103 protein-coding genes and 3 tRNA genes (1 of these 106 cut by a window edge) are annotated in these 115,343 nt (G+C 69.0%); 58 read left to right on the forward strand and 48 right to left on the reverse strand.

The window, feature by feature from the left end:
• The 5 genes from DDV73_RS09610 to DDV73_RS09630 all read right to left on the reverse strand — a co-directional run.
• Positions 1–1,963, reverse strand: partial view of a CHAT domain-containing protein gene (locus tag DDV73_RS09610; RefSeq protein WP_109507007.1) — the 5' portion only. The gene continues 494 nt to the left of window position 1, outside the view; the window shows 1,963 of its 2,457 coding nt (coding positions 1–1,963); it begins with the start codon at positions 1,961–1,963; the stop codon falls past the left edge of the window.
• Positions 1,964–1,970: 7 nt separating this feature from the next.
• Positions 1,971–3,563 (reverse strand): S8 family peptidase, encoded by a 1,593-nt coding sequence (locus tag DDV73_RS09615; RefSeq protein ID WP_109507008.1) that lies wholly within the window; start codon positions 3,561–3,563, stop codon positions 1,971–1,973.
• A gap of 51 nt (positions 3,564–3,614) precedes the next feature.
• Entirely contained in the window at positions 3,615–4,124 is a 510-nt protein-coding gene (locus tag DDV73_RS09620; RefSeq protein ID WP_109507009.1) for a hypothetical protein, read from the reverse strand.
• Positions 4,121–4,675 (reverse strand): RNA polymerase sigma factor, encoded by a 555-nt coding sequence (locus DDV73_RS09625; RefSeq protein ID WP_240617201.1) that lies wholly within the window; start codon positions 4,673–4,675, stop codon positions 4,121–4,123. Before DDV73_RS09625 ends, DDV73_RS09620 begins: the two co-directional genes overlap by 4 nt.
• A gap of 257 nt (positions 4,676–4,932) precedes the next feature.
• Positions 4,933–6,054: an MFS transporter gene (locus DDV73_RS09630; RefSeq protein ID WP_206050787.1), complete on the reverse strand. Its 1,122-nt coding sequence runs from the start codon at positions 6,052–6,054 to the stop codon at positions 4,933–4,935.
• A gap of 231 nt (positions 6,055–6,285) precedes the next feature.
• On the opposite strand from DDV73_RS09630, the gene DDV73_RS09635 reads away from it, so the two are divergent.
• The gene (locus DDV73_RS09635) at positions 6,286–7,419 is read left to right on the forward strand and encodes a lipid II:glycine glycyltransferase FemX (RefSeq protein WP_240617202.1); all 1,134 of its coding nucleotides are present in this window, start codon (positions 6,286–6,288) and stop codon (positions 7,417–7,419) included.
• 3 nt (positions 7,420–7,422) lie between these two features.
• Positions 7,423–8,472: an alanine racemase gene (locus DDV73_RS09640; RefSeq protein WP_109507011.1), complete on the forward strand. Its 1,050-nt coding sequence runs from the start codon at positions 7,423–7,425 to the stop codon at positions 8,470–8,472.
• Here DDV73_RS09640 and DDV73_RS09645 read toward each other — a convergent pair.
• From DDV73_RS09645 to DDV73_RS09665, 5 genes are all read right to left on the reverse strand, one after another.
• On the reverse strand, positions 8,465–8,857 hold the full coding sequence (locus DDV73_RS09645) for a PIN domain-containing protein (RefSeq protein WP_109507012.1): 393 nt from the start codon (positions 8,855–8,857) through the stop codon (positions 8,465–8,467). The genes DDV73_RS09640 and DDV73_RS09645 overlap by 8 nt on opposite strands.
• Entirely contained in the window at positions 8,854–9,102 is a 249-nt protein-coding gene (locus tag DDV73_RS09650; protein ID WP_109507013.1) for an AbrB/MazE/SpoVT family DNA-binding domain-containing protein, read from the reverse strand. The genes DDV73_RS09645 and DDV73_RS09650 overlap by 4 nt, the downstream gene beginning before the upstream one ends.
• Positions 9,103–9,134: 32 nt before the next feature.
• On the reverse strand, positions 9,135–10,556 hold the full coding sequence (locus DDV73_RS09655) for a glycosyltransferase family 87 protein (protein ID WP_240617203.1): 1,422 nt from the start codon (positions 10,554–10,556) through the stop codon (positions 9,135–9,137).
• Positions 10,549–12,909: a transglycosylase domain-containing protein gene (locus DDV73_RS09660; protein WP_161962343.1), complete on the reverse strand. Its 2,361-nt coding sequence runs from the start codon at positions 12,907–12,909 to the stop codon at positions 10,549–10,551. The genes DDV73_RS09655 and DDV73_RS09660 overlap by 8 nt, the downstream gene beginning before the upstream one ends.
• 190 nt (positions 12,910–13,099) lie before the next feature.
• Complete coding sequence (locus DDV73_RS09665) at positions 13,100–13,660, reverse strand: DUF2690 domain-containing protein (protein WP_109507016.1); 561 nt, start codon at positions 13,658–13,660, stop codon at positions 13,100–13,102.
• Between the two features lie 390 nt (positions 13,661–14,050).
• Here DDV73_RS09665 and DDV73_RS09670 point away from each other — a divergent pair, with 390 nt between their 5' ends.
• The 5 genes from DDV73_RS09670 to DDV73_RS09690 all read left to right on the forward strand — a co-directional run bounded on the left by DDV73_RS09670 (position 14,051) and on the right by DDV73_RS09690 (position 18,667).
• Entirely contained in the window at positions 14,051–15,031 is a 981-nt protein-coding gene (locus DDV73_RS09670; RefSeq protein ID WP_240617204.1) for a sugar ABC transporter substrate-binding protein, read from the forward strand.
• A 13-nt stretch (positions 15,032–15,044) separates the two neighbouring features.
• Positions 15,045–16,034, forward strand: a complete 990-nt coding sequence (locus DDV73_RS09675) for an ABC transporter permease (RefSeq protein ID WP_109507018.1) — start codon at positions 15,045–15,047, stop codon at positions 16,032–16,034.
• Positions 16,031–16,822: an ATP-binding cassette domain-containing protein gene (locus DDV73_RS09680; RefSeq protein ID WP_109507019.1), complete on the forward strand. Its 792-nt coding sequence runs from the start codon at positions 16,031–16,033 to the stop codon at positions 16,820–16,822. Before DDV73_RS09675 ends, DDV73_RS09680 begins: the two co-directional genes overlap by 4 nt.
• 111 nt (positions 16,823–16,933) lie before the next feature.
• On the forward strand, positions 16,934–17,563 hold the full coding sequence (locus tag DDV73_RS09685; protein ID WP_109507020.1) for a PadR family transcriptional regulator: 630 nt from the start codon (positions 16,934–16,936) through the stop codon (positions 17,561–17,563).
• Positions 17,564–17,578: 15 nt separating this feature from the next.
• Positions 17,579–18,667, forward strand: a complete 1,089-nt coding sequence (locus tag DDV73_RS09690; RefSeq protein WP_109507021.1) for an inositol-3-phosphate synthase — start codon at positions 17,579–17,581, stop codon at positions 18,665–18,667.
• A gap of 140 nt (positions 18,668–18,807) precedes the next feature.
• On the opposite strand, the gene DDV73_RS09695 is transcribed toward DDV73_RS09690, so the two are convergent.
• Positions 18,808–19,419, reverse strand: coding sequence for an NADPH-dependent FMN reductase (locus tag DDV73_RS09695; RefSeq protein WP_109507022.1), 612 nt, complete (start codon positions 19,417–19,419; stop codon positions 18,808–18,810).
• 101 nt (positions 19,420–19,520) lie between these two features.
• Here DDV73_RS09695 and DDV73_RS09700 point away from each other — a divergent pair, with 101 nt between their 5' ends.
• Positions 19,521–20,354 (forward strand): helix-turn-helix domain-containing protein, encoded by an 834-nt coding sequence (locus DDV73_RS09700; protein WP_109507023.1) that lies wholly within the window; start codon positions 19,521–19,523, stop codon positions 20,352–20,354.
• Positions 20,355–20,356: 2 nt separating this feature from the next.
• On the opposite strand, the gene DDV73_RS09705 is transcribed toward DDV73_RS09700, so the two are convergent.
• From DDV73_RS09705 to DDV73_RS09715, 3 genes are all read right to left on the reverse strand, one after another.
• A complete protein-coding gene (locus tag DDV73_RS09705; RefSeq protein ID WP_109507024.1) occupies positions 20,357–22,261 on the reverse strand; it encodes a serine hydrolase in 1,905 nt (634 codons plus the stop codon).
• 84 nt (positions 22,262–22,345) lie between these two features.
• Positions 22,346–23,194 carry a hypothetical protein gene (locus DDV73_RS09710; protein ID WP_109507025.1) on the reverse strand — a complete coding sequence of 283 codons (849 nt, stop codon included), beginning with the start codon at positions 23,192–23,194 and terminating at the stop codon, positions 22,346–22,348.
• Between the two features lie 7 nt (positions 23,195–23,201).
• Positions 23,202–23,870: an AIM24 family protein gene (locus DDV73_RS09715; RefSeq protein WP_109507026.1), complete on the reverse strand. Its 669-nt coding sequence runs from the start codon at positions 23,868–23,870 to the stop codon at positions 23,202–23,204.
• 91 nt (positions 23,871–23,961) lie between these two features.
• Between DDV73_RS09715 and DDV73_RS09720 the strand changes: the two genes are divergently transcribed.
• Complete coding sequence (locus DDV73_RS09720; protein WP_109507027.1) at positions 23,962–24,426, forward strand: hypothetical protein; 465 nt, start codon at positions 23,962–23,964, stop codon at positions 24,424–24,426.
• On the opposite strand, the gene DDV73_RS09725 is transcribed toward DDV73_RS09720, so the two are convergent.
• Together DDV73_RS09725 and DDV73_RS09730 are read right to left on the reverse strand one after the other, a co-directional pair.
• The gene (locus tag DDV73_RS09725) at positions 24,410–25,138 is read right to left on the reverse strand and encodes a hypothetical protein (protein WP_154402687.1); all 729 of its coding nucleotides are present in this window, start codon (positions 25,136–25,138) and stop codon (positions 24,410–24,412) included. The genes DDV73_RS09720 and DDV73_RS09725 overlap by 17 nt on opposite strands.
• A 19-nt stretch (positions 25,139–25,157) precedes the next feature.
• Positions 25,158–25,664, reverse strand: coding sequence for a VOC family protein (locus DDV73_RS09730; RefSeq protein WP_109507029.1), 507 nt, complete (start codon positions 25,662–25,664; stop codon positions 25,158–25,160).
• Between the two features lie 94 nt (positions 25,665–25,758).
• Here DDV73_RS09730 and DDV73_RS09735 point away from each other — a divergent pair, with 94 nt between their 5' ends.
• Entirely contained in the window at positions 25,759–26,391 is a 633-nt protein-coding gene (locus DDV73_RS09735; RefSeq protein ID WP_109507030.1) for a TetR family transcriptional regulator, read from the forward strand.
• Here the strand turns inward: DDV73_RS09735 and DDV73_RS09740 are convergent.
• The 7 genes from DDV73_RS09740 to DDV73_RS09770 form a co-directional block, all read right to left on the reverse strand.
• A complete protein-coding gene (locus DDV73_RS09740) occupies positions 26,357–26,863 on the reverse strand; it encodes an SRPBCC family protein (protein WP_109507031.1) in 507 nt (168 codons plus the stop codon). The two genes, DDV73_RS09735 and DDV73_RS09740, sit on opposite strands and share 35 nt — an antisense overlap.
• Positions 26,860–27,336: an SRPBCC family protein gene (locus tag DDV73_RS09745; RefSeq protein ID WP_109507032.1), complete on the reverse strand. Its 477-nt coding sequence runs from the start codon at positions 27,334–27,336 to the stop codon at positions 26,860–26,862. The genes DDV73_RS09740 and DDV73_RS09745 overlap by 4 nt, the downstream gene beginning before the upstream one ends.
• Before the next feature lie 86 nt (positions 27,337–27,422).
• Positions 27,423–28,094: an HNH endonuclease family protein gene (locus tag DDV73_RS09750; RefSeq protein ID WP_109507033.1), complete on the reverse strand. Its 672-nt coding sequence runs from the start codon at positions 28,092–28,094 to the stop codon at positions 27,423–27,425.
• 169 nt (positions 28,095–28,263) lie between these two features.
• A complete protein-coding gene (locus tag DDV73_RS09755) occupies positions 28,264–29,265 on the reverse strand; it encodes a LacI family DNA-binding transcriptional regulator (RefSeq protein WP_240617205.1) in 1,002 nt (333 codons plus the stop codon).
• A gap of 5 nt (positions 29,266–29,270) precedes the next feature.
• On the reverse strand, positions 29,271–30,662 hold the full coding sequence (locus DDV73_RS09760) for a glycoside hydrolase family 16 protein (protein WP_240617206.1): 1,392 nt from the start codon (positions 30,660–30,662) through the stop codon (positions 29,271–29,273).
• Between the two features lie 182 nt (positions 30,663–30,844).
• Positions 30,845–32,686, reverse strand: a complete 1,842-nt coding sequence (locus DDV73_RS09765) for a hypothetical protein (RefSeq protein WP_109507036.1) — start codon at positions 32,684–32,686, stop codon at positions 30,845–30,847.
• Positions 32,687–32,845: 159 nt separating this feature from the next.
• Positions 32,846–34,378 carry a CCA tRNA nucleotidyltransferase gene (locus DDV73_RS09770; RefSeq protein WP_109507037.1) on the reverse strand — a complete coding sequence of 511 codons (1,533 nt, stop codon included), beginning with the start codon at positions 34,376–34,378 and terminating at the stop codon, positions 32,846–32,848.
• A gap of 154 nt (positions 34,379–34,532) precedes the next feature.
• Between DDV73_RS09770 and DDV73_RS09775 the strand changes: the two genes are divergently transcribed.
• From DDV73_RS09775 to trxA, 7 genes are all read left to right on the forward strand, one after another.
• The gene (locus tag DDV73_RS09775; protein ID WP_154402688.1) at positions 34,533–36,671 is read left to right on the forward strand and encodes a DUF6049 family protein; all 2,139 of its coding nucleotides are present in this window, start codon (positions 34,533–34,535) and stop codon (positions 36,669–36,671) included.
• Positions 36,668–38,365, forward strand: a complete 1,698-nt coding sequence (gene murJ, locus DDV73_RS09780; RefSeq protein WP_240617207.1) for a murein biosynthesis integral membrane protein MurJ — start codon at positions 36,668–36,670, stop codon at positions 38,363–38,365. Before DDV73_RS09775 ends, murJ begins: the two co-directional genes overlap by 4 nt.
• A gap of 70 nt (positions 38,366–38,435) precedes the next feature.
• Entirely contained in the window at positions 38,436–40,340 is a 1,905-nt protein-coding gene (locus tag DDV73_RS09785) for a protein kinase family protein (RefSeq protein ID WP_161962344.1), read from the forward strand.
• Complete coding sequence (gene sigM, locus DDV73_RS09790) at positions 40,337–41,005, forward strand: RNA polymerase sigma factor SigM (protein WP_109507041.1); 669 nt, start codon at positions 40,337–40,339, stop codon at positions 41,003–41,005. Before DDV73_RS09785 ends, sigM begins: the two co-directional genes overlap by 4 nt.
• 51 nt (positions 41,006–41,056) lie before the next feature.
• The gene (locus DDV73_RS09795; protein WP_109507042.1) at positions 41,057–41,815 is read left to right on the forward strand and encodes a hypothetical protein; all 759 of its coding nucleotides are present in this window, start codon (positions 41,057–41,059) and stop codon (positions 41,813–41,815) included.
• Between the two features lie 73 nt (positions 41,816–41,888).
• Complete coding sequence (gene trxB, locus DDV73_RS09800) at positions 41,889–42,899, forward strand: thioredoxin-disulfide reductase (RefSeq protein WP_109507043.1); 1,011 nt, start codon at positions 41,889–41,891, stop codon at positions 42,897–42,899.
• 201 nt (positions 42,900–43,100) lie between these two features.
• The gene (trxA, locus tag DDV73_RS09805) at positions 43,101–43,436 is read left to right on the forward strand and encodes a thioredoxin (RefSeq protein WP_206050788.1); all 336 of its coding nucleotides are present in this window, start codon (positions 43,101–43,103) and stop codon (positions 43,434–43,436) included.
• Here the strand turns inward: trxA and DDV73_RS09810 are convergent.
• Positions 43,426–44,082: a GNAT family N-acetyltransferase gene (locus DDV73_RS09810; protein WP_109507045.1), complete on the reverse strand. Its 657-nt coding sequence runs from the start codon at positions 44,080–44,082 to the stop codon at positions 43,426–43,428. The two genes, trxA and DDV73_RS09810, sit on opposite strands and share 11 nt — an antisense overlap.
• A gap of 98 nt (positions 44,083–44,180) precedes the next feature.
• Between DDV73_RS09810 and DDV73_RS09815 the strand changes: the two genes are divergently transcribed.
• The 5 genes from DDV73_RS09815 (at position 44,181) to DDV73_RS28405 (ending at position 48,376) form a co-directional block, all read left to right on the forward strand.
• Entirely contained in the window at positions 44,181–45,506 is a 1,326-nt protein-coding gene (locus DDV73_RS09815) for an aminotransferase-like domain-containing protein (protein WP_109507046.1), read from the forward strand.
• An 8-nt stretch (positions 45,507–45,514) separates the two neighbouring features.
• Positions 45,515–46,492, forward strand: coding sequence for a D-alanine--D-alanine ligase family protein (locus DDV73_RS09820; protein WP_276310109.1), 978 nt, complete (start codon positions 45,515–45,517; stop codon positions 46,490–46,492).
• A gap of 24 nt (positions 46,493–46,516) precedes the next feature.
• A complete protein-coding gene (locus tag DDV73_RS09825; RefSeq protein WP_109507048.1) occupies positions 46,517–47,287 on the forward strand; it encodes a lysophospholipid acyltransferase family protein in 771 nt (256 codons plus the stop codon).
• 79 nt (positions 47,288–47,366) lie between these two features.
• Positions 47,367–48,218, forward strand: a complete 852-nt coding sequence (locus DDV73_RS09830) for an SPFH domain-containing protein (protein WP_109507049.1) — start codon at positions 47,367–47,369, stop codon at positions 48,216–48,218.
• Between the two features lie 2 nt (positions 48,219–48,220).
• Complete coding sequence (locus DDV73_RS28405) at positions 48,221–48,376, forward strand: type II toxin-antitoxin system antitoxin (RefSeq protein WP_170126015.1); 156 nt, start codon at positions 48,221–48,223, stop codon at positions 48,374–48,376.
• 10 nt (positions 48,377–48,386) lie between these two features.
• On the opposite strand, the gene DDV73_RS09835 is transcribed toward DDV73_RS28405, so the two are convergent.
• The 8 genes from DDV73_RS09835 to rpmH form a co-directional block, all read right to left on the reverse strand.
• The gene (locus tag DDV73_RS09835) at positions 48,387–49,376 is read right to left on the reverse strand and encodes a ParB/RepB/Spo0J family partition protein (RefSeq protein WP_109507050.1); all 990 of its coding nucleotides are present in this window, start codon (positions 49,374–49,376) and stop codon (positions 48,387–48,389) included.
• A complete protein-coding gene (locus tag DDV73_RS09840; protein ID WP_338066384.1) occupies positions 49,373–50,284 on the reverse strand; it encodes a ParA family protein in 912 nt (303 codons plus the stop codon). The genes DDV73_RS09835 and DDV73_RS09840 overlap by 4 nt, the downstream gene beginning before the upstream one ends.
• Positions 50,285–50,556: 272 nt before the next feature.
• Complete coding sequence (rsmG, locus tag DDV73_RS09845) at positions 50,557–51,243, reverse strand: 16S rRNA (guanine(527)-N(7))-methyltransferase RsmG (protein ID WP_109507052.1); 687 nt, start codon at positions 51,241–51,243, stop codon at positions 50,557–50,559.
• 54 nt (positions 51,244–51,297) lie between these two features.
• Positions 51,298–51,921 (reverse strand): Jag family protein, encoded by a 624-nt coding sequence (locus tag DDV73_RS09850; RefSeq protein WP_206050789.1) that lies wholly within the window; start codon positions 51,919–51,921, stop codon positions 51,298–51,300.
• Positions 51,922–51,977: 56 nt separating this feature from the next.
• On the reverse strand, positions 51,978–53,096 hold the full coding sequence (gene yidC / locus DDV73_RS09855; RefSeq protein ID WP_109507053.1) for a membrane protein insertase YidC: 1,119 nt from the start codon (positions 53,094–53,096) through the stop codon (positions 51,978–51,980).
• Entirely contained in the window at positions 53,097–53,369 is a 273-nt protein-coding gene (yidD, locus tag DDV73_RS09860; RefSeq protein ID WP_170126016.1) for a membrane protein insertion efficiency factor YidD, read from the reverse strand.
• 11 nt (positions 53,370–53,380) lie between these two features.
• Positions 53,381–53,731, reverse strand: a complete 351-nt coding sequence (rnpA, locus tag DDV73_RS09865) for a ribonuclease P protein component (protein ID WP_109507055.1) — start codon at positions 53,729–53,731, stop codon at positions 53,381–53,383.
• 59 nt (positions 53,732–53,790) lie between these two features.
• A complete protein-coding gene (rpmH, locus tag DDV73_RS09870; RefSeq protein WP_109507056.1) occupies positions 53,791–53,928 on the reverse strand; it encodes a 50S ribosomal protein L34 in 138 nt (45 codons plus the stop codon).
• 513 nt (positions 53,929–54,441) lie between these two features.
• Between rpmH and dnaA the strand changes: the two genes are divergently transcribed.
• From dnaA to DDV73_RS09920, 11 genes are all read left to right on the forward strand, one after another.
• Entirely contained in the window at positions 54,442–55,884 is a 1,443-nt protein-coding gene (gene dnaA, locus DDV73_RS09875; protein WP_109507057.1) for a chromosomal replication initiator protein DnaA, read from the forward strand.
• Positions 55,885–56,266: 382 nt separating this feature from the next.
• Complete coding sequence (gene dnaN, locus DDV73_RS09880) at positions 56,267–57,403, forward strand: DNA polymerase III subunit beta (protein WP_109507058.1); 1,137 nt, start codon at positions 56,267–56,269, stop codon at positions 57,401–57,403.
• Between the two features lie 29 nt (positions 57,404–57,432).
• Positions 57,433–58,335, forward strand: coding sequence for a phosphogluconate dehydrogenase (NAD(+)-dependent, decarboxylating) (gene gnd / locus DDV73_RS09885; protein WP_109507059.1), 903 nt, complete (start codon positions 57,433–57,435; stop codon positions 58,333–58,335).
• Positions 58,336–58,341: 6 nt separating this feature from the next.
• Complete coding sequence (recF, locus tag DDV73_RS09890) at positions 58,342–59,502, forward strand: DNA replication/repair protein RecF (RefSeq protein ID WP_109507060.1); 1,161 nt, start codon at positions 58,342–58,344, stop codon at positions 59,500–59,502.
• Positions 59,492–60,028 (forward strand): DciA family protein, encoded by a 537-nt coding sequence (locus DDV73_RS09895; RefSeq protein ID WP_109507061.1) that lies wholly within the window; start codon positions 59,492–59,494, stop codon positions 60,026–60,028. Before recF ends, DDV73_RS09895 begins: the two co-directional genes overlap by 11 nt.
• Positions 60,029–60,332: 304 nt before the next feature.
• Positions 60,333–62,426, forward strand: coding sequence for a DNA topoisomerase (ATP-hydrolyzing) subunit B (gene gyrB / locus DDV73_RS09900; protein WP_109507062.1), 2,094 nt, complete (start codon positions 60,333–60,335; stop codon positions 62,424–62,426).
• A gap of 112 nt (positions 62,427–62,538) precedes the next feature.
• Entirely contained in the window at positions 62,539–65,238 is a 2,700-nt protein-coding gene (gyrA, locus tag DDV73_RS09905; RefSeq protein WP_109507063.1) for a DNA gyrase subunit A, read from the forward strand.
• A 302-nt stretch (positions 65,239–65,540) separates the two neighbouring features.
• The gene (locus DDV73_RS09910; protein WP_109507064.1) at positions 65,541–66,173 is read left to right on the forward strand and encodes a DUF3566 domain-containing protein; all 633 of its coding nucleotides are present in this window, start codon (positions 65,541–65,543) and stop codon (positions 66,171–66,173) included.
• Between the two features lie 79 nt (positions 66,174–66,252).
• Positions 66,253–66,329 (forward strand) — tRNA-Ile (locus DDV73_RS09915).
• A gap of 44 nt (positions 66,330–66,373) precedes the next feature.
• The gene (locus DDV73_RS29125; RefSeq protein ID WP_240617208.1) at positions 66,374–66,499 is read left to right on the forward strand and encodes a DLW-39 family protein; all 126 of its coding nucleotides are present in this window, start codon (positions 66,374–66,376) and stop codon (positions 66,497–66,499) included.
• Positions 66,500–66,547: 48 nt separating this feature from the next.
• Positions 66,548–66,620, forward strand: a tRNA-Ala gene (locus DDV73_RS09920).
• A gap of 63 nt (positions 66,621–66,683) precedes the next feature.
• Here DDV73_RS09920 and DDV73_RS09925 read toward each other — a convergent pair.
• On the reverse strand, positions 66,684–67,010 hold the full coding sequence (locus tag DDV73_RS09925; RefSeq protein WP_109507065.1) for a nuclear transport factor 2 family protein: 327 nt from the start codon (positions 67,008–67,010) through the stop codon (positions 66,684–66,686).
• 17 nt (positions 67,011–67,027) lie between these two features.
• On the opposite strand from DDV73_RS09925, the gene DDV73_RS09930 reads away from it, so the two are divergent.
• The 6 genes from DDV73_RS09930 to DDV73_RS09955 are packed head-to-tail and all read left to right on the forward strand — an operon-like array spanning position 67,028 to position 71,650.
• Positions 67,028–68,038, forward strand: a complete 1,011-nt coding sequence (locus tag DDV73_RS09930; protein ID WP_109507066.1) for a hypothetical protein — start codon at positions 67,028–67,030, stop codon at positions 68,036–68,038.
• A gap of 16 nt (positions 68,039–68,054) precedes the next feature.
• Positions 68,055–68,714, forward strand: a complete 660-nt coding sequence (locus DDV73_RS09935; protein ID WP_109507067.1) for a DUF6766 family protein — start codon at positions 68,055–68,057, stop codon at positions 68,712–68,714.
• Between the two features lie 32 nt (positions 68,715–68,746).
• Positions 68,747–69,481 carry an SURF1 family protein gene (locus tag DDV73_RS09940; protein ID WP_161962345.1) on the forward strand — a complete coding sequence of 245 codons (735 nt, stop codon included), beginning with the start codon at positions 68,747–68,749 and terminating at the stop codon, positions 69,479–69,481.
• 9 nt (positions 69,482–69,490) lie between these two features.
• Positions 69,491–69,823, forward strand: coding sequence for a DUF3817 domain-containing protein (locus DDV73_RS09945; RefSeq protein WP_109507069.1), 333 nt, complete (start codon positions 69,491–69,493; stop codon positions 69,821–69,823).
• A gap of 7 nt (positions 69,824–69,830) precedes the next feature.
• Positions 69,831–70,655 (forward strand): patatin-like phospholipase family protein, encoded by an 825-nt coding sequence (locus DDV73_RS09950; RefSeq protein WP_109507070.1) that lies wholly within the window; start codon positions 69,831–69,833, stop codon positions 70,653–70,655.
• The gene (locus DDV73_RS09955) at positions 70,652–71,650 is read left to right on the forward strand and encodes a 1-acyl-sn-glycerol-3-phosphate acyltransferase (protein ID WP_206050790.1); all 999 of its coding nucleotides are present in this window, start codon (positions 70,652–70,654) and stop codon (positions 71,648–71,650) included. The genes DDV73_RS09950 and DDV73_RS09955 overlap by 4 nt, the downstream gene beginning before the upstream one ends.
• Positions 71,651–71,751: 101 nt before the next feature.
• Here DDV73_RS09955 and DDV73_RS29690 read toward each other — a convergent pair whose 3' ends face one another.
• Positions 71,752–72,699 (reverse strand): sunset domain-containing protein, encoded by a 948-nt coding sequence (locus DDV73_RS29690; protein ID WP_420818469.1) that lies wholly within the window; start codon positions 72,697–72,699, stop codon positions 71,752–71,754.
• Between the two features lie 146 nt (positions 72,700–72,845).
• Between DDV73_RS29690 and DDV73_RS09965 the strand changes: the two genes are divergently transcribed.
• Positions 72,846–73,385, forward strand: coding sequence for a peptidylprolyl isomerase (locus DDV73_RS09965; RefSeq protein WP_109507071.1), 540 nt, complete (start codon positions 72,846–72,848; stop codon positions 73,383–73,385).
• A 10-nt stretch (positions 73,386–73,395) separates the two neighbouring features.
• The gene (locus tag DDV73_RS09970) at positions 73,396–74,334 is read left to right on the forward strand and encodes a rhomboid family intramembrane serine protease (RefSeq protein WP_109507072.1); all 939 of its coding nucleotides are present in this window, start codon (positions 73,396–73,398) and stop codon (positions 74,332–74,334) included.
• Positions 74,335–74,429: 95 nt separating this feature from the next.
• Here the strand turns inward: DDV73_RS09970 and DDV73_RS09975 are convergent, their stop codons facing one another.
• Positions 74,430–75,281, reverse strand: a complete 852-nt coding sequence (locus DDV73_RS09975) for a cell division protein CrgA (RefSeq protein ID WP_109507073.1) — start codon at positions 75,279–75,281, stop codon at positions 74,430–74,432.
• Between the two features lie 75 nt (positions 75,282–75,356).
• Here DDV73_RS09975 and DDV73_RS09980 point away from each other — a divergent pair, with 75 nt between their 5' ends.
• Positions 75,357–76,184 (forward strand): DUF881 domain-containing protein, encoded by an 828-nt coding sequence (locus DDV73_RS09980; protein ID WP_240617209.1) that lies wholly within the window; start codon positions 75,357–75,359, stop codon positions 76,182–76,184.
• 18 nt (positions 76,185–76,202) lie between these two features.
• On the opposite strand, the gene pknB is transcribed toward DDV73_RS09980, so the two are convergent.
• The 6 genes from pknB to DDV73_RS10010 form a co-directional block, all read right to left on the reverse strand.
• Complete coding sequence (gene pknB, locus DDV73_RS09985) at positions 76,203–78,017, reverse strand: Stk1 family PASTA domain-containing Ser/Thr kinase (RefSeq protein WP_109507075.1); 1,815 nt, start codon at positions 78,015–78,017, stop codon at positions 76,203–76,205.
• A 217-nt stretch (positions 78,018–78,234) separates the two neighbouring features.
• Complete coding sequence (locus tag DDV73_RS09990; protein ID WP_109507173.1) at positions 78,235–79,695, reverse strand: peptidoglycan D,D-transpeptidase FtsI family protein; 1,461 nt, start codon at positions 79,693–79,695, stop codon at positions 78,235–78,237.
• Between the two features lie 157 nt (positions 79,696–79,852).
• A complete protein-coding gene (locus DDV73_RS09995) occupies positions 79,853–81,256 on the reverse strand; it encodes an FtsW/RodA/SpoVE family cell cycle protein (RefSeq protein ID WP_109507076.1) in 1,404 nt (467 codons plus the stop codon).
• Entirely contained in the window at positions 81,253–82,779 is a 1,527-nt protein-coding gene (locus DDV73_RS10000; protein WP_109507077.1) for a PP2C family protein-serine/threonine phosphatase, read from the reverse strand. Before DDV73_RS10000 ends, DDV73_RS09995 begins: the two co-directional genes overlap by 4 nt.
• Before the next feature lie 13 nt (positions 82,780–82,792).
• Positions 82,793–83,266 carry an FHA domain-containing protein FhaB/FipA gene (locus DDV73_RS10005; protein WP_109507078.1) on the reverse strand — a complete coding sequence of 158 codons (474 nt, stop codon included), beginning with the start codon at positions 83,264–83,266 and terminating at the stop codon, positions 82,793–82,795.
• Positions 83,259–83,990: an FhaA domain-containing protein gene (locus tag DDV73_RS10010; protein ID WP_170126017.1), complete on the reverse strand. Its 732-nt coding sequence runs from the start codon at positions 83,988–83,990 to the stop codon at positions 83,259–83,261. The genes DDV73_RS10005 and DDV73_RS10010 overlap by 8 nt, the downstream gene beginning before the upstream one ends.
• A 180-nt stretch (positions 83,991–84,170) precedes the next feature.
• Between DDV73_RS10010 and DDV73_RS10015 the strand changes: the two genes are divergently transcribed.
• The 4 genes from DDV73_RS10015 (at position 84,171) to DDV73_RS10030 (ending at position 86,871) form a co-directional block, all read left to right on the forward strand.
• Positions 84,171–84,257 (forward strand) — tRNA-Leu (locus tag DDV73_RS10015).
• A 446-nt stretch (positions 84,258–84,703) separates the two neighbouring features.
• Entirely contained in the window at positions 84,704–85,708 is a 1,005-nt protein-coding gene (locus DDV73_RS10020) for a hypothetical protein (RefSeq protein ID WP_154402689.1), read from the forward strand.
• Entirely contained in the window at positions 85,698–86,279 is a 582-nt protein-coding gene (locus DDV73_RS10025) for a hypothetical protein (protein WP_154402690.1), read from the forward strand. Before DDV73_RS10020 ends, DDV73_RS10025 begins: the two co-directional genes overlap by 11 nt.
• A gap of 181 nt (positions 86,280–86,460) precedes the next feature.
• Positions 86,461–86,871, forward strand: a complete 411-nt coding sequence (locus DDV73_RS10030; RefSeq protein ID WP_109507082.1) for a VOC family protein — start codon at positions 86,461–86,463, stop codon at positions 86,869–86,871.
• A 29-nt stretch (positions 86,872–86,900) separates the two neighbouring features.
• Here DDV73_RS10030 and DDV73_RS10035 read toward each other — a convergent pair whose 3' ends face one another.
• Together DDV73_RS10035 and DDV73_RS10040 are read right to left on the reverse strand one after the other, a co-directional pair.
• Positions 86,901–87,041, reverse strand: coding sequence for a class I SAM-dependent methyltransferase (locus DDV73_RS10035; RefSeq protein ID WP_240617210.1), 141 nt, complete (start codon positions 87,039–87,041; stop codon positions 86,901–86,903).
• A complete protein-coding gene (locus DDV73_RS10040; RefSeq protein WP_109507083.1) occupies positions 87,041–87,355 on the reverse strand; it encodes a hypothetical protein in 315 nt (104 codons plus the stop codon). The genes DDV73_RS10035 and DDV73_RS10040 overlap by 1 nt, the downstream gene beginning before the upstream one ends.
• A gap of 635 nt (positions 87,356–87,990) precedes the next feature.
• Here DDV73_RS10040 and DDV73_RS10045 point away from each other — a divergent pair.
• Positions 87,991–94,359: a hypothetical protein gene (locus DDV73_RS10045; protein ID WP_154402691.1), complete on the forward strand. Its 6,369-nt coding sequence runs from the start codon at positions 87,991–87,993 to the stop codon at positions 94,357–94,359.
• Positions 94,356–96,563, forward strand: coding sequence for an MBL fold metallo-hydrolase (locus DDV73_RS10050; RefSeq protein WP_109507085.1), 2,208 nt, complete (start codon positions 94,356–94,358; stop codon positions 96,561–96,563). Before DDV73_RS10045 ends, DDV73_RS10050 begins: the two co-directional genes overlap by 4 nt.
• Before the next feature lie 120 nt (positions 96,564–96,683).
• On the opposite strand, the gene DDV73_RS10055 is transcribed toward DDV73_RS10050, so the two are convergent.
• Positions 96,684–98,729 (reverse strand): DNA methyltransferase, encoded by a 2,046-nt coding sequence (locus DDV73_RS10055; protein ID WP_154402692.1) that lies wholly within the window; start codon positions 98,727–98,729, stop codon positions 96,684–96,686.
• Between the two features lie 352 nt (positions 98,730–99,081).
• On the opposite strand from DDV73_RS10055, the gene DDV73_RS10060 reads away from it, so the two are divergent.
• The 6 genes from DDV73_RS10060 (at position 99,082) to DDV73_RS10085 (ending at position 108,834) form a co-directional block, all read left to right on the forward strand.
• A complete protein-coding gene (locus DDV73_RS10060) occupies positions 99,082–101,589 on the forward strand; it encodes a DISARM anti-phage system protein DrmE domain-containing protein (protein WP_109507087.1) in 2,508 nt (835 codons plus the stop codon).
• 9 nt (positions 101,590–101,598) lie between these two features.
• Entirely contained in the window at positions 101,599–105,267 is a 3,669-nt protein-coding gene (locus DDV73_RS10065) for a helicase-related protein (protein WP_109507088.1), read from the forward strand.
• A 2-nt stretch (positions 105,268–105,269) separates the two neighbouring features.
• Positions 105,270–107,090 carry a hypothetical protein gene (locus DDV73_RS10070; RefSeq protein ID WP_109507089.1) on the forward strand — a complete coding sequence of 607 codons (1,821 nt, stop codon included), beginning with the start codon at positions 105,270–105,272 and terminating at the stop codon, positions 107,088–107,090.
• A 192-nt stretch (positions 107,091–107,282) separates the two neighbouring features.
• On the forward strand, positions 107,283–107,546 hold the full coding sequence (locus DDV73_RS10075) for a hypothetical protein (protein ID WP_109507090.1): 264 nt from the start codon (positions 107,283–107,285) through the stop codon (positions 107,544–107,546).
• The gene (locus tag DDV73_RS10080; RefSeq protein WP_109507091.1) at positions 107,543–108,421 is read left to right on the forward strand and encodes a DNA/RNA non-specific endonuclease; all 879 of its coding nucleotides are present in this window, start codon (positions 107,543–107,545) and stop codon (positions 108,419–108,421) included. Before DDV73_RS10075 ends, DDV73_RS10080 begins: the two co-directional genes overlap by 4 nt.
• Positions 108,418–108,834 (forward strand): hypothetical protein, encoded by a 417-nt coding sequence (locus tag DDV73_RS10085; RefSeq protein ID WP_154402693.1) that lies wholly within the window; start codon positions 108,418–108,420, stop codon positions 108,832–108,834. The genes DDV73_RS10080 and DDV73_RS10085 overlap by 4 nt, the downstream gene beginning before the upstream one ends.
• Positions 108,835–108,956: 122 nt before the next feature.
• On the opposite strand, the gene DDV73_RS10090 is transcribed toward DDV73_RS10085, so the two are convergent.
• The 4 genes from DDV73_RS10090 to DDV73_RS10105 form a co-directional block, all read right to left on the reverse strand.
• Positions 108,957–109,820, reverse strand: a complete 864-nt coding sequence (locus DDV73_RS10090) for an aminoglycoside phosphotransferase family protein (protein ID WP_109507093.1) — start codon at positions 109,818–109,820, stop codon at positions 108,957–108,959.
• Positions 109,817–111,106, reverse strand: coding sequence for a helix-turn-helix transcriptional regulator (locus DDV73_RS10095; protein WP_161962346.1), 1,290 nt, complete (start codon positions 111,104–111,106; stop codon positions 109,817–109,819). The genes DDV73_RS10090 and DDV73_RS10095 overlap by 4 nt, the downstream gene beginning before the upstream one ends.
• 285 nt (positions 111,107–111,391) lie before the next feature.
• Positions 111,392–112,120, reverse strand: a complete 729-nt coding sequence (locus DDV73_RS10100) for a creatininase family protein (RefSeq protein WP_109507095.1) — start codon at positions 112,118–112,120, stop codon at positions 111,392–111,394.
• Positions 112,117–113,334 carry a helix-turn-helix domain-containing protein gene (locus DDV73_RS10105; RefSeq protein WP_154402694.1) on the reverse strand — a complete coding sequence of 406 codons (1,218 nt, stop codon included), beginning with the start codon at positions 113,332–113,334 and terminating at the stop codon, positions 112,117–112,119. Before DDV73_RS10105 ends, DDV73_RS10100 begins: the two co-directional genes overlap by 4 nt.
• A 535-nt stretch (positions 113,335–113,869) precedes the next feature.
• Between DDV73_RS10105 and DDV73_RS10115 the strand changes: the two genes are divergently transcribed.
• From DDV73_RS10115 to DDV73_RS10130, 4 genes are all read left to right on the forward strand, one after another.
• The gene (locus tag DDV73_RS10115; RefSeq protein ID WP_161962347.1) at positions 113,870–114,388 is read left to right on the forward strand and encodes a hypothetical protein; all 519 of its coding nucleotides are present in this window, start codon (positions 113,870–113,872) and stop codon (positions 114,386–114,388) included.
• A complete protein-coding gene (locus tag DDV73_RS10120) occupies positions 114,385–114,762 on the forward strand; it encodes a hypothetical protein (RefSeq protein WP_154402696.1) in 378 nt (125 codons plus the stop codon). Before DDV73_RS10115 ends, DDV73_RS10120 begins: the two co-directional genes overlap by 4 nt.
• A complete protein-coding gene (locus DDV73_RS28410; RefSeq protein WP_109507100.1) occupies positions 114,759–114,968 on the forward strand; it encodes a hypothetical protein in 210 nt (69 codons plus the stop codon). The genes DDV73_RS10120 and DDV73_RS28410 overlap by 4 nt, the downstream gene beginning before the upstream one ends.
• Before the next feature lie 89 nt (positions 114,969–115,057).
• Positions 115,058–115,306 carry a hypothetical protein gene (locus tag DDV73_RS10130; RefSeq protein ID WP_109507101.1) on the forward strand — a complete coding sequence of 83 codons (249 nt, stop codon included), beginning with the start codon at positions 115,058–115,060 and terminating at the stop codon, positions 115,304–115,306.
• Positions 115,307–115,343 lie beyond the last annotated feature (37 nt).

Raw genomic sequence — 115,343 nt, forward strand, 5'->3', positions numbered from 1 at the left:
CACGCTCGACCCGCGGGCCGGCGACGAAGCCGGCGGTCCGCGACCGGAGCGGGGTGCGCCGCCGGGCCAGCCAGGAGGTCGCGGTCTGGGCGACCGTCAGCGGCCGGCCGTTGAAGCCGGGCAGCAGCGTCCACGGCGTACCGGACAGCATCCCGGACGGGGTGATCACCACTCGCCGGTCGCCGAGGGCACCCAGCAGCGGCGCGACGAGCAGCCGGCTGAGGTCGTCGAGACGGGCGGCCAGCTCGCCACGGACGGTCCGGGCCAGCCCGGCCGGCAGCATGGACGCCGCGACGTCGAGGTCGGGCAGCACGCCGCCGAGCAGCCGCTCGAAGCCGGTCCGCGGGCCGAGGTCGCGGACGGTCGTGTCGGTGTCGGTGACCACGAGCGCGACCACCGAGCCGTTGCCGACGATGTAGGTGACTAGCGCGGTGTCGCGCGCGAGCGCGTTCTGCACCTGCTCCAGCGAGCAGGGCTCGGCGACCTCGCCCGAGCCGCGGTGCTGCCAGGCGCGCTCGCGGACCTGCTGCCGCAGCTCGGCGTCACGGCGCGGAGCCGGGATCCGCGGGCCGTCCGCGGGCGTCGCGAGCCGGCGCAGCTCGGCCAGCCCGGCCGCGATCTCGTCGTCGGCGGGGGTCCGAACCGGCTGCACCCGGCTGGCCAGCATCCGGGCCCGCTCCGACCACTCGAGCAGGATCTCCGGCGACCGCGACTCCACCGCCAGCCCGAGCCCGCGCGTCGCCAGCCGGGTGCCGTGGCCCGCGACCATGGTCTGGAGGTCCAGGCTGCCGAACGAGCTCTGCCAGGAGTGCAGGTCGGCCAGCCCGTTCCGCAAGTGCATGAGTGCGGCCTGCTTGCGGCCGAGGCGGCTCGCCAGGTCTGCGCGCACGTCCCGCGCCAGCAGGCGTACGGCGAGCGGCGCGCTCTCGTCGACCCGGACCTTGGCCAGCCGTTGCCGGGCACCTTCGTAATCGCTGCGGCGTACCATCACCCGCGCCGTGTGCAGCCGGACCGAGGTCGCGCCCCAGTAGAGGCCCTGCTCGGTGAGCTCCTCGATCAGCGTCTCGCCGCGGGTGAGCAGCGAGGGCCCCTTCCGCCCGAGCTCCACCTCCGCCGCCAGCGCCACTCCGTCCGCCCGCACCCGCCAGGCGTCGGTCCCGGTCCGCACGAACCGCTTCCGCGCCCCTCGCGCCGCGGCCAGGGCCGCCTTGGTGTCGGTGTGCAGCAGGGTGCGGGCCAGGGTCAGCTCGGCCTCGCCGCGGTGCTGGTGCAGCCCGCGGCTGCCGTAGGCCCGAGCCGCGTCCCGGAGCGCCTGCCGTCCTTCGGCCACCAGACCCGCCGCGAGCAGCACCTCGGCCCGGTCCTGGTCGCAGGTGGCCTCGCTGACCCGGCTGAGCGGGGCGAGGCTCGGCCGGGCGGCGTCCATCGACCGCAGCGCGCCCACCAGGTCGCCGCGCAGCAGCTGGACGTAGCCCAGGTTGTGCTCGGACATGGCGGCCTCGACCTTGAGCGAGTCCATCTTGAAGTTCTGCGCGGCGGCCCGGAAGTCGGCCTCCGCCTGCCCGAGCGCGTTCTGCTGCAGGTAGACGTTGCCGCGGTTCATGTGTGCTCGGGCCAGGTGACCGTGCACGCCCTGCAAGAGCGGGATCGCGCGGGAGAACGCGGCCAGCGCGTCGACGCTCTCGCCGGCGCGCATCAGCAGCAGCGCACGCTGGCTGTGCAGCAAGCCCGCCGTCTCGTCGGTGAGGTTGGCGCGCAGCAGGGCGTTGTCGCAGATCTCGAGCGCGCGTTGCCGGTCGCCGGTCTCGGCCTCGACGTAGGCGAGGCTGGACTCGATCCGCGCGATCAGGTTGTCGTCGGCCGCGAGCTTGAGGGCACGGTTGAGGAGCTGGCGAGCCTGGGCATGCCGACCTGCGGTCAGGGCGGCTACGCCGCGCTCATGCAGTTCCTCGGCCGACGACACCCGACCATCATGGCGTGAGGTCGGTCAGCGCCTCCACCGCATCCCAGCTGCGCTTGATCGCGCTGGTCGTGTCGTCACCGTCCGCCATCCTCGGCAGCAGCTGGTCGGCGAGCTTCCCGGCGAAGAGCGGAGCCGCGAACGAGGTGCCGCTCCAGACCGCGAATCCACCGCGGAAGTCGTCCGGGTCGATCGACTCCCGCTGGCGGTCGAACGCCGTCGTCCGAGCCATCGGCTGCAGGCCGCCGTCGAAGGCCGGCATGGTGCTCAGCAGGGCTGCACCGGAGGCGTGCGCGCGGACCCAGGGGCCGGCGTTGCTGAACAGGGCGTCGGTGACGCCGTTGGGGTTCAGCGCGCCCACCGACAGCACGGGCAGGCAGTCCGCCGTCGCCGACACCGGCCCGTTGCCGTCGGACCACGGCGCGAACGCCGCCGGGAACATCGGGCGGCTGGTGGCGTCGTTGCCGGCCGAGCAGACGACCAAGGTCCCGTTGCAGGCCATGTCCTCGAGGATCGCGTAGAGCGTCGGGTCGAAGAGCAGGTCCTCCGGCGTCTCGTGGTAGTAGCCGATCGACAGGCTGAGTACGTCGACCGCGTGACCGCCCTCCTCGCCGGCACGGAACCTGCGGATCAGCTCCGCGATCTGAGCGAGTGCGATCACCATCTCGGACTCGACGATCGGGCCGTCCGAAGGCACGATCCTCCACGAGACGAGGTCGGCGTCCGGGCAGCCCTGGTGGACCAGGCCGGCGATGAAGGTGCCGTGGCCCGCGAGTGGGTCGATGACCCCGTCGAGCGGGCCGCTCAGGTCACCGAAGGTCTCGGGATCGGTCGTCGGGTCGTCGTAGCCGATCGAGAAGCCGTCGAGCTTGACGTTGGACTTGACGATGCCGTCGAGCCAGGAGTGCGCGCCGCAGCCGGTGTCCAGCATCGCGACGACCGGTCGCCGGCCGGCCAGCGTCTTGGCGCGGACCGGCGCCGGTCCGGCGTACGCGATCGGCTGACGGCCGCCGTACCCGGGCATTCCGTAGGTGGACGCCGGTCCCGACACCGGGTTCGGCGTGTGGAAGGGGTTGGGCGTGTGGAAGGGGTTCGGGGTGTGGAACGGGTTGGGCGTGTGGAACGGGTTCGGGTCGATCGTGCTCGGCACGATCACGTGGTCGAGGCCCAGCCCGACCGCTGCCTCGAGGCCGTACCGCGCGCGGACCTGCTGCAGCAGCACCCAGCCGTCCGGCGCCAGCGTGGCCCGTGCCGTCGAGGCGGTGATCTCGACCTGCCGCAGCCCGAACTTCAGGCCGCGGGTGCGCGGGTCCTCGTCCTGCAGGTCGACGTCCCAGCCGAGCTCCTCGCTGATCGCCTGCAGCCGGCCGAACATCTCCTGGACGTCGACGGACTTCGAGATCGTCAGCCGCGGTCCGACGTACGCCGTCGGCCGGGCGTTGACGCCCTTGACCACGAGCGCCGTGCCCGGGTCGAGGATCCGCCCGGACACGTTGGCGATCGCCGCCCGCGAGGGAAGCACCGGCTCGCGGTCCAACGGCGGCCGCTTCGGGCGGTCCTGGTTCTGGTCACCGGTGTTCTGTCCGGTCTCGTCGGTAGACATGACTCGTCCTTCCACCCGGTCACCCCGGGGTTGCTCTCAGTGAATGATGGATCAGATCTCGAACGCGGGGGTGGCGAACTGGGAAAGGCCAGCGTCATCCTGGGGCGTCAGCCAGAGCCGGAACAGCCCCGGCGGCAGCTCGTGGAACTCGAAGCGACCGCGCTCGTCGATCTGGACCTCCCACTCCTCGGCCGCGGCCGGAGGCGTGCCGTTGGACTTCAGCGTGGCGGGCTCGATCCGCGTCGCCCTGACCCGCATCGAGACGGCTGGAGCGAGCCAGCCGTCGAGCCGCGAGCTCCCGGTCTCGTCCTCCGCGGTGGCCGCCCGGACCAGCAGCGACATGTCCTGGTGGCGAAACTGCAGCGTGTACGCCGTACTGCCGCGGGCACCGGCCAGCTCCTGGGAGCGCTCGACGAGCATCATCAGCTCGTAGTCGAGGTCGGTGTCCTCGGTGGCGAGCACCGCCTGCATCCGCGCGACCAGCCCGTCCGGCACCGGATCGCGCTCGGACCAGACGTCGCGGACCACCCCCAGCAGGTAGTCCCGAGTCATCTCGCTCATCCCACTGCTCCCGTCTGCATCAACGCCACCCGAAGTTTTGCCAAACACCGTCCTCGCGTGGGCCCGATGCTGCCGACCGGCATGTCCAGGTCGACGGCGAGCTTGGCGTAGTCGGGTCGGTTCTCGAAGGCGACAATGCGCAACAGCCGCTGGCAGCGCTCGGGGAGCGAGTCGACGGCTTCCCAGAGCCGGGTCCTCTCGTCGATCTCCACGGCGCTCATCTCGGCCGACCGCTGCTGTGGGAGGCGTACGGCGAGCTCGTCGTCCTCGACGGGCATCGCCTTCGTGCCGGCCTTCCCGACCCGCCACGCTTCCCGGCGTGCGGTCGTGGTCAGCCAGCCACCGATGGCTCCTGAGTCCGCGATCGCGTCACGGCGTCGTACCAGCGCGAGCCAGGTCGTCTGGATGACGTCCTCGGCCGCATCCTCCGCGAGGCGGTAGGAGCGCACGACGTGCCACAGCACCGGAGTCATGACCGCGACCAGGTCGTCGAGGGCACCGGAGTCTCCGGCGCACCAGGCGTCGAAGCAGTGTGCAGCGTCGGACCACACCGAATCGGCTGTGCCCCGCTCGTTCCCCCGCGTCTGATCGCTCAAAGCCATCGTCCGCATTGTCGTCACACGCGGAAGGAGCGGCGCAAGTTCATTCTGATACTTGTCTAAACATTTGTTTTTGCACCAAGCGGCTCTCAGCCTGCTGAGGCGAGCGTCTCGGCGTCGGCGCGGGCGACAAGCGGGAACTGCCGCCAGAGGAAGGAGAGGCCGATCGCGCACCCGACGAAGGCGACCCAGAACGGCGCGGCCAGGCCTCAGTGCGACGCGATCACGCCGCCGGCGAGCTGTCCCAGCGCCATCGTGCCCAGCGCGCTGACGACGTAGAGGCTGCCGACCCGGCCCTGGAACTCGGTGGGTACCGCGCGCATCCGGACCGACTTCGACGTCGTACTCCAGACGAAGGAGTGCACCCCCATCACGAACATCAGCGAGAATGCGACCCACTCCCATGTCGTCAGCGCGAAGCCGAGGTGGCACATAGTCTCCAGGACCAGGCCCCACCGGAGGATCCGCAGCACGCCGAGCCGACGCTCGAAGATCCCGTAGCCGGTGGTGCCAAGGATGCCGCCGACCGCCATCGACGTCATCATCAGGCCGAAGCCGACCGGTCCCAGGCCGAGCCGCTCGGTGGCGTAGAGGACGAGGATCGACATCCCGAGACCGAGCATCACGTTGAACGTCAGCAGCGCCAGCGTGAGCGTCCGGACCGGGCCGTTGCCCCAGGTCCACCGCAGACCGTCGGCGATGTCGCGCCGGACGTGGATCGGCTTCCGCTCGCCCTTGGCCGCGGGCAGCCGGATCCGTGAGATCAGCACGACCGCGGCCAGGCCGCACACCACCTGCAGCGCGAACGGCCAGGCCATCCCGGCCGCAAAGAGGGCGGCGCCGATCGGCGGCCCGATCATCTGGTTCATGGTGAGGTAGCCGGCCTCCATCCGCGCCGTACCGATGCCCAGGTCGGCCTTCCCGACCAGCATCGGCATCAGCGGCCCGGTCGCGGAGTCCGCGAAGACCTCGGCGGTGCCGATCAGGAACAGCGCCACCAGTACGACGCCGATGCTCACCCAGCCAGTCGCGATCGACAGGCAGAGGAGCCCGACCAGGCCGACCCGGGCCAGGTCCATCGCGATCACCAGCGCCCGCCGGTTGAGGCGGTCGGCGAGAACGCCGGCGTACAGCCCGAAGAGCAGCCACGGCAGCTGCTGGAGCAGTGCCGCCAGAGCGACCAGCATCGGCGACCGGGTCTCGGAGGCCACCAGCAGCGGTCCGGCCGCGAGGGCAAGTCCGTCGCCGGCGTTGCTGACCCAGGTGGACCCGAGCAGCCATCGGAAGCCGCTGCCCATCCGCTTCGGTGCGATGGTCTCGAGGATGCTCATCGGGCGGAGACGATAGTCGGCAGGCAGATCGAACGCCACCGCGCAGAAAGGCGCGAACTTTTTCGTCCTCGTGGGTATCAGACCTGACGAGGGCCACTCCTGAGGGGCACAACCGAAGATGAGGTAACTCCCTCCCACGGAGGGGATTGCGAGGAGCGCGGGGGGCTTCTCGACATCCCCTCCGTGCCCTCATTTCTGGAGACTCCTGGGCCCGGCGGTAGCCTCGGGGCCGTGCCCCAGACCGTGACCGTGCGCCCGATCTCCGAGGCCGAGCATCTCGACTTCATCCGCAGCCGGCCGTCGGCGAGCTTTCTCCAGACACCGGCGTGGGGCAAGGTGAAGTCGGAGTGGCGGCGCGAGTCGCTCGGCTGGTACGACGGCAGCCGGCTGGTCGGCGCGGCGCTGGTGCTCTACCGGCAGCTGCCCAAGGTGAAGCGCTACCTCGCCTATCTCCCGGAGGGCCCGGTCATCGACTGGGACACCGACGACCTCGGCGCCTGGCTGACACCTCTGGCCGACCACGTGAAGAAGCAGGGCGCTTTCGCCGTCCGGATGGGTCCGCCGGTGGTCACCGCTCGGTGGACCGCGGCCCAGATCAAGGAGGGCATCGCCGACGACGGGGTCAAGCTGCTCGGCCAGATCCCGCCCGCCGAGCGCGGGCGGACCGGCGCCAAGGTCGTCTCCCAGCTGCGCGAGCTCGGCTGGATCCCGCAGGCGGTCGAGGGCGGGTTCGCCGCAGGACAGCCTCAGTACAACTTCCAGATCCCGCTGGCCCTCCCCGACGGCACCCTCAAGACCGAGGACGAGGTCCTCAAGGGGATGAACCAGCTCTGGCGGCGCAACATCAAGAAGTCGGCCAAGGAGGGCGTCGAGGTCACTGTCGGAACCGTTGACGACCTGCCGGCGTTCCACGACCTCTACAAGCACACCGCGGAGCGGGACCACTTCACGCCGCGGCCCCTCGGCTACTTCCGCACCATGTTCGAGGCGCTGCTCACCGAGGAGCCCGACCGGATCCGGCTCTACCTGGCCCACCACGACGGTGACCTGGTGGCGTCGACGATCTGGGTCCGGGTCGGCGGCCACGCCTGGTACTCCTACGGCGCGTCCTCGACCGAGAAGCGCGAGGTCCGCGGCTCCAACGCGATCCAGTGGCGGATGATGCAGGACTCGCTCGCCGCCGGCGCGACCACCTACGACCTCCGCGGCATCACCGACACCCTCGCCTCCGACGACAGCCACATCGGGCTGATCCAGTTCAAGGTCGGCACCGGTGGCGAGGCCGTCGAGTACGCCGGCGAGTGGGACCTGCCGATCAACCGGGCGCTGTACAAGGCGTTCGACGTCTACATGAAGAGGCGCTAGCTGATGTCCTTGACCCTGACCGTCGACGGCGACCGCTGGCGGAAGCACCTGCGGTCGATCGCCGAGTCCACGCCGGGGCTGGTCCCGGTCGCGAAGGGCAACGGCTACGGCTTCGGCAACGGCCGGCTGGCCCGCAAGTCCCAGTGGCTGGGCGCCGACACGCTCGCGGTCGGGACGTACGACGAGCTCGACCAGGTGTCCAGCCGGTACGACGGCTCGCTGCTGGTGCTGACCCCGTGGCGGCCATTCAGCACCGTCGCAGAGGTCGAGCCGAGCGACAGGGTGATCCACACCGTCAGCCGGCTGGAGGACCTCACCGGCCTGCTGACGGCCGACCCGTCCGCCCGCCTGGTCCTGGAGCGGATGACCACGATGCTCCGGCACGGCTTCACCGCCCGCGAGCTGCGCGCGGCCGCAACCGTCCTCGCCACGCACCCGCGAGCCAGGCTGGAGGGCGTCGCGTTCCACCTGCCGCTCGCCCAGGGCGAGCATCTCACCGAGGTGGAGCGGCTGATGACCGACGTGGTCGCGGCCGGGCTGGACACCCGGACCGTCTGGGTCAGCCACCTCACCGCGAAGGAGCTGGACACCATGCGGTCGTCGTACGGCGACTTCACGGTGCGGCCCCGGATCGGCACCGGGCTGTGGCTGGGCGACCGGGGTGCGCTGAAGGTGACCGCGACCGTCCTCGACGCGCACCAGGTCGTCCGCGGCGACGTCTACGGCTACCGGGGCCGGACCGCGCCCCGCAACGGCACCATCCTGGTGGTCAGCGGCGGCAGCGCACACGGCATCGGCCTGGAGGCGCCCACCGGCGACCAGTCGCTGCGCTCGCGCGCGGCCAGCATCGCCAAGGGCGGCCTGGACGCTGCCGGGTTCGTGCGGTCGCCGTACAGCATCGGCGGCAAGCAGCGGCTCTTCGCCGAGCCGCCGCACATGCAGGCCTCGATGCTGTTCCTCCCGAGCGGCGCGCAGGTGCCACAGATCGGCGAGTCCGTGGACGTCCGGGTCCGCTACACCGCCACCACGTTCGACCGCACCGTCATCAGCTGAGTAGCCGCATCCCGAGCTTCCGGGACGCGCCCTTGTCGAAGGTCACTACTTCGTCGCAGCCGTAGAGCCGGGCAGTCTCGGCGATGAGGGCGTCGGCGAAATCCGCGCCGTCCCGAGCCTGGATCACCGCCTGCCACACCGACTCGCCGTCGTCGAACTCCAGGAACTCGGAGGCGAGGAGCTCCTCAAGGGTGTCGAGGACGCGCTCCTTCGGTAGGCCGTAAACCTTGCGCAGTGCCCACTCGAGCTCGGCCATCGTCACCTCGGTGACGAAGCCTGGTACGCCATCGGACAGGCTGCCAAGCAGCTCATCGGCTGCCTGCTTCTGCGCCGGGTCGTCGGCCAGCAGCCAGCGGAGGATGACGTTGGTGTCCAGGCCGATCACGGCGCGAACTTCTCCGCCAGCGCCTTCGCGAACCGCCGCTCGTACTCGTCGGCGTCGATTGGTGGGCCGTCGTACTTCAGGCTGCCGCTGAGCCTCATCAGGGGCTTGCCGGTGACCCGAATCGCGTAGGTGTCCCGTGAGGTACGAATGAACGCGATCTTGGAGCCGGCCTCGACGCCGAGGTCGTCACGCACCTCCTTGGGAAGGGTGATCTGGCCCTTGCTTGTGAGTGTCGCGACCACCATCGCCCATCCGCCTTTCGTTCTCTCCTAGATCCTTACGTTGAGGCTACAGGTAAGGGTGAGGCGGTGGGAAGATTTTCTCGGTCCACCACGTCGTACGACGGGCGGAGGATGTCGCGGACCACGACGCCGACCAGCCAGAGCTCGCAGACGATCCGGACCAGCACGGCGATCCAGTAGAAGCCGGACTCGGTGCCGGACGATGGTGCGAGCCAGCCGCCGAGGTACCACCAGACACAGGCGAAGTAGAAGAGCTCGCCGGCCTGCCAGATCAGCAGGTCGCGCCAGCGCGGCCGGGCGAGGACGGCGAGCGGCAGCAGCCAGAGGACGTACTGGGGCGAGTAGACCTTGTTGACCAGCAGGAAGCCGGCGACCACCAGGAACCCGATCTGCGCCAGCCGCGGGGTCTTCGGCGCCGCCAGGCAGACCGCCAGGCCGACCACACACCAGCCGATGAAGAACGCCCACGAGGCCTTGTTGATCGTGTCGTGCTCGATCGTCTTCTCGGTCCACTGCTGGGCCACCAGCCAGATCGAGCCGAGGTCGGCGCCGCGCTCGGAGTTGAAGTGCCAGAAGACCTTCCACTGCTCCTTGCTGCTGAGGTACGCCGGCGCGTTGGCCAGCAGCCAAGAGAGCGCGGCGGCGGCCAGCACCTTGGCGAAGGCGGCGGCGTCCTTGCGGCGGATGCAGATGATCAGCACCCCGCCGAGCAGGAACAGCGGATAGAGCTTGGTGGCGGTGCCGAGGCCGATCATCACGCCGGTGAGCACCGGTTTGTCGCGGGCCCACGCCCACAGCGCGCCGGCGACCAGTGCGACCGCGATCAGGTCCCAGTTGACCAGGCCGCTCACCACGAGCGCGGGTGAGAGCGCGAAGGCGGCGGCGTCCCAGGGACGTCGCGGGTTGACGCCGGTCAGGAACCACGCCGCCAGCAGCGCGCACAGTCCCATCAGGACCGCCGATACCGCGACGTACAGCCGCACCTCCTTGGCGACCTCGGGCCGGCCGAACAGGCTGTCGCGCGGCATCGCGGCCCGCTCGCCGACGTCCGGCGCCCCGGCCACCCAGTGCGTCATCCAGGCGGCGCCCCACGCGAAGTAGGCGATGCCGACGGGGTACTCCATCGTCTCGTAGCGGCGGCGCACCTGCGGGTCGTCGGAGTACGGCCAGTAGAGCTCGGCGAAGCCGCGCCCGGTGTAGAGGTAGGGCAGGTCGGAGTAGCACATCGCGGAGTAGCGCTTCTCGCCGTCCTGCCAGCTGTCCTGGTAGCAGGGCTGCTTCTGCAGCATGCCGAGCGCGAAGCAGATCGCCATCAGCGCGAGCACGACCCGCACCGGCGTCCACCACGGGTGCCGGCCGGCGTGCTCGCCGACCGGACCGCCCACGCTCTCACTGGCAGCGCTGACGACCGGGTCGTCGACGGACGGGTGCACCCGAGGGTGGTCGTGGTCAGTCAAGACTGCCGGCGTACGGCTCGCGGGCGAGCTGCAGCCGTGGCTGGTCCAGCGGCTGACCGCCGCCATCGCGCCTGCCGTCCGGCTCGCGCCCGCAGGGCGGGAACGGGCAGTCGGGTTCCGACGTGGTCGGTTCGGTCGGCGACGGGTCCTCGGAGGTCGGCGGGCCGGTCGGGAACGTCGGGAAGGTCGGCTCCGTCGGCTCCGTCGGATCGCTCGACGGCGGGCTCGACGGCGGGCTCGACGGCGGCTCCTTGGTCGGCTCCTTGGTCTTGGTCGGCTCCGGCGGCGGCGGCGTGTACGGATCGTGGCCCTCCGAAGGCGCGTCTCCCTCGACGTACGCCGGCTCCGGGAAGGGAATCTCCTCCTCGCCCTCCAGGATCCTGCTCATCACGTTGGTCCAGGTGCGGGCCGGGTAGGAGCCGCCGAAGTACTCCGGCAGCCAGTTGTCGAGCGGTCCACTGCCCTTGCCCCGGACATACATCACCGCCGTCGACAGCTGCGGGGTGTAGCCGACGAACCAGGAGGACGACACCCACTCCTCGCCGGTCTTGGAGCTCTTGCCGGTTGCGGTTCCGGTCTTGCCGGCGGCCGGCCGGCCGAGGTTCAGCGCCTCACTGCCGCTGCCCGCGGTGACCACCTGCTGCAGCGCATAGGACACATCGTCGGCGATGCCCTCATCGAGGACCCGCTTGCCCTGGACGCTGTGGGAGTACAGCTCCTCGCCGTTGCGGTCGACGACCTTCTCGATGATGTACGGCTCGGCCCACTTGCCACGGTTGGCGATCGTCGCGTAGCCGTTGGCCATGTTGATCGGGCTGACGGTCGCGCTGCCGAGCGTGATGCCGACCTCTGGCGCGAGGCCGTTGCTCCGGTTGGGATAGCCCATGTGCCGCTCAGGTGCCTCGTCCGGCGGGATGCCCATGTCGGTGGCGGCCCTGAGGACCTTGGCCGCCCCGTCGCCCTCCATGCTCATGATCATGTCGATGTACGCGGTGTTGATGGAGTCCTCGGCGGCCTTGATCATGTCGACCCGGCCGTAGTCCTTGAAACCCTGGTTGTCGAAGGCGATGTCGGTGCCCTCGAGCTCGTACGGCGAGTCCCCGTCGAAGCTGTCCTTCAGCTCGAAGCCGTCCTTCATCGCGGCCGCCATCGTGTACGCCTTCATCGTCGAGCCGGCCATGCCGCCCTCGACCGCCCAGTTGAACTCGGACTTGAGGAAGTCCTGGCCGCCGTAGAAGCCGCGGACCGCGCCGGTGCCGGGCTCGACCGAGGCCACCGCAACGTGCAGTTGGCGGTCGAACTCCCTACCCTCCGGCCGTTCCTCCTTGACGGCAGTCGCGGCGGCGTCCATCGCCCGCTTGGTGAAGGTCGTGGTCACCCGGAGGCCGCCGCCTTCGATGTCCTGTTTGCTGGCCTTGAGCTCGCCGGCGTCGATCAGCCGCTCCAGCTCGTTCTGCACCATGGTCAGGGCGTGCCCGCGCTGGCCCCTGAGTCGGTTGTCGCGGGCCTCGCTCTTGATCTCCGGCAGCCGCTGGGAGGCCTTGTCCTTCTCCTCGACGGTGATGTCGCCCGCCTCGGCCATGCCACGGAGCACGTACTGATAGCGCTCCATCAGGTACGGGTTCGGCTTCTTCTTGTCGTCGCGGTTGTCCGGGTCGAAGAGCGTCGGGTTGTTGATCACGCTGGCCAGGACCGCGCTCTCCTTGACGGTCAGCTCCTTGGCCTTCTTCTTGAAGTACGCCTTGGCGGCTGCCTCGACGCCGTACGCGCCGCGGCCAAAGTAGATGGTGTTGAGGTAGCCCTCGAGGATGCGTTCCTTGGTCTGCTGGCGGTGGATCTTCAGCGACAGGAACGCCTCCTTGATCTTGCGCTTGTAGCTGCGCTCCTGGGTCAGGTAGAGGATCTTGACGTACTGCTGGGTGATCGTCGACGCACCCTGCTGGTCGTTGCCCTGCGCGTTGCTGAACGCCGCGCGCAGGATGCCGCGCGGGTCGATGCCCTGGTCCTTCCAGAAGCTCTGGTTCTCGGCCGCGACGACCGCGTCCTTGATGGAGTCCGGCATCTCGCCGTACGAAATGCTCTCCCGGTTGTGGGTGTAGAAGCTGCCCAGCTCGTTCTTGCCACCGGCGTAGTAGATGTGGGTGGTCTGGGTCTCGAAGTCGGCGTTGGGGTCCGGGACCGTGGTCTTGGTGTAGACGAACACGAAGCCGGCCACGCCCAGGAGGGCGAAGACCAGGCCTGTGATCAGGCTCCACTTGAAGATCCGGAACGGCCAGCCACGCTTCTTCTTGCCGTCGTCCTCGGCGTCGCCGGTGTCGTCGCCAGACGCCAGGGCTCTGTGCGTTCCACTCACTCGGATTCTCTCCACTGCAGCGTTCGGGGGGACGCGCGCCGGCACGCAGACCACGCGCGATCCCCAAGGGTACGCACTCGGACCAGAGATGCCGAGTCGAGGCAGCCAGCAGTGCCGTCCCTTCGGCGAGGAGTGAGTGCGATCTGGTGCTGGCGAAACGCCGACTCTGATCGCACCCACTCCGAAGCCGTCAACTCTTCCAGTCAGACCAGTGCTTCCAGTAGGTACCTTCGGGCGCCGTGTAGCCGGCGCGAATCCTCGCCACGCGCCCCTCGCCGTTGAGCATGGTCGTCCAGTAGGACTGGGCGCACCAACCGGCGTCATAGTCGACAGGCTGATTCTCGCGAACATTGCTTTGCGGAACGACGCTGCCGTCGGCCTTTCTTACGCCATTCTGCAGCTCGACGATTCGCGGCGCACCAAAATTGCAAGTATCGACGTTCTCTACTTTTCGGTGTCGAACCCAATACGCGCGACATTCAGCCGAGTAGCGAAGCTCCGCTCGCCAATCCGAGTCGGGCTGCAGTTGGGTAGCTAGTGTTGACACACTACCGCAGCTCTGCTGGTTCGGATCTTTGCCGTTGCATCCCATGCCGACACAGCCTGCACGAGATTTAGCCTCCGTGAAGGACACGCCGCTGCTTGTCTCCGCGGCAGCGACGGGAGCAAGTGTCGCGCACATGGCACCGGCCACTACTAGGCACGATGCCGCCAACAATTTCGCGGCGGATTTAATCTGTGGTCCAGTCATCTCACTCCTTGTTTTCGTGGCGAAACCTATAGGCAGAAGTTTTTAACGCCAATGGGTCGTGTTCCGCGATTTGTCGTTCAGCTTTGACCTCAGCTTGATGATCGCGGATCGAAAGTTCCGCATGTAGGGGTTGATTTTTTGGCGATCAGTAGAGCCGTCGGCGCATCAAAGAGCGTGTCCGCAGCATGGTGACGTCCCCCGTATCGATGTAGTCATGGGCGACCATGTCGAGCCGCCGCCGGGAGGCACGCTATGGGGCCTTCCGGTCAGGGTCAACCGCGCTCGTAAGCGTCCAGAGGGTGCCGAACGGCACAGGCAAGCCGGGCGGCCCTCTGGTGCAGTCCCTTCCGGCCTGCAGTCAGCATCGGCATGATGGGTCACCAACTTCGGATGAGGGGACTCGGCGCGATGAAGAAGTTCCAGAGGGCGAGCGCACTGGCCGCCACGATCTTGGTGCTCACCGCCTGCAGCGGCACCGGGCAGGACGACGACGGGGACTCCGGGGAGGACGCCGACCTGACCATCGCGGTGGTCACCCACGGCGCGCCCGACGACGCGTTCTGGACCGTCGTACAGAACGGCGCGGAGCGGGCGGGTGACGACCTCGGCGTGGCGGTCGAGTACAACTCCAGCGACGACGTCGTCCGGCAGGCGGAGCTGATCGACACCGCCGTCTCGCAGGAGGTTGACGGCATCGTGGTGTCGATGGCCGACCCGGACGGGCTCCGGGAGGCGGTGACCGCCGCGGTCGCCGCCGGCATCCCGGTGGTCACGATCAACTCCGGCCTCGACCAGTCGGCCGAGTACGGCGCGCTCACCCACGTCGGGCAGAGCGAGACGATCGCCGGCGAGGCCGCGGGCGAGCGGTTCAAGGAGCTCGGCGCCGGCAAGGTGATCTGCGTCGTGCACGAGGCCGCGAACATCGGGCTGCAGCAGCGGTGCGACGGGGCCACCGAAGGCTTCGGCAGCGAGGTGGAGACCCTTCAGGTCGACGGCACCGACCGCGGCACGGTGGCGGAGACGGTGCTGGCGGAGCTGCAGTCCGACGAGTCGGCGGACGCCGTACTCGCGCTGAACGCCGACGTCGCGCTCGGCGCCGTCCAGGCCGTGCAGGACGCCGGGCGGGAGGTCACGGTGGGCACCTTCGACCTGTCGAGCGACCTGCTCGCCGCGGTCGAGGACGGCTCGGTCGAGTTCGCGATCGACCAGCAGCCCTACATCCAGGGCTACCTCGGCGTGCAGTTCCTGTACCTCAAGGGCATCAACGGCAACGACGTCGGCGGCGGCCAGCCGGTGTACTCCGGTCCGGCGTTCGTGACCAAGGAGAACGCCGCCGAGGTGGCGGAGTACGCCGACAACAAGACCCGCTAGCGGGGCGCATCGAATGGTCACTGCGATCCTGCGGCGCCCGGAGATCGGCGCCGCCGTGGCGGCGCTCGCGGTCTTCGCGTTCTTCACCGTCTACACCGACCAGTTCGTCAGCGAGCTCGGAGTGAGCACCTGGCTCAACAGCTCCTCGCGGCTGGGCATCATGGCGGTCGCGGTCGCGCTGCTGATGGTCGGCGGCGAGTTCGACCTGTCGACCGGCGTGATGACCGGCACGACCGGATTGATCGTGGCGGTGACGACGACCCACTACGGGCTGAACATCTGGGTCGCGGCGGCTGTCTCGCTGGCGGCCGCGCTGGCGATCGGGGCGGCCAACGGCATCGTCGTGGTCCGTACCGGTCTGCCCAGCTTCATCGTGACGCTCGGGACCTACTTCGTCCTACAGGGACTCAACCTCGCCCTGGTGAAGGCGATCATCGGCGGCGTCTCGGTGCAGGGCATGCGCGACGTGCCCTACTACGACAGCATCCAGCCGGTGTTCGGCGGCTCGTTCACGCTGCTGGGCTACGAGTTCGGCGCGTCGGTGCTGTGGTGGATCGGGTTCACCGCGCTCGCGACCTGGGTGCTGCTTCGGACCCGGCCCGGGAACTGGATCTTCGCGGTCGGGGGCGCGGAGCAGAGCGCCCGCCAGGTCGGCGTACCCGTCTTCCGGACCAAGGTCGGGCTGTTCATGACGACCGCCGGGGCCGGCTGGCTGGTCGGGATGATCCTGCTGTTCGAGTCGAGCTCGGCGACCAGCGAGCGCGGCGTCGGCCAGGAGTTCATCTTCATCATCTGCGCCGTCGTCGGCGGCTGCCTGCTCACCGGCGGCTACGGCTCGGCGATCGGAGCCGCGCTCGGCGCGCTGATCTACGGGATGGCCAACCAGGGCATCGTCTACGCCCAGTGGGACAACAACTGGCTGCAGACCTTCCTGGGCGCGATGCTGCTGGCGGCGGTGCTGCTCAACAACTGGGTACGCCGGCGGGCGGAGGTGGCGCGATGAAGCCGGACAGCACGCCGGTCATCGAGGTGCAGGGCATCGGCAAGCGGTACGGCGGCGTGGTCGCTCTCCAGGACGTGACCACCGCGGTGCGGGCCGGTCAGGTGACATGCGTGCTCGGCGACAACGGTGCCGGCAAGTCGACCCTGATCAAGATCCTCGCGGGCGTCCACGAGCACGACGAGGGCACACTGGCCGTCGACGGCCAGGAGCAGCGGCTCGGCAGCCCGCGGGAGGCGCTGTCGCACGGGATCGCCACGGTCTACCAGGACCTCGCTGTGGTTCCGCTGATGCCGGTCTGGCGCAACTTCTTCCTGGGCTCGGAGAAGACGTCGGGGTTCGGCCCGCTGCGCCGGCTGGACGGCGACTTCATGCGTCGTACGGCGAAGTCCGAGCTGGCCGCGATGGGGATCGACCTGCGCGACGTGGACCAGCCGATCGGGACGCTGTCCGGGGGTGAGAGGCAGTGTGTGGCGATCGCGCGGGCGGTCTACCTCGGCGCCCGGGCGCTGATCCTCGATGAGCCGACGGCGGCGCTGGGCGTCAAGCAGGCCGGGGTGGTGCTGAAGTACATCGCCAAGGCCCGCGAGCGTGACCTCGCCGTCGTCTTCGTGACCCACAACCCGCACCACGCCTACCCGGTCGGCGACCGCTTCCTGCTGCTGCGGCGCGGCCGCAGCCTCGGTGACTTCGCCAAGGCCGACCTCAGCCTGCACGAGCTGACCGCGATGATGGCGGGCCGAGCCGAGCTGGAGAAGCTGGGCGAAGAGCTGTCGCGCGACCTGCCCTGAGCCCGGGCTGACCTCGCGCGCGTCCGATTCCGCACGTTTGTACGACCCCTGGCCGCAGCCTGCCGTTTACCCACTGTTACATGTCGTGGATATATCGGTACGATAGGTCGTATGGCACGTCGTGGTGAGACCATCGAGCTCGCAGTCCTCGGGCTGCTGCACGAGTCACCCATGCACGGCTACGAGCTGCGCAAGCGCCTCAACCTGATGCTGGGCTGGGGCCGAGTGCTCTCCTATGGGTCGCTTTACCCCGCGCTGAAGAAGATGCTGCGCGCGGGTCTGATCGTGGAGAGCGCGCCCCCGCCGTCCCCGGGGGGCGCTGTGAGCCGCCGGCAGCGGATCGTCTACCAGCTGACCAAGACCGGCGAGCGCGAGTTCGCCCGGTTGATGGCCGAGGTGGGGCCGACCGCGTGGGAGGACGACAACTTCGACATCCGCTTCGCCTTCTTCAGTCGCACTGACATGGAGATCCGGCTGCGGGTGCTGGAGGGGCGTCGTACTCGCCTGCAGGAGCGGCTCGAACGCGTGCAAGGCCAGCTTGCGCGCACCCAGAAGGAAGTAGACCAGTACGCCATCGAGCTACAGCGACATGGCGTCGAGTCGGTGGAGCGCGAAGTGCGCTGGCTGTCGGACCTGATCAACGCCGAGCGCGCAGGGCCGCAGCCGGTCAAGCCCGAGACCTCCGGGACTGAAACATCTGAAAGGGGCCCCAACCAGTCGGCCCCGCTAAAGAACGATTGAGGATAGGAGAGCCCGATGGGTTCGGTACGAGTAGCAATTGTGGGAGTGGGCAACTGCGCCACCTCCCTCATCCAGGGCGTCGAGTACTACAAGAATTCCGACCCGAGTGGCACCGTCCCCGGTCTGATGCACGTCACCTTCGGTGAGTACCACGTGTCCGACGTGGAGTTCGTCGCCGCGTTCGATGTGGACGCGAAGAAGGTCGGCTTCGACCTCGCCGAGGCGACCCAGGCCTCGGAGAACAACACGATCAAGATCACCGACGTCCCGCCGACCGGCGTGATCGTGCAGCGCGGTCCGACCCTCGACGGTCTTGGCAAGTACTACCGGCTCACCATCGACGAGTCCGACACCGAGCCGGTCGACGTCGTCCAGACGCTGAAGGACACCCAGGCCGAGGTGCTGGTGTCCTACCTCCCCGTGGGGTCCGAGGAGGCCGACAAGTTCTACGCCCAGTGCGCGATCGACGCCGGCGTGGCCTTCGTCAACGCGCTCCCGGTCTTCATCGCGTCCGACCCCGAGTGGGCCAAGAAGTTCGAGGACGCCGGCGTCCCGATCATCGGCGACGACATCAAGTCGCAGGTCGGCGCCACCATCACCCACCGGGTGATGGCCAAGCTGTTCGAGGACCGCGGCGTGGTGCTGGACCGCACCTACCAGCTCAACGTCGGCGGCAACATGGACTTCAAGAACATGCTCGAGCGCGAGCGCCTGGAGTCGAAGAAGATCTCCAAGACGCAGGCCGTCACCTCGAACCTCACCGGTCCGCTGGCGGGCAAGACCGCCGACGACCGCAACGTTCACATCGGCCCGTCCGACTACGTCCAGTGGCTCGACGACCGGAAGTGGGCCTACGTCCGGCTCGAGGGCCGCGCGTTCGGTGACGCTCCGCTGAACCTGGAGTACAAGCTCGAGGTCTGGGACTCCCCCAACTCCGCCGGCATCATCATCGACGCGATCCGGGCCGCGAAGATCGCCAAGGACCGCGGCATCGGCGGCCCGATCCTCTCGGCGTCGTCGTACCTGATGAAGTCCCCGCCGGTGCAGCTGCCGGACGACGAGGGCCGCGCCCGCGTCGAGGCCTTCATCCGCGGCGAAGAGTAAGCACGCCGACCGGGCGCTTTTGGTCCGGTAGAAACGGCCGACCGGGCACTTTTGGCGAGAGGTACGCCGCACCAACGTGCGGCTGCCTGCCAAGAGTGCCCGGTCGGCGTTGTGGTGAGACCAAAAGTGCCCGGTCAGCGTCAGGCTGGGTACGGGGCGGCGGCGCGGGCGGTGCGGGTGGCGTCGGCCCACCAGGAGAGCTGCTCGAGCATCGCCTTGGCGTAGACCTCGGCGTCGGAGTCGAGGGGCCGGCCGTCCTCGCCGAACGCCTTCCAGTACGCCGGGAAGCTGAGGCCGTTGCGGATGGTGACCGCGTGCAGCTCGGTGAAGACGTTCTCCAGGTGCAGCACCGCGTGCCGGCCGCCGGCCGCGCCGCCGTACGACACGAACGCCACCGGCTTGGCCGCCCACTGGGTGAAGTGCCAGTCGATGGCCGCCTTGAGCGAGGCCGGGTAGCTGTGGTTGTACTCCGGGGTCACGAGCAGGAACGCGTCGGCGGCCGCGAGCCGGTCGGTCAGCCCGGCCATCGCGGCCGGTCGCGGGTAGCTGTCGCCGGCGGCCAGCGGCGACTCCGGCGGCAGCGCCACCGGCAGCTCGAAGTCGGCCAGGTCGATGACGTCGAGCTCGAAGGCGCCGTGCCCCTCGACCTGCTCGGCCGCCCAGCGGGCGACGACCGGCCCGAACCGGCCTTCGCGGACGCTGCCGACGATGAGAGCGAGTCGCGGCTTGGATGTCGTGTTCTCTGTGTTCATGTCGGCCAGCGTGGGCGCGACCGGCCGCGCGAGGGAGACCGCGCTGAGACTGGCCGTGACAGGGCCACCCTCGGTGACCAGCCGGTGCCTACCCTCGAAGGGTGAGTGAAAGCACCTTGGGCGGATACATCCGTGCCCGCCGCGACCAGACCCAGCCGGCCGACGTCGGTCTTCCGCCCGGCCTGCGCCGCCGGGCGCCCGGGCTCCGGCGTGCCGAGCTGGCCATGCTGGCTGGGATCAGCGTCGAGTACCTGGTGCGGCTGGAGCAGGGCCGCGACCACAACCCGTCAGGCCAGGTCCTCGGGGCGCTCGCCGACGCGCTGCGGCTGACCCCTGAGGAGCGGGTGCACCTCAAGCGGCTGTCCAATGTGACCTCGGGCGAGTGCGGCTACGTCGCTCGTCCGCCCAGCCACGAGGTCCGGCCGACCGTGCTCGCGCTTCTGGAGCAGCTGGAGCCGGCGCCGGGGGTGCTGCTCAACCGGGTCAGCGACGTCCTCGCCTACACGTCGGGCTACGAGCTGGTGGCCGGGCCGGTCGGCCTGCTGGACGGTACGCCGCCCAACCTGCTGCGCTTCCTGTTCAACGACGAGCGGGCCAAGACCGCCTTCCCCGACTGGGACCAGGTCGTTCTCCGGCACTCCCAGCAGCTCCGGCTGATGCAGCCGGACCCGCACGTCGACGCACTGATCGACGAGCTCGGGCTCTGCGAGGGCGAGGACCTCCGCGACCCGCTGGCCGACGCCAGGCTGCCGAGGACCTCCGGCATCGAGCGCTGGCAGCACCCGGAGGCCGGTGAGCTCCGGCTGAGCTTCGAGACCCTGGAGCTGCCGGTCGGCGACGAGCAGCGGCTCGTCGTACACGCCGCTGCCGATGACGCGACCGCGGCCCGCCTCGACGGACTGGTCCGTCGAGGCGGGCTGCGGGCTGTTACCTAGCCTCACCAGGTGGCGAGGGCCTTCTTCACCTCCGCCCGGAACATCTCGACCGAGACCTTCGAGATGCCGGTCTGGTTCGCGTTGAACTTCGCGCAGGTGTCGGCGTCGACCGAGGCGAACGAGCACGGAACCTCGGCGTTCCAGTAGCGGCCGTAGACGTACGGCGAGTCGCTGATCGCGCCGGCACGGGTCTTGAACGGCAGCCAGATGGTGCCACCGACGGTGCGGCTGTGCGCGGTGGTGGTGTTGCAGTCCGCGCCGCTGCCGCCCCAGCTCGGGCAGTAGCCGTACGAGCCGCCCTTGGAGCGGGTCACGACGTGCGACAGGAACGTCGCCCGCTCGCTCGCGCTCAGACCGGCGGCGGTGGCCTCGGCCTCGATCATCGACTTCAGCGAGCCGTTGCCGATCGCGCCACCGGACATGTAGCTGTAGAGCAGGTTGCGGTGCCCGGTGTTGAGCAGGGTGGTGTCCTGGATCCGCTCGTAGATCTTGCCGGCGTCGACCAGGGTCAGCCAGTTGTGGGTCAGCGGCTGGGGTGACGCGTCACCGTCGCAGCCGATCCGGTGGTTGACGCTGGACTTGGTCATGCCGGCCAGGGTCTTGGTGCTGTTCAGCGCCGCGAACCCGTAGCGCCGGGTGAGCGCGTCGGTGGTGCGGTTGTCGGACTGCTGCAGGGTCTGCTTGATGATCACCGGGCCGAGCTGGTCGGAGTAGGTGTTGTCGGTCTGCAGGTTGCCGGAGCTGTCGTACGCGCACCGGTTCTTGTCGTCGCTGTAGTCGAAGTCGCCCGGGTAGCGAGCGGCCTGGCCGGGCGCGGCGTACCAGGTGACCGGCGTGGTGGTCGTGGTGGCGGCGTTGTTCTGAATGTCCCGCATGGCCGTCACCGCGTGCACGATCTTGATCATGCTGGCCGGCTCGAACTGGTTGTCGTGGCCGATGCCCAGCTTGGTCGGGCCGCCCACCCGCTTGAGGTAGAAGCCCCACTTGCCGGTCATGCTCCCGGCCGAGTTCTGCACGCGGCGGGTCTCGGCGTCGACGTTGCCGAGGTACAGCGCGTGGTAGCGGGTCCCGGCCGCGGTCGAGTAGCCCTTGACCTGGAAGATGCGAGCCCCGAACTGGTTGGCCGCCTCGTGGACCTGGGTCGCGGTGACGCCGTGCAGCCACCACCAGTACTCACCGGCACGCTTCTGCATGACCACGTCGAACCGGCCGTTCGAGAGCCGCTCGAGGTTGATCGGCCGGGCCTTCTTCTGGCTCAGCAGCGACGACACCTGCGCCGAGGTGACGTTGTAGTAGTGCCACCAGGACTTGGCGTCCACGCCGGTGTTCTTGATGTAGATCGCGGAGAACCGGTTGCCGGAGGCGTGCCGGTCGACGTCGATCACCCGCATGTTGTTGTTCGAGGTGTACGACGTGATCGTGCTCAGCGGCACGTTGTAGTGCCAGCCCCAGGCCTTGGCGGCCGAGCCGGAGTTCTTGACCATCACCACGGCGTACCGAGTGCCGGCCGCCGTCGAGTACGGCTCGATGTCGATCAGCCGGGCCTTGTTGGTGTTGAGCTTGCTGATCACCTGACTCGGGGTCATGCCGTAGTACCACCACCAGGCGCGGGCATAGGTCCCGCTGTTCTTCACGTACGAGACGTCGAACCGGGGACTGGAGCTGCGGACCTCGAGGTCGACGATCCGGTAGCCCTGGTTGACGAAGCCGGTCGCCGAGCTCGGGGTGACGTTGTAGTGCCAGCCCCAGTTGGTGACCACCTGGCTGTTGCGGTCGGGGTCGGGTACGGCGGGCACGGCTGCTGCCTGCTGGCCGGACCCGATCAGGGCCGCCAACGACAGACTGACGGCCAGGGTGAGCAGCGCGGAAACCGCGCGGCGGAGAGTGCTGCCGGTTGTGCTGAGCATCGTGAGCCTCCTCAGGCTTCGGTTGGTTGTCGAAGCAAGGAGGCGCGGCCCGGGCCGATCCCAATAGAAACCGCGAAAGAATCCTCAGCTCGTCGGCACGGGCTCCCGAGGAGGCCGTCCGAGGAGGCCGGCGACGATCGCCAGCGCCACCGTCGCGACCAGCCCGGCGACAGCGATCACGACGTACGACGTGGAGAGGTCGCGGGTCAGCACGTCCCAGAGGACCCCGATGAGATCTCGGTCCCCCGTGGGCACCTCGTCGAGCACCGCGGACCGCACGGTCCGCAGCGCCACCAGTGCCAGCGCGACCATGACCGCGGACCCGGCCGCCAGCCAGGCCAGCGCCCGGAGGCGCCGCCGGGCAACGAGGATCGTCAGCGCCGCAAGCACCAGCCAGGCGATCGGCAGCCAGAAGCCGAGGTTCTCGGCGAGCGCGTAGCCGTCCTGCGCGCGGCGGAGGTCGTCGCCGCGCGCCACCGTGAACCTGATCGGCGGTATGTCGCTGTCGGCGACCGGCAGCCCTTCCTTGCGCAGGCCCTTGGCCGCCTCCTTCGCCACCGGCTGCAGGTCGATGGTGATCCGGTCGGAGCTGGACCGGTCGTCGAGGACCTTCACCAGCTCCTGGTGGGCGACCCGGTTGGCGGTACGCCAGACGCCGGGGAACTCCGGACCGTCGACGACCCGGTCCACCGCGGCGTCGACCCGCTTCTCCTCCGGCCTGACCTCGGGCACCTGCCTGATGATCTCGGCCGACACCCGGTCGACGGTCTCCTGCTTGACGGTGTCGTTCTCGGCGAGTGGCGCGACCGTCTCGACGTACCCGGAGGTGTCGGCGACCTCCTGGACCACCCAGACCGACAGCACGCTCGCCGGCAGCACCACGCAGGCCAGGATCCCGAGAAGCGCGGCGAGCAGGCCGCGCGCGATGTTCATGTGGCGATCACCCGGCCGCGACCGGGCTCCACTCGAAGGCCTGGACGACGACGAAGCCGGGACCCTGGAAGACGTACTGCAGGGCCTCGCCGGTGCCGCCGCGCAGCATCGAGGACATGTTCATCGAGCTGTGCACGGTCGGCGACAGGTTGGCGCTCCAGCACACGGCCGCGTTGGGGTCGACGAAGACCGGGCCGCGCGAGCAGTCGAGCACGACCGGCATCCCGACCACGTTGATCGCGACCGTGCCGGTGCCACCGACGGTGGTGTTGAACAGGCCCGCGCCCATCACCATGCCGGCACCCTTGGTGCGCTCGATGTCCCAGGTGAGGTTGGCGTCGAAGGCGAGCAGGTTGCGGCTGTTGAGGCTGATCCCCTCGTTCTCGAGATGCATCAGGTTGATGTAGCCGGCCGAGTCGGCGAAGTACACCTCGCCCTGCCCGGAGCAGCGCATCAGCGAAACGTTCTCGCTGGTGAGGATCTTCTTGGCGAGCTTGCCGACGCTCCCGGCCTTCTCGTGGTGGAACTGGATGTTGCCGTTGTAGGCCACCATCGAGCCCTTCGCGGCCAGCACCTCCGGGCCGAGAGCGACGCGGAGCATCTGGGGGTTCTGCAGGATGTAGCGCTCCTGGCTCTGCTTGGCCAGGTTGGTCTGGTCGAAGAGATCGCTTCTCATGCGCACATCCTGCACCGCGGGTGGTAGCGCGTGTAGGCCAACCCGCCATCGCGCTCGGAACCGGATTCCGTTCGGCCCCGTCGCATCCGGCATGAAGACGCTGATCACCTCTGTCTGCGCCGTGACCGCACTCACCACGCTGGCCGGCTGCTCGCTGATCAACTGGGTGAGCAAGGACGACACCGAGCAGACCGAGGGCCAGGTCGGCAGCCTGGTGACCGACTGGTCGCAGGCCGAGTACGGCGACAGCGACCTGGAGGCGCTCACCAACGACGACACCCTGCTGCTGACCGACGAGGCCGAGCGCGCGGCGTGGCTGGCAACGCTGCCGAAGGAGCTCGACGGCGCGCCGGTCACCGAGGTCGACCTGAGCGAGAACCTGCTCGTGGTGGGCGGCTACCACAAGTGCATGGAGCAGGGCCGGGTCGTGGCCGAGCCCGACCGGGCCACGGTCCGCTTCACGACGTACATCGCGCCCGAGGACCGCAACACCAACTGCGGGTGGGCGCCGTACACGGTCGAGGTGTGGCAGGTCCCGCTCAGCGAGCTGGGCTAGACCCGGGGACGAAGAAGCGGAGGCAGATCACGCTCGCGGTCAGTGCCGCGGCCGGCCACAGCGCGCCGAGCCCAAAGTAGAGGAACGGCCCGATCCAGGAGTCAGTGGCGACGTTGTCCCACTTCTCCACCACGCCACTCTGGAAGACGTAGTACGTCGCGTTGTAGGCCTGCAACGCGCCACCCACGCCCATCAGCAGGTAGCCCGGGCGGGTGCGGCCGCGCAGCAGCAGGAGCAGACCGGTCAGGCCGGTGCCCATCCCCACGAGCCAGCCCATCTCGCTGGCGACCATGTACGACGACACGGTGCCGTAGTGCGTGTCGGCCGAGCCGTACCCCCACCACGAGATGAAGCGCGGCAGGTTGCCGGTGGTCACCTCGGCGCCGGTGATGGCGTCGTTGAACAGGATGAGCGGCAGTTGCCAGGTGCAGCTGACGAAGGTCGAGAGCGCGAACCACGACATCACGAACCCGCGCAGGCGGTCTGGCCGCGGGAAGCGCCGCAGCAGCAGCGGTCCGAAGACCGCGGTCGTCAGCAGGAGCGCGCCGCTGACGTTCGCTACCCGCGCGGTGTGGATCGGTTCCCAGTCCCGGAGTCCGCCCACGGCGATCCAGACGGCGAGCGACGCCGGGATCGCGACTGCGACACCCAGACCGACGAGCCAGGCCAGCCGCCGTGCGTGCGCCTTGGTGAGCGGATCTGCTGACGGCACGCCCCACACGGTGGCCACGTCAGACCGCCCGGTACGGCGCGGCGCTGGCCGCCTTGATGTCGTCGTAGAACGCGACCATCGACGGCCCGAGCTGGGCCAGCTCGAGGAACGGGATGCCACCCAGCCCCGGCTCGACGTAGGCGAACCGTATCTCGCCGCCGGCCATCGTGCCGGCCGAGAGCACCTCCGGGTCGCCGGCGGCCGCGAGCGTGGCGGCCAGGTCCTCGACGTACCAGCAGGCGTGGTGCAGGCCGGGCCCGTGCTCGGCGAGGAACTCGGTGTACAGGCTGTCGCCACTGACCGGCTGGATCAGCTCGAGCTGCAGGTCGCCGACGTAGCTCATCGAGATGTGGGCGGTGAAGTCCGCCGGCTTCCCACGCAGCGAGCACTCCTCCGGTCCGAAGTGGATGTCGTCCAGGCGGGTCCAGCGATCGAGCTGGTGGCGGCTCCCGAACTCCGCCTCGGCGGCGGCGATGTCGTCGACGACCCAGGCGAGCTGGGCCATCGGACCGGTCAGGTAGTGCATCGAGATCCCTTCGACGGCAGACCTTCGACAGGTTAAGGCAGTTGACTTAGCCGATCAAGACATTCGCCTTAACGGGTGGCTACGATGGTCGACCGTGAGCACTCGTCCAGACGCCCGCGAGGAGTTGCTCCTCGCGGCCGAGCGACTCGTCGCCGAGCGCGGCATCTCGGTCTCGCTGCGCGAGGTCGCGGCCGCCGCCGGGCAGCGCAACAACTCGGCTGTCGCCTATCACTTCGGGTCGAAGGACGATCTGGTCGCCGCGATCGTGGCGCGCCGGCTGGAGGCCATCGAGACCGAGCGCGTAGTGCTGCTGGCGACCGACGACCTCGAGCCGGCCACGGCCCCCGAGGACCGGGTACGGCAGCTGGTCCGGGTGCTGATCCGGCCGATGCTGACCACGCCGTACGCCGAGGGCTCCACCCACTACGCCCGCTTCCTGGAGAAGGTGCGCGACCATCCGGCCGTTGTCGAGATGCCGCTGACCGACGACCGGTGGCCGGCGATCCGGACGGTGACGCGTCGGCTCGACGGTGCCCTCGGCGACCTCCCTGCTGCGGTACGGCGGCGCCGGCTGGCCGCGTTGACGTCGGTGATGTTCGCGCTGCTGGCCGACGCCGAGCGGCGTGGCGAGATCGGCGAGTCCGCTCAGCCCGTGACCGAGGCTGCGGTGGTGGACATGCTGGTCGGCCTGCTCACTGCTCCGGCGGGGCCTCCGCCTCGGACTTGATCCGTTCCAGGGTCTCGCGCATGCCCACCCGCAGTCGGGCCTGGTACTTCGCGACACCGCCCATGAAGGCCTCAGTCAGCTCGAGCGAGAACTCCGAGATGCCGTCCGGCGCCGCGCGGCGCTGAACCACCGTCGTCCCGGCCTCTGACGGGACGAGCGTGAAGGACCAGACCACCCAGTTCTCCTCGACCCGGAACGCGATCTCGGTGAGCGGCTCGAACCGGACCACCTCGGCATGGGTCTGCCAGACCAGCTCGCCGTCCTGGTTGCGGTTGCTGGTGCGGGTGCCGAGCCCGATCGGCTCCTCGCCGTACACCTTCATCGAGGTGACCGTCGGGCTCCACTCGGCCATCCGGGGCAGGTCGGAGACCAGCTCCCAGACCCGCTCCGGTGGCGCGGCGACCTCGATGGACTCCTCGATGAGCCGCTCGATCGCGGGGTCGATCGACGGGTCGATCTCTGCGTCGGTCATGCCTCGGCGTCCGTCTTCAGCCGCTCCAGGGTCTCGCGCATGCCGACCCGAGCCTGGTCCTGGTACTTGCCGATGCCACCGAAAGCGACCTTCTGCAGCCCCTGGGCGAGCCCGGCCATGCCGTCCGGCATCTCCCGGCGCTGGGTCAGCTTGGTCCCGGCCGCGGTGGGTGCGAGCGAGTACGACCAGATCGCCTTGTTGTCCTTGATCCGGAAGGCGAACTCGGTGTGCGGCTCGAACCGGATCACCTTGGACCGGGTCGGCCAGACCCGGAGGCCGCGCCGGTTGATGTTGATGGTGGTGGTGCCGAGGCCCACCGGACCGCCGCCACGGACGATCGTCTTGGCCACCTCCGGGCTCCAGGACGCCATCCGCGGCAGGTCGGTCACCAGCTGCCAGACCCGCTCGGGCGGCGCCGTGATCTCGATGGACTCCTCGAGCAGTGGATCGATGTCAGGGTTCGTGGTCGACATGTGTCGCTCCCGATGTTGAGGTCGTCACTGGCGACCTCAACATACTGGGAGTACGCCGGGCGACGCCTCCGCCCGTGGGCGGATTTCTAGATGGCGTAGGTGACCGTGATCGTCGAGTTCGTGCAGCCCGAAGCGAGGCTCTGCATCGCGGACTTCTCGGTGCTGTCGACGGTCAGCCGCCAGCGGATCTTCACCGCGACGAACTCACGCAGGTAGCGGCACTTGTCGTACTGCGGCAGCCACTGGGCGATGTCCTTGTCACCCTTGGCCTGGTTGACGTTGTCGGTCACGCCGACCAGCGTCCGGTAATCGCCGAGGTCGTTCGCGAAGGCCTCGCGCTGGCCGGCCGTCCAGTTGCGGGCGCCGGAGCCCCATGCCTCCGAGAGCGCCACCATGTGGTCGATGTCGACGTCGGAGGTGTTGGTCCATGACACCCGGTCGTAGTACGAGAACCACCGGCCTCCGGACAGCGAGCAGCCGGAGCCGACCGTCACCGGGTCGTCGGCCTCGGCGATCAGCACCTCGTTGCGGGCATGGCAGCCGTCGCCGTCGGCGTCGACCCAGTGCCGGAACAGGTCGCGGTCGTACCCGGCGTTGTTCTCGGTGGCGACCGGGAGGCTCCCGATCGCGGTGGTGAGCGGAGCGGAGTAGCTCGCCTGGACGGCCTGGGCGGGGGCCGGTGCGACGGCGAGGGCGAGGAGGGGGACCGTGAGCAGAGGAACGGTCGTGGCCAGGCGAGTGCGGGCGGTGCGCTTCATCTGTGCCTCCGAGGTCGGCTGAGACGTTTGCTGAGCGTTCCGCCTTCGACACTGACAGCGTCGTTCGGGCGCGAACACCCGCCACGCGGGATTGGCCAGGAGTTGCCGGACGTACGACGCGATGTTCGCCGCGCCGACACGAGGCGGTAACGCTGTGTCAGGCCGAGCGTCAGGCCGAGTCGCGCTTGACCAGCTCGTTGGGGAGCACGACCGACTCGCCGCCGGGTTCGCCGTTGATCTGACCGATCAGCAGGTCGACCATCGTCCGGGCGGCGTCGTCGACCGGCTGACGGACCGTGGTCAGCGCGGGCTCGGTGTGGTGGGCCAGGTCGATGTCGTCGTAGCCGACGACGGCGACGTCATCAGGGACCCGGCGCCCACGGGCGCGCAGCGTGCGCAGCGCGCCGGCGGCCATCATGTCGTTCCCCGCGAAGACGGCATCCAGCTCGGGGGCGCGGTCCAGCAGCTCGGCCATCGCCCGCTCGCCGGAGGGATGGGTGAAGTCGCCTGCGGCGACCGGCCCCTCCGGCAGTGCGGCGTCCGCGAGCGCCGCGCGGAAGCCGGCGAGACGATCGGGAGTGGCGGTCATGTCGGGTGGGCCCGCGATCGTCGCGATCCGGCGCCTTCCCAGCGACACGAGGTGTTCGGTGGCGAGGCGGCCGCCGCCGACGTTGTCGCTGTCCACGAAGAGCAGGCCCGGGATCGGGTGTTCCGGTCGACCGGAGACCACAGTCGGCACGTGGGAACCGACCAGGACTCCCGGCAGCGGGTCGTCGGTATGCATCGACGCGAGCAGGACCCCGTCGAAGTGACCGCCGCGCACGTAGTCGGCGAGCGTGCCGTGCTTGGAGTCGTTGCGCGCGTTGACCAGGACCAGCTGGAAGGTCGTGTCGGCCAGCGCCCGGCTGATCGCGATGATCATGCTGCCCAGATAGGGGTCGGCGAGCACGGTCGCGTCCGGTTCGCGCAGCACGAGCGCGATCGAGTCGGTACGGCGGTTGACCAGGTTGCGCGCCGCCCGGTTGGGCACGTAGCCCAGCTCCGCGATCGCGTTCTCGACCTGGGCATGGACTCGGGGCGAGACCCGGGCGGTCCCGTTGACCACCCTCGACACGGTGGCGCGGGAGACGCCCGCGGCTTCCGCCACCGTGTCGAGGGTCGGTGGTCTCACATCGCTCACCTACGGAACGTAGACCAGTTCAGGTTGACGAAGTCGGACGGCTGGCCGCTGGTGAAGGTGAGGTACACGTCGTGCACACCCGTGACCCGACTGATGTTGGCCGGAACCGTTCGCCAGCTCTGCCAGCCGCCGGTGTTGGCGACGGCGAAGCTGCCCACCGGCGGACCGGTCCGGCTGTCCAGCCGCACCTCGACCAGCCCGCTGACCCCGCCACCCGCGCCGGACGCCACCCGAGCGACGAACTGGGTCGCCCCTTCGGCACCGAAGTCGACCCGGTCGTAGCGAACCCAGTCGCCGTTGCGGATCCAGCCGAGGTTGCTGCCGCCACCGGTGTCGGTCGTGGACTCGACCTCGACGCCGGCCTGTTGGTCGAAGTCCTCCGCCTCGATCGTGGAGTACGCGCTTCGACCCGGCAGGGGCGGGTTGGTTCCGCCGCCCTTGGTCCACACCGCCACGTAGTCGACGACCATCGGATGGCCGGGGACGGTCGCCGGAGTCGGCGTACGGAATCCCGCGACCCCGTCGGGGAACGCGCCTCCGACCGCGACGTTCAGGAGGATGAAGTAGCCCGCGTGGCTGGTCATGTTGTTCCACGTCGCCTCGTCGACCTGCGACTGGCTCACGCTGTGGAACTGCTGGCCGTCGACGTACCAGCGGAACTGCTGCGGCGAGCTGCCGCTGTCCCACTCGAAGCGATACGTGTGGAACTCCGCCTGACACGGCGAGCCGGGGCACTCACGGCTGTTGCCGAGCCCGCTGAACTCGTTGCACGGTCCGCCGGGCGCGACTCCGCAGTGCAGTACGCCCCACACCCTGTTGATCCCGTTGACGTTCTCCATCACGTCGAACTCGCCGATACCGGGCCAGTTCCAGTAGTTCCCGCGATAGGGCGATCCGAGCGCCCAGAACGCCGGCCAGTAGCCGAGCGCCGCGTCACCGGTGACGTTGGGCATCTGGATGCGGCCCTCGATCGCCAGCACGCCGCCGGCGGGCGGCTTGAAGTTCGAGCGCTGCGTCTCGATGCGCGCCGAGGTCCAGTTGCCCGCTCCGTCGCGGCGCGGGGTGATCCTCAGGTTGCCGTTGCCGTCGAGGGCGAGATTGCTGGGGCTGTCGGTGTAGCTCTGAATCTCCCCGGTGCCCCAGTTGGCGGGTCCGCCGGGATAGCCGTGGCCGAGGTCGACGATCCACTCGCCGGACGGACGAGAGCCCGCGGCGCCGTTGAAGTCATCGCTCCACTGGAGCGTCCAGCCTGGCGGGGTGGGTGGTACGTCGGCCTCGGCGACGGTGGCCGGGACGCTTGCCACGAGCGCTGCTGCGAGCGCTCCGGCGAGCGCTCCGGCGAGCCACCGCTTGCGAATTGGTCGTCGGATGGAATGCAGGGTTGTCACTGGGGGCCTCCTCGTCGACCCGAGGGCGCGGAGCGTCGCCGGGCGAGTCCGGCGACACCAAAATGAAAGCGCTCTCATTGCGGGCACGTCAACGGATACGGCGGGGTTCACACATAATTCGGGAAAGCGAGCAGCCGGACGGCGTGGGGCCGTCCGGCTGCTTTCTTTGGGGGCTGCTCAGGTCACTTGATGATCCGCAACTCGAAGAAGTGCGAACCACGGACCACCTCGTAGATCTGCGCGAGGATCTCCTTGTGGAACTCGCCGGGCGCGGCGATCCGGCAGCCGCGGCAGTCGGGTTCCTCCTCCCCGCCCTCGTTGAAGATGTCGATGCTGGTGAGCAGCTGGTCGTTGCGCGGCGCGTTGGCGAGGCTCTCGATGAGCTTCGGGAACGACGTCACGGTGCCGGTGCCGCCCGGGTCGGCGAACTCCTCACCCTCACCACCAGCGGCCGCTCGGACCGACAGCGAGCCGCCCGAGCCGGGCCGTAGCGTCCCCGGGAGCTTGATGTTCTGGACCAGGTACTTCGCCGGACGCGCGTTGCGGTACGTCGTCAGGACGGTCCGCAGCTTGACCCAGCCTCCGGGCCGAGCTCGCACGACCGACTCGTCGGTGAGGGTCTTCCAGGCGGTGCCGTTCCAGATCTGCACCTTCTGCGCGATCCGGTTGCGTCGCTCCTCGGACATGTTCACGCTGACGTTGATGCCGGTGAAGGTGACGTCGGTGAACTCGTTGTCCTGGATCGAGAAGACCGCGTTGGCCAGCTCGAAGATCGAGGTGAACGAGATGTCCCACGCCGAGTCGAAGCGGTTGGCACGGCTCAGGGTGAACGGCTCCCCGGCCTTGGTCTCACCGGTCACGCTGAACCGGAGGACAGCTGAGCCGGGCCCGATCTGGTCGAAGAGCCGGTCCTGGCCGACCAGTTGGCTGATCGCCGCGGCGTCGGGGAGGAAGGCCGGCACACTGACCCGGGTGCGGCCGACCCGGCTGGTGCCGTCGGCGAGGGTGACCTTCGTGACGATCGGCACGGTCGCGGGCCCGGCGCCCAGGACGCCCTTGATGCCGGCGAGCCGGTCCTGGTCGATGACGCCCACCGGGCCGGTGGCGTTGGACACCTTGAAGGGGAACAGCGTCGGATCTTCCTGCACATACAACGCGGAGGCGCCGTGCATGGTCAGCGTGGACTTGCCGCTCCAGATGAACGGATGCCCGAACGCCACGACCTCGCCGCCGCAGACCATGGTGGCGGTGCCGGTGCCCACAGCCGAGAAGTCGCCGTACGACAACGATCCGGCGAGGTTGCCGCCCGCCACGATCGGCTCAGCGGACGGGGTCCCCGAAGCTGTGCCGCCGCGGAACGCCCTCATCCCGCTCAGCCCGAGGATCTTGTTCATCTGCGCCAGCCGCTTGCTGCTGACCGCGCCGGATACCGCCAGCGGGATCGGCAGCCGCTGCAGGCCGTCCTCCGCCTGGCTGGCGGTGGCGTCGCCACTGCTGACCAGCTCGGACTTGATGTCCTGCGGGATCTCGATCCGCTTCGCCACCGACGGGCGCGCGGTCGGCGGGGCTGTGAGCAGCTTCTGCATGTCCGCTGCCGGCGTCACGCCGGCGACCGGCGACGGGCCGAGGGCTAGGCCGTAGGCGACCGCGCCGATCAGGCGGCCGTCGGCGGCGTACACCGGAGAGCCGGACATGCCGGCCCAGATGCCGCCGACGCGGTCGATCTCGGGCGACGTCAGGCGGACCATGATCATGTCGAGGTCCGGGGCGATGCCGTCGTCGAGGACGCCGAGGACCGTGCCGGTGAAGCCGTCGGGCGTGGTGCCCTTCGAGACCGTGAGACCGGTGACCGGCTGGTCGGCGGCGAGGTCGGCAACGGGGAATGCCTCGGGACAGGCCTCCGCGGCCTGCTCGGGCGGTGCCGCCTGCGAGGGCGCGAGCGCCCCGGGCAGAGTGGCGGTAGCGGCCAGGCCCGCGGTGGCGACTACTGCCGCCATCCGCTGCCGGGTGAGTCGGACTTTCATGGTGGATCCCCTCGTGCCGTGATGGTCGGCGTCCACGCTCAGCGGTGGTGGTACGGCGTGTGGCGCCGCTTGTTGAAAGCGACGTCGCCGCTCGCGGCTCCGTTGCCTTTCCGAGACAACTGTGACCGTTCTGTGACCTGGGCCACAGAGCACAGGTACTCAGGCGCGAGCGGCCCACCACTCGCGGAGCGCGGCCTCCGCGTCGTCGCGCGACATCGGCCCGCGGTCGAGGCGCTGGTCGAGCAGGAACTTGTAGGCCTCCCCGACCGCGCGGCCGGGCGGGATGCCGAGGATCTCCATGATCTGGTTGCCGTCGAGGTCGGGCCGGATCGCGGCCATCTCCTCCTCCTGCGACAGCCGGTCGATCCGCGCCTCCAGCTCGTCGTAGGTCCGGCGCAGCCGGTCCGCCTTGCGCTGGTTGCGGGTGGTGCAGTCGGCCCGGGTCAGGATGTGGAGGCGCGCCAGCTGGTCGCCGGCGTCGCGCACGTAGCGGCGTACCGCCGAGTCGGTCCACTCGCCCTCGCCGTACCCGTGGAAGCGCAGGTGCAGCTCGACCAGCTTGGCCACCGCGTCGGTCTGTTCGTTGGAGAACCGGAGCGCCTGCATCCGCTTCCGGGTGAGCTTGGCGCCGACCACATCGTGGTGGTGGAAGGTGACGCTGCCGTCGGGCAGCAGCCGCCGGGTCTTGGGCTTGCCGACGTCGTGCATCAGCGCCGCGAACCGGGAGACGAAGTCCGGCCCGGGCGGGTCCAGCCGCGACTCGAGCGCGATCGCCTGCTCCACCACGATCAGGGTGTGCTCGTAGACGTCCTTGTGCCGGTGGTGCTCGTCGCGCTCCAGCGCCAGAGCGGGCAGCTCGGGCAGCACGTGCTGGGCCAGGCCGGTCTCGACGAGCAGCTGCAGACCACGCCGCGGGTACGGCGCGCACATCAGCTTGATCAGCTCGTCACGGACCCGCTCCGCCGAGATGATCTCGATCCGGCCGGCCATGTCCCGCATCGCAGCGACCACCTCGGGCGCCACGGTGAAGCCGAGCTGGGCGGCGAACCGTGCCGCCCGCATCATCCGCAGCGGGTCGTCGCCGAACGACATCTCCGGGGCACCCGGCGTCCGCAGCACGCGCTGGGCCAGGTCGACCAGGCCGCCGTACGGGTCCTCCAGGTGCCGGTCCGAGCCGGACACGGTCACCGCCATCGCGTTGACGGTGAAGTCGCGGCGGCCGAGGTCACCGGAGAGCGAGTCGCCGTAGTTGACCTCGGGCTTGCGGGAGCTGGGGTCGTAGGTCTCGGACCGGAAGGTGGTGATCTCGATCTGCCACTCGCCCTTCTTCGCACCGATGGTGCCGAAGGCGCGGCCCAGGTCCCAGATGGCGTCGGCCCAGCCGGTCAGCAGCTTCTCGGTGACGTCGGGGTGGGCGGAGGTGGTGAAGTCGAGATCGTTCTGGAGCCGGCCGAGCATCGCGTCCCGGACCGGCCCGCCCACCAGCGCCAGCGACTCCCCTGCTGCCGCGAACCGCTGGCCGAGCTCGTCGATGACCGAGCCGATCCGGTCGAGCTCTGCTTCGACGGTGCGCTGCACGTCGGCGATGAGAAGTGGAGGCGGCGAGTCGGGACCGGGCACGAGGGGGGAGTCTAGTCTCCGGACGGCTCGGTAGAGTCTCTGCGTGCCCCGACCGCTTGAGCTCTTATCCATCGGTGGGCGCCGTTGCGAGCGTAGCCAGGCGGGTGTGATGGCAAGGCGGCGGAGCGAAGGCGGGCCGGAGGCCCGTCGAGTCTTCGCCAACGCAGCCAGCGCGCCCGCATGGGGGCGCTCGGTAGGCGGCCACCGATGGATACGAGCTCGTGTGTTGCCTGCTGTGCTCGCGGCAGCAACGCTGCTGTCAGCGGCTGCGGCACCCGCGGCGATGACCGCGCCGGCCGCCGCCCAGCCCGCGGCGCCCGCCGTACTCGCGCAGGACCCGCTGCAGGTGAGCATCGCGAGCCTGTCGCCGTCGGTGATCCCGAAGAGCGGCGTGATCACGATCCGGGGCCGGGTGACCAACCTCAGCGACGAGACCTGGACCGATCTGAAGGTCTACCCGTTCGTGTCCGCGACCCCGATGCTCAGCGAGGGCGAGCTGGCCGAGGCCGCCGAGAGCGACCCGGCGGACGTGGTCGGCGACCGGATCACGACCGAGGGCGCGTACGACGAGATCCCCGACCTGGAACCCGGGGAGTCGGCGACGTACTGGATCCGGCTGCGGCGCACCGTGCTCGGGCAGTGGATCACCGGCGACCCCGGGGTGTTCTGGTTCGGCGTCCACGCCATGAACGGCGACGACGACTTTGCCGACGGCCGGGCCCGGACCTTCCTGCCGCTGGTGCCGCCGCGGACCCAGAAGACGGTCAAGACGGCGCTGGTGATGCCGATCCGGCGGCCGATCAGCTACGACGCCGATGGCCGGCTCACCGACATCGACGGCTGGCGGAAGAACTTCGCCGTCAGCGGCCGGCTCCGCCAGATCGTCGACCTCGCGGCGACTCGGCAGGACTTCCCGGTCACCTGGCTGGTCGACCCGGCCGTCCTGGACGCCGCCCAGCGGCTGGTCGACGGCAACCCCGAGCGCGACCTGTCCGCCAACCTTCCGCCACCCGGCGAGGACCCCGACGAGCAGCCGGAGGAGACCGAGGAGCCGAGCCCGTCCGAAGGGCCCGACGAGGGCAGCGACGAGGAGAGCTCCAAGGCGCTGCTCGATGCCGCGACCGCTGCCGAGTCGTTCCTGACCAAGGTCACGCCGCTGCTCCAGGACGGCGACGTGCTCGCGCTTCCGTACGGCGACGTCGACGTCTCGGCCGCCGTCGACCGCGGCCCGGAGCTGCTGGCCGAGGCACGGGAGCAGTCCACCCAGGCGTTCACGAGCCGCGAGATCGACGCACAGCCGGCGGTGGCACCGGTGACCGGCTTCCTCACCGACCGCGGGATCATCGCCCAGGACCAGGCGACCAGGATCATGGTCTCCGACGAGATGCTGCGCAGCACCGACGAGGACGACGAGCCGCCGACGACGCTGCTCGCGTCCGGGAAGCGCGTCGTACTCTCCGACTCGACGGCCGGCTCCGGCGGTCCGGGCCCGGAGTCGCGCTCGAGTGCGCTGGCAATGCGGCAGCGGATTCTCGCCGACGCCGCGATGCGGGTGCTGAACGACTCGATCCAGCCGCTGGTGGTCAGCCTCCCCGCGCACTGGCGGCCGGGACCGACCTGGTCGTCGTTCGCTCAAGGGCTCAACGTTCCGTGGCTGTCGTTGGAGCCGCTGTCGAACGCGGCCACGACGCCGCCGACCACGATCTCCGCCTCCCGGCTGGCCTACCCCGACAACCAGGCCGCACGCGAGCTGCGGACCCCGACCTTCGCCGCCGCCAAGGACCTGGTCGCCGCGGGCACCACCCTCGACCGGGTGCTGCCCCGCAACGACCTGCTGACCGGCGAGGTGACCCGGCAGGCGCTGACCAGCATCGGGTACGGCGCCCGCGCCGACACGCTCAGCGCCCGGCTCGCGACCGAACGGTCGACTCTCTGGATCGCGGACCGGCTCGGCCAGATCGTCGTCGAGGCGCCGCCGTCGGTGACCATGTCCAGCGAGCGCGGCGAGTTCTCGGCGAACCTGGTGAACAACCTGGACCAGCCCGTGACGGTGCGGGTCGAGGCGAGCATCCCCGAGTTCAGCCCGCTCGAGATCGAGGGCCCCCCGTCGATCGAGCTCGACGCTGGTGCCCAGCGGACGGTCCGCCTCAACGTCAAGTCCAGCAAGGTCGGCGTGCACGACGTGAAGCTGGTCGTCACCGACGAGGAAGGCACCGAGCTCGGCTCGTTCGACGAGATGCCGCTGCGGGCCGGAGAGCTCGGCAAATGGATCTGGATGGTCCTGGCCGTCGGCGGCGCCCTACTGTTCGGGGCGATCGCCGTCCGCCTGGTACGACGTTTTCAGAACTATCGGAGGACCGCTTGACCGACCAGAACTCGACTGCCCAGCAAGCGGAGTCTCCCGACAGCGGCAGCGAGCAGCGCAGCATCCTGTCCTCGAGCGCGGTGATGGCGGCCGGGACGGTCGTGTCCCGGATGTCCGGCTTCGTGCGGTCCGCCCTGCTGGTCGCCGCGATCGGCAGCGCCCTGCACGCCGAGCTGTTCACGATCGCCCAGACCGTGCCGACGATGCTCTACATCCTGCTCGCCGGCGGCATTTTCAACGCCGTACTGGTGCCGCAGCTGGTGCGGGCGATGAAGAACGACCCGGACGGCGGTGAGGCCTACACCAACCGGGTGGTCACGCTGGCCGGGCTGTTCCTGCTGACGGTGACCGTCGCGCTCGTCGTACTCGCGCCGTGGCTGATGCAGCTGTTCCTGAGCTCGAACTACTCCGAACCCGAGCTGGCCGCCCACCAGCAGTCGATCATCGACTTCGCGCGGCTGGTGCTGCCGCAGGTGTTCTTCTACGGGATGTTCGTGCTGGTCGGGCAGATCCTCAACGCGCGTGGGGTCTTCGGCCCGATGATGTGGGCGCCGATCGCCAACAACGTGATCACCGTCGCGGTGCTGAGCATCTACCTGCTGAGCTTCGGCGCGGCCACCGAGTCCGAGACGCTCGCGGCGTACACCGAGGGCCAGGAGCTGCTGCTCGGCCTCGGCTTCACGCTGGGCATCGTCACCCAGTTCCTGATCCTGGTGCCGTACCTGAAGAAGGCCGGCTTCCGCTACCGGCCGCGCTTCGACTTCCGCGACGCCGGGCTCGGCCACACGCTGAAGCTCGGCCTGTGGACCGTGCTGTTCGTGATCATCAACCAGATCTCCTACACGATCGTGGTCCGGCTGGCCTCCGAGGGCCCGGCCAGCTCCCCCGAGGGCACCGGGTACGCCGTCTACTCGCAGACGTTCCTGCTGACAATGGTCCCGCACGCGATCATCACGGTCTCGCTCGCGACCGCGATCCTCCCCCGGCTCTCCAAGTACGCCGCGGACGCGGACCCGAGCGGCCTCGGCAACGCCCTGTCCGGCACCCTCCGCAGCGCGCTCGCGCTGATCCTGCCGTTCGCGGCGGTGCTGCCGTTCCTGGCCGAGGACATCGCGCACCTGCAGTGGGGCTTCGGCGCCGGTGCCGACGGCTACCACCGGTTCGTGCCGTCGCTGGCGCTGTTCGGGCCCGGGCTGGTCTTCTTCACGATCCACTACCTGATGCTGCGCGGCTTCTACTCGCTGGAGCGGAACCGGACCGCGTTCTGGATCCAGTGCGTGATCGCGGCCGTCAACATCACCGCCGCGCTGACCTACGTCCGGTTCGCCTCCGACGAGCACAACGCACCGGCTCTGGTGCTCGCCTACGCGACCGCCTACCTGGTCGGCTGCGTGGTGTCCTACCTGCTGCTGCGCCGTACCCTCGGCGGGCTGCAGACGCCGACGCTGGTCCGCTTCGCGGCCCGGATGGTGGTGGCGGTCGGCGTGGCGACCGCGGCCGCCGCCGGCACCGCCTGGCTGCTGCACACCCTGCAGGGTGACCCGCCGGTCGTGGTCGCGGGCCTGAACGCGGTGCTGATCGGGGCCGTGGACGGCGTCGTCTTCCTGGTGATGGCGAAGGCCCTCGGGATCCGTGAGGTGACCTCGGTCATCGACCTGATTGCCCGCCGCTTGCCTTTGCGTTCGCGACGGTAGGTCGGGCCCTTACGATGGCCTAGGGATTTCAGCCAGTACGACGACAGCGAGAGACGGGATCAGGGGGCACGTGTCCGACAGCATCCGGCACGGCGATGTACTCGCCAACCGGTATCTCTTGATCGACCTACTCAGCGAGAGCCGCGGCGGGCGGTTCTGGCGCGCGCACGACCGGGTCCTTTCCCGCCACGTCGCGCTGCACGTCATCCCCCAGGACGACGAGCGTGCGGCCGGCCTGCTCGACGCCGCCAAGCGCTCGGCGACCGTCAGTGACCGGCGGCTGCTGCGGGTGCTGGACGCCGACATCCGGGACGAGCTGGTGTACGTCGTCAACGAGTGGGGCGCCGGTACCTCCCTCGACGTGATGCTCGCCAACGACGGACCGCTGAGCCCGCGCCGAGCCGCCTGGATCACCTCCGAGGTGGGCGCGGCGCTGGCCAACGCGCATGCCGCTGACGTCGCCCACGGCCGGCTGGTCCCCGAGAACGTGCTGGTCGACCACTCCGGCTCGGTGCGGGTGATCGGGCTGGCCGTCGACGCCGCGCTGCAGGGGCTGCCCGACGGCCGGGTCTCGACCGACGTGGTCGACCTCGCCGGCGTCCTGTACGCCGCGATGACCGGCAAGTGGCCCGGGATCTCCCGCTCCGGCGTACCGTCCGCGCCCGACCAGACCGGCCGGGTGCTGCGGCCGCGCAAGGTGCGCGCCGGCGTACCCAAGGTGCTCGACGAGATCTGCGACGAGGTGCTCAACCCGTACGCCGAGCACACCCACGGCCTGAACTCGGCGGCCGCGCTGGCGACCGCGCTCCGGGAGTTCGTCGGCGACTCCGCCACGATGGCCGCGCAGGAGGCCGCGTCGCACCGCGAGTCGACCCTGCCCGCGGGCCCCGCGGTGTCGTACCCGCCCGGGTCTCTGCCCGTGACCCAGCCGGTCAGCCGGCCCGAGACGGCGCCGGTGAGCACCCATCCGGTCGGCCACGAGCCCACGGAGCTGGATCCCCAGACCGGCGACCTTCCGGAACCCGACGACGCGAGCCGCGCCCGCCAGCTGGAGCTGGAGACCCAGGCCGGCATACCCGACTGGGACGACCCGCTCACCGGGCCGGCCGACCTGTCCTGGCTGGAGAAGCGCTCCGATCCACCGCCGCCACCCCCGCCGCTCCAGGAGCCGGCGGCCCGACCACTGTTCGCTCCCGACCCGCCGCCGGGCGAGCCGGTACGCCGGCCCCGCTACCTCACCGACTCCTCGGGCTCCGGGGAGCGGGTCGCCGAGGGCGGCAACGGAAACGGCTACTGGCCGTGGGAGAACGCCGGCCCGCCGCCGCCCGGACCCGACAACGTCGAGCCCGAAGAGGTCCCCGGCCGCAACTGGCTCCGGCTCGCCGGCGTGATCCTGGCCGTGCTGCTGCTGGTGCTCGCGGTGCTGTTCGCGTTCAACCTCGGCCGGGACAGCGGTTCCGACCCGCCGGCCGACTCCGGCCAGGACGACCCGACGACCTCCGCGCCGGCGCAGGAGCCCAAGCCGGTCCAGATCGTCGGCGCAGAGGCCTTCGACCCGCTGGGGGATCCGCCGAACGACGAGAACGGCGAGCTGGTCCCGAACGTCTACGACGGCAACCCGACGTCCCAGTGGCACACCAGCAGCTACCAGGACAACATCGGCGACCGTCCACGTTCGCTGAAGCCCGGCGTCGGACTGATTCTGGATCTCGGCGAAGCGCACGACGTACGCGCCGTCGAGGTCGCGTTCGACACCGCGCCGACCACCGCCCAGGTGTTCGTCGGCGACAGCGCGCCGGGCTCGGTCGACGACCTCGGCGACCCGACCGGTGAGGGCACCGCCGATGGTGACCTGCTGACGCTGGAGTTCGAAGAGCCGGTGTCCGGCCGCTACATCACCGTCTGGCTGACCTCGCTCCCGCCCGACCGGGCGGACTTCCGCGGCGTGATCAACGAGATCCGGGTTCTGGCGTGACCGATCCGTCCGACGTCGACCTGCTGCGCGCCCATGTCGCCGGCGACGCGGACGCGTTCGGCACCCTGTTCGCTCGACATCGGGACCGGCTATGGGCGGTCGCGCTGCGCACGATGGGCAGCCCGGAGGACGCTGCCGACGCGCTGCAGGACGGGCTGATCTCGGCATTCCGGCGGGCGGACTCGTTCCGTGGCGACGCGGCGGTCACGACCTGGCTGCACCGGATCGTGGTGAACGCCTGCCTCGACAAGATCCGCGCCAACAAGGTGCGCGCCGCCGACGCGCTCCCCGACGACCTCGACGACTACGCCGGCCGTGGGTCGCTGGTCTCGGCGACCGATGCGGCCGACGACCCCGCCGACCTGGCGCTCGCCGACGAGCGGCGGCGGGCGGTGCTCACCGCGCTCGAGACGCTGCCGGCCGACCAGCGGGCCGCCCTGGTCCTGGTCGACATGGAGGGCTACCCGGTCGCCGACGTGGCCGAGATGCTCGACTGCGCGGTCGGCACCATCAAGTCCCGCTGCGCCCGTGGCCGGGCCAAGCTGGCCCCGCTCCTCGGCGTACTCCGGGATCCGGCGGAGCGTGAGCCCACTCACGGGAACCCGCGCCCGCGGAGCGCCGTCCCATCCACGGACCCGCCCCGCGGGCCACCAACCGGAGCCTGACCGAACCCGACTGCCCGACTGCCCGACGTACCGATTGGAGGTGCACCGCCCATGACCGACGACTCGAAGAAGACCGACCGCATCCTCTCCGCTGCCGAGGAGGAGGCGGTACGCCGCCAGCTCGCCGCCGCGCGGCACACCGGCTCGATGCCCACCGACGTCGCGACCCGGCTCGACGACGTGATCGCCGGTCTCCAGGCCGAGCGTGCCGAGACCGAGCGCGCCGAGACCGCCGCTCCGAACGTCGTACCGCTCGCGTCCCGGCGCCGGTTCCGGATCGCCCAGGGCATCGTCGCGGCCGCCGCGGTGGTCGCCGTCGGTGTCGGCGTCACTCAGGTGCTCAGCAACCTCAGCCCCGGGGCCAGCCACGACGACGCCGGGGGAGACTCGGCCGCCGTCACCAGCGAGGGCGAGGCCAACCGTGACGACTCCGGCGAGTCCAAGGAGATGCCGCCGGCCGGCTCGTCGTCCCCGAACAGCGAGCTCGCCGGACCTCGGGCCGAGATGTACAACGCGGCCCCGCAGATCAGCAGCGAGTCGTTCCAGCGCGACGTTGCCCTGCTGGACCCGGAGATGCGCACCGCCACGGAGGACGAGACCGGGCCCGCGGACGGTCTGACCGCGCTGCGGATGACCCGGACGTGCGGCCCGACGTCACCGCCGGCAGGGTACGAAGCGGTGCCGGTCCGCTACGACGGACGGCCGGCGATGCTGGTGTTCGGCAAGGTCGTCGACGACCGGCAGCGGGTCGATCTGTACCTGTGCGCGACCGGCGTCCGCGAGCGCTCGGTGACCATTCAGCAACCCTGAGCGCCAGGGGAATGCGGCTCGCCTACGATCGGTTGTGCCGTCGTACACACGCCACGCAAGGAGCGCACCGCGCATGCCTCAGGATTCCAGCGAAACCCGCAACGTCATCATCATCGGCTCGGGTCCCGCGGGCTACACCGCTGCGGTGTACGCCGCGCGCGCCAGTCTGAAGCCGCTCGTCTTCGAGGGCTCGGTCACGGCCGGCGGTGCGCTGATGAACACCACCGAGGTCGAGAACTTCCCGGGCTTCCGCGACGGCATCATGGGTCCGGCGCTGATGGACGAGATGCGGGCCCAGGCGGAGCGGTTCGGCGCCGAGCTGGTCGCCGACGACGTGACGTCGGTGGAGCTGGCCGGTGACGTGAAGGTCGTGAAGACCGCGACCGACACCTTCCGCGCGCGCTCGGTGATCCTGGCGACCGGCTCCGGGTACCGCAAGCTGGGCCTGCCCCGCGAGGAGGAGCTCTCCGGCCGTGGCGTCTCGTGGTGTGCGACCTGTGACGGGTTCTTCTTCCGCGACCAGGCGATAGCGGTCGTCGGTGGCGGCGACTCGGCCGTCGAGGAGGCGACGTTCCTGACCCGGTTCGCGTCGAAGGTCTACCTGATCCACCGCCGCGGCGAGCTGCGCGCGTCGAAGATCATGCAGGAGCGCGCGTTCGCCGACCCGAAGCTGGAGCCGCTCTGGAACTCCGAGATCGCCGAGATCCTCGGCTCCGACAGGCTCGAGGGCGTCACCCTGCGCGACACCAACACCGGTGAGACCCGGCCGCTCGATGTGACCGGCCTGTTCATCGCGATCGGCCACGACCCGCGCTCGGAGCTGCTGAACGGCCAGATCGACCTCGACGACAACGGCTACGTGCTCGTCAAGCAGCCGTCGACCCAGACCAACCTCGCCGGCGTCTTCGCCTGCGGCGACCTGGTCGACCACCACTACCGGCAGGCCGTCACCGCCGCCGGCACCGGCTGCGCCGCCGCCCTGGACGCCGAGCGCTACATCGCCATGCTCGACCACGCCGCCTCCACCGCCGGCTCCGCCGAAGCCACCGCCGTCGGTGCTGGCGCCGAGGTCGCCCCCGCCTGACGGGGCAAATCGGACAGGGTTGTTGGGCACTTCCTGACGTTGTTGGGCGTTGCAACGGCCTACAACGTCAGGAATCCCCGGCCGGCCGGGGATTCCCCCACCTCGCCGCCGGCAGCCTGGGAACATCTGTCCCCAGCCTGGTGTTGACTGGGCACCGACTTCAAATAGCGATGTGAAAGGGAGTCTGCTGTGGCCGCCAATATGCCAGCTGTGACCGACGCCGAGTTCGAGGCGCAGGTCCTCAAGTCCGACAAGCCCGTGCTGGTCGACTTCTGGGCCGAGTGGTGCGGTCCGTGCCGCCAGGTCGACCCGATTCTGAGCGAGATCGCCAGCGAGCACGGCGACAAGATCACCTTCGTCAAGATGAACGTGGACGAGAACCCGGTGACGCCGTCGAACTACCGGGTCACCGGCATCCCGACGATCAACGTCTACCAGGGCGGCGAGGTCGTGAAGTCCATCGTCGGCGCCAAGCCCAAGGCGGCCCTGCTCCGCGAGCTGGCCGAGTTCATCGAGCCGAACACCGTCAAGGCGTGACGTCAGTCCCCGCCGACCGGGCAACCGGCGGCGGGGTCTGTGTCTTCGGCGTCGGCCGTACGACGCCCAGCAGCCGCTCGATGGCCAGCTCGACCTCGTCCTTCCAGGTCAGCGCCGAGCGCAGCTCCATCCGCATCCGCGGGCTGATCGGATGCGCGCGGTGGGTCTTGAAGCCCACCCGCGAGCAGAACTCGGCCGGCACCCGGCTGTGACTGGCCCGGCCGGTAGCGTCGGCGAACGCCTCGACCGCGCCAACGCCCCCGCGCTTGATCAGGTCGGCGGCCATGGCCTGCACCAGCATCCGTCCGATCCCGCCGCCACGCGCGGCGGGATCGACGTACGCCATGGTCAGGAGGACCGCGTCCGGCGACACCGGCGCGGTCGGGAAGATGTCGGCGCCAGGCAGGAACCTCGGCGGCGCGTAGATCAGGAACCCCGCCGGCTCATCGTCGACCATCGCGACCCGGCCGCACGAGCCCCATTCGCGGAGCACGTGCGAGACCCAGGACTCCTTCTCGCAGGCGGTCTCGTCGGCGGCCAGCCGGCCGCGGCGTACCGGATCCAGCTCCCAGAACATGCAGGAGCGGCACGGGTCCGGCAGCAGGTCCATGTTGTCGAGCGTGAGCCGGACGATCTTGCGCGACATCACCACTCCCTGCAGCCCGAGTGAGCCGGCCGGCTGTGACCAGCCGAACTCTGGTCGATGAGGCGGAAAAGCCCGCCATCATTCATGCTAGTAGGGCTATGAATGAGGTCACCCCACGCAGCCAAGGCAGCAGCACTCGACTCGACTCGTACGTCGACCGGTACGCCGCCCGTACGCAGGGGATGACCGCCTCCGAGATCCGTGCCCTGTTCGCCGTCGCCTCGCGTCCCGAGGTGGTCTCGCTGGCCGGCGGAATGCCCAATATCAGCGGCCTCCCGCTCGACGTCGTCGGCCGCGCGATCGGCGACCTGATCGCCGAGCAGGGCCCAACCGCGATGCAGTACGGCTCCGGCCAGGGCGTCCCGGAGCTGCGCGAGCAGATCTGCGAGGTGATGAAGCTCGAGGGCATCTCCGCGCACGCCGACGACGTCACCGTCACGGTCGGCTCCCAGCAGGCGGTCGACCTCGTCACCCGGATCTTCTGCGACCCGGGCGACGTGGTGATCTGCGAGGCGCCGTCGTACGTCGGCGCGCTGGGCGTCTTCAAGGCCTACCAGGCCGAGGTCGTGCACGCCGAGATGGACAAGGACGGCCTGGTGCCGGACGCGCTCCGGCAGGCGATCGCCGCGACCCGCGCCGCCGGCAAGCGGATCAAGTTCCTGTACACGATCCCGAACTTCCACAACCCCGCCGGCGTGACCCTCTCCGCGGCCCGGCGGCCGGAGATCCTGGAGATCTGCCGCGAGGCCGACATCCTGGTGCTCGAGGACAACCCCTACGGCCTGCTCGGCTTCGACCAGGAGCCGATCCCGGCGCTGCGGGCCAGCGAGGCGGAGGGCGTGATCTACCTCGGGTCGTTCTCCAAGACCTTCGCGCCCGGCTTCCGGGTCGGCTGGGCGCTGGCACCGCACGCCGTCCGCGAGAAACTGGTGCTGGCCCAGGAGTCGGCGACGCTCTGCCCGCCGCAGTTCTCGCAGATGGCGATCTCGGCGTACCTCACCAACCACGACTGGCTCGGCCAGATCAAGCACTTCCGCGAGATGTACCGCGAGCGCCGCGACGCGATGGTCGACGCCCTCGAGGCCTACCTGCCGAAGTCCTGCCAGTGGAACGTCCCCGAGGGCGGCTTCTACGTGTGGCTGACGCTGCCGCCGGGGATCGACGCCAAGGCGATGCTGCCGCGCGCGGTCACCGCCCGGGTCGCCTACGTCCCCGGCACCGCGTTCTTCGCCGACGGCTTCGGCAGCGGCTCGATCCGGCTGTCCTACTGCTACCCGACACCCGAGCGGATCCGCGAGGGCGTACGGCGGCTGGCTGGGGTGCTGGAGCAGGAGATGGAGCTGCGGGCTACCTTCGGTGCGACGACGCCCCCGAGCCTGGCGGCTCGCAGCGGGTACGACGCACCCAGCACCGACATCAACTGAGGAGAACCGTGGCCCCCACAAGTTCGGCCGCAGACCCGGGCCGCGTGATGGTCCTCGCCGGCGGCCTGTCCCACGAGCGCGACGTGTCGCTGCGATCGGGCCGGCGCGTCTCCGAGGCGCTGCGCGGCACCGGCCTGGCCGTCGAGGAGCGCGACGTGGACGCCACCCTGCTCCCCGCGCTGATGGCCGAGCCGCCTGCGTGCGTGGTGCCGATGCTGCACGGTGAGACCGGCGAGGACGGGGCGATCCGCGAGGTCCTGGAGCTGCTCGACATCCCGTACGTCGGCGCGACGCCGGCGGTGTGCCGGACCGCATTCGACAAGCCGGTCGCGAAGGCGCTCGCCGAGCACGCCGGGATCCGCACTCCACGCTCCACCTGCCTGCCCCACGAGATGTTCCGCGAGCTCGGCGCTGCCGCCGTACTGGAATCGCTGGTGGCCAAGCTCGGACTGCCGCTGATGGTCAAGCCCGCGCAGAGCGGCTCCGCGCTCGGCTGCACCGTGGTTCACAACGTGAGCGAGCTGCCGTCGGCGATGGTGAACGCCTACGCCTACGGCCCGGTCGCGCTGATCGAGCAGTTCATCGCCGGCGACGAGGTCGCCGTGCCGGTGATCGACGACGGCACCGGCCCACGGGCGCTGCCGGTGGTCGCGATCATGCCGGACGGCGGGGTCTACGACTACACCGCGCGCTACACGGCCGGCTCCACCGAGTTCGTCGTACCCGCGCAGCTGCCGGAGGCCACGCTCGAGGAGTGCACCCGGGTGGCGATCGCGGCGCACGAGGTGCTCGGCCTGCGCGACCTGTCCCGGTCCGACCTGATCGTCGACGCCGACGGCCAGGTGTGGTGGCTGGAGGTCAACGTCGCGCCGGGCTTCACCGAGACCTCGACCGTCCCGCTCTCGATCCAGGCCGCCGGCCTAGACCTCGGTAAGGTCATCGCCGAGCTGGTCCAGGCCGCCGTCGCCCGGCCCGCACACTCCTAGTCCCGCCCCGTCCCAGGAGCCACCATGCGCGAGATCTCGTACCCGATCGTGATGCCGACGGCGAAGGTGCTGTTCAAGGCCCTCAACATCAAGTTCGACATGGAGGGAATCGAGCGGATCCCGCGTGAGGGTGGCGCGCTGCTCGCGATCAACCACATGTCGTACGTCGACTACATCATGGCCGGCTACCCCGGCGAGCGGCAGGGCCGCTACACCCGGTTCATGGCCAAGCGCGAGGTGTTCGACCACAAGATCGGCGGGCCGGTGATGCGGTCGTTCCGGCACATCAGCGTCGACCGCTCCGCCGGCCTGGAGTCGATGGAGGTCGCCGGCAAGGCGCTCCGCGACGGCGAGCTGGTCGCGATCTTCCCGGAGGCGACGATCTCGCGGAGCTTCCTGATCAAGGAGCTGAAGACCGGCGCGGTCCGGATCGCCGCGAAGGCGGAGGTGCCGCTGATCCCCGTGGTGCTGTGGGGCACTCAGCGGATGTACACCAAGGGCCACAAGCGGGACTTCAAGCGCGGCAAGACGATCTCGGTGCGCGTCGGCGAGCCGATATACCCGGCCGGCGATGATCCGATCAAGGAGACCGAGGCGCTGCGGGAGACGATGGCCGCGATGCTCGACGAGGCGATCCGCTCCTACCCCGTCGAGGAGCAGCCTCCGGGCTCCTGGTGGCTGCCTGCGTCGTACGGCGGCAGCGCCCCGACGCTGGAGGAGGCCGCCGAGCTGGAGGTCGCTGAGAAGCGCGCCCGCGCCGCCAAGCGGGCGGCCAAGCGCGCCGGCAAGCGCTGACTCTCGCCCTCCCTGGGCATTCCTCGAACCGCTGCTATCGTAGTGATATCACTTTGATAGCGAGAGCGGGAGGCGAGTCATGGAGCGTAGAGCGTTTCGGGCGAACGGGTTCGTGGTGTTGCTGGGCTTGGTCCTGGCCGGAGGCGCGGCGCTGCTGCCGGCCCTGCTGACCGCCGATCCGGCCTGGCTGGGGCTGGCGATCGCGGTCGGCGTACTGGCGGCCGTGGCAGCCACCGGGTTCGTGATCGTCAACCCGAACGAGGCCAAGGTCGTGCAGTTCCTGGGCCGGTACGTCGGCTCGGTGTCCACGGCCGGCTTCGGCTGGGTGCTGCCGCTGACGACCCGGCGCCGGATCAGCCTGCGGGTCCGCAACTTCGAGACCGCCCGGCTGAAGGTCAACGACGCCGACGGCAACCCGGTCGAGATCGCCGCCGTCGTGGTCTACAAGGTGGTCGACTCCGGCAAGGCCGCGTTCTCGGTCGACGACTACGAGGAGTACGTCGCCATCCAGTCCGAGGCCGCGGTCCGGCACCTCGCGACCACCCACCCGTACGACGCCCACGACGACGACCGGACCAGCCTCCGCGACGGCACCGAGGTCGCTGGCGAGCTGACCGCCGAGCTCAGCGAGCGCACCGAGCTCGCCGGCGTCGACGTACTCGAGGCCCGGATCACCCACCTTGCATACGCGCCGGAGATCGCCCAGGCGATGCTAGTCCGGCAGCAGGCGAACCAGGTCGTCGCCGCGCGTCAGCGGATCGTGGACGGCGCCGTCGGGATGGTCGGGCTGGCCCTCGAGCGGCTTTCCGAGCAGGGCGTCGTCGAGCTCGACGAGGAGCGGAAGGCGGCGATGGTGTCGAACCTGCTGGTGGTGCTCTGCGGGGATCGGCCGACACAGCCGGTAGTGAACGCGGGTTCGCTCTACTCCTGATCATGGCCGAGAAGAAGAAGCTCCTGCTTCGCCTCGATCCGGCGGTGTACGACGCGGTCGCGAGGTGGGCGGCCGACGATCTCAGGAGCGTGAACGCCCAGATGGAGTTCGCGCTCCGGAAGGCGCTCGCGCAGGCCGGCCGCGAGCCCAAGAAGTAGCTACGACCGGCTACTCGGACGCGTTCGGTTCCATCACGTCGACGATCCGCCGCAGATCCTCCATCGAGGCGAACTCGATAGTGATCTTGCCCTTGGACCGGCCGAGGTCGACCTTCACCCGGGTCTCGAAACGGTCCGAGAGCCGGTCGGCGAGCTCGGTCAGGCCGGGCGCGGTCGGCTTGCTCCGAGGGGCGCCGGCGACCGTCGGCTTGCCGAACTCGCCGACGGCGACGATCTCCTCCAGGCCGCGCACGCTGATCCCTTCGGCGACCACGCGCTGCGCCAGCCGGTCCTGCAGCTCGCTGTCGGTGACCGCAAGCAGGGAGCGGGCATGGCCGGCCGAGATCACGCCGGCAGCAACCCGGCGCTGGACGGCGGGCGAGAGCTTGAGCAGGCGAAGCGTGTTGCTGATCTGCGGCCGCGAGCGGCCGATCCGCTGGGCAAGCTCGTCGTGGGTGCAGCCGAAGTCCTCGAGCATTTGCGAGTACGCCGCGGCCTCTTCCAGCGGGTTCAGCTGGGATCGGTGCAGGTTCTCCAGCAGCGCGTCGCGCAGCATGTCGGTGTCTTCGGTCTCGCGCACGATCGCGGGGATCGTGTCGAGGCCGGCCTCCTGCGACGCGCGCCAGCGCCGCTCACCCATCACCAGCTCGTAGGAGCCACTGGCCACGCGGCGTACCACCACGGGCTGGAGCAGGCCGATCTCCTTGATGGAGAAGACCAGCTCAGCCATCGCCTCCTCGTCGAAGACCGTCCGTGGCTGCCGGGCGTTGGGGATGATCTGCTTGATCGGCAGCTCGGCGAAGTAGGCGCCGGCGACGACCTCCAACGCGTCGTCGATGGCCGCGTGGCGGCCGACGCCATCGCCCACGCCGTGCGGGACGGTCGGGTCGAGCGCGGCCGGAAGCGGGTGCAGCCCCTCACCCGACTCGATCGGAGCGGTCGGGATCAGTGAGCCCAGGCCGCGGCCCAGGCCGCGCCGCTGCGGCTGCTTGGTGGTCACGCCGTCGCCCCCTTGCTGGCCATCTCCTTGGCTGCCTCCAGGTAGCTCAACGCGCCAGGCGAGCCCGGGTCATACGTCATCACGGTCTGGCCGTACGACGGCGCCTCGGAGACGCGCACCGAGCGGGGGATCATCACCCGCAGCACCTGGTTGCCGAAGTGCTCACGGACCTCGTCGGCGACGCCCGAGGCCAGCCGGGTGCGGGCGTCGTACATCGTGACCAGGATGGTGGAGACGATCAGCCGCGGGTTGAGGTGCGAGCGCACCATCTCGACTGTCTCCAGCAGTTGGCCGAGACCCTCGAGCGCGTAGTACTCGGCCTGGATCGGGATCATCATCTCGGCGCCGGCGACGAGCGCATTGATCGTGAGCAAGCCGAGGGACGGCGGGCAGTCGATCAGCACGTAGTCGAAGCGCTCCTCCCCTGCGCGCTCGGCATCGCCGACCCACGGGTGGCCGTAGATCGACTTCTGGAGCCGGTTCTCACGAGACACCACGCTCACCAGCTCGATCTCGGCACCGGCGAGGTCGATCGTGGCCGGGACGACGTACAGCCGGTCGAGGTCGGGGCACTCCTGGATCACGTCCGCCAGCGGGGTGCCGTCGACCAGGAGGTCGTACGACGAGGGCACGCCCCGCCGATGCTCGATGGACAGTGCGGTCGACGCGTTGCCTTGAGGGTCGAGATCGATGACCAGGACGCGCATACCGAGCTGGCACAGCGCCGCCGCCAGGTTGACGGTCGACGTGGTCTTGCCAACGCCGCCCTTCTGGTTCGCCACGACCATCACGCGGGTCGCGGCCGGGCGTGGGAGCTGGGGGCCACCGGCGCCGCGGCTGCGCGCCAGCACGGAGTGCTCGGCAGCGGCCGCCAGCGGTGTGGACTCGTCGAAGAAGTTCGCGTTCACAGACGACAGGTCACCCGCGGTGCGCACGGTGTAGCCGGCGTCGCTCAGCGCTGTTTCACGTGAAACATCGCGCGGATCGCCACTATCCCCAGAACCCGACACCTGTGGATGAAGTGGCCCAGTCTGTGGATATTCACGCTCAGAAGGGCCCTCTAGACCGGTGGACAACCGTCGACCGAACTCGTAGCCCCCGTGTTCGGATGTCGACTCCGACTCCGGCCTCATTCCGCTGCCCCCGCCGTGCTCCGACCGGCCTGCAGTCCCGTCCACACTCATCCTCTCGGCCTCCGCGGTCTCTGGTAGTTGGTGCGGCCAGGCCGCTTGCGAGGCGTCGCCGGTGCTCCGCGCCAACTTACCTTCGCGGACGGTGACCAAGCCACTCGTACCGCAAACGTGGGCACCGACAGAAGGTCACCGCCCAGCTCGATCACTTCCGGTGGCGCACATCCCAGTCGGCTCAGCGTCTCGGCGGCCTCGGCGATCTCATCGGCTACCGACGAGCCTTTCATGGCAACGAGCGCGCCGTCCTTGGAGACGAGCGGCATCGACCACTCGAGCAGCCGGCCCATCGGCGCCACGGCCCGCGAGGTCACGACGTCGAAGCGACGACTGCCGTGGAGCGCATCGGCTCGGCCGCGGATCACCTCAACGTTGCTGAGGCCCAACTCCGCGACGACCTCCTCAAGGAAGGTCGTACGGCGCAGCAACGGCTCCACCAGCGTGACCGCGAGATCGTCTCGCGCCACCGCGAGCACAACGCCAGGCAGCCCGGCACCGGACCCGATGTCGCACACCGTCGCCCCCTCCGGGATCGGCTCCGCCAGGACCGCGCAGTTCAGGAGGTGCCGATCCCACAGTCGCGGCGCCTCCCGAGGACCGATCAGCCCTCTGACCACGCCATCGGTGGCCAGCAACTCGGCGTACCGCTCGGCGAGCGGCAGCCGCTCAAGTGGAAACACCCCCCGTGCCGTCTCGGGCACGGAGGGTGTTTCACGTGAAACGTCGTTCACTGGCTAGCCCGGAAGCACCACGACGTACCGCCGCGGCTCCACGCCCTCCGACTCCGAGGTCAGGCCGGCCGCCGCCACAGCGTCGTGCACGACCTTGCGCTCGAACGGCGACATCGGCTTCAGCGACACCGGCTCGCCGGTGTCCCGCACCTGGGTGACGGTCTCGTCCGCGAGCTTGACCAGCTCCGCCCGCTGTCCGGCCCGGTAGCCGCTGATGTCGAGCATCAGCCGCGAGCGCTCGCCGGTCTCCCGGTACACGGCGAGGCGGGTCAGCTCCTGGAGCGCATCCAGCACCTCACCGCGGCGGCCGACGAGCTGGCTCAGCTCGGCGCCGACGACCGACACCACCGCGCGGTCGCCCTCGACGTCCATGTCCAGGTCGCCGTCAAGGTCGGCGATGTCCAGCAGTTCCTCGAGGTAGTCGGCCGCGATCTCGCCCTCGTTCTCGAGCCGCTCGGTCCGCGAGGCCCGCGCGCCGGCGTCCTCGCCGTCCTCGTCGCCTTCGTCGCTTCCCTCGTCGGCTGCCTCGGCCGCTTCGGCCTCAGTGGTCTCTTCTGTCTCGACCGCCTCGACCGCCTCGTCGGCGGGCTCCGGGGACTCGTCGGTGGACACCTGTTCCTCAGTCACTCAGCTCTCCTGCTATCTCGATGCTTGAACGGCCGGACCACCTCACGGCCGACGTACTAGCGCTTCTTCTTCGCGCTCTGCTTGCCCGAGCGGCGCTGGGCGTTCGACTTCGACTTCGTCGGCGCCTTCTTGGTCGGGGGCTTCTTCGCAGCGGTCGCCTTCTTGGCGGCCGGAGCGCTCGCGCCGTCACTGGCGGCCGCAGTCGGCTGCTGCTGACCGGCCGGCTTGGCGCCGCCGCTGCGCTGGGAGCGGCTCTGTCGCTTCGGTTGCTGCCGTACGGCGGGACGCCGCTCCTCGACCTCGGCCTCGACCTTCTCCAGCGACGTCGGCTCGGGCAGACCCTTCTTGGCGCGCTTGGCCTTGTCCCGCTCCTCCTTCGCCTTGAAGGCGGGGGTGCCGGGAGCCGGGTTGCGGCGGATCACGTAGAACTGCTGGCCCATCGTCCACAGGTTCGAGGTGGTCCAGTACAGGATGACGCCGATCGGGAAGGCGATGCCGCCGACGGCGAAGACAACGGGGAGCACGTAGAGCAGCAGCTTCTGCTGCTGCGCGTACGGTCCGGTCAGCGCGTCCGGCGGCATGTTCTTGGCCATCAGCTGGCGCTGGGTCAGGAAGGTGGTCGCGGTCATCGCCAGGACCAGGATCGCGGCCATGATCATCACGCCGACGTCGCCCTCAGCGCGGGTGAAGGCGGCCGAGATCTTCACGCTGAGCAGCTCGGAGTCGGCGAAGAGCTTCGCCTGGTCGACGGTCAGGAAGCCGCGGGCCTCGTCGTGGGTGGCGCGGTCCAGCAGCCGGAAGAGCGCGAAGAAGATCGGCATCTGCAGCAGGATCGGCAGGCAGGACGAGAACGGGTTGGTCCCGGTCTCGCGGTACAGCGCCATCGTCTCCTGGGCGAGCTTCTCCCGGTCGTGGCCGTACTTCTTCTGCAGCTCCTTGACCCGCGGCTGCACCAGCGCCATGTTCCGGCTGGACTTGATCTGCTTCACGAACAGCGGGATCAGCGCCGCCCGGATCACGAGCGTCAGCCCGACGATCGACAGCGCCCAGGTCCACCCGGACCCTTCGGGGAGGACCAGGCTGAACAGCTTGTGCCAGCCGAGCAGCACCGCGGAGATGATGTAGTACAGCGGCGTCATGATCAGACTGCCGATGTCACCGAAGAAGTCGAACACTCAGGCTCCTTGACTCTGCTGGAACTGCAATTCGGGGGACGCGCCGGGCTTGGCGCCGTGCTTGGGTGGAACGGGGTCGTAGCCGCCGGCAGCCCACGGGTGGCACCGGCCGAGCCGGCGTACGGCGAGCCAGCTGCCCTTGATGCTGCCGTGCACCGTCACCGCCTCCAGCGCGTACGCCGAGCAGGACGGGTGGTAGCGACACACCTGACCGTAGAGCGGGCTGATCACGGCGCGATAGGCCTTGAGCAGAGCGATCAGACCCCACTTCATCGGGTTAGCCTTCACGACTGCCCTCCGCCCGCCCGCACTCGCTCAAGACAACGATCGAGGTCGCCGCTTAGTTCACGGTACGTCGCCTGCGCGGAGGCCGGGAGCGCACGGACCACGAGCACAGCAGAGCCCGGGAGCGACGCGATGCGCTCCCGGGCCAGGTGTCGAAGTCGGCGCTTCACACGATTGCGGGTGACGGCATTCCCGACCGCCTTGCTGACCACGAAGCCCACCAGGGGCGGACCTTCGCCATCGGTCACCAGCAGGTGTGCGACGAGGGTCCGTGACCCGGATCGCCGACCGGAGCGGACCGCGGCCCCGAAGGCCTGGCCCGACGTCAGTCGATGCGCCTTCGACAGCAAGTCTCCAACCGATCTGGTTCAGACGCCCTGGGTCAGACGCTCTAGGTCAGCCGGAGCGGTCAGACCGACAGGCTCTTGCGGCCCTTGCGGCGACGCGAGGACAGGATGGCGCGGCCGGCGCGGGTCCGCATCCGCAGACGGAAGCCGTGCACCTTGTGGCGGCGGCGGTTGTTCGGCTGGTACGTACGCTTGCTCACGAGCTCTCTCCGATGTCGGATCTTGCAGGTCTAGGTGTCTACGTCGGCGCCCGGCCGCAGCAACCGAGAAATGGACGTGCGGCAGCGGTCGACACCGGGTGACCGGCCAACGGTACGCGCTGCGCTTCGGCAGGGTCAAACCGACGAGGCGCCCGGAAGAGGGCCTCGGGCAGCGGCTTATGCTCCCGACCCCGGGCCTGTGGATGAGTGCTTGATCCTGTGACTCGCGGCTTGTTACGTTCAACGCCACCGAGGTTTCCCTGCCACCTGTGGATAACCTGCAGCACCACGTCGTGCGAACCAGATCCAGAACCCGCCGAATTGGCTGGTTGATCTGCGAAGACGTGGCTCGACGGGTCATCCTTGGGTGAGTCTCGGCGGGCCCGTCTCTAGCGGAATCGACCTGGTTCACAACCTGTGGAGAAACTTGTGGAGACAATGTCGGCCACACCAGCCAGGCCAGCTGGTAGCCGACCCAGACGACGAGGTTGACGGAGAAAGCGGGGACCACGGGTGACGAGCAACACGGGGCCAGACCTCAAGGACGTCTGGCGGAGCCTGGTCGACGACCTCCAGCCCAACCAGCGAGCCTGGCTCGCCGCGAGCGAGCCGGTCACTCTCCATGAGCAGACCGCGATCATCGCCGTACCCAACGACTTCACCCGGACCCAGCTCGAGGGCCGGCTGCGCACCCGCCTCGAGGACTCGCTGACCGAGGCGTTCGGTCACCAGGTCCGGATCGCGGTGACCGTCAACCCGCAGCTGGACGGAGCGGTCCCCGGCGAGCAGCCCCTCGAACCGCTCGAGCCCCTCGTCGACACTCCTCCGCCGACAAGTCGAGAAGACGATATGTCGACAAATGCGGCACCCGAGGTGGACCACAGCTCGCTGCGCGGTGCCTCGGCCCCGACCGCACTGGAGACCAGGCTCAACCCGAAGTACACCTTCGAGACCTTCGTCATCGGCTCGTCCAACCGATTCCCGCACGCCGCGGCCGTCGCGGTGGCCGAGGCGCCGGGCAAGGCCTACAACCCACTGCTCGTGTACGGCGACTCCGGGCTCGGCAAGACCCACCTCTTGCACGCGATCGGCCACTACGTGCGCAGCCTCTATACCGGTGCCAAGGTCCGCTACGTCTCGAGCGAAGAGTTCACCAACGAGTTCATCAACGCGATCAAGGACAAGCGGTCCGACACGTTCCAGCGCCGCTACCGCGAGGTCGACGTACTCCTCATCGACGACATCCAGTTCCTGGAAGGCAAGACGCAGACGCAGGAGGAGTTCTTCCACACCTTCAACGCGCTGCACAACGCCAACAAGCAGATCGTGCTCACCTCCGACCGCGCGCCCAAGCGGCTCGAGGCGCTGGAGGACCGGCTGCGCAGCCGGTTCGAGTGGGGCCTGATCACCGACGTACAGCCGCCCGACCTCGAGACCCGGATCGCGATCCTCCGCAAGAAGGCCGCGATGGACAGGCTGACCGCGCCGCCGGACGTGCTCGAGTTCATCGCCAGCAAGATCCAGACCAACATCCGCGAGCTCGAGGGCGCGCTGATCCGGGTCACCGCGTTCGCCAACCTGAACCGCCAGGAGGTCGACCTGACCCTGGCCGAGATCGTGTTGAAGGACCTGATCCCCGAAGGTGGCGAGCCGGAGATCACCGCGGCCGCGATCATCGCCCAGACCGCGGCGTACTTCGGGGTCTCGATCGAGGACCTCACCGGCCCGAGCCGCGGCCGGCACCTCGTGCAGGGCCGGCAGATCGCGATGTACCTGTGCCGCGAGCTCACCGACCTGTCGCTGCCGAAGATCGGCGCCCAGTTCGGCAACCGTGACCACACGACCGTGATGTACGCCGACCGCAAGATCAACCAGCTGCTCGCCGAGCGTCGCTCGGTCTTCAACCAGGTGAGCGAGCTGACCAACCGGATCAAGATGCAGGCCCGGCAGTCCTAGGTGGCAACCGGTCGAATCACAACGCTGTTAGATGTGTACGTCGTGTGGTTCGGGCGCCGCCCACCGGTGGACGCGCTGTGGATGAGCACGCACAACCGCTCGACGAGCCGGCCGTCGTACACACCGCTGCCAGGTTCTCCCACTACGTGTCCACAGCCGCTGGGGATCGAGAAGTCCGGCCCGACCTGCGCAGACGAGCTTCATCCACAGATTCCACCGCCCTGATGACTACGACAAATCTTCAAATGGATCCTTCGCCCGTGAACGACCTGCTGCCCGGTTCCCTGGGGACAACTCCCCTCGCCCTCGGCCGCATGGCAGGATTCACAGTCCAGACTTGTGACTCACGATCACCCCGTTCTCCCGGAAGGCAAACCCAGAAGTGAAGTTCCGCATCGACCGGGACGCGTTCGCCGATGCTGTCGCCTGGGCCGCACGCAGCCTCCCGGTCCGCCCCAGCGTTCCCGTTCTCGCCGGCCTCCTCATCGACGCCAGTGACGAGGGCCTGGTGCTCTCGACCTTCGACTACGAGACGTCGGCCCGCGCGACCCTGACCGCCGAGGTCTCCGACGAGGGCCGGGCGCTGGTCAGCGGCCGGCTGCTCGCCGACATCGTCCGCAGCCTCCCCGACAAGCCGGTCGACATGGCCATCGACGGGGCGCGGGTCTCGCTGACCTGTGGCTCGGCCCGGTTCAGTCTGCAGACGCTGCCGGTCGAGGAGTACCCGACGCTGCCGGAGATGCCGGGCGCGACCGGCACCGTGCAGAGCGACGTGTTCGCGCACGCCGTCGCCCAGGCGGTGACGGCCGCCGGCCGCGACGACATGCTGCCGGTGCTGACCGGTGTCCGGATCGAGATCGACGGCGCGACCATCTCCCTGCTGGCCACCGACCGGTTCCGGCTCTCGCACCGCGAGCTCAGCTGGAGCCCGCGTACGCCGGACGAGTCGGTCGCCGCTCTGGTGCCGGCCAAGGTGCTCGCCGACACCGCCAAGTCACTGACCGCCGGCAGCGAGGTGACCATCGCGCTGTCCGCGAGCGGTGCCGGCGACGGGATCATCGGCTTCGAGGGTGCCGCGCCCGGCGGCGTACGCCGGACCACGACCCGTCTCCTCGACGGCGAGTTCCCCAAGGTGCGCAGCCTGTTCCCGGCCGAGCACCACACCCTCGCCACGGTCGACAAGGCCGCGCTGGTCGAGTCGGTGAAGCGGGTCGCACTCGTCGCCGAGCGCAACACCGCGGTCCAGCTCGCCTTCAGTGACGGCGTACTCACCCTCGACGCGGGCTCGGGTGACGAGGCGCAGGCCTCCGAGTCGGTCGAGGCGACCATCGACGGCGCCGACATCACCACCGGCTTCAACCCGCAGTTCCTGCTCGACGGGCTGACCGCGATCGAGCAGCCGGTGGTCGAGCTCGCGTTCACCGAAGCCTCGAAGCCGGTCGTGATGAGCGGGTCCGGAGAGGACGACTCGGCCGGCAGCTTCCGCTACCTGCTGATGCCGCGGCGACTGCTTTCGTAGACCTTCCGACAGACCAACGAGGAGCGCACATGGAGATCGGACTCGTCGGGCTCGGCAAGATGGGCGGCAACATGCGCGAGCGGCTGCGCCGCGCCGGCCACACCGTCGTCGGTTTCGACCGCAACCCGGAGGTGAGCGACGTCGGCTCGCTCGCGGAGCTGGTCGAGAAGCTGCCCTCCCCGAAGGTCGTCTGGGTGATGGTGCCGGCCGGCGGACCGACCCACGACACGGTCACCGAGCTCGCCGATCTGCTCGGCGAGGGCGACGTGGTGGTCGACGGCGGCAACTCGCGCTGGACCGACGACATCGCCCACGAGCAGCTCCTCGCCAAGAAGAACGTCGGCTTCGTCGACTGCGGCGTCTCCGGCGGGGTGTGGGGTCTGGAGAACGGCTACGCGCTGATGTACGGCGGCGCGGCTGACAACATCGCGAAGGTGAAGCCGGCCTTCGACGCGCTGAAGCCGGAGGGTGAGTTCGGCTCGGTCCACGCCGGCAAGGTCGGCGCCGGCCACTTCTCCAAGATGGTTCACAACGGCATCGAGTACGCGATCATGCAGTCGTACGCCGAGGGCTGGGAGCTGCTGGAGAAGGTCGACCTGGTCGATAGCGTGACCGACGTCTTCCGCTCCTGGCGCGAGGGCACCGTGATCCGCTCCTGGCTGCTCGATCTGCTGGTCGACGCGCTCGATGACGACCCGGGCCTGGCCAGCATCAAGGGGTACGCCGAGGACTCCGGCGAGGGGCGCTGGACCGTCGAGGCCGCGATCGACAACGCGGTACCGGTGCCCGCGATCGCCGCCTCGCTGTTCGCCCGCTTCGTGTCCCGCCAGGACGACTCCCCCGCGATGAAGGCGATCGCGGCGATGCGCAACCAGTTCGGCGGGCACGCCGTACAGACCGAGAAGCCGGCCGAGAGCCCGGCCGAGAGCTAGCGCAGCTTGCACGTCGCCCACCTCCACCTGCACAACTTCCGGTCCTACGCCACGGTCGACGTCGCGCTCGAGCCGGGGGTGACGGCGTTCATCGGCCGGAACGGTCAGGGCAAGACCAACCTGGTCGAGGCGATCGACTACCTGTCGCGGCTGGCCTCGCACCGGGTCGCGACCGACGCTCCGCTGGTGCGCTCCGGTGCCGACCAGGCAGTGGTGCGGGCGGCGGTGGTCCGCGACGGCCGTACGGCGACGCTCGAGGTCGAGCTCAACCCGGGCCGGGCCAACCGGGCGCGGGTCAACAAGTCGCAGCTCCCCCGGGCCCGCGAGCTGATCGGGCTGGTCCGCACCGTGGTCTTCTCACCGGAGGACATCGTGCTGGTCAAGGGCGACCCGTCCGACCGCCGCAAGTTCCTCGACGACCTGCTGATCCTGCGGACGCCGCGGCTGGCCGGGGTGCGTGCCGACTACGACCGGATCCTGCGGCAGCGCAACTCGCTGCTGAAGACCGCGGGCGCCGCTCGGCGCGGGTCGAGCAGCCAGGAGGGCGCGCTGTCCACGCTCGGTGTGTGGGACGCCCACCTGGCCCGGACCGGCGCCGAGCTACTCGCAGAAAGACTGCGACTGGCCGAGGAGCTGCGACCTCATCTCGGTGCGGCGTACGCCGCCGTGGCTCGCGGCGCGACCCGGGAGGACGCGGCGATCGAGTACAAGCCGTCGTTCGAGCTGCCCGCGGTCAAGGCGGCCGACCCTGACCGCGACGTCCTTAACGACGCGCTGCTCGCCGAGGTGGAACGCCGCCGCAACGACGAGCTCGACCGTGGCATCTCGCTGGTCGGCCCGCACCGTGACGAGCTGCTGCTCACCCTCGGTGTCGACGGGAACGTGCTGCCGGTGAAGGGCTACGCCTCGCACGGCGAGTCCTGGTCGTTCGCGCTCGCCCTGCGGATCGCGTCGTACAACCTGTTGCGCGACGACGGCGACGACCCGATCCTGATCCTGGACGACGTGTTCGCCGAGCTGGACGGCGAGCGCCGGCGGCAGCTGGCCGAGCTGGTGGCGGGGGCCGAGCAGGTCCTGGTCACCGCCGCGGTCGCCGCCGACGTGCCCGACGCGCTGGCCGGTGCGCGCTACGCCGTCGCCGGAGGAGAGGTACGCCGTGAGCGCTGAGGAACCGGAAGAGCCCGGGGAGTCCGGCGAGCCCCAGCACGCCGACGACGGTCTCGACCTGGCCCGCTCGATCGCCCGGGCGACGGCAAGCGCCGGTGGCCCGCCGCGGAAACGGCGCCGGCTCCGCAAGAGGAACCCTGGGAAGGTCAGCGGCGCGCACCCCGACGACCGTGACCCGCAGCTGCTGGACACCACGGTCGGCCGGCTGGTCGCGGACCAGGGCTGGGAGGTGGACCTGCGGGTGCACGGCGTGTTCGGGCGCTGGCCGGAGCTGGTCGGCGACCAGGTCGCCGAGCACTGCACGCCCGAGTCGTTCGACGACGGCCGGCTGGTGGTCCGCACCGACTCCACGGCCTGGGCGACCCAGATGAAGCTGCTCGCGCCGACCGTGGTGCGCCGCCTCAACGAGGAGCTCGGCCACGGCACGGTCACGGTGATCGAGGTGCTCGGCCCGCATCTGCCGACCTGGAAGAAGGGCTACTACCGCACTACCGGCGGCCGCGGCCCGCGCGACACGTATGGGTAGTCGCTGACGTCCGCAATGCCGTTCTGGCGGCCCGGCGACGGTATGGGGACCCATCGGGCACCCTGATCGGCCGCTCTGACTGCCTTCACAGGCCGCTCAGGGGCCTGTTTATCCACAGATCCCCCGATCTCACACGCGAGGGACGTGGCATGCGGCCTTCTGGCCGGTATCATGGTGTCTTGGGTCGCCGGCCTTCCCCACAGCCGATCTGTCTGGGCCGCGACCCGTTGCATGTCCGGGTCGAGTTCGAGTGCGCGCCGACAGTCGTGAGGCGCGCCTCGAAACCAGAAATGAAGAGGAACGCGTGGCTGAGGAACTCACCGCCAGCAGCACCAACAACTTCACCGCACCGCCGGAGGGCGCGTCGTACGACGCCTCCGCGATCCAGGTGTTGGAAGGCTTGGAGGCGGTTCGCAAACGACCGGGCATGTATATCGGCTCCACCGGTGAGCGTGGCTTGCACCACCTGATCTGGGAGGTCGTCGACAACTCCGTCGACGAGCGGCTCGCTGGCTACTGCGACCGGATCGTGCTCACCCTGCGCGCCGACGGTGGGGTCCAGGTCAAGGACAACGGCCGCGGGATCCCGACCGACATCCACCCGACCGAGGGCATTCCGGCGGTGACCGTGGCGCTGACGGTGCTGCACGCCGGCGGCAAGTTCGGCGGCGGCGGCTACAAGGTGTCCGGCGGTCTGCATGGCGTCGGTGTCTCGGTGGTCAACGCGCTGTCGCAGAAGCTGACGGTCGAGGTGAAGAATCGCGGCCACCTCTGGCGGCAGAGCTTCACCCTCGGCGTACCCGACGGAGACCTGGAGCAGGTCCGGCCGCTCGAGCCCGACGAGGAGACGGGTACAACGACGACGTTCTGGCCCAGCGACGACATCTTCGAGACCACGGTCTACTCCCTGGAGACGATCACCAACCGGATCCGCGAGTACGCCTTCCTCAACAAGGGCCTGGAGATCGTCGTCCGCGACGACCGGCCGGCGGCGAAGGAGGTCGCGGAGGCCGTCGCCGACGACACGGTCAGCAACGAGATCGACCAGGCCAGCGTGGACGCGATCCACCAGAAGTCGGGCGGCGGGCTGGAGCGCAAGTTCAAGTACGACCGGGGTCTGGTCGACTACGTCGAGTACCTCAACCGCAGCAAGCAGGCGGCAAACCCGTCGGTGATCTCGTTCGAGGCCGAGTCACCCGAGACCGTCGACAACCACATGAGCCTCGAGATGGCAATGCAGTGGAACACCACCTTCACCGAGTCGGTGCACACCTTCGCCAACACCATCAACACCCACGAGGGCGGCACCCACGAAGAGGGGTTCCGCGCCGCGCTCACCACGCTGATCAACAACGCCGGCTTCGACTGGGGCCTGATGAAGAAGCAGGAGGACCGGGTGTCGGGCGACGACATCCGTGAGGGCCTGACCGCGATCATCTCGATCAAGCTCGGCGAGCCGCAGTTCGAGGGCCAGACCAAGACCAAGCTCGGCAACACCGAGGCGAAGGGCTTCGTACAGCGGATCGTCAACGACCAGCTGGGCGCCTGGCTGGAGCAGAACCCGGCCGAGGGCAAGGAGATCGTGCGCAAGGCCCAGGCCGCGGCGTCGGCCCGGATCGCTGCCCGCAAGGCCCGCGACCTGGCGCGCTCGCGCAAGGGCCTGCTCGGCGGCGGCGGTCTGCCCGGCAAGCTCTCGGACTGCCAGTCGACGAACCCGGAGGAGTGCGAGGTCTTCATCGTCGAGGGCGACTCGGCCGGCGGCTCGGCGCGGCAGGGCCGCGACCCGCGGGTGCAGGCGATCCTGCCGATCCGCGGCAAGATCCTCAACGTCGAGAAGGCGCGCATCGACAAGGTGCTGGCCAACACCGAGGTGCAGGCGATCATCTCCGCTCTCGGGACCGGCATCCACGAAGAGTTCGACATCGAGAAGCTGCGCTACCACAAGATCGTGCTGATGGCCGACGCCGATGTCGACGGCCACCACATCAACACGCTGCTGCTCACGCTGCTGTTCCGGTTCATGAAGCCGCTGATCGAGCACGGCTTCGTCTACATGGCCCAGCCGCCGCTCTACCGGCTCCGGTGGAACAAGCCCCACGAGCACGAGTTCGTCTACTCCGACGCCGAGCGCGACGCCGTCCAGCGCGACGGGCTCGAGCAGGGCAAGAAGCTGCCCAAGGAGAACCCGGTCCAGCGCTACAAGGGTCTCGGCGAGATGAACGCCGACGAGCTGTGGGAGACCACCATGGACCCGACCTCGCGGCTGATGCTGCAGGTCACCCTCGACGACGCCGCGCAGGCCGACGAGATCTTCTCGATCCTGATGGGCGAGGACGTCGAACAGCGCCGGTCGTTCATCCAGCGCAACGCCAAGGACGTGCGATTCCTCGATATCTGACGGGCGCCCGTTGGTTGAGGAGGTTGCGCAGCAACCGTCTCGAAACCAAGGGCCGATGCCGAGATATCGAGGAATCTAGCGAAGACCTTAGAGAAGCCAAGAGAGACCAATCGTGACTGAAACTCCCACGGACACCGGCAACAACGGCGGCGGCGGCGACGACGGCGGCCGGATCGAGCCGATCGAGCTGCAGGTGTCGATGCAGCGCTCCTACATCGACTACGCGATGGCGGTCATCGTCGGCCGCGCGCTGCCCGACGTACGCGACGGACTCAAGCCGGTGCACCGGCGGGTCCTCTATGCGATGTACGACGGCGGCTACCGGCCGGACCGCGGCTTCTCGAAGTGCTCGCGCGTGGTCGGCGACGTGATGGGTCAGTACCACCCGCACGGCGACTCCGCGATCTACGACACCCTGGTCCGGCTCGCGCAGCCGTGGGTGATGCGGGCGCCGCTGATCCTCGGCCAGGGCAACTTCGGCTCGCCGGGCAACGACCCGGCTGCTGCGATGCGGTACACCGAGTGCAAGATGGCGCCGCTGGCCATGGAGATGGTCCGCGACATCGACGAGGAGACCGTCGACTTCCAGCCGAACTACGACGGCCGCTCGTCGGAGCCGACCATCCTGCCGGCCCGGTTCCCGAACCTGCTGGTCAACGGCTCGGCCGGGATCGCGGTCGGCATGGCCACCAACATCCCGCCCCACAACCTGCGCGAGGTCGCCGACGGCGCGCGCTGGGCGCTGGAGAACCCGGACGCCACCCGCGAGGAGCTGCAGGAAGCGCTGATCGAGCGGATCAAGGGCCCCGACTTCCCGAACGGCGCGCTGATTGTCGGCCGCCAGGGCATCGAGCAGGCCTACCGCACCGGCCGCGGCTCGGTCACCCAGCGCGCGGTGATCGAGATCGACGAGGACAGCAAGGGCCGCACCTGCCTGGTGATCTCCGAGCTGCCGTACATGGTCAACCCGGACAACCTGGCGCTGAAGATCGCCGAGCTCGCCGACTCCGGCAAGGTGCAGGGGATCTCCGACGTTCGCGACGACTCGTCCTCGCGCACCGGCCAGCGACTGGTGATCGTGCTGAAGCGCGACGCCGTGGCCCGCGTCGTACTCAACAACCTGCTGAAGCACACCGAGCTGCAGACCAACTTCTCCGCCAACATGCTGGCGCTGGTCGACGGCGTACCGCGCACGCTGTCGGTCGACCAGTTCATCAGCAACTGGGTCACCCACCAGATCGAGGTCATCCAGCGGCGTACGCGCTACCGCCTCTCCGAGGCCGAGAAGCGCGCCCACATCCTGCGCGGCCTGGTCAAGGCGCTCGACGCGCTCGACGAGGTCATCGCCCTGATCCGCCGCAGCCCGAGCGCGGACGACGCGCGCACCGGGCTCATGGAGCTGCTCGACGTCGACGACCTGCAGGCGCAGGCGATCCTCGACATGCAGTTGCGGAAGCTCGCCGCCCTCGAGCGGCAGAAGATCATCGACGACCTGGCGAAGATCGAGCTCGAGATCGCCGACCTCAAGGACATCCTCGCCAACGAGGCCCGCCAGCGGCAGATCATCATCGACGAGCTGTCCGAGATCGTCGAGAAGTACGGCACCGACCGGCGTACCCAGATCATCGCGGCCGACGGTGACCTCTCGATGGAGGACCTGATCCCCGACGAGGACCTGGTCGTCTCGATCACCCGTGGCGGCTACGCCAAGCGGACCCGGGCGGACCAGTACCGGACGCAGAAGCGCGGCGGGAAGGGCGTGCGCGGCGCAACCCTGCGCGGCGACGACGTGGTCGAGCATTTCATCGCCACGTCCAACCACCACTGGCTGCTGTTCTTCACCACCGCCGGCCGGGTCTACCGGACCAAGGCCTACAACCTGCCCGAGGCGTTGCGCGACGCGAAGGGCGGCCACGTTGCCGGGCTGCTGTCCTTCCAGCCGGACGAGTCGATCGCGCAGGTGCTGGCGATCCGCGACTACGAGCAGGCGCCGTACCTCGTGCTCGCCACGAAGAACGGTCTGGTCAAGAAGACCCGCCTCGGCGACTACAACAGCCCGCGGCAGGCCGGCGTGATTGCGATCAACTTCCGCGAGGACGACGACGAGCTGATCGGTGCCGAGCTGGTCAACAGCGAGGACGACATCCTGCTGGTCTCGCGCAAGGGTCAGGCGATCCGGTTCCGCGCCGACGACACCCAGCTGCGGCCGATGGGCCGCGCGACCTCTGGCGTGGCCGGGATGAAGTTCCGCGAGGGCGACTCGATGCTGTCGATGTCGGTGATCCGCGCCGCCCAGGTGGCTGCCGAAGAGGCCGCCGAGGCCGCCAAGGACGCCGGCGTCGAAGCGTCTGTGCTGTCAGGGGTCCACGAGCAGTACGTGTTCACGATGACCGACGGCGGCTTCGCCAAGCGCAGCCGGATCTCGGACTACCGGCTGCAGTCGCGCGGCGGGATCGGGATCAAGGCGATGTCGCTGGCCAACGAGGACCGGGGTCGCCTGGTCGGCGGCTTCATCGTCGAGGAGGGCGACGAGGTCATGTCGATCACCCAGTCCGGGCAGGTGGTGCGGAGCCCGATCAACGACAACTTCCGGCCGACCGGACGCTCCACGATGGGCGTGAAGTTCGTGACCCCGAAGAACGGCGACGCGGTGGCGGTGGTGGCCCGGTCGGTCGAGGCCCGGGTGGTTGAGGAAGCAGTGGAGGAGGCTGCCCCCGAGGGCGCCGCCGAGACTGAAGAATCGGAAGTTCTAGGCGAGGATGCAACAATCGCTGGAGATGTTGTCGAGGAGACTGGGGAGAGTGACACCTGATGACGGAGTCATCGAAGGGGTCATCGAGGGGGCGACCGTTCAGTCCACCGAGCGGCAGCCCGATGGTTCATCCGGGCCCGCCGCCGTCGAGCGAGACCGTGAGCGGTAGTCCGGAGCTGAACGCCAACGGCGCAGGTCAGCCCGGTACTTCCGGTCCGCCGTCCAGTGCCCCGAGCGCACCGAGTGCCCCCAGCCACCGCGCACCTGGTGCGCCCGCCGGCCCGTCCGGTCCCCCGGGACCGACTGGTCCGGGTGGCCCGGGTAGCCCCGCCGCCCCGACCGGTCCCCGACCCCCGGCCCCGATGGGCCGCCAGCCCGGCAGCCCGCCGATCCTGCCGCCTCCGCCCAGCGAGGTTGAGGAGGACACCGTCGCGCGGACGCCGCTGGCCGAGCGCGTGAAGTCCGCGCTGAGCACGACGTCGACGATCGAGACCGACCGCTCCGCGGCCCGATCCACGCCGCCGGCTCCAGCCGGTCCCACGGGACCGCCGCCGCCGCGCCCGTCCAGCCGGCCGCAGGCCTCGGAGTCGGGCACGTTCTCGCGGTCGGGCGGCGGACGCCGACCCCGCCGCGCGCGGCTGCGACTGACCCGGATCGACCCGTGGACGGTCATGAAGACCTCGTTCCTGCTGTCCATCGCGCTCGGCATCGTCACCGTGGTCGCGGTCTTCATCGTGTGGACCGTGCTCGGCGCGGCCGGCGTGTGGGACTCGATCAACCAGACTGTCCAGTCGACGATCGGCGGTGAGGAGTCCGCGGACTTCGACATCAGCGACTACGTCGGGCTGCCGCGGGTGATGGGCTTCACGATGCTGGTGGCGGTGATCGACGTCGTACTCCTGACCGCGATCGCCACTCTGATGGCGTTCCTCTACAACATGTCGGCGGCGCTGCTCGGCGGCATCGAGATGACGCTGGCGGAGGACGAGAACTGATTTGGGCGGCACTCCCCGAGTGGGGTAGTGTCTCCCCTCGGCCGGACCTCGTCCGCCCTCCTCGGCAGTCACGCCACACGGGCCTATAGCTCAGACGGTTAGAGCGCTTCCCTGATAAGGAAGAGGTCACAGGTTCAAGTCCTGTTAGGCCCACCACTAGTCTGTGACTGCAAGACCCACTCAACGAGGAGATAACTCCAATGAAGAAGCTCCTGCTGGTTCTGCTCGCCGCCGTCGGCGCCGCTGTTGCGACGAAGAAGGTGAACGAGTCAAAGAAGGAGAAGGCCCTGTGGGCCGAGGCCACCGACACTGTCGACAAGGCCTGATCCGAACAGACACAACATGACTGCCGCGTCGGTCCCGGCGCTGCACCCGGGGCCTTGGCGCAATTGGTAGCGCACCTGCTTTGCAAGCAGGGGGTTAGGGGTTCGAGTCCCCTAGGCTCCACCGCTTGCTGATGTCCCGAGACACGTCCAGGTGTCTCGGGACATTGCCATTTCCACGCCGGTTCTAGCCGGTGATCCTCATCAGGGCGACGCGCTGCCCGTCGAGGGTGAATGCGAAGTCCGACGGGCCGTTGAAGCCGTTGCCACCCACCGTGGTGCTGATCGTGGTGGTGTCGCCGTCGGTGCGGGAGCCGGTGACGGCGAGTGTGACCTGCTTGCCGATGAACTCCCGGTCGCTCCAGCCTCGGATGGCCTCCGGTCCGGCGAATACCCGGCCCCAGTCGTCGACCGCGCCGTCGTCGCCGAAGACCGCGAGAAAGGCGTCGGTGTCGCCGGCGTTGGCGGCCTCGACGGCTCGCTGGACGGGTGCCGGAAGCGGGATGTCGGTCATGACGGCAGACTAATCCCATGCGTCACCTGGGGACCCTGCTCACGGTGGTGGCTGGCGCCGCGCTCGTCGGCTGCGGGGGTACGACGAACGCTGAGCGCCCATCGGGGCCGACCGAGCCGGCGCCGACCACGATCCCGCCGGTGGTGCGAGCGGGTGGGCCGGCGCGGGTGCTGGCGCTGGTACCGGAGTCCGCGACCACGCTGACCATCACGGACTTCGACGCGGTCCGCGCGCGCCTCGGCGTACCGGACCTGACGAGCGAGGACCTGATGGCCGACCGGACGGCGTTCTGGGAGCGCGCCGGCAAGGAGAGCGTGCTGCTCACCGACGGGCTGCTGCGCGAGGACAGCTCGGCGTTCATGCTCGACCACGGCTTCACCCAGGACGACGTGGACTGGGAGGCGCGGTGGACCGGCCCGGACGGCCCGGGCTACGCACTGGCCTTCCGGCCCGATCTCGACCTCAGCGGCGTACAGGCCGCGGTCAAGGCCGGCACCGGGCCGCTCGACGAGACGGCCCGGGTGCTCGCCGCCGACCACCTGCTGGTGTCCGGCGAGGCAACGGACGGAGGGCCGGTGTGGGCGACCGATCCGGCGATCACCGACCTGGTCGTGACCGGCGAGGAGTCGGCGTACCTGCGTCGCGGCTGTCTCCCGCTTCAGGAGGCGCTCGGCGTCGACGCGACGTACGAGGACCATGAGGCGGTGCTGGCCGAGTACGACGTGACCGAGCTCGAGCCGCTCGAGGCGGTCGCGCTGACGTTCAAGGACCAGGTGGTGACCGCGCGCCTCGGCGAGGGCCGGACCGATCTGCGGGAGCGCGCCGACCTAGGCCCGGACTGGCCGGTGACCGGCAGCATCGGCTTCGAGGACGGCTTCACCGGGATGCCGGTGATCGACCCGAACACCGGCCGGATCGGATACCGCGTCGCCAACCCGGTCGCCGCCGCGAACCTCACCCTCACCCACCTGCTTCCGTTTGCGATCTGCGACGAGGTCGAGCCGTTCGAGGAGCCGACCGGCCTCTGAGCATTACCGTCGGGGCATGCGCGTGCTCCGCAACAACGGCCTGCTGCTGGTGACCCTCGGCCTGTTCGCGGTCTTCCTGGTGGGCCTGCTGCTCACCGGTCACGCCGAGCAGAACGCGGAGTTGGCCGAGCACGGCGAGCGGAGCGCGAACCTATGGGCGTACGCCGTGAGCGCCGACTTCGGTCAGGCGGTCTTCGAGAACTGGGAGAGCGAGTTCCTGCAGATGGGCATGTACGTCGTGCTGACGGCGTACCTGCTTCAGAAGGGCTCGGCCGAGTCGCGGCCACCGGACGGCGGGATCGACAGCGACGAGCCACCTGAGGCGCACCAGACCGACCAGGGCGTGCCCTGGCCGGTATGCCGCGGGGGCGTGGCACTGACGCTGTACAAGAACTCGCTCGCGATCCTCTTCACGCTGCTGTTCGGTGCCTCGATGTGGCTGCACGCGGTCAGCGGCGCGGCTAAGTATTCCGACGACCAGCTGCAGCACGGCGGCGAGGCGGTGTCAGCGTGGAGCTATCTCGGCACCTCGGAGTTCTGGTTCGAGTCGTTCCAGAACTGGCAGAGCGAGTTCCTCGCCGTCGCCGTACTGGTGGCGGCCACGATCTGGCTGCGCCAGCAGCGCTCGCCGCAGTCGAAGCCGGTCCACGCCCCGCACAGCCAGACCGGCGTCTGAACCGCGCGGCGGGCCTCCGTAGGCTGGCGGACGTGTCCGAGCTGCTGCGTCCTCGCTACTGGGCGGCGCATCTGCTGGCGCTGGTGCTGCTGGGCGCCGCGGTGTGGCTCGGGCTCTGGCAGTACGACGCGTGGTCCGCGCGCCGCGCGGCGGAGGCCCGGTCGCTGACCGAGGAGGATCCCAAGCCGCTTGCTGACGTGATCGGGCCGGACGACCCCTTCCCCGGCAACTACGTCGGCCAGCCGGTCGACGTCGTCGGAACCTGGGTGCCGGACGGCACGGTCTATGTCTCCGGGCGGGAGCACGACGGCCGCGACGGGTACTGGGTCGTGACCCCACTCGCGGTCGGAGACTCGGCGGACGACCCGGCGCTGCTTGTTGTCCGCGGCTGGACCGACGACGTGGAGACCGCGCCCCCGGCACCGACCGGCGAGGCGGAGCTGACCGGCTGGCTGCAGCCGGCCGAGGGCACCGGCGAGGTCGACGAGAACCCCGGTGACGACGTACTCCCCCAGCTGCGGATCGCCGACGCCATCCAGCACGTCGACCAGGACCTGTACGGCGCGTACGCGGTGGTGACCGACGTCGCCGCGACGCCGGCCGGCGAGGGCCTCGAGCAGGCGACCCTGGACCAGCTCCCCGAGGTCGGCCGGTTCACCGGGCTGCGCAACTTCTTCTACGCCATCGAGTGGTGGTTCTTCGGCGCGTTCGTGGCCTTCATCTGGTGGCGGTGGGTGCGCGAGGAGCGGCCGGACCCCGCCAGGTAGGTTGGCCGCGTGTCCAAGCTCGTCACCAGTTACCGCGCGCTCGCACTCGTGGTCGGCGTCCTGCTGGTCGCCGGCAGCATCTCCTCGATCCTGAAGTACCTGCTGACCGAGGGCAGCGACCTGCAGGAGCTCGGCGATCAGCTGACCTGGATCTGGCTCGTCCACGGATGGATCTACATGGTCTACGTCGTCGTGGCGTTCTTCCTCAGCCGCCGGGCCGGCTGGTCGCTGCAGTTCCTGGGCGTGTTGCTGCTCGCGGGGCTGGTCCCCGTGATGATCTTCTTCGTCGAGCACCGTGTTGTCGCTCGGTTGAAGGCTGAGCACCCGGAGCTCGTGGGATAGTCCGGCCATGACGACTGCGTTCGTGCTCGGCGGAGGCGGCGTACTCGGTGCTGTCGAGGTCGGGATGCTGCGCGCCCTGCTCGAGCGCGACATCCGCCCGGACCTGGTCCTCGGCACCTCGATCGGCGCCTTGAACGGCGCGATGGTGGCCCGCGACCCGACGCTCGGGGTCATCGAGCGGCTCACCGACCTGTGGCACGCCGCCGACGGCAGCCGCGACGTGTACGGCGAGTGGGCGCTGCGGACGGTCAGCCGCGCGGTCCGCTCGGGCACCCACATCTACTCTCCGGAGCCCCTCAAGAAGCGGCTGTACAACGAGCTCGGCGACGTGCAGTTTGAGGACCTGCCGGTGCCGCTCCAGGTCTGTGCCGCCAACATCGAGCGGGCCGCCGAGCACTGGTTCACCACCGGACCGGTGGTCGAGGCGGTGATCGCGAGCGCTGCCGTACCCGGTCTGCTGCCACCGGCCGAGATCGACGGCGAGCACTACCTCGACGGCGGCATCGTGAACTCGATTCCGGTCGGCCGCGCGGCCGCCCTCGGCGCGACCCGGATCTTCGTCCTCCAGGTCGGCCGGATCGACCGGCCGCTGACTGCGCCGAAGCGCCCATGGGAGGTGGCGCGGGTGTCGTTCGAGATCGCGCGGCGGCACCGGTTCGTGCGGGAGCTGTCGGAGCTGCCCGAGGGCGTGGTCGCGCATGTACTGCCCGCCGCCGGCACCTCCGCCAAGGACGACTCCCTGCTAGCCCACCGCGACTTCTCCGGGATCGCGCACCGGATCGAGTCGACGTACGCCGCGGCGGTCGCCTACCTCGACGAGCACCTCTCGTGATCTGGCTGCTGCGCCGGCTGGTGATCGCGCCGGCCGTGATCGGGCTGACGGTGCTGATGTGGGTGACGCTGCCGATCTGGCTGATCGTGGCGGCCTTCGTCTCGCCGCGGCTGCCGGGACGCTGGCGGGCGCTGCGGGTGCTGTGGATCGCGATCCTGTACCTCACCGCCGAGGCGATCCTGCTCGTGGAGCTGCTCGGTCTGTGGATCGCGTCGGGGTTCGGGCTGTGGATCCGCAAGCCGTTCTTCGAGCGGGTCCACTACGACCTGGTCGAGTTCACCACCCGCATCATCTTCCGCGAGGCGCGGCGGGTGGCCCGGCTGAAGATCGTGACCGAGGGCCCGGCGCCCGACGCACACCCCGGCAAGCCGATCCTGGTCTGCTGCCGGCATGCCGGCCCGGGCGACTCGTTCACGCTGATCTACGCGCTGATGCGGTGGTACCGGCGCGAGCCACGCGTCGTACTCAAGGACACGCTGGCGTGGGACCCCGCGATCGACGTGATCCTGCGCCGGCTCCCGGCCCGCTTCATCTCGCCGAACCCGGCCGCCGGCTCGGACCTCGAGTCCCAGATCGGCGACCTCGCCACCGGGCTCGACGAGAACGACGCCTTCGTGATCTTCCCGGAGGGCGGCAACTTCACGCCGGCACGGCGGGAGCGCGCGATCGAACGGCTGCGCAAGCTCGGCCTGGACAAGATGGCCGCGCGGGCCGAGGACATGCTGCACGTGCTGGCACCCCGCCCCGGCGGCTTCCTGGCCGCCCTCGACGCGGCCCCCGACGCCGACGTGGTCCTGGTCGCGCACACCGGCCTGGACCACATGCTCCGCGTCAGCGACGTGTGGCGCGAGCTGCCGCTGGACAAGGAGATCATCATGCGCTGGTGGCAGGTCCCCCGCGACGAGATCCCCGTCGCCCGCGACGACCGCATCGACTGGCTCTACTCCTGGTGGGAGCGCATCGACGACTGGATCGAGGAGAACCGGCCGGTGTGAGGTGACGGAATCCCCGGTCAGCCGGGGATTCCTGACGTTGTGGGCCGTTGCAACGCCCCACAACGTCAGGAAGTGGCTGCCAACCCTGTCCGATTCGGCTTTCAGCCGGCCTTGACGAAGCCGGCCTTCTCGGCGGCTTCCTCGGTGCGGAACCACACCTCGGCGATGGTCTTGCCGTACCAGGGGGAGGCGGGGGTGTGGTACTTCCCCGAGTCCTGGTTGCCCTTGATGTCGAAGCCCTCGGGGGCCGAGCCGTCGGGCATCGGGGCGGCGGCGTCCTCGCCGAGCTCCAGGCCGGCGAAGCGCTTGGTACGGCGAGTCGGCGCGGCGGCCGGCGCGGTCTCGACCGCGAACGGGTCGCCGACCTCGATCACCTCGGCCGGCGCGTCCGGTGTGGTGACCTCGTGCGGGCCGTCGGTGGCGTCGGAGATCGCCTCGCCCGGGCTCGCGGCGGCCGCGTCATCGGCCGGCTCCTCGACCACAGGCTCCTCGACAGCGTCCTCCGCAGCCGGCTCGTCGTCGTACGCCGCGATCACCTCGGGCGGCTCGGGAGCGGTCTCGTCGTACGCGGTGGTCTCGGCCTGAGGAGCGTCGTACGGCGCGGCCGAGACCGGCGCCTCCGCACTGAGATCCGGCGGTACGACGTCGGCCGCGGCCCGCGGCGCAGGCGGCGGCGCCGGGGTGTAGGACTGCTGCCAGTTGCCGCCCGACGAGTCACCGAGCAGCTTCTTGGCGACCACACCGGCCGCGGCCGCGAGACCACCGACCACGATCAGCTTCTTGAGCTTGCCGCCCTTGCGCCGCTTGCCCGTGGGCTCCTCGGCGAACGCGGCCAGCGTCGTACCGGCGGCGACCCGGCCGCTGGCGGCCTTCTCGGCGGCCAGCGCCTTGCCCTCGGCAAGCAGAGGAGCCGCCTTCGCCCTGGCGTCCGCGAGCGCCGGCCCCGCCTTCTCGCGAGCGGTGTCCACGGCGGACTCAATCTGGGGGAGGATGCTTTCGGCGAGCTCGGCCGCCTGGTCGATCAGGGTCTTCTTCCTACGGATGCCCATGGCTCCTGCGATTCCTCTCGTCGGGTTTCAGGGTTGATCATGCCGAAGCCGGGCCGCTCGGCAAAGGGTGACCAAAAGGGCGACGTGTCGCGGGGTTGCGGAGCCTGCGAAGATCGGACTGCTACGCACATCGAAGAGAGGCAGTCATGTCCGACCTCCAGGCCGTCCTGAAGACCAACCAGGGCGACATCACGATCAGCCTGTTCCCGAACCACGCGCCGAAGACCGTCGAGAACTTCGTCGGCCTCGCCGAGGGCACCAAGGAGTACGCCGACCCGAAGTCCGGCGCCACGACGACCGGCAAGTTCTACGACGGTCTCGGCTTCCACCGGATCATCGACGGCTTCATGATCCAGGGTGGCTGCCCGCTCGGGACCGGCACCGGCGGACCGGGCTACCAGTTCGACGACGAGATCCACCCGGAGCTGCAGTTCACCAAGCCCTACCTGCTGGCGATGGCCAACGCCGGCAAGGACCGCCGTACCGGCGGCGGCACCAACGGCTCCCAGTTCTTCGTCACCGTCGGCACGACCGCCTGGCTCAACGGCAAGCACACCATCTTCGGTGAGGTCGCCGACCAGGCCTCGCGCGACGTCGTCGACACGATCGCCAAGCTGCCCACCGGCGCGCAGGACCGGCCGGCCGAGGCAGTCGTGATCGAGTCCGTGGAGATCGTGCGCTCCTGAGCGCCGCACCATGAGCACAGAGCCGCCTGCCGAGGGGGCGGTGCCGGTCTGCTACCGGCACCCCGCCAAGGAGACCTACATCCGCTGCCAGCGTTGCGAGCGGCCGATCTGCCCGGACTGCATGCGCCCGGCGGCGGTCGGGTTCCAGTGCCCGAACTGTGTGCACGAGGGGGCGCGTACGACGCGCTCCGCGCGCACGGCGTACGGCGGTGAGCGGTCCGCCAACCCGGCCCTCACCTCGATCGTGCTGGTCGTGACGAACGTTGCCGTCTGGCTGCTGATCCTGGCGACCGGTGGCCGGGAGAGCCGCTGGGTCGAGCGGCTGGCGCTGCTGCCGGACGGCCGCTGCATGGCCAGCGACCGGGAGAGCTGGTTCCCCAACGCGGACTCGGCCAGCGCCTGCCGGACGGTCCCCGGGGCCGACTGGGTGCCCGGCGTCGCCGAAGGCGCCCCGTGGCAGCTGCTCACCAGCGTCTTCGCGCACGTCGAGCCGTGGCACATCGCGTTCAACATGGTCGCCCTGTGGTTCCTCGGCCCGCAGTTGGAGATGGCGATCGGCCGGGCCCGCTACCTCGCGCTCTACCTGCTGTCGGGGCTCGCCGGCTCGGCCTGCGTCTACTGGCTCGCCGACGAGCAGGTGCAGACGCTGGGCGCGTCGGGCGCGATCTTCGGGCTGATGGGCGCGCTGCTGATCGTTGCGGTCAAGGTCGGCGGCAACTACCAGCAGATCCTCATGTGGATCGGGATCAACTTCCTGATCACGATCGTGGGCCGCGGGTTCATCTCGTGGCAGGGCCACCTCGGTGGCTTCCTCGGCGGCCTCGCGATCGCGGCGCTGCTGGTCTATGCGCCGCGGACCCGGCGTACCACCTGGCAGGTCGCGGGTCTCGCCGCGCTCGCCGGCGTGCTCGCCGTACTCTTCGCGGTCCGGACCACGATGCTGGTCTGACGCCGACCCGAACCACAACGAAGGGCCGCTCCGATGCCGGAGCGGCCCTTCGTTATGCACAGTGTGGATAACTCCTGTGGAGAACTACACGTGTGTCATTCCCACTTGGTAGCGAAGGCGAAGCCCACCGCCATGAAGCCGATGCCGGCCATCAGGTTGTACTGCTCGAGGTCGTTCATCACCCAGACCTTGCTCGGGTCGTCGCTGATCACGTAGTACGTGCAGATCCACAGCAGACCGAACAGGAAGCAGCCGAGCATCCCGACCACCACGCCGCGGCCGCGGCCGAGCGGCGTCGACTTGTGGGCAGAGGCCGCCAGGCCGAGCAGGATCAGGCCGAAGCCGACCGCGTAGTTCCAGTCCTTCAGGTCCGCGATGAGCTTCGGCTTGCCTGTGGTCGCCGGGAGGGCTGTCGGATCGACGCGGACCTGCATGTAGAAGTAGGTGATCCAGGAGATGCCGGCGAGGATCAGCAGCATCGCAATCAGGAAGCGGTTGCCGGACTTGTACGCCGCCAGCACCGTGCCGGCGAGCACCAGCACGAGCGCGATGACGTAGTTCCACTGCTTGAGGTCGGCGAGTGCCCCGGGCGCTGAGTCGGGCCGGACCTCGGCCGCGTAGTAGGTGAGCCAGCAGAGGCCAACCGCCATCAGCAGCGCTGCAGCCAGGAACCTGATCGGCAGCTTCAGTGTCCCAATCGCAATCCCTGCGAAGATCAGGGTGGCCGCGATCAGGAAGTTCCATTGCCTCAGGTCGGCCAGGAACTTCGGGCTGCCCGCCTTCTCCGGGGGGATCGCCGTCGGGTCGGCGCGCAGCCCCCAGTAGTAGAAGGCGAACCACGCGATTCCGGCAGCGACGAGCACCGGACCGATCCAGAACCGGTGCGAGTACTCCGGCCCGCTGGCCAGGTCGAGCGACTCCTGCTTTGCTTTGATGAGCTTGGCCACCAACTACTCCTCGGGTCAACGTGGGCGACGAAGATGAGTGTGACTGTTCGTGCGCCGCGGGTTAGCGTAGTCGTCATGCAGCAGGGATCACACGACAGCCCGGCAGAGCGTGACGACCAAGCGCCTGACGGGACGTCGTCGAAAGCCGCCGTACTCGCCGCGCGAGCGTCCCGCCTGAACCTGTGGCGCTACGGTACGCCGGCCATGCTGATCCTCAGCGGCGCCCTCTTCGCGATCAGCGCCGAGGCCAGCGACGGCACCGACCTGCGGCCCGGCCGCAACATCAATCTCGCCGAGCTGGTCGGCGAGGAGCGACGGATCGAGCGCGACCTGCGCGGCCAGCTGGTCGACCTCGAGGATGAGGTCAGCGACCTGAGCGAGCAGACCGCCAACCGGACCGGCGACGAGCGGCTGAAGAAGATCCAGAAGCAGATCGAGAAGCTGAACGACCCGGCGGGCCGGACGCCCAAGCAGGGGGCCGGGCTGACCATCGAGCTGTCCGACGCTCCTAGCGAACTCATCGAGAACGCCGATGACGTCAACCTGCTGCTGGTCCACCAGCAGGACATCCAGGCGGTCGTGAACGCGCTCTGGCGGGGCGGCGCCGAGGCCGTCACCGTGCAGGGCCAGCGGATCGTCACCACCACCGGCATCAAGTGCGAGGGCAACGCGGTGCAGCTGCAGGGCGTGCCCTACTCCCAGCCCTACGTCATCAACGGGATCGGCGACATCGACGAGCTGAGGGCCGCCGTCGACAACGACGAGTACCTCAGCTTCTACCGCAACCAGGCCGTCAACCCCGAGATCAAGATCGGCTGGGACATGGTCGAGCAGACCTCGCTCTACGCACCGGCGTACGACGGCCTGCGGACGTTCAACTACGCCCGCCCGAAGACCGACTAGCTCCAGCAGCGCTCCCGGTCACTCCACCCGGCCGAACGGTTCCCTCCGGAAGTTGTTGAACGGGTCGTCGGTCGGTGGGAAGTCGTCGGTCGGCGTCTCGGTCGGAGTTTCCGTGGGTGTCTCCGTTGGCGTCTCGGTGGGCTCGTCCTCCTTGTCCGATACGAAGATGATGACGGTGTCGCCCTCGTCGGCGATCTCGCCGCCCTCGGGTGTCTGACGGACCACCGTGCCCTTCGGCTCGTCGGAGTCGGTGAGAAGCTCGACCTGGACCTCGAAGTTTGCGTCGCGGATCATCTGTTCCGCCGTCTCCTGGTTGAGTCCCTGCACGTCGGGCACCTTCTCCTTGCCATCCGAGACGGAAACGGTGATCTCGGTGCCCTCCGGAACCGATGCGCCGACCTCTCGGCTCAGCGCGACGACGGTGCCCTTCTCCATGTCGGACTCGACTTCCTCGAACTCGGGTTCCAACTTGGCCTCCTCGAGCTCGTCGCGGGCCGCCTCCTTCTTGTCGCCGATCACGTCGGGGACCGTGGTCTTGCGCTTGCCGGTGGAGACGGTGATGGTCACCGTGGTTCCCGGCTCCTCGTAGAGGTCGCCGTTCGGCTCCTGGCTGATGACCCTGCCGTCGGGCACGCTGTCGCTGTTGGCCACCTTGGTGTCGACCTTGAAGTTCGCGTCACGGAGCTCGTTCTCCGCGACCTCCTGCTCCTTGCCGACCACGTTGGGGACCTGGACCTCCTTCGGGGTCTCCTCGAAGAGCTTGGGCAGCGCGAACGCCGCCGCGACCAGGGCGGCGACGAGCAGCACGGCAAGCGCGATGATCAGCGGCGTCCGGTTGCGCGGCTCCTCCTCCTCGGGCGGCGGGTACGGAAGCGGGTCGGGCATCGACAGGTGGCCGGTGGGGCTGCCGTTGCCGTTGCCCGCCGTCGCCGGGAGGTACGTCGTCTCCGGCACCATCACGGCCGGAGCCTGGACCGGCCGGCCGGCGAGGTAGCGCTCGATGTCGGTGCGCATCGCGGCAGCGCTCTGGTAGCGGTCCTCGACCCGCTTGGCCAGCGCCTTCATCACGATCGCGTCCAGCTCGGGTGGCAGGTCCGCGTCGTGCGCCGACGGCGGCAGCGCGGGCTCGCGGACGTGCTGGTAGGCAACCGCCACCGGGGAGTCGCCGACGAACGGCGGCCGGCCGGTCAGCAGCTCGTAGAGCAGGCAGCCGGTGGAGTACACGTCGGAGCGTGAGTCCACGGTCTCGCCGCGGGCCTGCTCGGGCGAGAGGTACTGGGCGGTGCCAACCACGGCCGCGGTCTGGGTCATCGTCGACGAGGCGTCGGAGACCGCGCGGGCGATGCCGAAGTCCATCACCTTCACGTCACCGGCCGGCGTCAGCATCACGTTGCCGGGCTTGATGTCGCGGTGGATGATGCCGGCCCGGTGGCTGTAGTCGAGCGCGGAGAGGACGCCGCTGGTGATCTCCAGGGCCCGCTCGGGCAGGATCTTTCGGCCCTCACGGATGATGTCGCGCAGCGTCCGGCCGGCGACGTACTCCATCACGATGTAGGGCTGGGCGACGTCGGTGCCGTCGGTCGACATCTCCTCGCCGGTGTCGTAGACGGCGACGATGGACGGGTGGTTCAGCGAGGCCGACGACTGGGCCTCGCGCCGGAACCGGGCCTGGAAGGTGGCGTCGGCGGCGAGGTCGGTGCGGAGGCGCTTGACCGCGACCACCCGGCCCAGCCGGGTGTCGGTGCCCTTGCGGACCTCGGCCATGCCGCCACGCCCGAGCACCTCACCGAGCTCGTACCGCCCGCCGACCAGGGTCGACTCTCCGTTGCTCATCGATCTCTGCCTTCTTCTGCTTCTCGGGGGGCACACGTGTGGTGGGTAAGAGATCGCACGGATAGGTGGCGTCTGCTGCGCGCCGCGCTGCCTGCACGCTGGCTGCGTTGCCGTCGATCGACGGGCCACCGGCCCGCCTCACTCCGGCGCCTTGCCAGCGCACGCACATCGCGACGCTCGTGACGACGCCACCTACCCGTGCGAGCTCTAAGGTTCATCACTCGATCACCGCTTCGATGATCGACTTGGCTATCGGGCCGCCCAGCCGGCCGCCGGCGATCTCGTCCCGCCCGACCCCGGCTGCGTCCTGGATCATCACGGCGACCGCGACGTCGTGGTCGGGGGCGAACGCCACGAACCAGGCGTAAGGGTTCCGCTCGGCCGCGCTCTGCGCGGTTCCGGTCTTGCCGGCGACCTCGACGCCATCGATCTGGGCCGGCTCACCGGTGCCGTCGTCGACGGTCGCGACCATCATCTTGGTCAGCTCCTCCGCGGTCGACGGGCTGACCGCCTCGGAGAAGTCCTCGGGCTCGGTCTTGGGGAGCGCCTCCAGATCGGGGGTCAGCTCGTTGTCGACCAGGTAGGGCTTCATCACCACGCCGTCGTTGGCGATCGCCGCCACCACCATCGCCATCTGCAGCGGTGTGGCTGCCACCTCGGACTGGCCGATGCCCGACATCGCGGTCTGGGGCGGATCGAGGTTGGCCGGGTAAGCGCTCTCGACCTGGCCGGGCAGGTCGTCGAGGTACTCCTGGTTGAAGCCGAACGCCTCGGCCTGCTCCCGCATCTTCTCGGGGCCGAGGTCGTTGGCGAGGGAGAGAAACGAGACGTTGCAGGACTGCTGCATCGCGGAGGACATCGTGATCCGCTCGCCACCACAGTCACCGCCGTCGTGGTTGCCGATGGTGTCGTCGGTCTGCGGCAGGTCGAACTCGAAGCCCCCAGGGACCAGGTCCTCCGCGCTGTCGTAGTCGCCGCTCTCCAGCGCCGCGGCGGCGGTCACAAGCTTGAACGTCGAGCCGGGTGGGAGGCGGGTCTCGATCGCCCGGTTGTCCAGCGGCTTGTTGTCGTCCTTCTGCAACCGCCGGTCCTGCTTGTTGACCTCGTCCAGGTCGTGGGAGGCCAGCTTGTTGGGGTCGTACGACGGGATCGAAGCCATCGCCAGGATCTTGCCGGTGCTCGGCTCCAGTGCGACCGCAGAGGCGCGAGTGCCGGCGGGGAGGTCCTCGTTGAGCCCGTCCCACGCGGCGTCCTGAGCGCGCGGGTCGATGGTCAGCTGGACGCTGCCGCCCTTCGGCGACTTGCTGCTGATCATGTCCAGGAAGCTGGTCAGGAACAGCGAGTCGTCGTCGCCGGAGAGGAAGTCGTTCTGGGTCTTCTCCAGAGCGGTCTGACCGAAGAAGTTGAAGACGCCGGTGAGGTGAGCGTACTTGAATGGCGTGGAATAGACCCGCTGGTACAGGTAGCGGTCGTCGGATGGCTTGGACTCGGCGATGGTGTTCTTGCCGACCAGGATCGCGCCCCGCTCGCGGGAGAAGCGGGCCTCGACGATCCGCCTGTTGTTGGGGTCGTCGGCCAGCTCGCCGGACTGCAGGTACATCACGTACGTCGAGTTCGCCAGCAGCGCCAGGAACAGCAGCATGCAGAAGATGGACATGGTCCGGATCGGCTTGTTCACGATCGGGTCCTCCTCTCCCTGGCCGTAGCGAGCGGTGTCCTCCGGGATGCCTGGCAAGGCGCCGGAGGGAGGCGATGTGGTTCATCGGCGACTGACGGCAACGCAGCCAGGCGCCCGGAGGACACCGCGTAGTAGGCCGCGGGAGAGGAGGACCCGATCATGACTTCTCCAGCTTCACGACCTGGGTGACCTCGGCCGCGTTGTCGGGCAGCTCGGGGTCTCCGGAGAAGTCAGGGACCGGCCGCCGGGCCTGGTCGGAGATGCGCAGCAGCAACGCGATGATCACCCAGTTCGCGACGAGGGAGGAACCGCCGTACGACAGGAACGGCGTGGTGAGGCCGGTCAGCGGGATCAGCTTGGTGACGCCGCCGATGACCACGAAGACCTGGAGCGCGAAGACGCAGGCCAGACCGGTGGCGACGAGCTTGCCGAAGCCGTCGCGGCACACCAGTGCGGTGCGCAGGCCACGCTCGACGATCAGGCCGTAGCAGACGATCACCGCCATCGCGCCGGTCAGTCCGAGCTCCTCGCCGATCACCGCGAAGATGAAGTCGGACTCGGCGTAGGAGATCCGCCACGGTTCGCCGTTGCCGAAGCCGCGCCCGATCAGGCCGCCCCAGCCCATGCCGAACATCGACTCCACGATCTGCCGGCCGCGGTCGTCGGTGCCCTCGCCGTAGTGGGACATCGGGTCCAGCCAGATGCTGAACCGCTGCCGGACGTGGCCGAACAGTGTGTAGCCGAGGAAGGCGCCGGCGAGGAACAGCGAGCCACCGACCACCAGCCAGCCCGGCCGTTCGGTCGCGACGTACAGCAGCACCAGGAAGAGGCCGAAGAACAGCAGCGAGGAGCCGAGGTCCTTCTGGAAGACCAGGACCCCGAGGCTGACCAGCCACATCGCCAGGATCGGGCCGAGGTCGCGGCCGCGCGGGAGGTCGAGGAAGAGCAGCCGGCGGCCGGCGAGCGCGAGGGCGTCGCGGTGGAGAACCAGGTAGCCGGCGAAGGCGAGCACCAGCAGCACCTTGGCCACCTCACCCGGCTGGAAGCCGAGCGGGCCGATCCGGATCCAGATCCGGGCGCCGTTGATGTCCTGGCCGAGCACCGGGAGCATCGGGAGCAGCAGCAGCACGATCGCGACGAAGCCGGACGTGTAGGTGAACCGCTGCAGCACCCGGTGGTCGCGGAGCACGAGCAGGGTTCCGGCGAACAGCAGGACGCCGATCGTCATCCACATCAGCTGCTGCGCGGCGAAGTCCTTGTCGCGCGCCAGGTCGAGGCGGTGGATGACGGCCAGGCCGAGTCCGTTGAGCGCCGACACCACGGGCAGCAGCACCGGGTCCGCGTACGGCGCGGTGATGCGGACGATGATGTGGGTGCCCAGGATCAGCGCGGCCAGCCAGCCGCCGTACCCGATGATGTCCGGCGGCACCTTCTCCTGCACCCCGAACCCGACCGCGGCGTACCCCCCGATGCCGACGAACAGGCTCAGGATGAGCAGGAAGAGCTCCGCGCCCCGGCGCCGCCGGTGCACGAAACCCATCAGGCTTCCGTTCTGACTCATGGGGTGAAGGCGACCGGTGCGCTTGTGGTCGGGCTCTCGTCCGGCTGGGTGTCGTCAGGGGTCTCGGTGGGGCTCTCGGTCGGGTCGGTGTTCCCGGTGTCGCCCGGGGACTCCTCGTCGTCCTGGCTGTCGCTCTCGTCAGCGGGCGGCGCCTCCTGGCGCTCGGCCAGGCCGTCGACGATCCGGCGGGCGTGGTCGAGATCGTCGGCGTCGATGCCTTCCTTGACCGTTCCGGCGTCGTGCTCCGACAGCAGGTCGAGCTGAACCTTGCTGGTCTCGTACGCCGAGGCCAGGTCGACGCCAGGCAGGCCGGCGTCCACCCCGCGGTAGATCACCACGACGCCGTCGCGGTCCTTCACGAAGTACTGGCGCTGGGTCCAGGAGTACGCCGCCGCGCTGGCCACCCACAGCACGCCGAGCACGATCCCGATCGCCAGCAGCTTGCGCAGCCAGCCGAACGGCTTCGGCGGCTGCGGCGCGTAGCGGGCCTGCTCGGGGTCGATCGGGTCCTTCGGGATCGCGAAGCCGACGCCGTCGGGGATGTTCGCGCGGACCGGCTCCATCTCACCGGTGTCACCGGAGCGGTGACCGCGGAACAGGCTGCCGATGCCACCGCCGCTGCGTCGTGGCAGCTCGGCCGCGGCGCCGACCAGCAGCGGCATGGCGTCGCCGTTCGACGAGCCTTCGGCCACGTCTGCCACCACGCAGGTGACGTTGTCGGAGCTGCCGGCCTCCAGGCTGGCCCGGACCAGCTCGACCACCGCATAGTCCGGCGTACCGGTGGACAGGATGTCGGCCAGCCGGGCGTCGTCGAGTACGCCGCACGCGCCATCGCTGCACAGGAACAGCCGGTCGCCGGGCGCCAGCTCGATCGTGAACAGGTCCGGCTCGGTCTCGTGGATGCCGTCGACCGCCTTCAGGATCAGGTTGCGGTGCGGGTGGGTCCGCGACTCCTCCTCGGTGATCCGGCCCTCATCGATCAGGCTCTGCACGAAGGTGTGGTCGCGGGTCAGCTGGGTGATGGTGCCGCTGCGGTAGAGGTAGGCCCGGCTGTCGCCGACGTGGCCGATACCGACCTGCTGGCCGTCGAAGAGCGCGACGGTGACGGTGGTGCTGGTGCCGTTGAGCGCGGGGTCCTCGTCGACCAGCTCGGAGATCCGGTCGTGGGCCCGGTGGATCGCGCCGGCCACCTGGCCGAGCAGATCGCCGGCCGGCGGCTCGTCGAGCCGGCGCAGCTGCTGAACGGCGGTACTGGAGGCGATGTCGCCGCGGGCGGCGCCGCCGACGCCGTCGCAGACCGTGAGCAGCCACGGCCCGGCGTACCCGGAGTCCTGGTTGTCCTTCCGGACCCGGCCAACGTCGCTGAGCGCGGCGAACTGCAGATGCAGGGCCTGCCCGCCGGTGACCGGCCGGGTGTCGCCCGGCCCGGCGATCGGGACCGTGTCCGGACCGCCGTTGCCGTTGGTGGAGATGGGGCGGGTGGCGTCGGGGGCGACGGTCGGCTCCGGTTCGGAGGAAGTCATCGTGAGGCGGCCTTTACTTCTTCAGCTCGAGGATCGTCTTGCCGATGCGCACCTGAGTGCCGAGCGTGATCGTTGTTGGCTGGGTGATGCGGACGGCACCGACGTACGTGCCGTTGGTCGATCCGAGATCTTCCACGAACCACTGCTCCCCCGAAGCAGCGATCCGGGCATGCCGGGTGGACACATAGTCGTCATCGAGCCTGATGGCCGCGTCGGAGCCGCGGCCGATCAGCAGCGGCGCGCGGTCCAGGTCCGCCCGCTCACCGGCGTTGCCGCCGTCGACGACCAGGACGTGGGTGGGCGCGCCGCGGCGGCGGCCCGCCTTGGCCCGCTGCCCCCTCGGCGCCCGGCGCTCGACGTGTCCGACGTCGGCCGGGACCCGGGCTCCGAACATGTCGGAGCGGATCACCGAGATCGCCGAGAGCACGAAGATCCACAGGATCGCGAGATAGGCGAAGCGGATCAAGAAGAGCGTGATCTCAGACATCCGCACTCTCTTCTTCCGTCACCAGCCGGACGGTCATCGTCGTGTTTCCGATCTTGACGGTCGAACCGTCGTGGAGGGGCGCCTGCTGCACCTTGGTCCCGTCGACCAGCATGCCGTTGGTGGATCCTAGGTCGCGCACCGCCAACATCAAGGGGTGGCCGTCCTCTGCCCTGCCGATCTGGACGCCAAACTCGATGTGCCGGCGGCTCACCCCGGGGTCGTTGATCCGCAGATCGGCGTCGGTCCCGCGGCCGACCACGAGGCCCGGCGGCTGCAGCGGGTGCTGGGTGCCGTTGACCTCGAGCAGCGCCTTGGCCCGCTGCACCTGGGTGTGGCTGGCGTCGCTGGTGACCTTCGCCTGCGCCCGGCTGCGGATCCGGAACCGGCCGGTGGTCAGGTCGTCGGCCTTCTCGAACTCGATGTGCACCGGGCCGGGGAAGACGTAGTTCTGGTCCTCGGCGTGGTCGCGCAGGGTCTCGGTGAGCTCGCGGGCCATCGCGGTGTCGTACGGCGCCAGCCGCTCGAGGTCGCCGTTGCTGAGCTCGACATGGAAGTCGTTGGGCACCAGTCGGCGGTCCCGGCTGAGGATCTGCGCGTTGTTGTCGAGCTCGCGCTGCAGCGCCGCCGAGATCTCGACGGGCTGGACGGCACTGCGGAACGCCTTCGCGAAGGTGCCGACGACCACTTGCTCGAGCTTGTTCTCGAACTTCTGGAACTTGCCCACGCCAACCGCCTCCTTCCGCTGTCCGTGCACGCGTCCGTGCACCATCAGATGCCCGAGCGTGCCGCTCGGTTGCGACCGATCGTAACGGCCCCCACCCTGCCTGCTCCGAATGCTCTCCCCATGGACCTCCCGCCAGTTTGGGAACGCGGTTCACCGACTGTTAGCCTTGGCCCGCTTCACGCGCGAGTGGCGGAATAGGCAGACGCGCACGGTTCAGGTCCGTGTGTCCGAAAGGACGTGGGGGTTCAACTCCCCCCTCGCGCACCATCGTGAAACGGCCCCTGATCTGGGAACTCTCTCCCGGGTCCGGGGCCGTTTCGTCGTCCATGCAACGGCCTATGCAACAAGCCCCCTCGGAGCCGGGGTGCGAGGAGGCCTCGCCCTGCGTGGCACAGCCGCGCTCTTGGCCGAGCCGATCGTGGTTGGTGCATCCGACGTGGCCGCCCCGCTCGGCTGGCCGATCACACGCACACCTCCAGGGAGTCCTCCCCGGGCGGCCCATCGGCTCCGGGGTCAGGTTGAAGAGGCGATGCGGCGGGCTCCAACGGTCGCCGCCTGGCCGCCCCATGCCCTTTGACCTACGACCGGGTGACTGAAGGGCGGCGGGCTGACAGCGTCCCGAACATCAACCGCTCCCGACCGAGTCGCCACCCGGCGGATGTGCCTTAAGGTCTGACTCGTCAGACAGGCGGCGGCACTCGGGAGGCTGGGCTGTGGCGGGCGCAGACGTAGCGGAACTCGCGGCTGCCCTCGGCGCGGTGTCCAAGCACCTGGACCATGCGGTCGCTGGCGTGAAGCGGGCGCGGCAGTTGGCACGCGAGTCCGAGCAACGCATGGGCCGCGCTGGGCTACGCCGCATCGCCTTCCGACTGCGCGACGTCGTCGGCGACCTCGGAAAGTGCGGCCAGATCGTGCTCGCCCAGCAGACGGCGGTCGCCGACACCACCGCCCGGGTGAACGCCGTCCCCGACGGCGCCACCGCCGAACGGGTCATCACCGCCCTCGAACCGGCAGTCGCAAGCCTCCGCGAGGTCCCCAGTCACCTTGGAACGGCGACCACGAGCCTCCGCCGGCTACAGGAGACGGTCGCCGACATCCTGCGGGGCAGCAAACCAGAGCGACTTATCGGCCTGCTCAGCGACGTCGAGACTCGACTGCGGCAGGCGTCGGGTGCAGCCACCGAGGCCACAGCCCGCGCCGAGACGGTCCTCGCGAGCGCCCGCGCCGCTGGCCGGCTCGACGTGCCAGGCATAGGTGGACTAAGACCGACATCGTCAGATCCGCCAGCCAAGCAGCGACGCGAACGCCCGGCATGGCTCCAGCGGACCGACCTCGGCCACCAGTTCAATCTCGACGACCATCCGAACTACGAGCTAAACGAGATCCGCCTCACGACCGGCAAACGGATGGACTCCTACGTGCACGGCGAAGAGATCGTCGAACGCAAGTACACCCAGTTAGCCGAGGTCGAGGAGGCCACAGCCATCGGCTACCTACGCTCCACCTACAGCAAGTACAAAGAGGGCAACTACATTGATTCCACGCCACGCAACCGCGAGCTCTCTCCCGAGCTGGTTGGGAAGATGACAGAGGGTGATCTGGTCTTGAAGGTGCCAGTGCAGAAGGCGCCCGTCCCGGATCGGGTGATTGAGGCGGCCATCGAGCTTGAGATCGAGATCCGCGACACCGAAGGCAGGAGCTATCCCGTTGAGGACTGAGCCGATCTATTGCCAGTTGTGGAACGCGCAGCTGCGTAAGCCGATCTACCCGGTCACTGCCGACCAGGCCCGCAAGCGGGACGAGCAGGCCCGCGCGGGCAAAGACGTTGAGCACTACGCCGTCGTGTTCGGCGACCCAGCGCTCCCGGACGCCTACCTCAACATCGTGTGGGAGAACGACCACATCGGCGTATGGTTCCCCGACGCTGACGGCCGGCCGACCATGAATTGGAAGCTCACCCAGGTCGGCGACCGGATGTTCCTGACCGGGGTCACGCACTGGCTGTACCCCGATGGTGCTGGCACGAAGCTCCGAGACGCTCTCGCGATCAGTTCGCGCTACTTCAAGCCCGACGGACTGTCAGAGCATCAGTTCAAGAACAAGGAGACCGGCCACACCACGGTAGTGGAGAAGAAGGACGTCCCCCTTGAGGGTTTCTGGGCGCCGGTGCCGACCTTCGAGGAGATCACCTACGAGTGGATCCCGGAGTGGATCCGCGAAGCAGGCAAGGACATTCGCAGCAAGGGCGCACTGACGCGCGATGAGATCCTCGCCTATGCCCCAGACTGAGCACCCCTAGCCGCGACGCTGTACATCTTCGCGCCGCGTGGCTGTCATGCTGAAGTGAGTGTCGGGGCGGTCCGCACGCTGGACTGCATGAGCCCCTGCTGACACCTCGGCATGCTCGCAGCGGCGAGGTCTTGTGCCGAGGCGGTGACATATTCCGCGGTGACGGCTCTATCGTCGGTCCATGACCACTCGACTGAACCCCTACCTCAGCTTCGCGGGTGATGCCTCGGACGCCCTGGCGTTCTACCAGGACGTGTTCGGCGGCGATCTCACGGTCAACCACTTCGGCGACTTCGGCACCGACGACCACGGCGTGGGTGACCAGGTCATGCACGGCCAGCTGGAGACAGCGTCTGGCCTCACGCTGATGGCCGCCGACATGCTACCGGGCGAGACGTTGCGGCCCGGCAACAACCTCGCGATCAGCCTCACCGGGGACGATACCGAGGAACTGCGCGGCTACTGGCAGGACCTGTCGGACGGAGGGACCGTGACGGTCGAGCTGGCCACCCAGCCGTGGGGCGACGAGTTCGGGATGTGCGTCGACCGGTTCGGGACCTCGTGGCTGGTCAACGTCGCCGGGGGCGGCTGAACTACCGGATCCACGCTGCGCCCGGTCGGTCAGCCTGTCCGTCGGTACCGGAGGTTGGTGGTGCCGCGGCCCGCGGCGGACCCCTTGCGCTCGAACCTCGTCACCGGCCGCTCGATCCAACGCTCGACCACGCCACCCTCGAGCGCCAGCTCGGCATCGAGCACCTGCACTATCTGCTCGGCGTACCCGGCCCAGTCCGTGGCCCATCCACGAGCCCTGCCCAGTACGCGCCGTCGTGGAGAACCTCAGCCTGAGCCACTACCGACATCGAGTGCTGCAGTGCGCCGTCCGACAGTGACTCTCGGGTGGTGGTGCGCAGGATCGAGGCGCCAAGCGCCTGGCCCTGACGGTGAACCGTGGTCCGTGGACGTCGGGAGACCACATACAGATGAGTGTTGCTCAAGGCCAATAGCAGTTCGGTGTTCATCAGCCGCCGCTGGTAGGTGTGCAGTGGTGAGAGGTCGTACGAGATCGTCCCGGCCATGGACTGACTTTAGTGACGCCTGAACCTCTGACGCGGCCCCACGCGCTCAGGTCGACCTCGACCGCAAGGTGACAGGCCTGTATCCGGACCTGCCCAGCATCGTCCATGCCGAGCCGTCGCACGAGGTTGTCCCAGTCGGTGGCGTCGCGCAGGGTCGCGGTGGTGATGACGCCGCCTCTCGTGGGCCGATCGCCAGGCGATCTCCGGGTCGCCAGGCATTGATGAGCAGACGGATGGGGGTGGGCCGTCGCGCAGACCGCCTACGCCTGACCGGGAGGCACCCGCGGGCTGGCGGGACCCATCACCCGTCCCCGACCGGGCCACAAACCCCGACAGATCAGCCCCGTGGCCACGCACGCCGTCCGCGCCGTCGTCTTCACCCGCGAAGACGCCCAGCCCTGTGGGCGTGCGTAGACGATTGTGACGCCTGCCGAGCCTGGTCGAAGCAGGACATCGGCGACCTTCGCTGCTCGACCAGCTTGGGGGCGGGGAACGCGCCGACCTTCAGGGCGTCGACGACCAAGCTGCGCGGGTGGCACGTCAATACACACGCCTGCCCCGAGTTCTGCTCTCTCGCCGTGAACTGTCCCCCCTCGGGTCTAGAGTCGCGTGCGTAGCCAACCTGGGGAGGTCCGGTGAGCAGGCACCGCAGCAAGCATCACCACGATCACGCGGAATTGGCAAAGGGAATCGTGCCTCCGGACGGCTGGCCTACCGCCGAAGACATCGCTGCCGTCTACGACGTCGCAGCCGCGCATACCGCCGCCATCGAGCATCTCCATGCCAACTTGATGCTCGACTTACTCAAGTCGCTTCCGGTCGGCGTGCGCGGTGAGGTCCTTCGTGCTATCCAGTTGCCCCGCGCCAACAAGGTCAACCGGGGCATGGCAACGGCGCTGGTCAATCAACTCCGCAGAACGAGCCCCGGGTCAGAGGCAGTTGAGTCCATCGTCCGACCGCTCCACATTGCGTTTTTCCACGTCGACCTCACCGGCGATCAGTGGAGGACTCTTCTATCCGGGGACCAAAGCACCATCCGCGGGCTCTACCAGGACCAGGACCTGCTGATGCGGACGCTGACGGCGGCCGCTTCCTACCTCGAGGACGAGTTCCTGATCCTCGGACTTCTCGACGCCGTGAACACTTCACCAGTTGCCGCAGCCGCGCTCTCGTTCCTGGCCTATGCGGAGCCGGACGCCGCCGCGGCTCACGCGGAGCTCTCGGCATTGTTCCCTGATCTGCCCCCGATCAGCAGCCGCTGGCTGCGCGACGTCTGCCCTGAAGCGCTCATGGACGACAAGCTCGCCCAGCCCCAGGAGACCGAGATCGGCATCGCCACCGGGCACGCGGCGATCAACGCCCACCAGGACGCAGCGGTCTCCGCCGCTGCGGAGAACAGCAGCCCCGGACCAGCGGATGTCGACGGCACGGTTGAGCCGGTGCCAACATCGGCAGACCTCGACGCGCTCGTCCGCCTGGAAGGCAAACTCGACTGGAAACGTGCCGCAAACCTGGCGAACGAGTTCGCCGAACTGCTTGACGACGCCCGCGCCCCCGAGGTCGACGACGTCACCGAACTCCACGAGTTCACCACCGAGGCCCAACGTCTCGCGCGCAGACTCAGCCACCTCACCCGCAGTGCAGTACCGGCCTCCGCCGACGCCCTCGATGCCTCCCTGGAGGCCCTGCGCCGCAGTCACCTGAACCACAGCAAGATCGCCGCACTTACCACCTGCTCTGGCCCCGCCACCCTGGCCGCCGTGCTCGCCGTCATCCGCAACCTGGCTGTCGCGGCACTAGCGGACCTCGGCGAGCACGACCTTGGCGAGCACGCCGACGCACTGGCCGCTCTCCACGACCTAGCCATGCTCGGGCAGGCACGCAAGAATGGCGAGGACATCGACTTCGTCGTCATGGCCGACCTCGAGGCAATCATCCGTGCTGGCTTGCCCGCAGAGGCCTACCCGGCCACAATGGCGGCCGTCGCTGGCGACCTGACCCTTGCGCTGCAGCCGAACGACCCCGAGGGCAGTCAGCCTGATCCCGACGCCACAGAGGCGCTTCCCGACGAGCACGTGGACGAGCGCCGCAGCGGCAGCGCGGTTGCGCCCAAACGCGCTACACCATCCGCCCTGAGAATCGAGGCCTCAGCAGTCGAGGACGCGGCACACCCCGACGCAGCCTCCGGCGTTGACGACGACGGTGCGACCGCGGCAGCCGCCGACCCCATTCAGCCAGAGGCATCACACACCGACCAGCTTGGCCGCGCTCCGAACGACGCACACCCCTCACTGGCGACCAGCGAACGGGACACAGCAGGGGAGCCTGTCGCAGAGCCTCCCGTTGTCGAAGCCGGTGATATCGACCTCAGCCAACTCGACGAGCTCCTTGCCGCCGGCGCCGCACCCGACCTGGTTCGCCGCATGCCCGCGAAATCACCGAGCGCCCACGACAGCCGCACGGACGCCCCAAATGACACCACCCGCAGTCCCGAGCCCCGAGAACCCAGCTCGCCCGCCGACGACGACCTCGACGAGCAGCTCGCGGCCGCCGAGGTCAGGGCTCTCGCTCAAGCACGTTACGGTCTCGCCTCCCTGCTCCACGCGGACCGGTCCCAAGTCGCCGCCCGCCGCATTGCCGCGTACCAGGCACACCTGACCTCCGCCACTGGAGGGCTCGCAGCCGCGTTCTCCCAAGAGACAATCCACGTCCACCGCGGCGACCTCGGGCACGATCGACCCGGCCATCTCCTCGCTTGGGCAGCGGCCGCCCGCGTCGCCATCGTTGCACCCGCGTCAGGCGCAGCCGCCATCCTCCAAGATCTTGCTCCGTGCGTCGCCGCCTATCCCGCACTGACCCGCATCGGAAGCGAACTCGCTGCCGCGTCCCGCGCCGGAGCCATCGCATTGCCGGATGTGGCTGACCAGGTCTCCGCGCAGCACAGCGCCGACTCCCGCGCCGCCGGCCTGGCCCAGCAGGCACGCAGCCTGCTCGAGGATGCCACCCAACGCACCGTGAAGTACGCACCGGCCAACGGCGTCTACCAAGCGTGGATGAGCGGCGGCGGCGTCCTCGGCCCGCTGCTGTCCACCGTCGCTGGAAACGACCCCAACTACGCCGCCAATGTCCGGGAACAGGTCATCGGGCTGCTGCCAGTCGTAGACCGGAGCATTGACGACACCTTCCATGACCAACGCCGCCGCAACGGCCGGGCAAAAATAGTCGCCGGCGCCCGCAATACCCTCACCCAGCGCTACCAGGAAGCCCTCGACCTGTGCGGCCAGTGGGCGGATGCAGCCACCACCAGTGTCGAACTGCGCGACCGCGACCGCGGCCGCGGCAACGCTCGATCGGCCCGGCCGATCGAGAAGCTCCGACGAGGTATCGAAGGAGTGCGCGAGGAAGGCCTCGCCGAACTCGACAGCATCCGTGAGCAGGCACCCGATACGCCAGACGGACGACTCGAAGCAGCCGCCGCGGCCGCGTGCCTCGTCATGCTCACCGACACGTTCGCCACCTGCGACGGACGACCCCCACGCGGCCCGGAACCGACGCCCGGCTGGGTGCTGCACTGCGACCTCGTCGGGACCGACGTGGAACTGGCCGCCGACACCCTAGAGCCACGTGCCAGCATCGCGGAGGTGACTCAGCTCGCCCAGCTTCTCGCCGCCGGCCCTCCGATCAGCGATGAGGACGCCTATGGCCATCGGGCCGAACGTGGCGAACACGACATCACGGCCGCCCATGTTGCCAACCTCGAGGCCGTCAACCCCGTCGCGGGTCAGCTCCTTCGCACCCGCCGTGAAGCCGACGTGGCCGAACGTCGCGCCAACCTTGCCGATCAACTCGACCAACTGTCCGCAGATATCGACCAGCGCCGTCAGGTTGCCACCCTGCCCGAGGACGTCTGGTCGGCCCTGTCGGCCGATATCGAGGCACTGCGCGCCCCTGCCCGCCGCGATTTCGGCCGCATCGAGCACGAGGTCGCCCGCATCAACGACACCGTCGACAAGTGCGGACTCGAGCTCGTCCACGAGACTCGTGGACGCATCGAGGAGAAGGCGGCTGAGAACCAAGCCGTCGCCGCAAACAAGGACACTCTGCTGGGCTTCGTCGACGCGGGCGACGTGGCCGGTGCCGAGGAGTACCTCGAGGTGCTCACCGCCGGCGGCACCCTCCCGGACTTCCGTGGCGTCGGAGACCACCTCCGCCGCTTCTTCCCGGCGGTGCCGGATCTCGCTGCCCGGCACGCCGACCTCCTTCCCGACCTAAGGTCGGCCCTCGAAACCGGCAAGCTCACCACACCCGTCGCCGCACTAGTCGACGCTGCCGGCGTCACCCTGACTGACAACATCGAGACGTCGCGACACAGCGCCACCCGCGCGCTCGGTGCGTGGGGCAAGCTGGCCAGCAGCCCCAACCAGCGCGACATCGACGCTCCCGGCGCGCTCCGCTGGGTTCTCGAGACCTGCGGGCTGGAGTTCGCGACCGCCGAGGTCCAGACACGACGCAATCAGGCACAGAGGCAGTGGGTCCAGCTGAAGGGCGTAACGGGCGTTGGCTACGCGCTGTCCCCGTCGTTGGGCAGCCAGATGAGCCCAAGCGGCGCCACACTTCGTGTCATGCTGACCTGGAAGAAGGTGCCCCCGGCCACTTTGATCGAGTGGGTGCGCGACGGGCAGCAGGACACCACAGTCGTGGTCCTCACGCTCGGCGGAAGTTACAGCGCCGCTGAACGACGCGCGTTGGCCAACGCTGCGCGCGGCCAGTCCCGACCGGTCGTTATCGTGATCGATCCTGCCGCTCTCAGCTACCTTGCGGTACAGCCTGAAGCCCTCCGATCGACCCTCGCCCAGATCACACTTCCGTTCACCGCAGACTCCCCCTACCGCGACATGGCTGGCGACACCGCGCCCGAGATGTTCTACGGCCGCACCATGGAACGGGACGCGGTGATGGATCTCAACGGACCGTCATTCGTCTCCGGTGGGCGCCAGCTCGGCAAGTCCGCGCTCCTGCGAGACGCCGCCCGAAAGTTCAACAATGGCGACACTCGCCGTGCCGTATTTCGGGAGATCCGCGTCGTCGGCGCCGACAATGATCCCGAACAGCTCTGGCCGATGCTCCAAGCGAGCTTGCACGACGCCGACATCACACCCGCGCCCATCGGGCACGTGACCGCCGAGAGTGTGGGCGCCCTCATCCTCGAATGGCTTGAAGATGATCTCGAACGGTCTTTGCTCATCCTCATCGACGAAGCCGACAACTTCCTGACCGCCGACGCCGACGGGAACAAGTTCACCCAGGTATCGGCCTGCAAGAGGCTGATGGACGAGGCCGAACGGCGAGTGAAGTTCGTTTTCGCCGGACTGCACCGCACCGCCCGGTTCGAGTCGCTGGCCAACCAGCCGTTGGCCCACTTGGGTCGCCCGATCGTCGTCGGTCCCCTCCGGCCGCAGGCAGCACACGACCTGCTCACCCGGCCCCTGGCAGCGCTCGGCTACACCTTCAACGATCCCGTGCGGCAGCCCGCCCGGATCCTCGCGGTCACCAACAACGTCCCCTCGCTGCTGCAGCTGTTCGGGCGCGCACTCATCACTCACCTGACCAGCCGGGAGGTCGTCCAAGGACCGCCCGAGGTCATCAGCGACACCGACATCGACGCCGTCCTCGACGACACCGACCTGCGTGAGGGGTTCCGCGAGAAGTACATCCTCACGCTCAACCTCGATCATCGATATCTGGTGATCGTGTACGTCGTCGCACTCGCCGCCCACGAGCAGGGCGTCGACGAAGGTCTCACCGTCAACCAGCTCGCCGAGCAGTGCCGGTCGTTCTGGCCTGCCGGATTCGCCACGCTCGGGATCGACCACCTCCGGGGCCTGGTTACCGAATGCTGCGACGTCGGCCTCCTCGCACTGAACCAGGGTCGGTATCGGATGCGCACTCCGACCGTGCTCAGGCTGCTCGGCAACGCCGAGGCGGTCGTGGACGTTCTCACCACCGCGGAGGAGCGGCTAAAGCTGCCGTCCCCATTGACCGCCCAGTCGCACCGCCAGCTGCTCCACAAGTCAGGGCACCGATCGCCGCTGACCGCCCGACAGATCGCACAGATCTTCAGTCGACGGCCCCAGACACTGTTGGTCGTCGGCACGGAGGCCCTCGGCATCAGCTGGGTCGCCACCTGCCTCGAACAGGTTCAGCACGACGGACGATCCGGCGGAGCCGACGTACGCAGGCTGTCAAACCCGACTCCGGCCGGGCTGCTCACCCTCGCCGGTCGAGTAACCAAACCCACCGTCCTCATCGCAGATGTACGCACCAAGGGCCCGGCACACGTGGGTGCCCTTGTCGACGCAGTGGACGCCACCCACGACGCTGCCCATTGCCCACTCACCGTGGTGATCGTGGCCGACACCAGGTCCGCGCCGCGGTGGGCTGGGTCAGGGGACGTTCTCGAACTCACTCGGGTCGACGCCGCCGGTCTCAGCCTTTGGATCGACGAGGAGAACGCGCCGTACCACACGCCCGAGGATCAAGCGGACCTTCTGCAGCTCACCGGAGGCTGGCTTCACCTCGTCGAACGCGCCATGGCCGCAACCGGCGGCGCCGTGGTCGCCCGAGGCCGCGGCAACATCGACGATCTCCGCGGACAGCTCGTGTCAGAGGGTGGCGCCGCGGAGCTCCTCACTAGCGCCGGGGTCGGCCGCGGCGACAGCCAACCCGTGACGGTGGCCTTGCGCGCCGCACTCGACATCGTCGCCGACCTCACCCGCGACGGCGGCGCGCCCATGGAGGTTCTCACCGAGCTGCTCGACGACGCCGACACCGACGGGCGGCTCGACCGGCTAGCCCTAGCCGCCGGGTTCGCCAAGACCGATGACGCGCTGCTGGTCCTTCGCGCTATCGGGCTCCTCGACGTCGACACCGTCGGAAACCTCACTGTCGAACCGACCCTCAACGCTGCAAACGCCACGCTCACTTCCGGACAGGCGGGCCCGTGACAGACGACCCCGCACCCGAGGCCGCCCAGGCCGAGGCAGAGACCGAAGCTGAAGCGTTCACGTTCATGGCCGAACCAGTCCAGGCGGCACTCCGCGCCGCGTCCGCGGTTGTCGGCACCAGACCTGGAGTCGAGGGAGTCGACGCCGTGGCAACGATCGCTAGGACCCGACAACTCTTGGACCTCATCAACTCCGCGCCCGCTCTGCGTGCCGTCGTGACCCAAAGGCTCGCCGCCGCCACACCCGAACACCTCAACGACCCCCACGTGCGGCAGTTGCTGGCCACCGACTCCACCGTCGCGGCCACGGGGGTCAAACAAGTAGAACAACTTCTTGACGAAGCCCGCCGCGCCGCGCGCACCCAACGGCGTGCCACCCGGAGGGCGAAACGTGGGACCGCCACCGAACGAGAAAGGAGACGCGAGTCCAACCGGCTCGAGCGATACAGGGACGAACGCAACCGCGCGAGGCGGCAGGCAGAGCAACTCCAGCGCGAACTCTCCGGAGCGCGCGACGACCTCGCGAGCCTCGCTGCGAGCCTCGACCACGCCGTCAACTCACGCGACACGACAGAACGTCAACTGGACACGCTCCGCGCCTCGCTAACCAGCACTCGGCAGGTGGCACAGCTGCTCACCGACGCACTGGCCAAGAGGGAGCCCGAACAGTCCGCCGACCCGGTGCGCGACTACACCTACGGCACCGACTCCGACGGCGATGAGAAGGAAGACATCCACCCGATGCTCGGCCGAGCCGTCGCGACCCTGCCCGAGGGTCTGCGCGCCACCGCGCTGGCCACGTTCGCCCAGATTGTTGGCGCACTCGCGCATCCGCCGCGCCTCACCGGCCTCCAAGACCGGTCACTGCGCGTCGACGTACTCGGCGGCGGCAACGAGATCGGCGGTTCCAGCGTGCTCATCACCGCTGCGGGCACCCGCATCCTGGTCGACTGCGGCACCCGACCCGACGGACACGACGAGAAGACCCTGCCCCCAGCCGGCATCGACCGCGCCCTCCAGGCACCCCTTGACGCCGTCATCGTCACCCACGCACACAATGACCACGGCGGCTGGGTCCCCGCACTCGTCGCCGCGCAGCCCGATCTCCCGATCTTCACAACCTCCGCCACAGCGGACCTGCTGAGCACCATGTGGCTCGACTCCGCCAAAGTGCTGGCCAGAAACGTCGAGACGCGCGAGAAATGGACCGGTGGCATTCTCCCGCCATACAGCGTCGGCGACGTCTACCGGGCCGTCGACCGATTCATCGAAACTCCGTTCGGTCGTGTCGTCACCCTTGGCAATCTCACCGTCGAACTGTTCCGCGCCGGCCACATCGTCGGTGCCGCCGGGGTAGTGGTCACCGCGGGTGGGCAGCGCGTTGTGGTTACTGGGGATGTGTCCAAGTCTGGCCAGAAGACCGTGAAAGGGATCGAGCTTCCGTCGTCGGCGATCGGAGCAGATCTGATGCTCCTGGAGTCGACGTACGCTGATAGCCGCCACCTCGAGACCCGCGGCCAGGTCGTAGGCAACTTCATACGCGACGTCACCCGCGTCGCCGAACGAGGAGGCGTCGCACTCGTCCCGTCGTTCGCTCTAGGCCGGGCACAGGAGGTGGCATTGCTGTGCGCCGAGTACCTACCCGGGGTCGACGTACTGGTAGACGGTCTCGCACGCGACGTCAGCGACGTCTACGAACGGCACCCAGGCCCGTCCGGCACTAAGATCGAAGTCTTCTCCGGCCGCGTCCGCAAGGTCGGACCCGGTGAAACCAGCCTTGAGGTCAGCCGGTTCAGGTCAGGCGTTGTGATCGCTACGTCCGGGATGCTCACCGCGGGCCCCGCCGTCGCTTGGGCACGGCGTGTGCTTCCTGACCCGAACTCGGCACTCCTGGTTGTCGGCTACCAGGATGCGGAGTCGCCCGGCGCCCGACTCCTGAAACTGGCTGTCAACGGCGGCGGAGTGTTCGACCTCCCCCGGCAAGGCGGAGGGACCGAACAGGCAGAAGTGCACGCCAAGGTCGATCAGTACCAGCTCGGGGCACACGCCAACGCCGACGAGCTCGCCGTGATCGCTACCGAGGCCGGGCCCAAGAATCTCATGCTCGTGCACGGTGCGGAGGTTGGACAAGCAAAGTTCGCGGTACGCCTGCGGACAATGGGTCAGCGGCCCGTTCTGTCGGGCGTTTGGACACCACCAAACTAGCCTCTATCCGGCTCCTTTCCACGCCGCGCGCCGGGCTGCTGCGCAGATCAGGCGTACCAAGTAGGCCGCATCAGGACCCGCACGACACAGCTGAATCGACTATGCAGCCTGCCGTTGAATTTAGCCGCGGCCCCACGACCTGAGAGCGTCTGAGGCCGCACGGTCTGCCTTCGCGGCGAGCTCGATCCAGTCCGGACTCACTTCGCGGGTTCCTTGCGCCAGGACCCCTGCCCTGACCGTTGAGACCACGTCGGCCGTGCCCAGGGCCAGGCCACCAATGCGGAGTGCGGCCAACTGCCGGACGGCGTCGGCGCGCGCTTGCGCCGGCGTGCGGGCCACCACAGTCACCTGCGAGCGTTTGCGGCAGACAACGATCACGTCGACCCGGTTCGGGGCGGCCGCAGCCACCTTCGTCAGGCTGGTGGTCACCTCAGCCACAGTCGGCCGGACCGCGGTCACGACCAGTGCGGCGTCGGACAGGGACGCCATCAGCGCAGTCCAGCCGGCCGTGCGGGATTGGTGGAAGCTGAACACCAGCAGCCCGTCGTCGACCATTACCCGGGCGCACTCAGTCCACACGCGGGCAGCCATCGTCCGGAACGCGTCCGCGGATGCGTTCTGCACCTCGGCCTGATCCCGGGTGCTCTCCCGGGACGGGTAGCCTGCGTGCGGGCCGATTGGCCGCATCCACGCGTGGAAGAAGTCCGCGAGCTCGGAGTAGTGCACGTTGTCGATGTACGGCGGGTCGGTCACCACCAGCGATACCGACCCATCTGGAAGGTCGGTGGTGCCACCGTCGCCGGTGGTCACGTACGCCGCATTCGGGTCGGCTGCGAAGTCGGCCCACGTGCCAACGATCCGGTGCCCGATCGGCGTCGACTGCCCGGTGACGTTGACCACCCGTCCGTCCCGCTCGATCAGGTCGACCGGGTCAGCCTTGTACTGTCCGGCTGCGGTCAGTCGGCTCAGCGCGTCCGCGAATCCTCCCGACCCGCCGGCGCTGCCCCACGGGTTCCCCTCGACCGAACAGCGTTCCGGCCGCAGCACATGGTTGTGGAAGATCGACCGGACCGGTCCGGTGCCCTCGCCCTTGAAGGAGCAGAACAGGTTGTGGTGCTCAAGGGTCTTCCCGAAGGCGGCCGCAAGCGCCTCGCGTCCCGATCCGTGGCCGGGCAGGTCCCGGATGGCTGCGCCGATCCGGCCCAGCGCGTACGCTTGCCGGTCGTTGAAGAACCCGGCCCACGTGCGGTATCCCCAGCGGAGCGCCTGGACGGTGTTCGCGCCGTCCTCGATCGTCCCGTCGGGTAACACCAACTCGCCGGGTCCGGCGTCCACGAAGAGTTTACCGGCCCGGTCGTAGAGGGCGAGGTCGAACTCGTCGATCGGCCGGTACTCGCGTCCGGCTGGGATGCGGACCACCTTGGCGTACATCCGCCGGGTTGGCGGGATACCGCAGAGGGCGTCCAGAACTCGGCTACGGTGACCGTTCTCGCAGACCAGGTACCGGCCCGCGTTGCCGCCGACCTGTACCGGCCCGGCAAAGCCGAAGTCCCGTTTGCAGCCCGCGCAATGGCCCGCGGTGTCTGTGCACAGGTCGATCGGGCAGACTGCGTGACAGGTCGGGCAAGTGGCCTGCGCCCGTGGGAACCGGCTCGGGTAGGCGTGCTTGGCGAATACGTAGTTGGAGAACAGCTCGACCTCGACCGCACAGGTGGGGCAGGCCGTCACTGCGACCCAGAAATAGTGCAGGACCGGGGCACCGTCGACGGCGACGTGCAGCGCGTCCAGGTCGGCCCGGCATGCCCGCTCCACTTGCTCGAACAGTCGCTCGAGCTCGTCGAGGTCCCACGGGGCCAGCGCCTGCCGTTGGGTCAGGGTGGCGACCGGATTGATGTCGCGTCCGATCACGCGGGCACCGAGCTTGGCCGCCTCGACCAGCGTGGTGCCGGAGCCGGCGAACGGGTCGTAGACGACCATGCCCGCGAGGGTGTCCGGCCGCGGACTGCGGGCCCGGTCCGGTCCGGCTGCGGCCGTCAGCAGGTGCCGGAACACGCTGCCCAGACGCCGTGCCCACCACTTGTGCACGTAGGTGGCGGGACGATGCCGTTCCTTGCGCCACGACTCGTGCTCGGCGATACGGCTCCAGACCGCGGGCAGAAAGCGCAATTCCAATGCCGTAAGGCGGGGCCGCCGTATCCCGTCGCGACGGTCCTCGATCGGCACCGCGCTCACCCCTTCGTCTCAATGCCACCGTCCGGTCGTCGGCCGTCGGAGCCATCATCACGGTCGGCGCGGACACGATAGTTGCACGTCCGCCCGGCGTCTGGGGCAAGATTCTCGTCCACCGTAGGCCGCTGGCTCCGCCGCCCGGGCGCGGCACGCCGCCGATCACGCCACCTGTGGCCACGCCCGGCCCCGGCGCCTGGGGGGACGTCTTGTCCGGTTCGCCTGTGTGTGTCCGTGTCGATGGCTAGGGTGACCTCACGCTTCTCAAGGGAACCCACGAGGGGGTGCATTGGTGGGCTATCTGGACACTCTCGTGCCCGCGGACGCCAACCCCCGTGATCTCCTCGAACGCCTCGACGCGCTTGGCGTCACCGACGATGGGCACCGCGTCCAACTCGGATCCGCCGACAGTGCCACGTTCAACCTGGTCCGGCTGGCGCTCGCCGCCGACCGAGACGTCTCAATGCACTTGCCCCGCGGCCTTCACGACGTGTCTGTGATGCTCGGCGTGTACCTGCAACTGATGCGACGAACCGCCCGTGTCATCGGCCGGCCGCGCGACTGGTTCGACGGGCCGATCGTGATCATTGCGCTCAACCGCAACCTGACCGGCCGTCTGCGGCGCATCCGGATCGACGGAAAGCCACTCTCGGAGGCGTTGGCGGCGCGCCGCGTCCGGGGCGACGGTCAGGTGACCGACCTGCGGGGCAACATCGGCCCCGCCACCGACTACCTCGACGGGCTGCTGTACCTGAACACGTCACTGGGCTGGCCGTCCCTGGGCCAGGTCCGACCGGGCGTGGTCGTCATCGACCGCACCAGCTTCAGAAACCCGCGCACCCTCGACGACGCGTTCGCTTGGGCGCACGCGCACCACAGCGCACGCACCGTGCTCCTCGGCGACATCGGCGACATCGGCTCCACCCCTAGCCCGGCAACCTGGCCACGCAAGGACGGTCAGGGCGAGGGTGGCCAAGCCGGGTCGCCGAGCGACGAGTGGGTTCGGTGGTCGTGGGCGCCGGACCTGCGCACCGACCTGACCTACGAACTCGGCAGCGCTAGCCCGTGCGGCCCGCTGTCCACCAACGCTCTGACTTCCCTGGCGCCCGCGCCGATCGGGGTCGCGCTCTACCAGGCCCCCGCCCTGTCCCGGCTGCGGCGCCGAGCCCTGGCCGGCATTATGGCTGCCCGCCGGGTCGGCGCGCCCCTGCCCCGGCAGGTCGCGGACGCAGTCACCCTCGTCAACCACCTGACCCGTCTGTGGGGCGACGTAAGGACTGCGAACCAGTGGGCGGTCGCCGACCCCCGCGGAACGTCGGCCGCCACCTTGGCCCGAAACCTGCGCGGCGCCCGGCCCGGCGACTTGCCCCGGCTCTGGCATACGTTCGCCGAATCCCGTTGGGCCGAGTTTCGTCACGATGTCATCTCTCTCTCCGACCTGCTCACCGAACACAACCCGCGGCTGGACCTGCTGCTGTCCCTGCTCGACTGGGCTCACGCCGAACGACCAGGCGCTCAGGTCACCGTGCGGGCCGCGAGCCAGGCCACGGCCTTCGCTCTGATCGAAGATCTCGGCAGCCGCCGACCCGACCTGGTCGACGTCCTGACCGCCGCCGACCAGGACACCGCCGCGGTGCGGGTCGTGGCGTACAGCAAACGGCTGCGGTGGGCCGAGCAGCCCAGCCTCGAGCTGCACCTCGGGGTGCCCGCCCCTTGGCGCCGCAGCGCCCTGATCTCGGCTGAGGCATCCGAACAGATCGTGGTCCTCGACCCCGACGAACGTCCTTGGCTTGATCGGCTCACCAGCAATCTTGCTGCCGACTGCGCCATCGACGCCCACCTGACCTGCGCCACGCTCCACCTCGGAGCACTCCCAGTGTCCTCCTGGGAGCCCCCACGAACCGTGTACGGGCCGCTGGCCATCGATGACCGCGGCACCGACGTCGACGCCGCGATGCCTCCCGCACCCGGGCTCGACCTGGCGGGGCTGCTCGCCGCGTTTGACGACGTCGTTACCGAGATCCGCATCGCCCCCGCCATCGATGACCCGGCCGCACCAGTCCGGCTGGTTCCGGCCCGGGCTGCGGTAGTGGCACCGGGCGACCAGCAGTACTGGCTGCCGGCCGACGCGCGCGCCGAAGTGCTCGCCGGCGACCGATACGCCGCGGTCGCGGTAGCCGACCTGACCGCCGGCGTTTCCCTTCTCATCTCGCGCGGCGAGGGCCGCGAAGGCATCTACCTGCGACTCCAGCAGGTCATCCACGCCGAAGCCGACGTGATGGCGCTCTCGATGATGCTCGGCCGGTTCCGACGTGCGGTCCGCGCGCTGCACGACGAATATGGCACTTGGGACGCCGTAAAGGACACCTTGGCCGGCCGCGGCAGCCGCATCACCACCGGTCAGACATGCCGGCTTTGGGCGACCGGTGAGGTGATTGCTCCCGACGATATCGGCGACATCCGCCGGGTTGGGCTCGCGGTCGGCGAGGACGCGTTGACCCTCGACGGAAACTGGCAGCGGCTCGGCCTGATCGCCGACGAGCTCCGGAAGCTGCATCGCCACCTCGGCAAGCTGCTCTCCGCGGCAATCAGCGAGGCCGCATCCGGGCAGCCCGGACCCAACCTCGCACGCCTGTCCCACCTGTGCGGTGGCATCGACACCGCCGAGGTCCTCGAAGGTTTCGAAGTACGCCGAGTGCTCTCGGTCGGACCCACCTCCCTTGTCCCCAGCAACCTGCTACGCCGACTGCAGCCCCACCCCACCCTCACCAACCGCGACGCGCGTCGGTCCACGACCTAGGAGCACCCGTTGCCAGACACTGCCCGCCGCGCCCCGTCCGCACCCACGGACGCCAGCCCGAGGAACCGGAGCGAAGCCGCCGTCACCGACTGGCTCATCGACCGGCTCGCGGCCCGGCTCGCCGACCGCGTCGGGCAACGGCACGCGCCGCCCTGGGAACCGCGGCAGAACGTCCTCGTCGGCGTCCTCGAACCGATCCGGGTTCGGCCGGCCGCCGCCCCGAGCGAAGACACCGAGGAGAGCACAGACGGCGGCACAGACGGGGGCAAGGACGGCGGCCCGACTACAGAGACTGTGGTCAAGCCGGCTGGCGAGATACCCAGCCTGGGTGTGGACTTCCGGCTCGCCGTCGACGCCGGGGTCGACGCGGTCGACCTGGACGTGGAGGTTCGGTTTGCGCTGTACCTCGAGGAGATCGCCACCCTCGCCGAACAGCTCAGCTACATCGGCGCCGCCGACCCTGCCCTCAGCAAAACATCCATCGGCACGGAGGCGGCCGGGCCTGGACTGGAGTCGGCCTCCGAGGAGGCCGGCGCGGCAGCGGTGGCCGAGAAGCCGAAGGGACGACGGGCCAACAAGACTCGGCTGCTGGGCGCCTGGCGGCGCTACAACGCCGATGTAGGCACGGTGACCATCACGGTCCCCCTCGACGGCGGTGTCGTCACCCTTGACGAACACCTCACTGCCGCAGCTGCAGCCCTCATCGCGCCGCACTACGAAAGCCCGAACGCGATGCGACCCTTCACCCGCGGCCGCAACGAGATCCCCCGCGACGCGCTTGCCAACGAAGCCGCGCTCGCCGCCGCGGTCGAGGCTGCACTTGACCGTGACTGGGTTCCGACCATCCCACACTTGACCCTGGCCGCGTTCGCGCAGCCGCTCGGCGACGGCGAGTATTTGGTCAGCGTCACCCTGCGGAACGCCACCGAAGTCATCGGCCGCAACATCCAGGACTTCTCCGTCTACGACTGCTCCCTGGCCGTCCACCCCGGCGCTGGCTCCCGAATCGTGCCACAACGGTTCGACCTGGCCCCCAACGACTACAGGCTTGCCGAGGATGCCGACGTCATTGGACGTGGCACGTCGTGTGTCGCCGTGGCGACCGGGCATGGCGGGATCCGCTCCGAGACGCTGCCGGTGCACATCCAGTCAGTCACCGTGCCCCGCACCGGGCACGTCGCGGATCCCGAATGGGCTGCGCTGGCCGCCGACCCGACCCCGATCCTGCGGTCCGTCCAGGACGGCATGGAGACCTTCGCGACCGAGTTCACGAGATTCGTCGCTGCGGCCGCAGGCCAACCTCACCACGCCGACGCGCAACGTGAGCTCGACCAGTTCGCGGACGAGCTCCGCCGGTTCCGGCTCGGCCGCACCGTCATCAACGACGACCCGCACCTCGCCCATGCGTTCACCCTGGCCAACGAGGTTTTCGTTCGCGCTAATGCCGGTAAACCGTTCCAGACCTGGCGCCTGTTCCAGCTCGTCTACATCGTCAGCCACCTGCCCGCGCTCGCCGCCCGGGAAAACTCCGACCCCGACTTGCGCGCCGAGCTCGACCACGTCGATGTTCTCTGGTTCCCCGCCGGTGGCGGCAAGACCGAGGCCTACCTCGGGCTCATCATCACAGCTCTGTTCTACGACCGGCTCCGCAGCAAGGACGCCGGCGTCACCTCCTGGCTCCGGTTCCCGCTCCGGATGCTGTCAGTTCAGCAGCTCGCCCGAATGCTGCGCGTCCTGGTCATCGCCGAAAACCTACGCACGGAACTCGATATCGGCTCCCACGACGCGGACCCGTTCGCGCTCGGCTACCTAGTCGGCGGTCGCGGGACCCCGAACAAGCTCGCGTGGCCGGCAACGTGGTGGCACGGCTGGGAGACCGAGGCACGACTGGCCGCCAAGGGCGACTTCATCGACGACCACCTCGAGGACCGACTCGTCACGAGCTGCCCGTACTGCGACCAGGAGACCGTCGTCCTCGACCTCGACGTAGACGCGGTCCGCATCATCCACCGTTGCACCAACTGCGATCAGACGCTTCCGCTGTACATGACCGACGAAGAGGTGTACCGGTACCTGCCCGCGGTCGTCATCTCGACCGTCGACAAGCTCACCGGATACACGTGGTTCGGCGAGTACACCGCATTTAGCCACGGTCCCGCCCACCGGTGCCCCGACCACGGATACTTCAGCTTCCCCCACCAGGGCACGTGCTTGGTCGGCAAGGACCTGTGCCCGCCGCCCAAGGGCGGCCATCCGGTCGCCGCGCCGATCAAGGACCCCGTGCCCTCTCTCACCATCCAGGACGAGATGCACCTGCTCAAGGAAGAGCTTGGCGCGTTCAGCGGCCACTACGAAGGCCTAATCGCCGAACTGCAGCGCGGCGGCCCCTCCGGGCTGCCGACCAAGATCCTGGCCGCATCCGCCACGATCGAGCAGTATCAGGACCAACTCCGCCAGGTCTACGGCCGATGGCCCCGTGCGTTCCCCGCACCCGGGTATGACCGCACCTTCAGCTTCTACACAGAGACGCTGCCCGACGTACGCCGCACGTTCGTCGGGATCCTCCCGAACTACCGACGCAAGGCCGACGTCGCGGCCACCGTCCAGTGCGAGCTGCTTGCGGCCGTCGCCGAGCTCCAGGACGACGGCGACCCGCTGGCGAAGCTCGGTGCCGACCCAACCCTGTGGGATACGCCCCCAGACCGGGAGGCCGTCCTCGACCTGCTCTTTTGCTACGAGGTGTCCCTGGGGTATGTGAACTCCAAGGCGCACGGCGCGAAGCTCGACGAGGAGCTCCGAAGCCTCTCCGACCGGCACGACTTCGAGGGCCGCGACGCCGTCGACCGGGTTGTTCTCACCGGTGAGGTACCCATCCCGGACCTGGCCGACGCGATCAGTCGGGTCCAAGGCGAACACCTGACGACGCCGCGGCGCGAACGCCTCCGCGCCATCGTGGGCACCTCGGTGGTCAGCCACGGCGTCGACCTCGACCGTCTCAACGTGCTCGTGCTCGCCGGAATGCCGACCACCGCCGCCGACTACATCCAGGTCACTGCACGCGCCGGACGCACCCACGCCGGCCTCGTCGTCACCGTCTACGACGCGTTCTCGCGCCGTGAACGGTCCCTGTTCAGCAACTTCGCTACGTACCACCGGTTCCTCGACCAGATGGTCACGCCGGTCCCGGTCAACAAGTACGCATTCTTCGTCGCCGACCGCACCGTTCCCGGTTTGGTCCTCGCACTCCTCCACGACATGGCCCGCGACCCCGGCCTCGGTGGACCCGCCCAAGGCGTCCGGCTCGCGAAAGATTTCCAAGGCTGGTGGAACTCGAGACGCGCCACTATCGACGCCCATATACGAGACCGGCTGCTCCGCTGCTACGAAACCCCGATCGATGGCGTCAACGACGCGATCATGGAACGCGAGCTCGGGCGACGAGCCATGGCCCGCTGGGTCGACGTCGAGTACAAGGCGCTGAGTCGGCCGGCCGAGGAAAACAACACCACCCAGCTGTTCAACCAGCCGCCGCTGCCGAACTTCCGCGACATCGACGAGCCCGCCGACTTCGGGGCCTACTTCCGCAGCAGGGACGCGTTCGAGGCCGTCACCGGCCAACGCAGCGGCCCGGCCGGTGCATCGACGGCTAGCCAAGCTGTCACCAGCGAGGAGGAGTAGCGATGCAACGCAGCCGCAGCCAAGTGCTGTTCAGCTACCTGCCCGGTGCCGTGTTCCGGCACGAGGACCGCATCTACGGCAGAGTCGTCGCCGTCGACGGCAGCCGTCTTACTTCGCTCAACGAGGCCGTCATCTACCAGGAGATCGCCACCTACCTGGACCAGTGGCACGAAGACCAGCGGCACGACCTGCCGCTGCCCCGGGCCGAACGGATCCGGGAGTACCGAATTCTCAAGCCGGAGGTCGTCAAGTTCGAGCTGTTCCCGCTCGTGTTCGAATGCAGCCGCCGGTCCTGCTCTCGGGTCCACACGTTCTTCCGGTTCGAGGATCTCGCCAACGAGCCCCGCTGCCGGCACTGTCACGGCTCGCTCCAGCAACTCCAGTTCTACAACGCACACAACTGCGGCCGGACCCGGCCGATCCGGGGCGCCAGGTGCGCCACGCACGGGTACGACCACATCACGTTCGACAACACCGGCAGCTTCACCTCTGCGACCTGGCGGTGTGCAGGCGCCGGCTGCAACGGCGCCGTCATCTCGCGGACCAACATGTCCCCGTGCAACTGCAACTCGTTCCCGGGTCCTGACGGCGTTGTTCGGATGCACGCCCACACGCTGGACGACTCCCGCGCCTACCGGGCCCACTACATCGACTTGATCAACATCGACTCGTCGGTCTTCCAGACCTACCAGGCGCATCCGGCACGCATCCGGATCGCCGTTGCGCACTACCTCGGTCTCCTCGACGGGATCCGCGAAGGGATCCGGGAAGCGGACACGTCCGACGACGGCACCAAACGGATGACCGCAGCCCAGTGGACCGTCAAGGAGCAGCAGTATCGCGACATGGGTCTCCCCGAGGACGACATCGCCAGCCTGCGTCGCACCAAGGGCCCCGTTGACTCCGGCATCGCCGCCCTGGATGGTGTCCCGTCCGCGATCCTCGAGCGGCTAGCCTCCCGGCGCCCGTTCTACGAGCGGGCCGCCGTTTACGACACTAACGAGGTCCGCCGCCTCACCTTGACCGAGCAGCTCGACCGCGCCCGAGCACGGCGCGACATGTTGCAGGCCGAAGCACTCGAGGCCGCCTCCGACTTGGCGGCCGCGATGGGAATCAGCGAGCTCGCGGTCACCTGGGAGTTTCCGATCGCCAAGGCCGCGTTTGGGTACACCCGGGAACGGCACGAGCCCGGCCAGGCAGCGCTGCGTGGTTTCCGACACCCCAAGCAGAACGACGGCAAGCACCCCGTGTACGCGGTGGCCAGCGAAACCGAAGCGCTCCTGGTCACTCTGTCGGCCCGCGACGTGATCGCGTTCCTAGCGCACGGTGGCGAGCACACCGGCGTCCCCAGTACCGAGCCCGAAGCCCGCCTGCAGATCCTCCAGATCTTCGCCGACGAGGACGTCCATCCGGCCCCGGCACGGACCGTCCGGGTCCTCGTGCATACGCTGAGCCACCTGCTGCTCCGCGGCCTTGACGACGGCCAGGTCGGGTTCGCCGAGTCCAGCCTCGCCGAATGGCTGGTCCCCGAAGCGCTCACATTCGGCGTCTACGCCAACACCCTCAAGGAGTTCACCCTCGGCTCACTGTGGACCCTGATCACCAACCGGGCCCTGAGCTGGCTCAACGACGTGGTGGCCCGCAGCGTCCGGTGCGAGAACGACCCGATCTGCTACCAGCGTCCGGAGCGTGCCTGCGAGAGGTGCTCTTACCTGACGTTCGGTTGCCGCCTGTTCAACGACGACCTCGACCGCCGGGTCCTTTACGACTTTCTGTTCAGCCGCGGCGTACTGCACCGCACCGACTGCCGCACGGGGCACTGACGCGTGCGCGAGGGGCAGCGGCAAAAGCCCGTCGGACACGACAATGGCCAGGTCGCTTGACCTGGCTATCGTTCGAGTCGAAGTCCCGCGACAGCACCTCCGAGTGCTCGAGCCCGCGATGTCGGGTCGGCTCTGGCCCGGGTAGGGTCACCTCTTGTCCGGTTTCGGGTATCGACCCTCGGGGGGTGTCGGTTGGCCAGCATCGTGGTGCAGATCCGCGTCCGGCTGGACTCCGCGAAAGCCGACGGCGGGCGCGCTGCGGACGCCCTTGCGACGGCCGTCCGCAACCTCGACCAGGCGCACGCACTGTTGTCTGGCGAGACTCTCGGCAGCAACGACCCGCAGCTGAAAGCAGCCACCGCGGCCGTACAACGACTCAGCGCCGAGGCCGCGAGGGCCTCCGCGCAGCTCAGGGACGCGTGCCGCCGCGCATCCGACTGGGGACACCAACTGTGAGCAGCGCCGACGTCGACGTGGTGCTCCGCGTCCTCGCCGACGCGATAGCCGCCGTCGAGACCGCCGAGAAGGCGCTCATCGAAGCCCACGCCGACACTAAGAAGGCACGCGACACCGTCGCCGACGTCGGCGGCTCACAACCGGGCCGAACCCTCGGCCCCTGCATCGACGACCTCAACAAGGCCGTCACCACGATCCAGCGGACTGGGCCGGTCACCGCCGCCATCAAACGCGAGATCGCCGCAGCAGCGGACCGCATCCGCGGCAACTCCGGTGGAACGGCGAGCTCAGGTGGGACTGGCGGACTTCAGCCCCCGACCACCGCGGCTGCGCTTACGGCGCCACTCGGGCCTAGTACCGCAGCAGACAGCGAGCCTGACCGGATCATGATCGAGCTGTCGTCGTCCGACCCCGAGCACGTACGGAAGCTCAACAAGCCTGAGCCCAACGCCACCATCATCGTCGACGGCCGGTTCCGCTACGAGACCGACGAGCGCGGACGCGTCACCAAGGCGACAACCACTCTCGACGTCATCGATCTGAAGCACCCGCGGTCCAAGCACGCGCAGCGGACACTGTCCGACAAGTTTCCCGGTGACGATGCGGGTCACCTGTTCGCCCGGATCTTCAAGGGGCCTGGGCAGAAGCTGAACCTGGTGCCGATGGAGGCCCTCGGCGTGAATCGGGGCGAGTACAAGTCGTTGGAAGCGGCGTGGCGGTCCGCACTGGAAGATGATCGCGAAGTCGAAGTCAGTGTCGAGCTCTCCTATGACGGGCCGACACGGCGCCCCGACTCTATCTATGTGACCTATGACGATGGCATAGAGAAGCGGAGCGTGTTCATCGAGAACGAACCTCAAGGAGGTAGCGAATGATCGAACAGGCGCAGGCCCAACTGGAGACAGTTGGTGCAGGAATTCTGCGGGCAGTCCCCGTTGACGGCTGGCGTGCAGCGAGCCTCCACCTCACGGGTGCTGCTCGGATGCTGGAGGCCCGACTGGTGGTGGTCGCTGATGACGGCGCAGAGGACCGTCGGCAGGAGATCGACAAGGACACGTTGCGTGCCTGCCATGCGCTCCGAAAGGCGATGTACAGCGAAGGTTCCGGAACTTGGTACAACGCAGTGATCACCGTCAACGCTAGCCGAGAGCTGGAGTCGACATTCGACTACGACGGCAAGCCGCTCGACGGACACGCCGTCTCAGAACTCCTCGTGGACGATCAGGCGAAGTACCCGCGTGACCCTGGACATCTGCCGGACTGGCACCCGTCGCGGGCCGCTACGTAAGCCGATCGGCGCCCGACTGGTCAGCTTCATCCGGCAGCACTACCGGCGGCCGAAGGCCTACGAGCCTCAGGTCGACGGCATCGAGTGAATCGACCTCGAGGTTCGGGTGAACTCGCCCCCTCCTAGTGTGCGGTCCATCGCGTGCGGCGGTCAGCGTTCCTCAACGTGTCGACACGGAGGCGCAGCTCTCTGGCCGCTGTCTGCGAGCCGCGGTCCGCCGCGCGGATGAACCCTGTGAGTGTGTGGAGGTCCCGGATCGAGGTGAGGACCTCCAAGCCCGGCGAGTCCTTGAGGTCGTGACCGTAGGCGGTCGCGAACTCGTCTAGATCGGCCTGCGATCTTCCGAACCTGACGCTCTGGTAGGTGTTTGCCAGGTCGAGCTCACGCGGCCCGATCGCGACGTCGTCCCAGTCTCCGAGGACGACGGTGTCGCCGGCCCAGAGCAGGTTGCCCTGATAGGCGTCTCCGTGGATGAGGCCGAAGCCGAGCTGCGAGTCGAACGCGTCGTAGGCGCCGACAAGGTGGGCATGCCGCTCCAGCAGCCACTTCTGGTCCGCGGCATCGAGGGCAGTGCTCGCCGCGACCAGTGTGTCGAAACCATCGAGGGGCAGGTAGGTAGGCAACCGCTCGGGTGGTTCCGGGACGTGGTGCAGGGAGCGCAGGATCGCGCCGAGCGCCGCAATCGGAGGCTGCGGGCTGTGTTGCGGCAGGTAGGGCCAGAAGGTGATCACGAACTCATCGATTGCGACCGGATGTGAGAGGTCGGCCGGCACGGTGACCGGGACGCCGTGCTCGGCGAGCCAGCCCGTGATACGGACCACGCGCTCGGCTACCTCAACCGCAGCGGGGTCGTCGCGTACCCGCGCAACCAGATGTTCGGCAGGCAGCAGAAAGACAGAGCTGGCGTGGTCACGAAGTGACCTCGCCTCGGTCGGGTCGAGGTTGAGTGATCGGGCGACACGGTCCAGGGCGTTGGCGGCGCTCACGGCAGGGAGGGTATCGGCCTACCTGGGTGGACTTGAAACTCTGTGAGTGCCGCATTCAGGTCTGCAGCCGGGCGGCTGGACCCAATGGGGTGGTCGGCGAGGATGCCTTGGGTACGGCGCGCAGCGACTGACAGTTGCTCGATCCGCTGATCGGGTGGAAGTGCTAGAAGCGGCGCGGCCGCCTCGGCGGCGCCATCAACATCGCCGGCCGCGACACGGGAGTTGACGACGTCGAGACGGGCGAGTGCCTCGTCCCCGTACGAGCGTTCATGGGCCGGTCCGCTCTCGTAGGCGGCGATCGCTGCGGTGGCATGGTGTTCGGCGGCTTCGTGGTCGCCGAGCAGCCCGAGTGTGCTGCCGATGTAGTACTGCTGCTTGGCGGCGGGAAAGCTGAGGATGCCACCCAGATCGACGATCTCGTCGGTGTCGTTGGCGGCCTCCTGCGCGCGGAACAGGTCGCTGAGGGCCGCACGAGCCCGGTCGGCGTCACCCGCTCGCGCCGCCGATCGGCCCTCGATCGCCGCGAGGCGGATTCGGGACTGTGTCGAGCAAGCAAGGCGGGCACCGGCGGCTGCCAGGTCGGCGGCGCGAGGCGTCTGGGCGGTCCACTCGTGCAATAGCGCGCCTGTGCCGTGCGACCAGGCGCGCAGCGCGTCGTAGCCGGATAGGTCGGCGCACACGTAGGCGCTGCGCAGCTGCGCGAATGCTGCGCGGCTGTTGCCGAGATTCTGCGAGGCGTGGGCCAACATCAGGAGGGACACCCCGCCCATGACGTACAGGTCTCGGCTCTCAGCAGGTCGGCGGCGGTCCTCCAGCATCGCGAATATTTGGTCCCGTGCTTCGACGAGGTCACGGACCAGTAACCCAACCGGTGTGTGGACGTAGTCGACCGCGAGGCGCCCCAGCTCCATTCGCAGGCTCTCAATTAACGCGGAGTCACTGCGTAGGTCTCCCGCCTGTGCGGCAAGTCCGAGCGACTGTCCAGCGGCTTGGTCTGCAAGCTCGTGGAGATCCTCGTGCGAGAGCGCAGCATGAAGGGTCGAGGCGCTGCGGCCGGGCAGCCGGAACCAGAGAAGCTCTGGGGGGACGCTGAACAGCTGCGCGAGTTCGATGAGCTTGCTCAGGTCCTGCAGCGGCTCGCCATTTTCCATTCTGCTCAGGTATGCCTGACTGATCCCAAGCCAGCCGGCCACGATCGCTTGCGAGAGTGGTGCACCGTGCCAGGGATGGGTGCGGTACGCCGCGATTACCTTGCCGATGTGCCAATCGTCGAGTGCGGCTCGCATCGCCGGGTCCGACCAGAAGTGCCGTGGGACCGTCGGCGGGCCATTCACCAGTGCTCGGGACGCGCCGCGGCAAGCTCCGCACAGGCTCCCTGCGTTGTCGCGCGCCAAGCGGGTGCCACAGCGGCACGTGCGGGTCCGAGGTTCACCCATCGTCAAGCTGGTACCCCCGTCGTGATTCGGCGAGCGCCTGGGATCGCCTGGCAAATCAGGATAGGCCCGACAATAGTTCCGTGCACCGACAATCTGGTCGGTGTGCGCAGCGGGGGGCCAGCACCGCTGTTGTTCCTACGCCAGCGGGTTCGCGCTAGGGAGGAGCAGGTCGAGGAATCCGGCGAACTGTTCCGTGAGGCTGTTCAGGACGGCATGGCCCTTCGCGGGCGTGGCGAGTGATGGCCGGCCGATGACGCCGCTGGTGCTGTACCCGCCAACACCGAGGACGAGTAGATGCGGTCGGTGGTCCGCGGTGTGGTCGGCTGTTAGGTAGCTGTCGCGTACGACGTCGGGGGCGATGCCTAGCAGCATGCTCGTCTCGAGTTCGCCGGCGTGCATGTCCGATGAGTTGCTTGTCGAGATGCCCGCAGCAGCGCGGGCGGTCGTCCACTCGTCACGTCCTGGATAGAGCGCCATGCACGGTGCTTCGGACTCGGCGTTGCCCTGCTGAACAATGTTCGAGAGCACGTAGTTGCCCCCATGGCCGTTGACCAGCACGAGTCGTTCGATCCCGCTCAGCGCCAAGGACCTGCGGATGTCCTGGACGATGAGCGTGAGGGTGGTCGCGCTAATGCTGACTGTTCCGGGCCAGGCGGCGTGCTCGTGAGAGCACGAGATCGTGATGGGTGGGAGGAGCAGCAGCTCGTGGGCATCCGCGACTCGCTGTGCGACCGCGCTGGCGATCATGGTGTCGGTCGCCAGCGGTAGGTGATCGCCGTGTTGCTCGAAACTTCCGATCGGCAGAACTGCTGTTCCGCTGCTCGCCCGCGAGTTCGCCGTGGTCGCAGATGTGATCCAGGTCAAAGGATGCTGCTCCTTGTTTGTGCCGCGTCGGATCGTCCGGCGCGGATCGAATCGATATCCCTGCCTACCTCTAGGCCGAGATCCTTCATGCCGTTGGTCGCCATGGCGCGTTGCGCGTCGCGCAGCTCGCGGATCGTTCGCGCTGACTTGGTCTCCGAGGCGATGATGAGGGCGCCCTCGGCCGCTTCGTGCGCGTGGTCTCTGTCGCCGACCACGGAATAGGCGGTCGCAGCCCGTGCAAGGCAGAGGCCAAGATCTCGACGGAACTCGGGCCGCCAGTCGGCCAGCCCACGCTCGAGCGCGTCGATGGCCGGCTCAGGTCTGCCCAGCCGCACGAGGCACGTGGCCGACTCCATCTCCAGGTAAGAGGGCGTGCAGTATCCGGTCAGATCGTCCGCCTCCTCTGCGCCGGATGTCGAGGCGATGTGGGCCTGTTCCAAGCCTCGATCGATGGCGTCTTTCGTCGCCGACAGATTCTGGAGCAGGGTGTGCCCGGAGGCTTGCTGTCGCAAGATCAGTGCCCGCAGCCCTGGAGTCAGCCTCTCCCAATGCTGCAGCGCGGATGAGGCGAATCCGAGCGCACGTGCGCCATCGCGGCCATCGCTGGCGATGTTGGAATGCCGCATCAGCGCATAGGCGACCAGGGTGGGATCGCCGAGCTCGTGGCCGTACCTGAGCGCTCGGTCCGTGTAGCTTGTCGCCGCCTGAAGGTCCCCTGCGTCTTGGAACAGCCAGCCGACGAACTCTGACACTCGCGCCGCGGTTTGCAGAAGGTCACGCCGCACTTGGCCCGCGGTGTTGGGGAGTAGTCGCTCCACGTGGGTTAGGTGCGTGGGCACCGCGCCGAGCAGTGGTTTGGGGCCGGTTAGGTTGTCGGTCGCTGAGTAGCCGGGCAGCAGTGACCGGATCTGAGCGGCGACCTGGGGCTCTACGCGCTGCACAAGCAGCGCTGGAGCCAATGTCCTTCTGCGCGATGCATTGAGCGGTGTCCGAGCCGACAGTGGAGGAACCCGAAACCAGAGGAAATCCTCAGGAACCTTCAGTGCACGCGCCCACCCGATCAGCCGCGGCAGGTCTGTGATCTTCGCGCGTCCGGTCTCCAGGCGGCTGAGGTGACCTTGGCTGACGCTTCCCCATCGAGCGATCCGCTCCTGCGGGAGCGGCTGGTCACCATGCCACGGATGTCGGCGATACTCACGGATCACCAGTCCCATGTCGGTGTCCGCGAGGGCAGCGGCCAGCGGCTGATGATCCCAAAAGTCTGCCGGCGGATCCGGTGCGTCCCCGCCTCGTTGAGAGCGGCGGCACGGACCGCACATGCCGGTTCGGTTATCGCGAGCAAGGCCCGCGCCGCAACGACACCGCTGCGGCAGCGCTCGCGCAGATCGCCCGGTAGCCACCCGAACAGGCTATTGCCCGCCCGCCGGGTCGGCGAAGTTCTATGCCTCTGACGCATATCGCTCATACCTAGCTTGGTATGCGCCGGCCACCGACTCGCTTGCAGGGTTGGGGCATGGTCCTGAATCGGTCAGTTCGTCCCGTCGCCCTGACGCGCTGTGTTCGCATCTGGTTCGGGTCGCATGTGGTCGCGGAGTACGAGGCTGCGCCTCAGCTGGCGGCTCGTTACGAGGACGCCATGCGTCGTCGGTTCGCCGGGCTTCGAGTGACCAATGAAGAGATCGCTGGCGACCACGCTGCGCGCGACACGATCCAGCCGCTACCCAGTGAGCGACTGTGGGAGCTGACGCCATGAGCACGAGTCGCCACGCTGTCGACGGCGCACGACCGGTCGCGTTGGGCTACATCCGCGAGGACGCGCCGATGAGCGACACCGAGGTGGCCGAGGCGACGCACGCGATGGCTGCGTACGCCGAGGGCGAGGGCTATGCACTCGGCACCGTCTACGTCGAACGAGTCGACCGAACGCCGGAAGCCTTCGAGGCGCTGCTTGCCAGCGCCATCGGAGAGGCAGCGGTCGCGGTGATCGTGACTGGCCCACACCGGGTCGTGGCGATCGGCGCGGCCTCGACGGTCCGCACCCAGTGCCCGCTTGACGGACCATCCATCCCTCAAACCGGCGAGGCGGGCGCGCTGACTACCACGCGGCTGCGGGTGAGAACCGACGCCCGTCTCGCCGTTCCAACCGGGAGCCCCCGGCCCGGCGGCCCCACCTCCATTCATGGGGCCGGGGCAGGGGCACGGACCGGGGGCTCCCTTCCCCAGATCGATCTCAAGGTCGCAGCTCCCTGGAAGGAGCCCCAGACGTGAGGGCCGCACGAGCGACGACGGATCGGGCAGCAGACGCCGCTGCCGCGGCTGCTCTGCCCACGCGTCACCAGGCCTACGAGCCGGTGCTCGGCTATGTCCGCGCCGACAGCCGAACCACCGATCGCGATCTCGCGCAGTCGGTGTCGGATCTGGCGGTGTTCGTAGCCGGCGCAGGGCGTGAGCTGAGCACGGTGATCGTGGAGTGGACCGATGACGCGCGGGCTGCGTTCGACGCCGCAGCCGCCGAGCTGACTGAGTTCGCAGAGTTCGCCGGGCTCACCGGGACCGCGGCAGCCCATCCGATCGTTCGGTCCGAGTGGCCGGCGGGCCGGGTACCGGTGCTGATGGCGTGTACTCCTGCGGGGCGGCCATGACCATCCAACGTCGGCGCGGCGCTGACCGCGCCATCCACGTCCCAGACCCGCACGCTGAGCCGGCGCGTCAGGTGCGCGTGTGGTTCGGGCAACAGGTCGTTATCAGGTACGAAGGCAACCCGGCCGACGCCGCGCACTATGAGGCCACGATGCGCCGCCGGTTCACCGCTGGCCGGGTGACCAATGAGGCGGTGCCAAGCCGATGAGCGCATCAACGAACCGGAACGGATCCAACGGCCTACCCGGTGGCGGACCGGGCAATCGAGCCGACCGCCGCGGAGCGCCTCGCACGTTCGTGTTGATCCGCCACCAGGACCCCAGCGGGATCAGCGGCACCGGTGAGGTCGCCGAGGGAGTGGTGTGGTCCGACGGTTCGGTCTCGCTGCGCTGGCACGGCGAGCACGCCGCCACCACCTTCTGGGAGGGCGGGCTCTCGGCGCTCCTGCACGTCCACGGCCACAGCGGCGCCACCGAGGTCGTGTACCTGCCTCCCGGCCAAGACTCGAAGAGGGACGGACCCGAGTCTTTCCCCTGCAGGTGGTGACCACCTGCCCCACAGACGGCGGAGCGGGCGTGCTGAC

Source organism: Nocardioides speluncae, assembly GCF_003121585.1.
In the GTDB taxonomy this organism is placed as follows: domain Bacteria; phylum Actinomycetota; class Actinomycetes; order Propionibacteriales; family Nocardioidaceae; genus Nocardioides; species Nocardioides speluncae.

Bases quoted from the DNA above. Each gene is read 5' to 3' on its own strand.
- DDV73_RS09615 (WP_109507008.1), bottom strand. From the start codon at position 3,563: ATGTCTACCGACGAGACCGGACAGAACACCGGTGACCAGAACCAGGAC.
- DDV73_RS09620 (WP_109507009.1), bottom strand. From the start codon at position 4,124: ATGAGCGAGATGACTCGGGACTACCTGCTGGGGGTGGTCCGCGACGTC.
- DDV73_RS09630 (WP_206050787.1), bottom strand. From the start codon at position 6,054: ATGAGCATCCTCGAGACCATCGCACCGAAGCGGATGGGCAGCGGCTTC.
- DDV73_RS09640 (WP_109507011.1), top strand. From the start codon at position 7,423: ATGTCCTTGACCCTGACCGTCGACGGCGACCGCTGGCGGAAGCACCTG.
- DDV73_RS09650 (WP_109507013.1), bottom strand. From the start codon at position 9,102: ATGGTGGTCGCGACACTCACAAGCAAGGGCCAGATCACCCTTCCCAAG.
- DDV73_RS09665 (WP_109507016.1), bottom strand. From the start codon at position 13,660: ATGACTGGACCACAGATTAAATCCGCCGCGAAATTGTTGGCGGCATCG.
- DDV73_RS09670 (WP_240617204.1), top strand. From the start codon at position 14,051: ATGAGGGGACTCGGCGCGATGAAGAAGTTCCAGAGGGCGAGCGCACTG.
- DDV73_RS09675 (WP_109507018.1), top strand. From the start codon at position 15,045: ATGGTCACTGCGATCCTGCGGCGCCCGGAGATCGGCGCCGCCGTGGCG.
- DDV73_RS09680 (WP_109507019.1), top strand. From the start codon at position 16,031: ATGAAGCCGGACAGCACGCCGGTCATCGAGGTGCAGGGCATCGGCAAG.
- DDV73_RS09685 (WP_109507020.1), top strand. From the start codon at position 16,934: ATGGCACGTCGTGGTGAGACCATCGAGCTCGCAGTCCTCGGGCTGCTG.
- DDV73_RS09690 (WP_109507021.1), top strand. From the start codon at position 17,579: ATGGGTTCGGTACGAGTAGCAATTGTGGGAGTGGGCAACTGCGCCACC.
- DDV73_RS09695 (WP_109507022.1), bottom strand. From the start codon at position 19,419: ATGAACACAGAGAACACGACATCCAAGCCGCGACTCGCTCTCATCGTC.
- DDV73_RS09705 (WP_109507024.1), bottom strand. From the start codon at position 22,261: ATGCTCAGCACAACCGGCAGCACTCTCCGCCGCGCGGTTTCCGCGCTG.
- DDV73_RS09710 (WP_109507025.1), bottom strand. From the start codon at position 23,194: ATGAACATCGCGCGCGGCCTGCTCGCCGCGCTTCTCGGGATCCTGGCC.
- DDV73_RS09715 (WP_109507026.1), bottom strand. From the start codon at position 23,870: ATGAGAAGCGATCTCTTCGACCAGACCAACCTGGCCAAGCAGAGCCAG.
- DDV73_RS09720 (WP_109507027.1), top strand. From the start codon at position 23,962: ATGAAGACGCTGATCACCTCTGTCTGCGCCGTGACCGCACTCACCACG.
- DDV73_RS09730 (WP_109507029.1), bottom strand. From the start codon at position 25,664: ATGCACTACCTGACCGGTCCGATGGCCCAGCTCGCCTGGGTCGTCGAC.
- DDV73_RS09740 (WP_109507031.1), bottom strand. From the start codon at position 26,863: ATGACCGACGCAGAGATCGACCCGTCGATCGACCCCGCGATCGAGCGG.
- DDV73_RS09745 (WP_109507032.1), bottom strand. From the start codon at position 27,336: ATGTCGACCACGAACCCTGACATCGATCCACTGCTCGAGGAGTCCATC.
- DDV73_RS09750 (WP_109507033.1), bottom strand. From the start codon at position 28,094: ATGAAGCGCACCGCCCGCACTCGCCTGGCCACGACCGTTCCTCTGCTC.
- DDV73_RS09765 (WP_109507036.1), bottom strand. From the start codon at position 32,686: ATGAAAGTCCGACTCACCCGGCAGCGGATGGCGGCAGTAGTCGCCACC.
- DDV73_RS09770 (WP_109507037.1), bottom strand. From the start codon at position 34,378: ATGGATAAGAGCTCAAGCGGTCGGGGCACGCAGAGACTCTACCGAGCC.
- DDV73_RS09795 (WP_109507042.1), top strand. From the start codon at position 41,057: ATGACCGACGACTCGAAGAAGACCGACCGCATCCTCTCCGCTGCCGAG.
- trxB (WP_109507043.1), top strand. From the start codon at position 41,889: ATGCCTCAGGATTCCAGCGAAACCCGCAACGTCATCATCATCGGCTCG.
- trxA (WP_206050788.1), top strand. From the start codon at position 43,101: ATGCCAGCTGTGACCGACGCCGAGTTCGAGGCGCAGGTCCTCAAGTCC.
- DDV73_RS09810 (WP_109507045.1), bottom strand. From the start codon at position 44,082: ATGTCGCGCAAGATCGTCCGGCTCACGCTCGACAACATGGACCTGCTG.
- DDV73_RS09815 (WP_109507046.1), top strand. From the start codon at position 44,181: ATGAATGAGGTCACCCCACGCAGCCAAGGCAGCAGCACTCGACTCGAC.
- DDV73_RS09825 (WP_109507048.1), top strand. From the start codon at position 46,517: ATGCGCGAGATCTCGTACCCGATCGTGATGCCGACGGCGAAGGTGCTG.
- DDV73_RS09830 (WP_109507049.1), top strand. From the start codon at position 47,367: ATGGAGCGTAGAGCGTTTCGGGCGAACGGGTTCGTGGTGTTGCTGGGC.
- DDV73_RS28405 (WP_170126015.1), top strand. From the start codon at position 48,221: ATGGCCGAGAAGAAGAAGCTCCTGCTTCGCCTCGATCCGGCGGTGTAC.
- yidD (WP_170126016.1), bottom strand. From the start codon at position 53,369: ATGAAGTGGGGTCTGATCGCTCTGCTCAAGGCCTATCGCGCCGTGATC.
- gnd (WP_109507059.1), top strand. From the start codon at position 57,433: ATGGAGATCGGACTCGTCGGGCTCGGCAAGATGGGCGGCAACATGCGC.
- DDV73_RS09910 (WP_109507064.1), top strand. From the start codon at position 65,541: ATGGGCCGCCAGCCCGGCAGCCCGCCGATCCTGCCGCCTCCGCCCAGC.
- DDV73_RS29125 (WP_240617208.1), top strand. From the start codon at position 66,374: ATGAAGAAGCTCCTGCTGGTTCTGCTCGCCGCCGTCGGCGCCGCTGTT.
- DDV73_RS09925 (WP_109507065.1), bottom strand. From the start codon at position 67,010: ATGACCGACATCCCGCTTCCGGCACCCGTCCAGCGAGCCGTCGAGGCC.
- DDV73_RS09930 (WP_109507066.1), top strand. From the start codon at position 67,028: ATGCGTCACCTGGGGACCCTGCTCACGGTGGTGGCTGGCGCCGCGCTC.
- DDV73_RS09935 (WP_109507067.1), top strand. From the start codon at position 68,055: ATGCGCGTGCTCCGCAACAACGGCCTGCTGCTGGTGACCCTCGGCCTG.
- DDV73_RS09950 (WP_109507070.1), top strand. From the start codon at position 69,831: ATGACGACTGCGTTCGTGCTCGGCGGAGGCGGCGTACTCGGTGCTGTC.
- DDV73_RS29690 (WP_420818469.1), bottom strand. From the start codon at position 72,699: ATGGGCATCCGTAGGAAGAAGACCCTGATCGACCAGGCGGCCGAGCTC.
- DDV73_RS09965 (WP_109507071.1), top strand. From the start codon at position 72,846: ATGTCCGACCTCCAGGCCGTCCTGAAGACCAACCAGGGCGACATCACG.
- DDV73_RS09970 (WP_109507072.1), top strand. From the start codon at position 73,396: ATGAGCACAGAGCCGCCTGCCGAGGGGGCGGTGCCGGTCTGCTACCGG.
- DDV73_RS09980 (WP_240617209.1), top strand. From the start codon at position 75,357: ATGCAGCAGGGATCACACGACAGCCCGGCAGAGCGTGACGACCAAGCG.
- pknB (WP_109507075.1), bottom strand. From the start codon at position 78,017: ATGAGCAACGGAGAGTCGACCCTGGTCGGCGGGCGGTACGAGCTCGGT.
- DDV73_RS09995 (WP_109507076.1), bottom strand. From the start codon at position 81,256: ATGAGTCAGAACGGAAGCCTGATGGGTTTCGTGCACCGGCGGCGCCGG.
- DDV73_RS10000 (WP_109507077.1), bottom strand. From the start codon at position 82,779: ATGACTTCCTCCGAACCGGAGCCGACCGTCGCCCCCGACGCCACCCGC.
- DDV73_RS10005 (WP_109507078.1), bottom strand. From the start codon at position 83,266: ATGTCTGAGATCACGCTCTTCTTGATCCGCTTCGCCTATCTCGCGATC.
- DDV73_RS10030 (WP_109507082.1), top strand. From the start codon at position 86,461: ATGACCACTCGACTGAACCCCTACCTCAGCTTCGCGGGTGATGCCTCG.
- DDV73_RS10040 (WP_109507083.1), bottom strand. From the start codon at position 87,355: ATGGCCGGGACGATCTCGTACGACCTCTCACCACTGCACACCTACCAG.
- DDV73_RS10070 (WP_109507089.1), top strand. From the start codon at position 105,270: ATGCAACGCAGCCGCAGCCAAGTGCTGTTCAGCTACCTGCCCGGTGCC.
- DDV73_RS10085 (WP_154402693.1), top strand. From the start codon at position 108,418: ATGATCGAACAGGCGCAGGCCCAACTGGAGACAGTTGGTGCAGGAATT.
- DDV73_RS10095 (WP_161962346.1), bottom strand. From the start codon at position 111,106: ATGCGAGCCGCACTCGACGATTGGCACATCGGCAAGGTAATCGCGGCG.
- DDV73_RS10105 (WP_154402694.1), bottom strand. From the start codon at position 113,334: ATGGGACTGGTGATCCGTGAGTATCGCCGACATCCGTGGCATGGTGAC.
- DDV73_RS10115 (WP_161962347.1), top strand. From the start codon at position 113,870: ATGAGCACGAGTCGCCACGCTGTCGACGGCGCACGACCGGTCGCGTTG.
- DDV73_RS28410 (WP_109507100.1), top strand. From the start codon at position 114,759: ATGACCATCCAACGTCGGCGCGGCGCTGACCGCGCCATCCACGTCCCA.